Source organism: Streptomyces sp. H39-C1 (genome assembly GCF_027158125.1).
Classification (GTDB): Bacteria; Actinomycetota; Actinomycetes; order Streptomycetales; family Streptomycetaceae; genus Actinacidiphila; species Actinacidiphila fildesensis.
This window is the reverse complement of record NZ_JAPVLS010000028.1, coordinates 1-101,074: the sequence shown is the minus strand read 5'-3', so window position 1 is coordinate 101,074 and position 101,074 is coordinate 1. Positions and strand designations below refer to the sequence as shown.

The window sequence follows — 101,074 nt, the reverse complement described above, 5'->3', positions numbered from 1 at the left end:
TCCAACACCGCCCGCTCATCCGCACACAGCAGTAACGGCTCCAGTTTCGGGCCCCGACGAGGCACCGATGCACCAGCAGTAGAAGTCACACAGCATCTAACGATCAACTACTGGCGCAGGACACTAGAGGTGACCAGGCAGATCGGCTCCAAGAGCTCGAACATCCGGCGGGCGGCGTGCGTCATGGCCAACATCGTGCCTGCGGTCACGCCGCGCGCGGAGTGGAACGGGACACCTGATCGCCTCTTCTGACTCGACCGGATCGGGAACGGACGGCGGGGCGGCGTAACAGCGCCTGCCCCGCCCACGACGTCATGGCACCAGGGCCACGCCGTTTCCTACCGCACAACCCCGGTGCCGCTCTCTGCTTCCTGGTGGCCCGGTCCGGCCGCGTAGGCCAGAGGAGGTGCGATCGCCTGGGCGTCCGCCTCCTCCCCCACCCACAACGCGATGAACAGGGCCGCGGTCGCCTCCAGGAGCCCCGCCCGGTCGAGACCCCCGCCGGCCACGGGTTCGCAGCCCACGTCCCGCACCAGCTCGCGTACCCGCGCCAGCGCCGTCTCGTCGTCTCCGTAGACCGGCCGCGGCCAGGGGTCGCCCGTCGAAGACGGGCGGCCGCATGCGCCACACGTCCTCGGGGCAGAGGTTGAAGGCCTTGACCACGTGCGCTCCCGGTGCCGCCGCGGCAAGGTGCTGTGCGGCCGACGGGCCTCCTTCCGTCAGCAGCCCGGAAGCCCGGCCCGATGGGTTGGAGCAGTCGAGCAGCACCTTGCCCCCCAAGGCCGCGTGCAGGTCCCGTGCCACGTCTGCTCCGGCGCCGAACGGCAACGCGGCCAAGATCACCTGACCGAGCTGGGCCGCCGCGCGCAGACCGGCGGCCTTCGCGCCGTCTTCTGAACCGCCGTGGTGCTCTGGACCCTGCGCGGTGGACCCAGCCGCCCGGTCGAACTGGGCGAGCGGATCGGGGGCATCAGTTCCAAGGTCCTCACCGAGACGCTGCGCGGGCTGCAGTTCAACGGACTGGTCGACCGGCAAACCGACCCCGGCCACCCCTCACCGGTCGAGTACCGACTCACCGCACTGGGTCGGACGTGCCTCGCGCCCATCGGTGCGGTCGGGGTATGGGCCTTCGAGTACGGCGACGAGGTGATGGCGGCCCAGGAAGGGGCATCCACGCCCGCTGCGCCTTCTCCGGTGCACTGAGCGATGTGTCTCGGATCTCGAACGCGCCGCTGGGCCCGCGTCCGTGGCGCACGCTCAGGAGAGGGCTGGGCCGTGGCTGCGGGTCCTGCCCCGTAGCCGGCGTCGGGCCGGTCACGGGGCAGGACCCGTTCGGTGAGCGGCTGCCCCTGGGTGTCGTTCGCCGTCGACGCGCTCGGCTCCTCCAGGCCCTTGCCGACACCTACCTCGTGCAGCTCTCCCGTGCCCGACCCGGTGGAGGAGGTGCCGTGATCGACCAAGGTGATGTTGGCCTGGACCGCGTTCTCAGTGGCGTCCGAGGGGTGGCCGGAGGTCATGACGCCCTCGCAGAAGGGGCCGGCCGCGCCGATGCTGATGTCACCGCCGATGCCGAGAGTGATGGCACCCTGCTTCTTCCTCGGGTGCAGCCCGCGACGTCGGGACCTGGTTTCGGCACCTCTGTGGTGACGGTCATGGCCGGCGGCCAGCACTGCCGCCGGTCATGACCTGGCAGTGGGTCCTCAGACGACTATGCGGTCGAGGTTGGGTGCCCCGGCGGAGGGGTTGGAGAACTTGATGGTGTTGTTTCCGGCCTTGAGCTGGACGGTGACGTCCTTGGTGACCACAGTGTTGTAGTCGGGTGTCGCCGCGAAACTGACGGTCTGGTTGACGCCGTTGACGGTCACGACCGCGGAGCGGGACTGGCCGACACTCATGAAGGAGACACTCATCGTGTAGCTACCCGCAGCCGCCTTGGCCACGTTGTTGAACGTCGCGGTGCCACCGCTGCCCAGGTAGCTGAGCTTCTTCCCACCCGAGCAGTGCGCGCAGCTGGTGATCGTCGTGCCACCGGCCAGAGTCGACGCCTCAGCCTCGTACGAGCTGTTCCCACCGGGCGGCGGGTCAGTCGGCGGGTCGGTCGGCGGCGTGCCGCCGTTCATGCTGGAGCCGAGGGTGTCCAGGGCCTTTTGGACCAGGGCCTGGGCGTTGGTGTTGAGGTTGGCGTTGGTGCCATTGACGACCCAGGACGGACCCGAGAACATCGCCAGGGTCACGCCGTTGTCGACGCCACCGGTGGTGCCGCTGCTGGGTATGCCGAGCAGCTGGGCTGCCTTGACGGACGCCTCGCCGAGTTCACGGGAGTCGTTGTCGGAGGTGTCCTGGCCGTTGGCGGTCTGGGTGTCGCCGAAGATCGATCCGATGACCTTGCCGTTGTAGAACATCAGCGCGAACTGACGCCCTGACATGCCGTGTTCCTTGAAGTAGAAGTGCGGACAGGGGGTCTTGCGGTCCCAGCAGTCGTCGCCGAGGACGTAGAAGGGGACCTTGTGGGCGCCCAGTGCCTGGCCGTTGCTGTCCTCCCAGGTCGTCTCGCCCTGGTGGTCGGGGTCGGGGTCGGGGTCACTGCCGTCGGTGTCGATGGCCATGCCGGAACTGTAGGTGTAGATTCCCGGCGCGACCTGGAAGACGTTCACGTCGGAGTGGGTCATGGTGTTGATGTGAGGCTTGGTGTTGACCTTGTTGGCGGCCGTCGAGTTCTGCTGGATGCCGGCCAGCACCTGGGCGGCGGTGTAGGAGGTCGCGGCCGGTGCGGCAGCCGGGGCCGCCTTGACCGTTGCGGATGTCGTGGCGGCGTCGGCATGGCCGACGACAAGGGGGATGGTGAGCGCGGTGGCTGCGGCGGCTGCCACAACGAGGCGCGTACGGATCGATGACATGGCGGTGTGGGACCTCCATTGTTTGGCAGCAAAGCCTCTTGACGAGTCAATGCATGTGCGACTCTCGTCGCGCATTTGCCTCGCCTCATCAATCGGCTATGCCAGATCGATACTTCCGAGGGACAACCGACTCGCGATCTTGAGCTGAGTCGGTCCTCGCATGGATCCTGCGCCGGCCGCGGTGGTGATCCTGGCGCCGGCTCCCGTAGAGCTGTCAGACGACGATGCGGTCGAGGTTGGGTGCCCCGGCGGAGGGGTTGGAGAACTTGATGGTGTTGTTTCCGGCCTTGAGCTGGACGGTGACGTCCTTGGTGACCACAGTGTTGTAGTCGGGTGTCGCCGCGAAACTGACGGTCTGGTTGACGCCGTTGACGGTCACGACCGCGGAGCGGGACTGGCCGACACTCATGAAGGAGACACTCATCGTGTAGCTACCCGCAGCCGACTCGGCGACGTTGTTGAACGTCGCGGTGCCACCGCTGCCCAGGTAGCTGAGCTTCTTCCCACCCGAGCAGTGCGCGCAGCTGGTGATCGTCGTGCCACCGGCCAGAGTCGACGCCTCAGCCTCGTACGAGCCGTTCCCACCGGCCGGCGGGTCAGTCGGCGGGTCGGTCGGCGGCGTGCCGCCACCGGTGATCTTGTTGAAGATCCGGGAGTAGGCGTAGCCGCTGGCCTTGTCGTAACTGTGGACTTCCCAGAAGGACAGTTCCTGGACGCCGTTGGTGGCAGCGAAGGCTTCCAGCGTGGCGGCGTCGGCCTGGGTGAAGTTCTCGTTGTCGTCGTTCTTGCCGGCGATGGGGGTGAGGCCCATGCGTCCGTATGCCTGTGCGGTGGTGATGCCGTAGAGGCTTGCGAGTTGTGCGGCGGTGCCCTTGGCTGCGGACAGGGAGTCGTTGAGGGCGTTCTCGCCGTCGCCGAAGTCCATGGTCATGATGTTGACGAGGTTGATCTTGACGCCCTTGCCCTTGGCGTCCTTGAGGAGGTTGAGGGTGTCGGATTCGAGGCCGGAGGGGTCCACGGCCAGGGTGTAGTCGACCTCGATGTTGGGGTTTTGGGCCTGGAGGGCGGCCAGGGCCTGGTTGCGGCGGGTGTTGACCGCGGTGTTGCCCAGGGTGCTGCCTTCGATGTCGAAGTCGAGGCGGGTGATGCCGTAAGTGCTGGCGACGTTGGCGTAGGCGGCGGTCAGTGAGGAGACCGAGGTGCAGGTCTGCGCCAGTTCCCCGCCCTCGGCGCCGCCGAAGGAGATGATGACGTTGCCGCCGGCGGCCTTGAGGTCGTTGACCTGGGAGGTGAAGGCGCCCAGTGCGCTGTTGCCGGCCTCCCACTGCGGAGTACAACCGGACTTGGGAATCAGGAAGGCCAGGGTGTAGCTCTTCAGCCCTGTAGCCCTCATGTCAGCTGCCATGTCGCCGGCTGTGTCGCCGGCGAGCTCCAGGTAGGGCGCGGCGTAGTGGGCCGGGAACGTGCTCATCGCCTGGGGGCCGGCGTTGGCGGTCGCGTTGATGCCCATGGCCACCGCTGCCACCGGCAGCGCGGTGGCGATAAGCCCCTTGGTGAGTCGTGACCATGTCACGGATGTCCTCCAGGTGAGGTCGAGACGGGGCATCCCCCAAGGGGGTCGGGCTCCCGGCCGGCGTCGCGGGACCGGAACGTGTGCCGTGCGGATGCTCCGAGAGAGCCGACGGAGCACGGTGTCCCGGCGAGGGGGAGCTGCGATATCTGGTGCCTCGACGGAACCGTTGGGCTTGCGGACGCAGCTCGGGAGAGCACCTTGAGCTGAGTCGAGCTGACGAGTGGGGAGGAAACGGCGCGGGGCCGGGTGTTGTGGAGTTGACCCCGCGGCGCGCAGTCAATCCCTCCCGGGCAGCGCTCGTCAAGAAGTTGGGAAGGAAAGTTTCCTAATAATTAACCGCCACTGCGTCCCGGGGGTGGACCGGGGCGGACGAGCAACTGCCTTCATGGGCGTTTCGACGCCTCACCGAGGCGCTCGGCCTCCCGCCTCGCATCAACATCGGCGGACGCCCGGCATTCCGCGTGGAACCGCCGACGGAATCCGCATCCACGGCCGAGGCGGTTGCTTCGGAGGGAAGGCGTTCATGTGGATGAAATATGTTCAACCTCTTGACTACCGCAGGGCCCGGGAAGACTCTGGGCGACATACCAGTTAGGAAAGTTTCCTTACCATCCATCAGGCGCTCGCGTTTGCGCGGTCGATCGGCACGTGGCACGGGCGGCTCCACCCCTGCTTCAGCCGCCGGGACACGGCGGGACCCACCTCGACACGCCGGTCCCGCAGCTGTCGAAACAGCCCGCCCGCGCGCCTGGCACCGCATCCAGCCGTGCGGTGCCCGACCCCTACTTCCGCCCCCTCGCGTTGGGACGCCCCCATGCCATCGAACAGAAAACGCCGACTAGCATTCGGCGGAACCCTGGCCCTGTTGGCCGCCGGCGTCGCGGCGGCCGGCTGGACCGGCGTCACTGCCGGCACCGCCGGTGCATCCGCCGTGCCCCCCGGCGTCACCCCCGTGCCCGTGCAGCGGGCACTCGACCTGTCGGCTGCCAACCGCCGCGCCCCGCTGCCGGGCATGCCCGACTGGAGTAAAGCCGGTTACCTCGGCGGCCAGCCACTGCCCGGCGCCTCCGAGATCAACCCGTCGACGTCCTGCCAGATCACACCGTCCCAACTGGCGTCCGGCTACGGTGTGGTGCCGAGTGACAGCAAGGATGATACGAACGGCATCCAGGCCGCGATCGACAAGCTGAAGAGCACGTGTTCGCCGACCGGCTCGTACACCAAGCTGTCGCTGATCTCGTTCCCGGCCGGCGTCCTCAACGTCTCCCACCAGATCGCAGTGGACGCCAACTACACCATCCTGCGGGGCGCCGGCAGCGATCCGACGACCGGTACGTCCTTCGAGTACCGGCCGGATGCCAACACTCTGTACGACACCCTCACCTCGGACGGCACTGACTCCGACGGCGACAACATGACCTCGGGCGACGGCAAGATGGGCTGGGCGTGGCCCGGCACCGGCCTGTTCCGGGTCAGTTCCCGTACGGTCGACCCCTCCTACCAGGCGGAGTACAACGCCGCGCCGGCGAACCGCAAGGAGATCTTCCTCGGCTCCATCAACCAGCAATGGAAGGCCGGCGCCAAACTGCGGGCCAAGCCGGGCGAGACCACGTTCGCCGCTCGGCAGGGCGACACGGTCGTCTACCTGGCGACCAGCGCCAAGATGACCAGTTTCAAGGTCGGCGGATTCGTGAATATGATGGCCGCCAACTCACAGAAGTTCTACCAGTCGATGGACGCGGTCAGCGCGACGTTCCCCGAAGAGAACCTGCAGATGCGGCAGCAGATCTTCACGATCAGCGCGGTCGACGCCACCAACCACACGGTCACGGTCGACAAGCAGCTCGAGTACGACATGCCGATCGACTCCACCTCCGACGGCTCAGCACCGATAGACGGCGCCGTCTACGCCAGCAAGGCATCGCCGCTGGTCGAGCCGGTCGTCGGAGTCGGCCTGGAGAACTTCTACATGACCCAGCCGATGTCGAACCTCAACCAGGCCGCCTCGGTCCAGAACTACGGCAACATGGACCCGCACGCCGAGATGAACGGCGTCGTTCTCAAGTGGGCGGTGAACGACTGGGTCCGGGGGGTCCGGACCTACATGACCGGCTCGCACCCGATCGTCACCGAAGAGGCCAAGAACGTTCAGATCCAGGACAACTTCCTGGACGGTTCGTGGAACAAGGGCGCCGGCGGCCGGGGCTACTTCCGCGGCTCACGGGTCTGGGACTCGCTCTACGCCAACAACGTCACCCGCAACCTGCGGCACTTTACGTTCCAGTGGTCGGCGTCGGACAACGTGGCGATCGGCAACGACATCGACTCCGACTTCAACCTGCACGGCGGGTACGAGCGCCGGAACCTGATCGAGCTCAACACGCAGGCCGTGCCGTACGACCACCGCGCCGGCAACTGCCAGTCCAACTGCGGTGACGACGGCGGCGCCAACACGACACCCGACACCTCGAACTGGTACCCGATCTACTGGACCGCAGGTCAGAAGGGCGTCAAGTGGTCGGGTGCAACCGGACCTCAGAACGTCTTCTTCGACAACACGATGACCAAGCAGCTGTCCACCGGCGGTCCGTACCAGCCGTACTACCCGCTGAAGAACACGATCTACCAGTTCGGCGTGGCCGGCCCGTCCGGCGGCGCCTACCACCCGCTCGACGTGGGCGGCACGCCGATCGCCGACTGGGCAAAGAACGAGCAGAAGGACTACACCGGCGGCCACGGCGTCGACGCGTCCCGGACCGACACCGGTCAGTCGCTCTTCCTCAAGACAGTGGGCCCGGTGATCCCACCCACAGGCACGCCCACCCCGACCCCGACGGACACGCCCACGCCCACGGATACACCGACCACGACGCCGACGACCACCCCTTCCCCCGGCAAGTCCTACGAGGCGGAGAAGGCGACCCTGGGCACCGGCACCACGGTCACCAACTGTGCACACTGCTCCGGCGGTAAGAAGATCAGCTTCCTGGGCAGCAGCACCTACTCGGTGACCGCACCCGCCGCCGGCACCTACCCGATGACCATCTACTTCATGAGCGTCGGCAGCGTCCACACCGCGACCGTGACCGTCAACGGCGCGACCCAGACAGTGAACTTCCCGGCAACGCCGGACTACAACACCGTCGTCACCCTGAGGGTCCAGGTACCCCTGAAGGCCGGCACCAACTCCATCGCCATCATCAACACGGCGGGCACCGGCCCCAACCTGGACCGCATCGTCATCTGATCCGCGAACGCCCCAGGCCCGCGCCCAGGGACCGTTTCCGAGGCGTGCGGCTGGTGCCGACGGCGGCTCCGACAGTGTGACGCCGAGGGCGGCGGTCGCAACGCATGTGCGGGCAGGACGACGAGATCGCGTTGGCCTGCCGGCCAGGCGTGCGGGCTTCGCGCAGGGGAGGCACCGCGATGAGGACTCCCCCAATGACCAGGTTCCTACCCCCGCCTACCGGCGCGGTCGGCCAGGTCGCCGGTGTTGGCGACCTGGCCGGTGGAGCCCATACCGGTACCGGTACTGCCCGACGGTGGCTCGTCAACGGTCGTTGCAACACCCCGGATCAGCTACCCCCGAGACGGAGCTACACCCACCATCAATCGCGGACCGAGCCGCAATGGGGGACGGGCCGGACGAGGTGATGCCCAGGTCCGGCCCGTCCGCTCGCCTCTACAGGTCGAGCTGGTACTGGAGTGTCGTGTGTGTGGGAACGTAGCCGAGGCTGTCGCTGATGTGTCTCATGTGCGTGTTGCTGTCGGCAGTGTCGGTCAGGAGGCCGCCGAGGTCTGGATAGCGCCCGTGGGCTTGTCGGATCGACTCGGCCTTCATCCATCGGCCGAGTCCGTGTCCGCGGTGCTCGGGCAGTACGCCGGTACCGTAGTGCTGGCCATCACCCGTGCCATTGCCGGGGACGACGAGTTCGGTGAATCCGGCGATCGAGCCGTCCGCAGTGTCGATGGCGACAACCGTGTGCAACTGGTCGCCGCGCTCTTCAACGGCCTTCGCCGCAGCCCGGACCCGGTCCACGTCCCAGGCCACGATGCCGTGGTCGGTGTCCTCCATGGGCATGTCGTCCATGGCCCGGTGTGAGGCGGCAAACGCCTGGGCGAGGTCGTCGGGGACGGTACCCTGCCACGACGCCAGCCGGTAGCCGGGATGCGGACGCTCGATGATCTCGGCGAGGGCGATGGCGTCCACGTCGGCCAGTGGCAAGCGGGCGAACCTCAAGGTGAGCACCCTACGGAAGCCGCGGGCCGGCAGGAAGTGATCGCCGGGCGATCCGGCCTGGGCCTGCGCGCTGACGCAGCGCCGGGCGTTGTCCCGGGCGGCGGCCACGGCCGTGTCCAGGAGCTGGGAGCCGACGCCCTTGCGGCGCTCCACGGGATGGACGTGGAGGGTCAGTTCGGCCAGGTGCTCTTGTCCGCCATCGAACAGACGCAGATAGGCCGTCCCGACGGGGATGGAATCGGCGTCGGACGCCAGCCATGCAAGGCGTCGGCTGTGCGCCCCGTGAGCGGGGTCGGTCAGTGGGGTGATGCGAAACGACAAGGTGTCTCCGTCGTGAGGAGGTGGCAATGGTCAGTACGCGGGCTCAACTGCTGGGCACTCCTGCGCATGTGCTCCACACCTCCTCGTCGACAGAGCCTGTCCGGATCAGCATGGACGGCTGGGAGAACTTAGCTGGCCTATCGGTTCCTCGGCAATGGGTTAACTGAAGGCTGGTGCGGCCGTGAGGCCACAGCCACTCATTGATGGCCGCGACCAGCACGGTTGCTTCGTAGCTGGCCGGCGCCGAAGCCGTCCTGAGACACCGCGCACTGCTCGCCAGCGGCGACTTCGACCGCTACTGGACCTACCCTCTGGGCCAAGAGAACCAGCGCAACCACCAGGCCCGCTACCAACTCACTGCTTGACCTACGAAGTCACTCCCAGCAATCCGCACCCGTTGCGACGAGGCGGTTGACCTGGGCGATCAGGTCGGTGACCTTGCGCAGGCGCCGGTTGTAGCCGGACTGTCCGGGCAGGTAGGGGAACAGGTACCGCAGGTGGGCCTGGGCGTGGCGGATCCAGCGGCGTTCGGAGGTGCAGCCCAGCATGGCCTGCATCACCGCGAGGGTGACCAGCTCGGCATCCGTGAGCCGGGGCGGGAGCCCGACGACAGGCGCCACGGCGCCAGGTACGGCGATTCCTTCAGCAGGTCGTCGGACTTCACGTAGAGCGCGGTCGCGAGGGAGTCCAGGTCTGGCGTCACAACCGACCTTTGGACTCCCTCGCTTCATGTCATGCGTGCCGGCGAGCCCTTCTGTGACTTGCCAAGATAGGTGTCACCAATTCTGCGGGCCGACCTGGGCTTCGGTGGCACAGCCATCGCGCCACTTGTCGGCAGATGGTCGACCTTGTGGGCACCTGCTCCGAGTTTTCGGCCCGGTTGTCACCGAGCGCATGGAGATTCGGCGGGTCGGAGGATTGGTGAACAGCAGTGAGGTCTTGCGATTCGGATCCCCGGGTCACGATTGTTGGAGGCGGTAACGGTGCGGGGCGTTGCCCCGGGCACCGGAGCGTTGGCAGGGACGGCCACCACGGATCTCTTCGAGATGCGTGGGCGCAGCGGCATCAGCATGGCGGGTGATGGCCGCCGTGCACATCACCAGGGCACGACTCCGGCGTCGTCGAAGAACTGTCCGGTGGGGCCGTCGTCGGGCAGGGTCGCGAGTTTGATGGCGATCGCCGCGCCCTGTTCGGGGGTGCGCACGCCGCGGAAGCCGTTGAGGTCGGTGGCGACGTAGCCGGGGCAGCCGGTGTTGATCAGAATGTTCGTACCGCCCAGCTCCCGGGCGTATTGGAGGGTGACGGCGTTCAGGAAGGTCTTCGACGGCGCGTACGCCGCGGACACCGGACCTACCGTCTGCTCGGCGGCGGGTCCTGACTGCCGGGTGAGGGAGCCGACGCTGCTGGACATGTTCACGATCCGTGGTGCGGCGGAGCGGCGCAGCAGCGGCAGCATCGCGTTGGTGACGCGGATGACGCCGATCACGTTGGTGTCCACGACCGTGTGGATGGTGGCGGGGTCGATCCGGGTGGGCTCCTGTGGCATGTCGCCTGCGATGGCGGCGTTGTTGACGAGCACGTCGAGGCGTCCGGCCTGTTCGTCGATCAGCCGTGCGGCGGCGGTCGCGCTCGCGTCGTCGGTCACGTCCAGCGGTACGGCGAACGCGTCGATGCCAGCGGCGCGCAGTTTCTCCACCGCGGCGCTTCGGCGCTGGTCGTCGCGAGCGCCGACGCCGACGCTCCAGCCGAGGGTGCCCAGGCCTGCGGCGATCTCGTAGCCGATTCCCTTGTTCGCGCCGGTGACCAGCGCGATCTTCCGTTCAGTCATAGGGACGATGCTGCCTTCGGGCCTCGGCGGAAGTCCAAGACCGATCGGGTGCGCAACGATACCGTCAGGGTATTGATCCGGGATAGCGTGGCCGGATGGAGACCCGGGAACTGCGGTATTTCGTCGCCGTCGCTGAAGAGCTGCACTTCGGGCAGGCCGCGCAGCGGCTCGGGATCGCGCAGCCACCGTTGTCACGGGCGATCCAGCGGCTCGAACGCCGGCTCGGGGCAGTGCTGTTGGATCGGACCAGTCGCACTGTCACGCTGACCGAGGCCGGATCGGTGCTGTTGGTCGAGGGCCGGGCGGCTCTCGACGCGGTCGAGGCCGCCGAGCGTCGGACCCGCCGCGCCGCCCTTTCCGTGACCGGCCGCCCCGGCCTGGTCCTGGTCACGAAGGCCAGCGCGTCCAGGGAACTGCTGGCGAGACTGCTCGACGCGTACGCCGCCGAACCCGGCGCGGTCCCCGTCGACGTCATCCTGTGCGGTCCGGCCGAGCAGGAACGACTCCTGCGCGACGGCCGGGCCGACGTGGCGCTGCTGCACCGGCCGTTCGACTCGACGGCTGGATTCCACACCGAAGAGCTCAGCACGGAGAGTCAGGTTGTGGTCCTGCCGGCCGGGCATCCGCTCACCGCCCGGGCCCATGTGCACATGGCCGACATCACCGGGCTGCCGGGCCTGCCCCTCCCCCGCTGGCCCGACCCCGACGGCACCTACCCGCCCGGCCCCGGCCCGCAGGTCCGCGACCATGCGCAGTTGTTGCAGCTCGTCGCGCTCGGCCGTGCCTGTGCCGTCTCACCGGATTCGTGCCGAGCCCAACTGCACGGTGACCTCGCCGCCGTGCCCGTGCTGGACGCGCCGACGGTCACCACCGTGATCGCCTGGCCACCGCACAGCCGGTCCAGAGCCGTCGCCGACCTCATCCGGACTGCGACACGTCTCCAGTAGCTCCCACTCGCCCCGGCCAGGCTCCACCCATCGTGGCCCGGCTCAGTCGGCAGATCGCGGTGGGTGCACGCGGCTGGTGCCGGTCTGCGCGACCAGGTGACATCCATCTCGACCCTTCACCCCTTCGCATCATTCATCTAGGGGTTCCATCCCCGCGCGGGTGGGGAGCAGCTCGACGGCGAGGCGACCGGGACGAGTGTTCCGGGTCCATCCGCACGCGGGCGGGGAGCACGGCATGTCGGGCGCAAACCGCCAGATTTGTCCGCGACGTGTTCGTTGGAGAGGAACCCCCGCCAGATCAGGTCACGGCAACCAAGTGGTCGGCTTTGGAAGCCCTCCGGGGGTGTACGCGTGGTCAGGTCGAGTGGGCGGGTGGCGAAGAGGTGCAGACCGTACGGTGGCTGCAGGCAGATGCCGAACGGAAGGTCGTTCGAGGTGGGAATGTGCCGATCGGCAGGTAGTCCCGGTCTGGTCTCCCCTGGACGAGCAAGGGAACACTCTGCATGATCAACTGGTGACCACCCCAGAGACCATCGTCGAACGCCAGCTCGCCGCCTACAACTGCCATGACCTCGAAGCCTTCGCGGCGACGTACGCCCCCGACGTCTGCATCAACCGCCGCAGCGGCGACCGCCTGCTCGGGCGCGACGCCGTGCGGGAGGCGTACGCCGACATGTTCGCCAAGGGCCGCTGCCGGGCCGAGATCGTCGGCCGACTCACCGAGGGCGACTGGGTGGTGGACCACGAGATCGCCCACGGCATCACGCAGGACCCCCTCCGCGTGCTGGTCGCCTACCGGGTCCGCGACGGCCTGATCGACCACGTCGACTTCCTCGGCTGACTGCCGGACACCTCCTGGACGTGTCTACCCTGCAGATCGCCAGGAGCGCTTTTGCAGGGGCGGGAAAAGCAAGGGCCCTCGGGCCCCCAGGCAGACCCACCGGACGACATCTACAGCGAGGTCTGCCACGCAGTCGAGGCCAAGGGTCGTCAGGGCGTCGAGCGATGCCCTACGCTCGGCGCTGACCGTCAGGCCAAACCGGCTGACCTCCGGTTCGCCCACGCCCCGCCGGTCCTTGACGCCGACACCGTCTCGGCCGCTGGGGACAGCGGCGCCGAACGCGAACGCCGGATCCCCCCGAGATCGGCCGCGGTCCGTCGTGGCAGGATGACGCCGTGGAGGACCTGCAAGAACTGCTCAACGAGTGCCAGCGCGCCGCCCGCGCCACCGCCGGTCAGGGCGAGGTCGCCGACTACATTCCGGCGCTCGCCGCCGCCGACCCCGAGGCGTTCGGCATGGCCATCGCCACGGTCCAGGGCGAGCTCTACCACGTCGGCGATTGGGAGCAACCCTTCTCGATCCAGTCGATCTCCAAGCTCTTCACCCTGCTCCTGGCCCTGTCCCACGGGGATGACACGCTCTGGCAAGGCGTCGGGCTGGAGCCATCCGGTACCCGCTTCAACTCCCTGTTCCAACTGGAGTCCGACCACGGCAAGCCCCGCAACCCGTTCATGAACGCCGGCGCGCTCGTCGTCACCGACCGGCTGCAGGCCCTGACCGGCGACGCCTCGGGCGCGGTCCTCGACCTCCTGCGCACCGAGTCCGGCAACCCCGCCATCGCCGTCGATCCGCTGGTCGCCGCCTCGGAGGCGCAGACCATAGACCGCAACGCGGCGCTGGGCCACCTCATCAAGAGCTACGGCAACCTGCGCAACGAGGTGCCCGTCGTCCTCGACCACTACATCGCGCACTGCTCGATCAGCGCCAGCTGCCGCGACCTCGCCCTGGTCGGGCGGATGCTGGCGCGACACGGACTGGCCGCGGACGGAACGCGACGACTCACCCGCTCACAGGCCAAACGGATCAACGCGGTAATGCTCACCTGCGGCACCTACGACGAGGCCGGAGAGTTCGCCTACCGGGTCGGGCTGCCCGCGAAAAGCGGCGTCGGCGGCGGGATGCTCGCCATCGTCCCAGGCCGAGCCGCGATCTGCGTCCGGGGCCCGCGCCTGGACCCGGCCGGCAACTCGGTAGCGGCCATGACCGCACTCGACCACTTCACCACCGCCACCGGCTGGTCCATCTTCTGACCAAAGCGGCCCGGGATCAGCGCCGAAGTCGCCCCTCCCGGGCCTGCGGTGCGCAGCTACCACCGGCCGCGTCCCGTCACGGGGCCCCAGGGCCGAGACACGCTCACCCCCGCGCAGGCGAGCGGCCACCGGTCGCCGACCTTCGACAGCCGTGGGAGTAGCCGGCGGAGGCGAACAAGCTCACCCCAACACGCATCCGGCGGGAGTCCAAACGCCTCCCAACCGCTCCCCCAGCACATAACTCACAACATCGGGAAAGACGGAGGTAGAGGGGAAGTCAGCTCACCACCGGCCCACGCTGGCCGACCCACCCCGGCACCACAGGCGACCTCCTCTCGGGCTGACCGAGCTGTACCCCGCGAACCGCCGAGTCGTCAGGCGGGCTGGACGGTGATGGTGCAGAGGCGCTTGGTGGCCCGGGTCAGGGCTACGTACAAGTCCCTTTCCCCACCGGGGCGGGCCGTGATGATTTCCTCGGGGTTCATGACGACGACCCCGTCGAATTCCAGGCCGCGTGCTTCGGACGCCGGCACGATGCGTGCGTGGTGAGCGATGCCCTGGGCCGTCAGCTCGCTCACCCTGGTGTCCGCGCAGATCACTCCCAGAAGCTCGCCCGGGTGCGCGGTGCTCTGGGCGCGGAGTTCCTGAACGACGGTGGCGACCACCTCGTCCGGAGGGGTGGTCGCGGTGCGAGGGCGCTCACCGCTTCGCAGTGACCGTGTGGGCTTCTGGTCCGGAGCGATCCGCGTGAGCAGGTCCCGGACGCTCTCCAGGATCTCCTGCGTGGTGCGGTAGCTGACGGTCAGGTTGTGCTGTTTGAACCGCGGTCCGACGTGGGGGCTCAGTGCTCCCTTCCAGTCGCGTGCTGTCGCGACCGGGCCTGCCTGGGCGAAGTCACCCACCAGCGTCATCGCCCTGGCCGGGCAGCGGCGGACGATCATCCGCCACTGCATGGCGGTCAGTTCCTGCGCCTCGTCGACGACGACGTGCCCGTACGTCCGCTCGGGAGGGCCGTCGACCAGGCTCGCCGCCTCGTCCAGCAACGGCACATCGGCATCGGTCCACGGGTCGTCCGGACCGCGCAGCAGAAGGGACCGCTCCTGCGCGGTCAGGCGGGGCAGGCGCTCGGCGAGAGCGCCGGCGTTCGCCAGGAGCGCCTTCACGAGGTCACCGGGTACCAGCCGCGGCCACAACACCTCGACCGCTCGGTCGACGCCGGCGTCGTCGAGGAGATCGGCTCGGATGGCGTCCAGGTCCAGCTCGTGGACCGGACCCGGGTCGGCCGCACCTTCGGCACGGCGCTGGGCAGCTCCCGTGAACCGGTCGAGGTCCAGGCCCGTCATCCTGACGGCATCGGCGTCGATCTGCTCCAGGAGGCCGCCCATGTCTCGTTGCATCGCGTCGGTGACGGCGTCGACCAAGAGCTCCCTGAACACCTGGCGCGCGGGGTTGTGCCCCGGTGCGGCTGCCACCGCGGCGTCACGTGCGGTGGCGACTTCCTCGCCGGACAGGTGAACCCGTTCCCGTCCGACCCGCACGGTGAAGTCACCGGCGAGGGCTTGGTGGACACGCAGCAGGCCGGCCAAGGCGTCGGCGAGGTCGGAGCCGCCCTTGAGACGCGCCGTATCGAACGAGTCCACCGTGTCCGTGGACACTCCGGCCAGTTCCCGGCAGGTCGCCAGAACGACGTCGTTCTCTCCGAGCGAGGGAAGGACCTGGGAGATGTAGTCGAGGAACCGGGCGTTCGGGCCCACCACGAGGACACCCTCCTCCGCGGCGCGCGGAAACGCGTACAGGACATAGGCCGCCCGGTGCAGGGCGACCACCGTCTTGCCGGTGCCGGGCCCGCCCTGCACCACGGTCACCCCGCGGTGGGCGGAGCGGACGATCTCGTCCTGCTCGGCCTGCAGCGTCGCGACGGCCGCGTGCATCCTGCCCGTACGCCGTGCCGACAGAGCCTCGGCCAACGGGCCGTCCCCCACGACGTCCTCGTCGGTCGGGGCGGTTCCGTCCAGCAGTTCGTCACTCACCGAGACGACCGTGCGCTCCTCGAGGCGCAGGTGCCGGCGCCGCCGCAGGTCCATCGGGTGGACCGGTGTCGCCTCGTAGAAGGGCCGCGCCGCGTTCGCGCGCCAGTCCACGAGAAGAGGCAGGTCATCCTCCTCCGTATGCAGTCCGATCCGCCCGATGCGCAGGACCGTGCCATCCGTCCAGTCGATGCGCCCGAAAACCAGCCCCTTTTCGGAACCCTCCAGCCGGCCGATTTCCTTGGCCAGACGCTCGGCGGCGATTTCCCTCTCGTATGCCTCACCGGCGCTTTCCGCCGGGGCCTTCAGCACACTCGCTCGGCGTACTCGCGCCTCGGAAAGCCGCTCGGTGAGCAACTCATACAACGAGGACACATAATCCCGCTCCAAGTCAACCGCACGCACAGCGGAATCGTTCAGTTTCGACAACAGGGGGCTCCTTCGATTCGAGCCACACCATACGGTCAAAGCTCTCTAAAGATAAGTCTTGACTTACTTGGCAACCCATGGCCCTACGACTGAATCCATGACGGCTGACCCTATGGCGAACCATGCATTCCACCGTTCCGCATATCGCTAATTGCGCTCCCGCTGCTCGCCTGCCTTATCGCGAGCCAGCCCTTGGGTGCCGGCGATGTTTTGCCGCACTCGAGAATCGGCCGGCGGACGACAAGAGTGCCCGCCGGACCTTCAGGGACCTGTGCGAGCGCTATCTCGGCGATGAGGTCGAGGTGCCTCCGTCCGAACGCATCACTGCCTATGTCGAGGCCCTTCTCGAGCGGTGGTGCGGCATCACCAATCTCTCCGCACCGACAGGACGCGGATTACGGGCACGAGCGCCGATATCTCCCGGGGTAAGGCAGGCTCTTCGTAACGTGGATGCCGGCACGCTGATGCCGCAGGTGAGGCCGGGAAGGGTACGACCGCCGTGGAGAGTACGCGTGATCGACACGGGTGACATCGACGTCTACCTCGGCCTGCACGTGGGCAAGGGCGAACACCATGCCACCGCCCTGACCCCGGTCGGCAAACGGGTCCTCGACAAGCGGCCGCCCAATACCGAGCCCAAACTGCGCGAGACCTTCGCCAAGCTGCAGGCCAAGCACGGCTCCCTGCTGGTGGTGGTCGGCCAGCCCGCCTCGATCGGCGCCCTGCCCCTGGCCGTGGCCCGCGACACAGGCTGCCGCGTCGCCTACCTGCCCGGCCTGACGATGCGAAGAATCGTCGACCTCTACCCTGCCGAGGCCAAGACCGATGCCCGCGACGCGGCGATCATCGCGGACGCCGCACGCACAATGCCGCACACGCTGCGCGACCTGGCACCGTCCGACGAGACCGTCGCCGAACTGGAGATGATCGTTGGACATCTTCGACCAGCTTGAGCAGTCCGACGCGCAGCAGGTCCGCGCCAGACTCCAGGCCCAGCGCACGGCACACACCGCAGCTGGCGGCGCGGACCGAGTCGCGCGCCGGTGACCTCGCCATCCCGCCTGCGCACCTTCCGGTCAGGCGATTCAAGGTCTTCACAACGTTTGTTCAACACCTCGTCGACAGAGTGCTGACACCGGCGCGCACGGGCCGGCAGGGGCAGGGGTTCACCAGCCGTCGCGCTGATGGCAAAGCAGCATCGCGGGTTCCCGCGCACAGCGGTCTGGTGGCGTGTTTCCTCAACTCGGGGGCTGCGATGGACATTTCCTGCAGGGCTCATCCGACGGCGTTCGCCCGGATGAGCGACGAGGCAGGTGAAGAATGGCTCCTCGTCGGTCGGGACGACGAGATCGGGGCGATCGAGGCCGAATACCGGCACCCAGGTGTCCGGGGCGTGATGCTGACGGGTGCCCGTGGGGCGGGAAAGAGCCGGGTCGCACGGGAGGCGGCAGCCAGGCTGGGGGCGGGTGGATGCCCGGTCCTGTGGGTCGGCGCCCGCCGAGACATGCGCTCGACGCCGTTCGGGGCGATCGCCCACCTGGTACCCGACATCGCCGACGGCCGCACCGTGTTGTCGCGGCTGATCTCGTCCCTGCGGGCAGCCGGACCGGACCGGATGCTCATGGTCGTCGACGACGTGCACGTACTCGACGACGAGTCGGCGGCAGTGCTCGCCGAGCTGATGGCCCGTCGCCTGATATTCCTGGTCGGCACCGTCGCCCCGGGCGGGCTTCTTCCGTCGGCGTTACACGCCCTGTGGAGCAGTGGCCGTATCACCTGCCTGCCGCTCGGCCCGCTGTCCGCAAAAGCGATGGACCGGCTGATCGACCGCTTGCTCGGTGCGCGCCTGGACGTGATCGGCCGCCGTCGTCTCGCGCGGCAGATCGGCGGGAACCCCCTTGCCCTGCGAGCGCTCATGGATATCGGCGCACTCTCCGTACAGGGTGGCCTCCAGCAGACGGTCACCGGCCTTCGGCAGGCGGATAGGGCTCCGGACAGTCTCGTCCATGGATTGGCCGGACAGTGGATGGACGAGGCGGGGCCGATCGTGCGAGGCGTCGTCGAGGTCGTCGCCTGCGCGGAGCCGATCCGGATGGGTCTGTTGGAGACGATGGTCGAGCCGGCGGCGATCGACGCCGCCGAGCGGGCGGGCATGGTGCGAGTCGCCGGTGACACGGCCGAGCCGACCGTTCGCCTCGCGCCACCTCTGTCCGTGCCGTTGGTGCGCCTCCTGCTGACGGGCAGCACAGCCCGACGCGTCTACGGCAAGTTGTTCGCAACCCTCCTGCGAGGCCCGTCGCTTCGCGAGGAGGACGTGCTGCGCGCGGGGGAATGGCAGCTTCACGCCGGGACCATCTCCAACCCCGAGTTCCTTTTGCCGGCGGCAGGCCGGGCGATGGCACGCTTCGACCTGGAACTCGCCGCGAAGCTCGCCGTGGCGTCCCGGATGAATCGCCCCGGCCCGGCTGCGGATCTGCTCCTCGCCCGGGTCCTGATGCTCCAAGGGCAAAGCCGCCGCGCCGCCAACGCCCTACCGTCCCGGCCCGACGACCCTGGGCAAGCCGCGGCATGGGCCTTGACCACCGCGGAGATCCAATACTTCGGGCTGGGCGAGCCCGCGCATGTGGCCGAACGCACGTTGGGAATTGTGATCCACGGCCGTCACGAGGCCGAGGCCAAGCGGTCCTGGATCCAGCTGGCCGACGGACACGGCGATCAGGCGTTGTTCACCGCGCAGTCGGTCCTGGCCCGCCCGGATTCCGGTCCGCAGGCGAAGATTTGGGCCGCAGCCGCCGGTGCGGCGGCAGCCGGGTTACTGGGCCGCGGTGCGCTGGGCGAAGCGATCTTCCAGGAGGGCACGGCCGTGCTGGACGACGCGGCAAGCGGACAGTTCCCTTGGGGCGCCGCGCAGGTCGGCTACGGAGGCTGTCTGGCCCGCCTCATGTGCGGAGACGTCCGTCAGGCACAGGATTTGGCCGATCGGGGCTATGCCGAGGCGGTCGTGGCCGGAGCCCGATCGATGGCCGGCATCTGGGCGGCGTTGCGTGGCATGGCCGCCCAGGCGCAAGGTCGCGTGCGCTTCGCCTCCAGAAGCCTGCGTGAGGCCCTGACGTTGTCGGACGGCGAGGGCTTGTTCTGCTTGAAGACCGCGTGGACGATGGAGTTGGCGGCTGTCACTGCGATGGCTGGCGACGCCGCGGAAGCCCGCCGTTGGCTGAATCAAGTGGACGAATACGACAGTTGCCACACTGACGCGTTCGAGCCGTGGATCGCTCTGGGCCGTGCCTGGGTGTACGTCGGCCTCGGCGAACTCTCCCGGGCGGTCGAGTCCTGCAGGTTCGCCGCCGAGCTGTCCGGGAAGCGTGGCCATCTCGCACAGGAAGCGATCGCTCTTTACGACGCCGCGCGACTGGGCGCTGCCGGCGATGTGCGCGCCCGACTCGCAGATCTCGCTCGCACGGTGGAGGGGGACACGGTAGCCGTCATGGCTGCGGCCGCGCAGGGACTGGCCCGGCGTGACGGTGACGCCCTCGGGCAGGCCACCAACGCCTTCGACCGCCTCGGTAGAACGCTGCTCGCCGCGGACACCGCCACTGCGGCTTCCCAGGCCCACCGCCTCGGCGGCCGACACGCGGCGGCAGCCCTTTTCCGGGAGCGAGCCGATTCGCTCGCGCGCCGCTGCGAAGGCGCGCGCACCCCGCTGCTGGACCGATGGCGACTGGGATCCCTGCTCACCCGGCGCGAGCAGGAGGTCGTGCTGCTGGCCTCGGCTCTGACGACCCCCCAGATCGCCACGCGGCTGGGCCTGTCGCCCCGGACCGTTTCCAACTACCTTCAGCACGCCTACGACAAGCTCGGCCTGACCGGACGGGCGGAACTGCGCCTCCACCTCGACAGGGCGACGCTCGATGGCGGTCAGGCCGGGGTGTCAGCATAGGAGGACTGATGTACGTCTCCGGCCGAGTGCAGGCTGTGCAGCTCGGCCGCCACACCGAGCCGGTGATACCGGCGCTCGTGGTACAGCAGCGGCCCGGCGGGGCTGTGGGGGCCGCGCAAAGCGTGCTCGACCCGGCCGATCACGATGGTGTGATCCCCGGCTTCGACCAGATCGGACCGGTTGCAGAGCAGCCAGCCCGCGGCCGCGCCGACCGCGGGGACACCGTCCAGGGAGACAATGTCCGCGGCGAAGCGGCCCGCCGGTTCGCCGGCGAACCGTTCGGCGGTCGCGCGTTGGCCGGCGTTGAGGATGCTGATGCAGAAGCGTCCGCTGTCGCACACCGGCCGATGCACGCTCGTGCCGCTCCCGAGGGCGAACATCACCAGCGGCGGATCCAAGGAGAGCGAGACGACCGAGCCGAGCGTGGCGCCGTGCCACCCGCCGGTCCCGTCGACCGTGCTGACCACCGCCACCGGCATCGCCAGGCAGGCCATGACGTCACGGAAGCTCTGAGCGCTCACTGTCATAGTGGTGACTCCTTCTTCTCGCTGCCGAAACGGCGGCCCGAAGGCCGGCTCAGGCCTTCGCCAGCAGGTCGTCGATTTCTTCTGTCCGCGTGCCGAGCCGCCGGCACTCGAGCAGGTCCGCCTCGGCTTGGTCCCGGTCGCCCGCGCCGATCAGGCACAGTGCGCGTCGGTAGAGCAACTCCGGACGATCGGCGTCCGGGAGCGTGAGTGCGAGGTCGAAGTCGGCGAGCGCCGCTGCGGTGTCCTCGCAGGCCGTGTAGGCGATCCCCCGGTTGAGAAGCAGGTCCGCGGCAGCATCGGACAGCTCCAAGGCCCGGGTCAGGTCCGAGACGGACCGGCCGGGTTCGGACAGCTCGAACAGTGCGACCGCTCGATTGACCAGGGCGGCCGGGTAGTCGGGATCCTGGGCCAGGGCTGCGTCGAAACAGGGCAGCGCCAGTGCGGCGTCCCCTGCCGCGAGGTGGATCATGCCGCGCAGGCAGTGCAGCCGGGGATCGCCGTCGACCAGCTTCAGCGCGCGCTCGACGTCCGCGGCCGCGCCGTCGAGTTCTCCCCCATCGACCAGTAGCTCGGCGCGGCTCAGGAGGGTGTCCGCGTCGTCGGGCTCCATGTCGAGGACAAAATCGAAGTCGGTGAGAGCCTGCTCGATCATGCCGAGTTCGGCGTAGGCCGAGCCCCGGTTGTGGTAGACCTCGACCAAGGGCGGTCCGAGTTCCGCGGCGCGATCGTAGTCCCGGATGGCCGCCTCCAAGTCGCCGCGCCGCCGGCAGATCTTGGCACGCTCGGTAAGATATTCGGTGTAGCGCGGGTCCATCTCGGACAACGTCGTGAGCACATCGTAGGCCTCGTCGTCACGGCGCATCGCGCCGAGCAGGCGGGCGCGGTTGAAGAGCAGCTGCGAGCGATGCAGCACCCACTCGTCCGGTCCAAGCCGGCCGTCCGCGCGCGTAATCGCGCCGTCCACCAGGCTCAGCGCGTGGGGCAGATTGCCGCGGTGCATCTCGATCAGCGCCAGAGCGTTGTCCTGGAAGCCGCTGTGGATCAAGCGCAGCCGCTCGTCGGCCAGGCCGTTCGCGATGACCACGGCGTTGTTCTGGAAGTCGAGCGCCTTCTCGTTGTCCCGGGGCACCATGAACCGCGTGTAGATCATCGCCATGAAGTAGCTGGTGGTCATGTGAGCCAGCGGCTGCGCGTACCGTCGGCGTACTTCGCTGCAGAGTGCCGCGGCTTCGTCCAGCCGCCCCAGCCCGAGCACTTGGGCGATGAGGATGTTGGTGAACTTCCGGTACGTGTCCGCGTCGTGGACGGGGTCGGTGAGCGCCCTGCCGCGTTCGCTCATCTCCAGCGCCGCCCGCTGGAAGCCCATGAGGGTGAGGTACTCGGCCGCGGTTCGCAGGGCCGTGACGCCCTTGCCGCGGGGATCGGTACCCCGCTCCCGGTGGTAGGCGAGCGCGGCGGTCCGCACGCCCCACGACGCTTCCGGTTCCAGCTCTTCGGCGCGCCGGTCGTGCAGGACCGCGCGCTCGTCCGGGTCAAGCTCCAGATAGGCCCGGTAGGCCGCGGGGTCGTCGCAGGTCCCGTCCGACAGGATGTACTCGGCCACGAGGTCTGTGGGGGACCACTGCTCGGAGTCCGGGCACGGGACGGCCTCCACCCGATCGGTGAACTCCGTCAGGGCGGCTTCCAACGCGGACCCCACGCCGCCGTCGGTGCCGATCACCGCGGGCCACAGGTCCGCGCCGACGCGGCGGACGAACAGCGCGACGAACTGCTGCGTCGTGCCTTCGGCACGGTGCACGGCGTCGAACACCAGGGTCGGCGGCACGGATCCCATCTCGCGCAGGCGCCGTGCGTACTCGCGCAACAAGGTGATGATCCCTTGGGAGAAGCAGCGGGTCATGGTGTCCCCGTACCAGCGGGTGCGCTCCATGAACGGCGCGTCCTTGGCGAGGGTGTACGGCGCCGGACCGATCAGCTCGCTCAGCTCCGGGATAGCCTCCAGGATCTCCAAGCGGTGGTAATCGACCAGGTCGGGCCACCTGCGTACGACGTCGGGCAGGACGGCGGCGAGGATGGTGTCCACTCCCGTGTAGGGTCCTCGCAGTCCCTTGTGGCAGGAGGCGAAGACGGCCCCGGCGGGCTGTTCCAGCATCGGGCGCCGGTCACGGGCGCGGGCCCCGACGACGTGCAGGTGGCGAGACATCTGACATCACTCCTTCAGGCGGTGAGTAGCTTCGGCTTGCGTCCGGCGTTGCGGCCCCGCTTGCGCCAGGCCAACGCGGCCGGCAGCACGATCTGGACGGTGAATATGAGCAGTGCGACCAGGGAATCCAGGAAGTGCCAAGTCCCCGTACCGGCCAGCAACCCCCGGCCGGTGCGCACGGCATAGGTCACCGCGACCGGTCCGGTGACGAAGACGGCCAGGACTACGGTCCCCGTGAATCCGAAGGCGATGAGCCATCCGTACCAGCCCCCGATCTTGCGATCGCGGTCGGTCCACTGGGTCTCGTCAATGAGGCCGGTGGTCCGGCCGGAGAGCCGGCGCAGGCGGTTGACCAGTATGGACCTGCTCGCCTCGTGGAGGTCGTGGCAGTTCAGAGCGGTACTCAGGACGTAGTACAGATCGGTGCGCAGATGTAGTAGAAGCTGCCAGCCGAGCCGGGCCAGCACCGAGAACGACAACGCCAGACACGTCCGTCCGACGAACGCCGTGGAACCGTGGCCGTTGCGCAGCAGAGCCGCTGTCAGGTCCAGGGCGCCGACCACCACGGTGTCGATCAGCATTCCGGCCAGGAACGGAAGATAGCGCTGCCTGCGCGGCACGCTGAACAGGCCGTTGGTCCGGGTTTCGAAAACCACGTAGTTGTACCGATTGCTGATGCCGAGCCGGCTGTGCAGCCCGAGACGCTGACCGGCCAGGACGTGGTAGGCCTCGTGCAGGAAAGCCAGTGGAATCTGTCCTAACAGCAGCGTCACCTCGACGACGACGAGCGATCCGGTGAAGTACACCTGGGAGTACGAGGGTCGCAGGCCCGGCTGCCGGACAAGCTCGATCAGGGCACAGACGGCGACAGCCCCGTACACCAACCAAGCCGGTGTGGAGAACAGCGCCCGCCCCAACCACTGGAACCGAGGCGCAGCGGCCGTCACGGCGGCCGCGCTGCCGGGCGCCCTGATGAAGCCCAATTCGCTCAGGGACTCGAGGAAGTCGTCCACGTCCACCGGCTCGCCGAAGCTCCGCTCGTACCACGCGGCGGCTTCGGCGACCGTCGAACCCCCCTCGAGCCGTCGCAGCAACTCGGCGCCGTCACCGGGCAGAACGGCGTACGTCCCCGTCTCGGTCCGACCGATGACCACGTCGGCCCCCTCGGGCACGAAACTCAGCGGATAGAACTCAACACCCATATCGGCCATCAGCACTCCCAGCGTCCGTGAGAGCGGCGGCCCGGCATACCATCCGGCAGCCGGGCCGCCGCTCTCAGAAGATCAGGCCTGCACCCAGTAGGTGGTCGAGCCGCCGCAGAACGCCGCCGTCGTCAGACGGACGTCGCCGGTGCGCCGGACACTGATCTTCTTGGCCGCGGGGCGCTTCATCTTGATGGTGGACTTCATGCTTCCGCTCCTTCTCAGGGCTGATTGAGCCTGACAGGAGAATCATTCAAGGGCGCCACGATGGCGGGTAGAGCAATCGCATTACTCTGATTCATCGAATGCAGGCCAGCCCACGAACCTGTGGGGGGGTTTACAGGATTCGGGTCCTGCAGGCGCACTTTCATGTGGCTCCCACCGGCCATCTGATACTCCTGGGCGACCGGATCGTCATGGACGAACGCGGCACAGCGTGGCCGCTGGTGGGAATGCCGCCCTGACCAGTGGTGGGCGGACCTGCTTCCAGGTCGCGGTGCAGCGTGACAAGGTCAGGAAACCGCTGGTCTCCCGCTTCGGCGGGATCCCGCTCAAACGGCAGCGCGCCACCGTCCTGACCGACCGCAACCCGCCCCTGGCCACCGCCCGGCGAAACGAGCAGATCCATCGGCTCCTCGCCGGACAGTGCGAGATGTGCGAGGGACAGGCCGGACTGCAAGTCCACCACGTCCGAAAGCTCGCCGATCTCAACAGGCCCGGACGACGTCTTTGACGGACTCGCACCCGGCCAGAGATCCCGTCTCCGTCGTCGGGAGCCGCCCACGGCCTGTTCTCCCCGCCCCCAGCCGGTTCGACGGCCAGGTCAGCGGTGTGCGGGCTGCGGCGTGTCGGCCGGGTCTCTGTCGTGGTGGCCCATGAGTCTGGCGCGCGGCAGCTTGGCGTCCGGGTGGCCGAGTTCTTCGAAGAGGGCCAGGGCACCGATCCAGGCGTCACGGGCGCCGGCGGGGTCGGCGGCGGCATGGTGGGCGTCGCCGAGGCACAGGAGGCCTGCGGCTTCGCTTCGGCGGTCGCCGGTTTGGCGGAAGAGGGCTACGGCGTGCAGGTAGCAGTCGACGGCGCGGCGGTGCCGGCCGAGATGGTGGTGGATGTAGCCGAGGCTGTCCCAGGTGTGGGCCTGGCCGTTGAGGTCACTGGACCCTTCGGCCAGGGCGAGGGCTTCTTGGCAGTGGGTCAGCGCCGGCTGGTGGTCGCCGAGTTGGGCTCGAATCCAACCGATGTGGTTGAGGGCCGCGGCCTGTCCGGCCCGATCGTCGGCGGCCCGGTAGTGCTGCAGGCTGTTGCGGGCGTGGTCCAGGGCTTGCTCGTGGCGTCCCTGGGCCTCGGACATCCGGGACAGGTGCTGGTGGGTGCGGGCCCGGCCGGGGTGGCTGCCGAGTGCACCGAACAGGTCCAGCGCGTGTGCGTAGTGCGTGCGGGCGTCGTCGGAGTGGCCCAGTCGGTCCTGGGCAAGTCCGAGACTGCGGTGGGCGTCGGCTTCTCCGGCCGTGTCGCCCCGGCGGCGTGCGGCCTCCAGCGCGGTGGTCTGGGCCGCGGCCAGCGGCTCCCAGTAACCGTGCCGGTCGAGGAAGGTGGTGAGGGTGGCGGCGAGCTGCCACGCGTGCGGGTCGAAGCCGGTGGCGGCAGCGAGTTCGACCGCGGCCAGGAGGACGGGGTGTTCGGCCGTGAACCAGGCCAGCGCCTCCTGGTGGTCGGCGGGCCGCGTGGGGGTGGCGCCCGGCCGGGCGGGGGGCAGGGGCGACGGATCGAGCCGTGGGGTGAGCAGTACGTCGGCGGCGAGGGCGGTGTGCAGGTAGTGGTCGAGCATCCGATGCGTCGCCGCGGACCGGGTCTCCTCGCCGTCGCGCTCGCCGACGAGTTCGGTGGCGTAGGCCCGCAGCAGGTCGTGGAGGGCGTAGCGGCGCGGGGCGTACTCGGACACAAGGTGGCCCTGGACCAGCTCGGCCAGCAGGGTGCGGGCGCGCGCCGGTGGCACCCCGGCCAGGGCGGCGATCACCGGCAGGCCGATGTCGGGACCGGGATGGAGGCCCAGCAGTCGGAAGAGCCGAGCGGCGTCGGTGCTCAGCGCGTCCTGGGACCAGGAGAACACTTCCCGCACCCGGCTGGCCGGATCGCCGCCGTCCAAGGCGTCCAGGCGGCTGCCGGTCTGCCGCAGTTCCTCGACGAGCGCGGCCAGCGGCAGCCGCGGCTGTGCGGCGGCGCGGGCGGCCACGATCGCCAGGGCCAGCGGCAGTCCCGCACACCGGCCGGCGATCTCGTCCACCGCGCCGGGTTCCGCGGTTGTCCGGCGGGCACCGAGCCGGCCGGTCAGCAGGTCCCGGGCCTCGCCCGGGGCGAGCGGATCGACGGACAGCAGGTGGGCGCCTCCTGTGGCGGCCAGGCTCATGAGCCGGTCACGGCTGGTGATCAGCGCCAGACTGCCGGGTGCACCGGGCAGCAGCGGGCGGACCTGGTCGGCATGGCGGGCGTTGTCCAGCACCACCAGTACCCGCCGGTCGGCCAGCAGGCTGCGGAACATGCCGACCCGTGCCTCCAGGCCGAGCGGGATGCGAGCCGACGGCACCCCAAGGGCGTCCAGGAAGACCCGAACCGCCTCGGCCGGGCTCACCGCCGGTCCGCCCGGGTCGAACCCGCGCAGATTCATGTACAACTGCCCATCGGGGAAGGCATGCCGCACCCGGTGGGCCCAGTGCACGGCCAATGCGGTCTTACCGACGCCGGGGGTGCCCGACACGACGACCGCGGTCGGGCGCATCCGGCCGGGGGAAGCGGTGGCCAGCAGGCAGTCAAGCCGCATGAGTTCGTCGCGCCGACCGGTGAACGGGGCGACAGGCGGCGGCAGTTGGGCAGGCGACGCGGTGATCTTCCGCAGGGTCCGGGCGATCGTCCGCCCCTCGGGCAGCCCCCGGCCGTCCTGCGCCTCGGGTCCGGGTTCCACGTCCTGGCGCAGGACGGCGGCCTGGATCTGCCGCAGCATCGGGCCGGGGCCGATGCCGAGTTCACGCGAGAGCCGGCGCCGTACGCCCTGGTAGTGGGCAAGCGCCTCGGCGGATCGGCCGCCGCGGTGCAGGGCGAGCATCAACTGGCTCGCGAGGCGTTCGTCGAAGGGAGCCGCGGCCGAGCGCGCCGTCAAGGAGGGCAGCAGCGCGGCGTGCTGTCCGCGCCGCAACCACTCGTCGTCCAGGGCTAGTTGGGCGGCATAGCGCTCCCGGTCGAGAGTGTCGCGCAGGGCGTTGAACCAGGGCGTGTCAAGACCGGCGAGGGCCTCGCCGTGCCACAGTGCCAGGGCACGTTCCAGTGGGGCGTACTCCTCGCCGTCGCGGGCCTCGGCGACCCGTCGGCGGAACTCGTGAAGGTCCACGGTCACGGTGTCGGCCAGCACGAGCACGTAGCCGCCGCTCCGCCGGGTGATGTCCGCCTCGTCGGTGCCCGGGAGCGCCTGGCGCAGCCGGGAGATGTAGCCGTACAGGGTGGCCCGGGCCTGGCGGGGCGGGTGGTCTCCCCACACGCGTTGCGCCAACTGGTCCGTGGTCAGGGGCAGGCCCGTGTCGACGAGTAGGCCCGCCAGGACGCTTCGCTGCCGGACGTGCCCAAGAGGCACGGGTCTGCCGTCGGCATATGCCTCGATGCTGCCGAGCAGCCGGAACTCCAACGACATCGGCGCACCCCCGTAGGCCGGACTCCGCACCCCCTTCCTATCGGACCCGGCTCGGGCCCCACAAGGTTCGTCCAAGCCGTTCGGCGTGACGTTGGTAGAGGGCATCCATGGCCATCGCACGCCCGATGTGTGCTGCTGACGGCCGCACAGCCGCGAGCCTACGGGAGCAGCTCCCGCTTCCCGGGTGCCGTGCTGCGCCAATACGCGTGCGGTCCGCGCACGTCGATCTGTCGGTCGCCACAGGCCCGGCCGGAAGGTGATGTGTTCGCACAACCCGGCCGGGGCGGCTCCGCGCCAGGGTCACCCTGACGGGACTGAGGTCACCCTGAGGAGACTGAGGGGACGATGTTCTGGTTCAGCCGGAACAGGTTGGCGGGGTCGTAGCGGTTCTTCAGCTCGACCAGTCGCCGGTAGGTGTCCGGCGGGTAGGAAGCCCGGACCAGGGACGGGTCCGACTCGCCGGTGAAGTTCACGTAGGCGCCGGCATCCGGTCCGAGCGCGGCGGTCAGCTGCCGTGCCCAGTCGACGACCTTGCCGAAACCGTCGGCGTCCGTTGTGCGGGCGATGACGTTGACGATGAACTCCTGGTCGCGCAGCGCGTAGGCCGTCTCCGACGCGGGCACCCTGCCCACGGCACCGCCGAGATGCTGCAGGTGGATTTCGGTGAGCGGATTGGGCAGCGCCACGAAGAAGTCCCGCAGGACGCGCAAGGCATCGTCGTCGACCGTACGAAGGAGCGCCGAGCGGAAGTAGTTGTGGATCCCCCGCGGGTAGAGCGGGTCGAGGGCCTGCTGCCATCCCGCGTACGGGTGGGGCGCGAACACGTCGGCGATGACGGTGCCCAAGGAGCGGAAGGGCGCGGTGGCCGCTTCGCCGGCGTCAAGGTCGCCGGACCAGCAGCCGCCGACACCGATGACCGGGGTGCCGTGGACGGAGGCGGGCAGGAAGGGCACGGGCGGGGCGGTTGTCAGATTGACCAGCGTGGTCAGTTCGTCAGGAGCCGACGCGCACGCCGCCCGGTACCCGGCCAGTACCTGCTGGGCTTCTTCGGCCGGGTAGAAGACCAGGCCGGACAGGACCGTCGTGCCGATCGCGTGGAGCTGGAACTCGAAGGAGGTCACCACCCCGAAGTTGCCGCCTCCGCCGCGCAGACCCCAGAACAGTTCGGCGTTCTCTCGCTCGCTCGCCCGCACGAACTGACCGTCAGCGGTGACGACGTCGGCTCCGACGAGGTTGTCGCTGGCCAGTCCGTACTTGCGCATGAGCCAGCCGATGCCACCTCCGGTGGTGAAACCGGCGATGCCCGTCGACGACACCAGACCACCGGTCACCGCGAGCCCGAACTGCTGGGTCTCCGCGTCCAGGTCCTTCCACGTGCATCCCGCTTGCGCGGTCACGGTGCGGCGGTCCGGATGGACCTGGACTCCCGTCATCGGGGAGAGGTCCAGCACGATGCCGCCGTCAAGAGTGGAGAACCCGGGGATGGAATGGGCCCCTCCGCGTACCGCGAGCGGCTGCCCCTCACTGCGGGCGAAGTCGATCGTGCGGATCACGTCGGCCACACCCGCGCACCGGGCGATGACCGCCGGACGCCGGTCATGCGCCCCGTTCCAGACACTGCGGGCCTGGTCGTACTCCGCCTCACCCGGCAGCACCGCGGTGCCGCGCAGGCCTGCGGTGAACTCGGCAAGCGTGGCGTCCCCGATAGGGCTTGCCGCGTGCTGGGTCGTGGTCATGATTCCTCCCATGGGCCGTCACATCGAGACCGACCCTAGGGACCCCGCCCCAACGAGAACTCAACACGATCTCAACGTGCGGCTGCCCGCGCGTCGCCGCCCGCACCACCGTCACGGAGGGTGGCCAAATGGCGACCGGCGATGACGCAGCGCATAGGATCGAAAACGCTTGCCGCCGCAGCGGTCTCGCGAGCGGCTCGACGGTGATCATCCAGCTCGGTGGAGAGCTCGGCCATGGCCAACCTCAGCCATCCGGCGAACCGTGGCCACGGAGCGAACCGTTCCGCAGCCCGTCGGTACAACTCACGCGCGGCCCGTGTCTCGCCGGACAGTAGTTCAATGGCCCCGAGCGCGGTCAGTGTCGCGCCGATGCCCACCACGTCACCTGCGGCCTCGAATCCGGACAGCGACCGACGGACGCTGCCAAGGCCGTCGCTGATGTCACCCGCCATGGCCTGCAGCAGGCCCAGGCTGATGTCGGTCAGTAACTCCCCTCGACGATCTCCGATCGCGCTGCGGACATCCCGCGCCATCGACAGCGCGAGCCCCGCTTCCCGGAATGCACCCATGTCACGGTGAAGACAGCCGATCTGGTGCAGCGCCTGCGCCCTGGCCAGGTCATCGCCCAGGTCGGCGAACTGGTCGACGGCCTCGGCGACCAGGGAGAGTGCTGCCTGCTGATTGCCGGTCAGCCGGTGCGCGTAGCCCAGGGCGGCCTCCGCGTACCCCGTTGCCTGAACGACGCCCACACGCCGGCCCAGCAGCATGGTCTCTTCCATGTAGGGGACCAGTCGCCCGGCGATCGGGACGAGGAGCAAGCAGGGCGTGATCACGGGCAGGAAAGGGCGCGTGCCGGTATCAGCGTGGGCCAGCTCGATGAGGCAGGAGTCGAGATGCCGGATGGCCAGGGGGCCGTCCTCACGGAACAGCGCGCAATGACCGAGCAGCCAGCTACCGGCGGCGGCATGCTCGGGCCGGCCGCGTGCGATGCCCTCGGCCCGTACCTCGATGGCCATCCGTTCGGCTTCGTCCAGGTCAAAGGTGCTCCACACCAGCGTGGCCTCCGCGATCCGGGCCATCACCACCTCGTCGGGCTCGCCAATCCGGCGGACGATCGCCACCGCCTCCGCCCCCAGCGCCCGATGCCGGTCGGAGCGCCCTTGGCGACTGTCGAGCCCGGTCAGCCCGATCAAGGCGGCCGCACGGGGCCGAGTCGGTTCGGGTGCCATGGCCAACGCCCGCTCGAGCCACCGCGCGCCCTCGACGGCGTGGCCGCGCAGGAACCAGAAGCGCCACAGATTGGCGGCCAGGCGCAAGGCGGTCTCGGCATCGTGCTTGCAGGCCCACCCCAGTGCTGCGCGCAGATTGTCATGCTCGCCGTCCAACAGCTTCGGCTCTTCTCTCACCACGCCTGCGGCCCGTTCGGGGTTGTGGGCCATGGCGAAGGCAAGGAAGTACGCACCGTGGACGGCCGCCGACCGCTCCGCCTCTCCGGCGAGAACGAGCTTCTCGTGCGCGAACTGACGAACCGTCTCCAACAGCCGGTAGCGGGTCGTGGCGGCCGTTCTCGCCGGTACCACCAAGGACTGGTCCACCAACCTGACCAGCACCTCGAACACGCCCGTTCTTCCCAACGGAGGATCACCACACACTGCCTCCGCCGCCTCGAGGGTGAAACTGCCCGCGAACACCGAAAGCCTGCGCAACAGAACCTGCTCAGGGCCGGCGAGTAAGTTGTGGCTCCATTCCAAGGTGCCACGCAGCGTCTGGTGCCGGGTGATGGGTACGCCTCCCCCGCAGAGCAGCGACAGCACGTCACTCAACCGGTGGACGATTTCCGCCGGCTCGAGAGCGGCGGCCTTGGCCGCCGCCAACTCCAACGCCAGGGGCATCCCGTCAAGCCGCCGGCACAGCTCGACCACCCCTGGCGCGTTGTCGGCGTCGAGCGCGAACCCGGGCCGCACCTGTGCCGCACGGTCGACGAAGAGCAGGACACTCGGCAAGTGTGCAAGCTGCTCCAAACCGGCCGCGCGGTCCCAGTCGGGTGACGGCAGGGTCAACGAGGGCACCCGCAGCGTGAACTCGCCCTGGGCATGCAGCGGCTCACGGCTGGTCGCCAGCACGTCGACACCCGAGCATCCGGCGAGGATCGCACCGACCAGCCCGGCACAGGCGGCGAGCAGGTGTTCACAGTTGTCGAGCACGATCAGCAGCCGTCGAGAGCGCAGCTGGTCCACCAGCGCCCGCCCCCGATCCGCCACATCGGAGTCCAGCCCGAGCGCCTTGGCCACCGCGTCGGCGACCATCACCGGTTCAGCGACGGCCGTCAGATCAACGAACCACGCCCCGTCGGGGTACCTCGAACGCACTCGCCGCGCGGCTTCCACGGCGAGTCGTGTCTTGCCGCTGCCACCAGCCCCGGTCAGCGTGAGCAGCCGGGCCTGCCGGGTCAGCCTCTCCACGTCGGCGATCTCACGCTCGCGCCCGACGAAACTGGTCAACGGGGCCGGCAGATGGCCGACAACCTCACTAGGGGTCGAAACATCGGCTGCCCGAGGACGCTCCGCCGCCGGCGCACCCGTCAACAGTTCGCGAAACAGCGCCACCGTCTGCGCATCCGGGTCGGTCCCGAACGCGTCCAGGAGGTCATCGACCAAGCGCTCGTACCGGGCCAGCGCCTCGGATCGTCGGCCCAGGCCTGCCAGCACCCCCATCGTCACACGGACAGCCCCCTCGTGCACCGGATCGGCATCCAGCGCCCGTGTCAGGAGGAGCAGCGCCTCCTCCGGTGCCGTCCGCGCCAGCACGGTCGCCAACCTCACCGAGATCTCACGGGACGCCGTCCGCAACTGCTCCCGCCGCGTCGTCAACCAGTCCGCGTCCGACAGATCAGGCAACAGATCCCCGGCATAGAGGTCGGCCGCGGCGCGCAACATCGCCACATCGTCCCCCGCCGACGCCTCCTGCACGGACACCTCGAACCGCAACACGTCGACCTCGACCGGTCCAGCGACGTCCAGCACGACCTGCTCCTCCCGGATCGACAGCCGTCCGGGTTCCGCGGGCCCGCCGCCGGCGACCGCGCGGCGCGCCACGTACAGGGTCTGGTGCAGATTTCGGGCCGCGGCCGCCGGCTCCAGATCGGGCCACAGCTCGTCCAGGACGTGCTCGCGATGACAGCGCTGGCCCGGCGCCAGCGCCAGCATCGCCACCAGCGCCTTCGCCTTCCGCAACCGCCACGCCCCGGCCTCGATCGCGACCCCCTCCACGGTCACGGCGAACGATCCGAGCAACTGGATGCGCCAGCTCGGGCGCGCCGGTATCACGACAGCAGCCCCGCCGAACCTCGCGCTGGACAACTTCCCCAAGCCGAGAACGCATTGACCTCGTTGAGCACGGCCACCACCTCCGGAGCGTCCCCGCGACTGACCACCCCATGCTCGCCCATCCATGCCACACACAGGGGCTCCTCGCCCGACCCGGGCCCCGGCCGACGGAATTGCGCCGGACGTCGCGACGAGCACCACCTGGACTCGGGGCCGGACGACACGGTGCTGGAGATCGGCACCGGCTCGGGCTACAGCACCGCTCTCCTCGCCCATCGAGTCCGCCCGGACGGTCTGGTCACCGTCGAGAGCGACCCCCACCTCGCCGACCGAGCTCGCACCGCCCTCGCCGGAAGGGGCCTGCGCCCTGCCGTGGTGACCGCTGACGGGGAACAGGGGTACCCGGCCCGCGCGCCCTGCACCCGGACGCGGCGACGACAACGAGGATCACCGCTCATGCGGCCCCCGACCAGGCATGTTGACCGGAATGTGGTGCCGGCTCAGCTCGGAGGCATGACCGGTACCGACGGCGGATCGCCGATCTGGCCGTTGGCGGTTCGGGAGCGGCAGAGCAGGAGCTGCTTCGGCGAGGTGCTCGTGAACGGGGATTGATCGTAGTCTCCGTAGCGCTGCGCGACGTCGAGACCGGCCAGCCGGCAGAGCGCCGAGAGTTCCTCGGGAAAGAAGCAGCGCATGCTGACCTTCTTGGTGCGTACGCACACGCCGTCGCGTAGGTAGTCCAGCGTGAAGCGCAGCACTTGGGCGGCGGCGTCGTAGCTGGTCGCCGCTCGCACGTCGAGCCTCGCCCCGTCCCGGTCCACGACCGACTTGTGGTGGTAGGGCGACTCGGGGAGCCGGCACAGCTTGGCCATGTCGGGGTTGAACACATCCAGGATCAGGGTCCCTCCTGGTCGCAGCACGTTTCGCGCCGAGGTGAGGAACGCGACCACGGAATCCAGGTCGTGCAGGTGCTGCATCGCATTGGTTGCCGAGAACACCAGGGCGAAGCGCCTGTCGGAGCGGATGTCTCGGCAGTCCTGTTCCAGCCACTCGACTGGCAGTCGCTCGTCCTCGGCCCGCTGACGGGCACGCGCGAGCATCGAGGGCATGATGTCAAGCCCTGTGACCTCGATACCCGCCCGCGCGATCGGCAGGGTGATGCGCCCGGTTCCGCAGGCCACCTCCAGGACCGGACCGCCCGCCCGGACCGCTTGGCCGAGGAAGAACGGGATGTCGTGGGTCCGCGCGGCGAACTCCTGATCGTAGAAGTCCGCATCGTCGTATACGGCCAGGTCCTGCAGTGGTCTCATCGTGCCACCGCCGGCGTCGGGCCGAAAGCGTCAGCAAGGCTGGTCAGGACGGAGCCGGACCACCTGCTCTCCCCGAACACACTGACCGGCATGGCAAGCACGCCGCACTCGCGCTGGAGCGTCTGCGCTGGGATTTCCACCGGGAAGAAGTAGTTGCCGGGACACGTCCGGCTCGCCGTGGGAATCGCCCCGAGCACTTCGTCCGGCAACCGTTCGAACAGCCGCTCAGCCCGTGCGGCCAGTTCGTCGACGACCTGCCGGGGCACGTCGCTGTGCTCGGTCAGCAGACGGCCGGCGAGCCTCAGCTGTGCCGACGTCGGCGGATCCGCCCGGAACGCCTCGGCCAATTCGACTTGCCCCGGACCCAGCAGGACCACGCCGAACGTGCGGGGCCACAGCCATCCCTTGGTGACCGAATGCAGCAGGACCGCACGACCGGTGTCCAGCAATCGCCGTGTGCCGGCGGCGAACGGGGCTCCCAGGTCGTAGACGCTGTCGATCAGCAGGCGGCGGCGTGGTGATACCAGCAACCACGAAATCACCGCGTCACACTCGCCATCGGACAGGTATCGGCCGAGCGGCTTACTGGGGTTGGCGAGCAGCAGGTATTCGGGCCGGTCGTCCGCCGGCGACCTCGGCAGGGCCGGCGCCGGTAGCGTCGGGTAGGACGCGGGCTCCAGGCCCGCAGCGCGGGCCAGCTCGAAGTAAACCGGGTACACGTCGCTGGGCAGCCACAACCGCGCTTGCACGGCACGCAGCCAATGGAACACCACGCCGAGCCCGTGCCGGACCCCTCGACAGACCATGGCGTGGCCGGACCACTCTTCCGGCAGCTCGAAGCGCCGCAGCCAGGCACGGGCGAGATCGCACCGGTACACCGTAGTCATGTCGGTCGGTGGTTCCGGTCGCATCGGAGCAAGCGCCCGGTACACGTTGGTATCGGCGGCGTCCAGAAGCGACGAGGAAGCACTGAGTTGCCGCTGCCGGAATTCCTGGAACTCGTCGAACCTCATGCCGTTGCACCTTCCGGCACGATCTCGCTGGCCCGGTCTTCCAGGGAGGCGTAGCAGCGTCCGTCGGCCATGACGTTCCAACTGCGTGCGATTCCGTTGGTGCGTTCCCAGAGCAGGCTGGGTTCGGTGTAAGCGGCGATCCGCATCGGCCGTCCGTCCCAGCTGCCGTGATAGACCGGCGCGCCCCAGGGCAGGCGGCTCTCCAGTTCGAGGCCGTGCCGCTCGGCGAACCGGGTAACGATGGACAGCGAAACCTGGTGCTCTCGGCTCCAGACGTTGGCGGCGCGGTCGAAGTAGAGCGACTCGGTGCTGGTGGATACGTAGAGCTCTTTGAAGCAGACCTCCTCGACACCGAGAGCCGCGGCCCACGAAAGGTAGTCGGCGACGTCGGCCGCGTCGGCGACGCCGCCGTGCTGGAGCACGCAGATCAGCCTCATCCGCAGCCCCGGCCAGCGGTCACGTTCCACGCGCCAGGTGTCGATCACAGAGGCCACCGGCGTGCGCAGCATCATCAGCCGCTCGCTGACGGCGTCGTCCTGATGGTGCCGGGAGACCGCCAGCACGCTCAGGCCTGCGGCGCTCAGGGCTGCGAGGCGGCCGGCCCGGTCAGCGTGCCGGCCCTTCGCCAGGGTGTGCGCGTTGGTGATCAGGACGACCTTCGGGAAGGCCGCCGAGCAGGCGGACACCAGTCGCAGCTGCTGTTCGAACGGTATGAGCGTGGGCTCCCCGCCGCCGGTGATCACTGCACGCTCGGCACCCGCCGCACGGGCGCGCTCCAGCCAGTGGGCGACCGCGTCCCACGGGACCCGTGCCGGCGCTTGGTCGCTGGAGATCGAAGCCGAGGAGAAGCAGAACGAGCACCGGGCTTGGCAGGCGGAGGCGACCGGCAGAAGCGAAACCGAGCGCGGTCGCGTGTCGGCGTAGCGACGCTGTGCCGATCCGTGCAGGTGCAGGGAGGCCGCCATCGCATCCTCGACGGTTGTCGGGCGCAGAGTGAACTCGTCGCCTACTTGGTCGAGCTCGTGGACTTCTGACAACCGGATGCGATCCTCGTGCAGTTCCATGCCGAGGCCGGTCGACACGTTGGACACCAGCTTGTCGGGGTCCACCGTGGTTTCCAGCACCAGCACCCGGTCGCCGGGAATGGCCAGACGGTCCAGCAAGCGTCGCGCCTTGGCGATGCCGATTCCCAACTCCGCACGGGTGAGCAGGTGGAACCTGTCGGGATAGGTACTCTCCGGAATCCCCGCCTTACCGTATGCGAACGCGTACTTGTCGAAACCCTTCGCGAAGTTCGACAGCACGATGACGTGGAAGCGCTGGTTACTGTGGTTCATCCCGTCATCATGCATGAACAGGCCCCAGTGGGAACTCGCTCCAGACTCCCGCCAATGTGGCGCCTTCACCCTCCACCCGCAGGGGGCCCGCTGGCAGAACACCTCTCAGCGAGGTCGAGGAACTGACTGTGGGCTATCAGTCGGGGACGGCAATGCGGGTTGGCCGCAACACCCGATACGACCCGGTGATCGCGACCTACGCGGATCCGTATCCTCGCCAAGTGCGAATGGACCAAGAAGAGCCTGCGGCTCTTCCTCATCCGCGACTCCGACTCCGACTCCGACTCCGGCACCGGCACCGGCACCGGCACCGGCAAGTCTCACCTGCTGATCGCCCTCGGCACCGAAGCCAGGGAGGGGCGGCGACCTCGGCGACCGTCAGCGTTCCCGCATTCCGGTCCACCACCAGCGCGTCGCCGCCCACTCGAAACACGAGAGTGCCTGGGCGACCGCGTTGGGCCACATCTGCCGGTCTTCGACCCGGAGGATCACTGCACGAGTCCGCGCGGAGACACCGGGGACCCTCAGCACCGGATACTGCCATCGTGGCCGCCACCGTTCTGCACGGACGGCCTCAGGACGCCTGCGCGGCATCGCCCTTTCGGATCAACATGAAGCCGGCCTGCCACGGCTGGGCACCTGCATGCACTGGCTGTATGCCGGCCGCAGCAGGGGTTCCTGCTATCCGGTTCTCGCGTTCCAGGGGAACATCGCGAAGTGGTACTGGAGAAGGAACATCTTGCGGTGCCGGTCGTGTCGGCACCGGCCTGCAGGGCGAGGCGGTCGTCGGCCTCTCAGCCGTGTCTGCTGTAGAGGGGAGCCGTGGCCGGGGGGCACGTACCGCGTGTCCGGTGGATTCCGTATTGCCGCGAGCGCCGCTCATCGGGTCGGTTGCCGTTCCGGTGTGGTCGGTTCCGCGAACAGGGCTTGCAGGACCGTTCGGGCCTGTTCGCGAAGCCAGGTGTGGGCCCGGTCGTTGTCATGGCGCCGGTGCCAGGCCAGGTACAGCCCGATCGGCGGCAGTTGCATGGGGACCGGCAGCGCCAGCAGGCCCAGTTGTCGTCGCGCCGCTCGGGTACTGGCCTCGGGGACGGATACCACCAGGTCAGTGCCGTGGACAAGTCGTAGGGCGGTTGATGCTGTTGGGGCCGCAGCGACGACCACACGCTCCATTCCGAGGCTGGCCAGGACATCGTCGACCGGGTCGCGCAGCCGTCCACGACGCGAGACGGTGACATGCTCGGCCGCAACGTAGCGTTCGACGGTCAGCGGTGCTCCGGCCAAGGGGTGACCTGGGCGTACCGCGACGACAAGGCGGTCCTGCCCGATCTGCCGGTGGCGGACGTCGGGCGCCGCGGGCGTGCCGGTGCCGGACTCCAGGTCCACATCGCCCCGGCGCAGGTCCGGGGTGTCGGCACTGGGCTCGGCGACGAAACGCAGCCGGATGCCCGGGGCCTGGCGGTGCACCGTTGCCAACAGGGCCGGGCCGCAGGCGTCGGCGAGGGCGTCGTGCCAGCGCACCGTGAACACGCGCTCGAGCGTGCTCAGATCCACCTCCCGGTCCGGCGACAGCACCTCGTGCGCCTGCTGCACGAGGTCGTGGACCTGTGCTCGGACGGCGAGAGCGTAGGTGGTGGGGACCATGGTGTGCCCGGAGCGGACCAGGATCTGGTCCCCGGTGACCTTGCGGAGACGGCCCAGCGAGCGGCTCATCGCCGGGGCGGTGACATGGGTGCGAGCCGCCGCGCCGCTCACGCTGCCCTCTTCCAGTAGTGCGTCCAAGGCCGTGAGCAGGTTCAAGTCCAAGTGCATGAGAGTAAATATATAGCTGACCAACATGCACTGGTTGTTAATCAGTGGTCGGTCTACGGTCGAGACCAGACACCAGGGCCGCGGCCATCGCCGCTTCGGTCACTTCCTCTTCAGGAGCACCCCATGTCCTTCGACACGTCTTTCGACCTCGACAACTCCCTGTTGGCCACGGTCACTTCCATCGTTCGAACCGCAGGCGACACACTGCTCGACCGCTTCACCACGCACGCTCGCGGAACGGCTCTCGACGAGATCGTGAAGGAGATCTACGCCAACGACGACGCGGTCCTGAAAGTCATGCGGGAGCCGCTGCTCCTGGCCAGGCCGGGCTCGCAGTGGGCCGAGGACGAACTGGCCGGCGGGGCGCTGCCAGACGGCGAGTGGTGGATCGTCGATCCCGCCGAAGGCAACATCAACCACGTCCACGGCATGCCCGACTGGGCGGTCACCGCCACCTTGGTGCGCGACAACCAGCCGGTCCTGACCGTGGTCCACCTTCCGCTGACCGGCGACACCTACACCGCGATCGCGGGAAGGGGCGCCCACCTCAACGGCGCCGTGCTGCGCGCGTCGGCCAAGACCGACCTGGGCGCGGCCCTGGTCGGCACCGGCCAGGCCAAGCCCGGCGAGGACGCCGACGCCTTCCGCAAGATCGGCGAATCCGTCACCGCGATGCTGATCAACGGCCTGGTCGTCCGGGTCTCGGTCCCCGCCACCTTGCAACTCATCCACCTCGCCGCCGGACGGATGGACGCCTTCTGGCAGTTCTCCGACGTCCGCTCCGGCCTGGTGGCCGGCGCCCTTCTGGCCATCGAGGCCGGCGGCACCGTCACCGACATCAGCGGCGCGCCCTGGAATCTGGCCAGCCCTGATTTCCTGGCCGCGGCCCCCGGCCTTCACGCCGCCGCCGTCACGGTCCTCGCCCCGCTCGCCTGATCAGCCCTCCCACCACAAGGAGTCCCCCATGAGCACCATCGGCATTCTCGGCACCGGGCGCGTCGGCAGCAACCTCGCCCGTGCCCTCGCCGCCGCCGGACACACCGTCATCCTCGGCCACCGCACCCCCGACGCGGCAGCAGCGGGCAAGGAGGCAGGCATGGACCCCTCGATCCGGTTCGCCGACCAGCGCGCCACCGCGCGCGCCGCCGACATCGTGATCAACGCGACCCCGGGCGACAGCGCGCTGGAACGACTGACGGAACTGCGCACCGAACTCGCCGACAAAATCCTCATCGACGTCTCCAACGCCACCCACGATGCCGCCGACGGACTGCCGGGAGACCTCGTCTACCCCGGCAGCAGCCTGGCCGAAAACCTCCAGCAGGCCCTACCCGACACCCGGGTCGTCAAGACCCTCAACACCATGCTCTTCATGGTCATGACGTCGCCACATACGCTGGCCACACCGCCAACGGTCTACCTGTCCGGCGAGGACGACCACGCCAAGAAGACCGTCGGAGCCCTGCTCGGCGACCTCGGCTGGCAGCCGGAATGGATCGAGAACCTCGGCGGCATCACTACCGCCCGCGCCACAGAAGCCCTCATCCTGCTGGTCCCCCACATCGTGCGACGCCATGGATTCCAGCCCTTCGCCGTCTCCCTGACACGCTGACAGCACGCACCACCCCCATCCACCAGCCTGAACGATCCGCTTCCCGCCCCTGCGCGTCCCCCACTACCTGCCAAAAACCGTGAGACCCACGCGGCAGGCAGGGGCAGGATGCCGCCATGGACCGTCAACGGATCGACGCGTCAGCACCCTCCAGGTATGGGACGACTACGAGTGGTCCTGGACCGGAAGCCTCTCCCAGTGGGCCCTGGACCACCCCGAGCACCCCGACAACGGAGAAGCCCTCAAGGCAGCGGCCGAACACCGCCACACCTGGCTCCACGGCTACCGGGGCACCCTCGGATTCGTCACCCTGCTCCTACGCCGGACGAACTGTTAGCCCTCTGAACATGCCGTACGACACGGGCGTCCCCCGCCACGGGAGGGCTGGCTTTCGGACGCCTTTCGACGGTACGGCCCTCAACCCAGGACCCGCCACGGCTCCCGGCCGTCCTTATCGGGACCAGGTCGTGCCACCGCCGCACGATCGAACTGCTCGTACGCCTCCTGCAGATACTCGGCCGACAGATGGGATCCAGCTGCCAGGGACTCGAAGCTCTGACCGTGCGCGAGCGCCTTCTCGACCGCTTCGTGCAGGCTGATCTGAGTACGCCGGTTGGCCTCGACCAAGTCCACGACCAGATCCACCCACCGGCCGTCGCGCAGACTGGTGGCCGCATTGCCGGCGATCATGTCAGCGGCCACGGCCAAGTCGGCATCCAGCACCTTCAGATCCTCGGAAAGGGGCTTCTTCTTGCCGGAAGTCTTCATGACGGCACAGTAGGCCCCGCCACCCTCCACCCGCAGGGGTCCGCCGCTGAAACTCCTCACGAGGTCCGCCGCCGCAGTTTCACCGTGCCGGCGGCCAAGGTGCAATCGTTGGTCCCCCTGCCTACCCACGAGCCCCACAGCCATGCGCTGACCTTCGGCCGTCCCCCCGCATCAACGCCCCCACCCGCCGCGGTATCCACCCCGTGCGAGCGACTTCCAAGGAACTGCCCGGAGGCAGAGTACGGACCACGGTGGCGACCTGTCGTCGATGGCTTTCCTCAGCCCGATCCGCAGGTCCGGACGGCCGTGGATCATCACCGCGGGCCGTACACGCCGGCCCTCAGCGCGAGCCACTTCGGCGTCGTACTGAACCGCGTCGAAGTGGAGCTCCGGCGGAGGGTGCGGCGGCTCGGCGGTGTGAGACTCCCACGGAACCTCCCGGTCCGACCACTGCACGATCTCCCCGAACCGCTGCACGTTCACGGTCAGGAAGCCGCAGCAGGTACCGGTGCAACCCGGTTCCCCCAGCGTCTCCGGGGACCCGGTCGCCGATCTCGACGTTGACGCTGACGGCCACGAGGGCGCGATTCGGTGCATGGACGGCGCTCCCGGAGAGTTCGTCCAATGGTTTGGCGGCGGCGAAGCGGAAGGCTATGCGGGCACGCTTGGTTCTGCGAGAGCTCGAAGTCGGCTTCCGGACAGATGATGGCCGGCTTTCTCTCCGGCCGCGCGCAACCCTGCGGGATACGGGGGCCGACCTTCGACCGGCCGGCCCGCCGTCTACGTGCGGGGCTACGGGCTTTCACGGATGCGCTGTCGGCGCCTGCTCCGGCACAGTGATCCTCGCGCGTCTGCGTTCCCGGCTTGCGGCGCGCGCCGCAATCCCTCGGTGCCGGCGGAGGGCCGGTGGGTGGTGAGGAGGGTGATCGCAGAAAGCTGCAGGGCTGTCCTCCCGCTGTCGACGCCCTTTCCCCGACGTCGTGCAGCCGACGTGCCTGGTGCCGTCCGATCCGCGACCCGGCATCGAGCACACGACGTCACACTCCCGGCCCGGGTGCTTCGGCCTGGGACGACATGCCACTGAACGACATGCCACTGGTTCCCAAAGATCCTTCCCACCCGCCACTCTGCCCACCTTCGTTCGACCCTCAGGAGGATCCGTTGCTCGACGCCATCGGTATGGCGCTTGCGAGTCAGGAGTTCTACGCCCCGCTGGCAACCATCAGCGACACCGGGCAGCGGCTCGCCCCTGCGCAGGTGGCCGATGGATGGCTGAGCACCGGCAAGGACATCTGGACGGCGTGGAGCCACCCCTCTCTCCGACGGGCCGCTCAAGGCTGGAAGATCCATGTGTCCGCGCGCCTGGACCGCACACAGGACGTCCTCGACGCTGTAGCACATACCTGCTTCGCTGAGCGGGTGCCGTTCAAGCACGTCAGCGCCCAGAAGTTCTTCCTGGCACTGCACCACAAGCACGCGGACCGTGCACAGGCCGGCAAGTTCTGCGCCCTCTACCCGCAGGACACCGAGACGGCCCACCGGCTCCTGGCCGTCCTTTCGGCCGCGCTGGAGGGCGAGGAGGGCCCGTACATCCTGTCCGACCGCCGCTACCGGGATTCTCGGACCGTCCACTACCGCTACGGCGCGTTCAGCCACCGCAGCCGGCTACGCCTGGACGGCAGCAGAGAACCGGTCATCCGTGACGGCTTCGGACGCGACGTGCCGGACCAACGCCGACCCGCGTTCATCCTTCCCGACGGCGTCACCGATCCCTTCGTCGCCAAGGAGCCCGCACCGCACTCCGGGCCGATCGTCATCCGCCACTACGAGATCGCCAAGGTACTGCAGCCCAGCAACGCCGGAGGGGCATATCAGGCGGTGGACCGCCGCACCGGACGCGCTGTCTTCATCAAGGAAGCACGCGCCCACAACGGCTATACCTGGGACGGCGTCAGCGCGCGGCAGAGACTGCGCCGCGAATACGACGTCCTCACCGCCCTCCACGCGGCGGCCCCCGGGGTATGCCCGCAGCCCCTGGACCACTTCACCGAGTGGGAACACGACTTCCTGGTCACAGAGTTCATCGACGGCATCTCGCTGCACCATTGGGTGGCCCGGAACTCACCCACCACCAAGGCCGAGTGGCCCAACCGCGACTCCGCGAGCTACTTCAAGGCCTGCCGCCAAATCCTGCGCAGCCTGGACGAGTCCCTTTCCCACCTTCACTCCCGGGGCTACCGCTTCGGGGACCTCAGTCCCGCCAACGTCATCGTCACCGCCGACCTGCGGGCCAGACTCATCGATTTCGAGGCCGCCACACCGCTGACTCAGCCGGCGGCCGCCATGGGCACCCCCGGGTTCACCCTCCCCCGCGGCCTCGCCGACGCCGACACGGACCCGCTCCTGCACGACCGGTACGCCATGGCCGCACTCACGCTGTCCCTCTTCGCTCCACCCCTCCAAGGAGCAGCGGAGCGTCAATCGTCCCAACTCGCGCTGTTGCGACGTGATCTGACTGCCACTGCGGCAGTGCCGGCGGACTTGTGGGCTCGCGCGACCGCCTTCCAGCGTACGGACGGCGGCAGTTCCGCGGCATTGCCCGACCCGTCCGACGTGGACGCCGATCCCGAAGGCTGCCTCGCCGATCTCGCCGCGAGGGTAGCCATCGGACTGCTCGATGCGGCCGACACCCGTCGATCCGACTGGGTCTTCCCACCCTCACCCCAGGCATTCCACACCAACACCGTCGGCGTTGCCTACGGAACCTCGGGGGTGGTACACGCCCTGCACCGGGCGGGCGTGCCCATCCCTGAGGAGATCGAGAAGCGATTACTGGTCGACTCCCTGGCACTGCGCGATGAACTGCCACCCGGCCTGAACGCGGGATCAGCAGGCATCGCCCGGGTCCTGGCGCAGCTCGGCCGCCTGGACGAGGCGACCGAACTCCTGCAGACCGCCGAGAACCATCCCCTGACCCGCACCTCCACCACACTGGCCGACGGCCGGGCCGGAATCGGCCTGAGCTGGCTGGCCCTGCACCGGCGCACACGCGACAACCGGCACCTGGAGCTGGCCGCGGCAGCCGGAGACGCGATCGTGCGCACCACCGACCTGGTGCCGACCCTCGGCGACCACGACGCCAGAGGGCTGTTCCACGGCCGCTCCGGCCTTGCCCTCTTCCTGCACCAACTGGCCGACGCAACAGGTCGGACCTCCTACCTCACAGCAGGCCGTCACCTGATCCACGAAGAACTCGACCGCGCGCTCCAGTTGCCCGACGGAGGCCTGTCCTTCGCCGACAATGCCGTGATCAGGCGTGCCATGCCCTACCTGTCCGTCGGCTCGGCGGGCGTGGCTACGGTCCTCACCCGCTATGTGGCGACCTCGCCGGACGACCGCTGCGTCGCGGCACTGCCGCTGCTCGTCGCCGATGCCAGGAAGACCTGCGCCATGGAACCGGGCTGGTCCACAGGACTTGCCGGGCTGACCTACTTTCTCGCCGAGCACGCCGAACTGACCGGCCGGCCGACCGACCGTGAAGCCGCCGTACGGGTCGCCACCGGACTGCTGAAACACGCCCAGCCCCATGGCCAGGGTGTCCGCTACCTCGGCGCGGGCGGCATGCGATGCACCGCCGACCTGACTTGGGGCGCCGCAGGAGTGCTTCTGGCACTGCAACGTGTCCTGCACGGCCCCGAGGACGAGTTGTTCACCTTGGACCACGGGCATCCCATCCACCCTGAGGTCCCCTCTCGAAAGTGAAGGAACGCCGGTATGAACCAGATTCTCGCTCTGCAGGAACTCACCGTCGAGGTCGACGCCGAACAGGAAGGGGCCTTCTGGCCCCCCTGCTTCAGCATCCACGAAAGCCTGTGGACCAACCCGACCACCACCACCATGTGATCGGTGGCGGACCGTCGGCATGCCCGACGGTCCGCTCCTTCCTCCATCAACAGCGCATCGGGCAGCATGCACCGGGCACACCGGCTTCCAGCGTCGGGCGTGCCCGTACGGCCGTGGTCCGCCAGGTCCGCCGTGATCCCGGCGGTATCTGTCATGACCTGTGGGCGGGCCAGTTCGGCCAGGTCCACGAGCAGGCGGGCACCGCCGTCCTCGGCGATGCGGCGGCGCCGTTCCCACATCGCTGTGGCCCTGGGCCTGCCAGCGGCGCGCGCTGAACCGACGGAGCGGCACGCATTGCCAGTACACCTCCCCCAGGCTCCGACCGTAGACGGCGTACTCCTGCGCGGCCGCCTCCAGGAGAATTCGTGCGCGGGATGTCGAGAACGTGCGGCCGGCTCCGTCCCAGGGGCACGAGAGGCCGCGAACCGGCCGCTCCACGACCTCGACGAAGGAGCGATCACCATGCAGCCGACCCAGATCACCGAGATCCTGAACCGCCCGATCAGCCAGGATCTGCTGGCCCGCGACCTGACCCGGCTGGCCTACGTCGCCACGGACGGCACCCCACGCAGTATCCCGATCGCGTTCACCTGGAACGGCTCGCAGATCGTCCTGTGCACCACGAAGAACGCCGCGAAACTGCCCGCACTGCGCAAGAACCCGATCGTTGCCCTGACCATCGACACCGAGGTCCACCCACCGAAGATCCTGCTCCTGCGCGGGCGGGCCGAGCTGGACGTCGTCGACGGCATCCCGGAGGAGTATCTCCAGATGAACGGCAGCTACGCGATGACACCCGAGCAGCGCACCGAGTGGGAGGCCGAGGTCCGCTCCCTCTACGACGGCATGGTCCGCATCGTCATCACCCCGACCTGGGCGAAACTCATCGACTTCGAAACCACCCTGCCCACCGCCGTCGAGGAGCTGATCCGACAGCGCGCCGAACGTCAGTGCACCTGAGATCACCGCCTTCGCAAAACGGCGTGGCAGTTCTGCGGTACGAGATCAGGAAATGGGCCGAGGCTCCGCTCCATCGAAGAATCCGAACGCCTGCGATGCTGCTCGTTTCGAGCAGCGACCGGCGTCCGCTCTTCCGCTACCGGCTGCCGGCCCTCACGTCGGGCTCCGCACATCGCGGCTCGCCGCACCACCGCGGCACAATCCCGGTTCCAACTCGACCGGACAGGCCCTAACGTGGCGGAAATGACGGACCAACTGACACCCATGCCCGACGACTGGCAGCGCGCACTGGCCATCGTCGCCCACCCCGATGACCTGGAGTACGGAGCCGCCGCGGCGATCGCCCAGTGGACCGCAGCGGGACGCGAGATCACCTATCTGCTGGTCACCCGCGGCGAGGCCGGGATCGACGGCCTCGAGCCAAAGGAGTCGGCCCGGATCCGCGAGGCCGAACAGCGGGCCAGCGCGGCCGTGGTCGGTGTCACGGCGGTGGAATTCCTCGATCACCCTGACGGCGTCATCCAGGACGGCCTCGAACTGCGCCGCGACCTGGCCGCGGCGGTGCGCAGGCACCGGCCCGAGCTGCTCATCACGCTCAACCACCACGACACTTGGGGCGGCACGGCCTGGAACTCCCCCGACCACCGAATCGTCGGCCGCGCCACGCTCGACGCGGCGGGCGACGCGGGCAACCGCTGGATCTTCCCCGACCTGCCGGACGCGCCGTGGGACGGCGTGCGGTGGGTGGCTGTGGCCGGGTCCCCCCAGGCCACGCACGCGGTGGAGGCCACGCCTTCGGGAGCGGAGCGGGCGGTGGCTTCACTGGCGGAGCACCGGGCGTACATCACGGCGCTCTCCGACCAGTCCCCGAAGGACTACGCCCAGTCCTTCCTCCAGGGCATGCTCGACATGGCCGCCCCACGCTTCGGGGGCGTCCCAGCGGTGACGTTCCAGGTCTACCCCCGCTAGTTGCCGGATCAAGGAGCGTTTGCCATGCCATCGAGGACGAGCAGCCCGTCATCTCCGCCTGGAACGTCCCATAGCCGCAGACCACCCGCTCCACGCCTGCCGCACGTGACTGTGCCCCGGCGCGCATCCGGCGCCGGGGCACAGTCGAGGTCGATCACCGGGGACTAGCGCACCGTCACGTTGAAGACGGGGGAGGCCGTGTTCCCGCTGACGATGCGCAGGCTGTTCTTGCCCTTGAGGCCGAGCTTGACGCCCAGCGAGTAGGCGCCGTTGCGCGCGACGGGGACGGAGGCGGGCAGCATGACCCACTTGCTGCCCTGCCTCTGCTGCAAGGTCACCTTGGTGCCCGCCTTGAGGCCGGTCGTCGTGCCGGTGACACGGAACAGCTGCCACGCCTTGACGGAGCCCACCGACGGCTTCGCACTGATGGTGGCCTTGGCGGCGAGTGACTTCTGCGCGACGGAGGTGCTGGCCGTCGCCGGAGTCGCGGCCATCGCGGCGGTGCCTGCCAGAGCGACGGAGGCTGCCGCGATGGCGCTGACTACGGCGATACGCAGGGAGTGCCGCTTGGTGACGATCATGGTGGTCCCCTCCAGTGAAGCTGTCGGTTGTCACACAAAGGCAAGACAAATGCCATTGGCGTGGTTCTCACCAGAAGAGATGTTCCGTCACGCGAATGCGTTGTCGGCGAGGTGTCACTGTCCTGTAACAGGCACGGCCGGCTCCGTTCACGTGTCGTGCGATGGCGCGAAGGCTGTCACCGCGCTCGATGCGTTCGTGGATTTGCTGGTGGCGTTCACGGGTGCGGGTGACCAGAGGCCGTGGCCGTCCACGGATGTCCAGTTCCGTGTGGTCTGGGTTCTCCTGAGGCCGGCTGTCTTCAGTCTGATCCGATGGTAGGTGAGAGGTTCTCGCAGGTCGGCACGGTGTCGGCCTACAACGCGTTCGACTGCTTCGGCCAGATTGTGCAGGAGGTGCCAGGCGTCGGCCACCTGCTGGGCCTGCGGGGCGCCCGCCTGGGCTCCGTCACGGAATGAATCGGCACGGTCGCGGCAGATGATCCGCACTTCGGGATGGTTCCGCAGCCATGATGCGAAGGTGTTCGCGGCGCGAGCGAGAACGTCGATCGGGCGGTGGGTGGACATGTCGATGAGGATCGTTGCGTAGGTCCGCCCGCGCCGCAGGGCGAACTCGTCGACACCGAGAAGCGGGACATGGGCCGAGGACGGGAGTGGCAGGGCGCGGATGAACCGGAGCAGGGTGTCCTTGCAGGTGCCGATGGACATGCGTTCGGACAGGCGTGCTCCTGCCTTGCCGCCCAGGAACAGGGCCAGGTCGGCGAGCTGGGCGGTGAGAGCGTCCGTGCGGCGTGCGTACCGACGCGTCAGGGCCGGTATCTGCTCGGTGAAAGTGCGGCGGTCACACTGATCGTTGTCACACAGGAGTCGGCGGGCCTGAAGTTCAAGTCGTACACGCTTGCCTGCCACCGGACGATCCGCCAGAGTCCGCGGGTAGTAGCAGTGCACCCTCGCGGATCGCCGTCCATAGTCGGGACATGCTGCCGACGCGGCCTGAGACCTTACGGCGAGCCGGACCTCCGTCTCCGTGAGTGTCACTCGATCGATCCGAACCTCGACACCTGGCAGCAGAACGTCCGCGATGCGGACCCCACCCATCACACAGAATTGATGCCCAACCACCCCCAAAATAGCGACAGAGCGCAGAAGCTGAGCCAGAACCCGTGAAGTAGCAGCGATTGGTCAAGGGTTTGGGCAGCAGCCGGCGATCTTGTGTGCTCCGGATGTCCACCAGAAATGACGTCATCCGACGACCGAGATCGCCTCAAGGCAACGGGATGCCGGTTCTGCGCCTCGGCCGATGATCCGGGCTGGTTCGCGAACCGTTGGCCGATCCGTTCGAGGAACTCCTGCAGGCTGGTCGCGGCGACACAGAAAGGGGCGACCATGGTCACTACCGGGTCGAGCACATGTCGGATCACGGCGGTCGGGCGGCATCTTCTAGGATCTGAGACATGGCAACAAGACTCGTACAGATTAATATGAAGGCCCAGGACGACTCCGTGCTCGGCCGGTTCTGGGCGGAGGCACTCGGTTGGGGTGTCGACAGCGAGGGACCCGGCGTGACCAACCTCGAACCCGTGGGCTTCGTCTACCCCGACCCCGTGGCCGTCTGCATCGACATCGTCGCCCGCCCGGAACCCAAAACGGTGAAGAACCGGGTGCACCTTGATCTGGCCACCACCTCGACCGCCCATCAGGCGGAGTTGGTCGCGCGCCTGAAGGATCTCGGCGCGACGCTCGCCGACGTGGGTCAGGGTGACGTCCCCTGGACGGTCATGGCCGACCCGGAAGGCAACGAGTTCTGCGTCCTGGAGCCCCGTCCGATCTACCAGGACACCGGGCCGATCGCCGCGGTGGTGGTCGACTGCACCGACCCACGAGGGATGGCCCGGTTCTGGGGCGAGACGATGGACTGGACGCTGCACGAGGTCACCGACGACCATGCGACCATGCGTTCCGCCAAGGGCGTCGGGCCCTACCTGGAGTTCCTCCGCACCCCCGATACCAAGAGCGTGTGGAACCGCGTCCACCTCGACGTGTGCCCCTACCCCGGTGACGACCTGGGAGCAGAGGAAGCCCGACTGCGCGCTCTGGGCGCCACCGACCCTGGTATCGACCGGTCCGCGATCTCCTGGACGGTTCTGGCCGATCCGGAAGGCAACGAGTTCTGCCTCCTCTCCCCTCGCTGACCTTGAGCAACGGCTCCGGCCGTTTCGGGTCGGCGGCGAGGACCGCGTTGCGTCAGCGCATGCCGCCGGTGAGGGGGACGGTGTCCCCGGGTGATTCAGCGCGCGTCAGTGGACGCCAGGAAGGCCAGGAGCGGGCCGCCGCTCCCTCTACGTCTCCTACCTGGCGGCCCTGGCACAGACCCGGCACACCTGTCGCGTTGCTGTGCGCGAGCCAGACCCAGATCCGCAGCGGCGCGGGCGTGCCGTGTGGGAATCCTTCGAAGCATGCACAGCCCTGCGCTACGAAGTATCGATCTGCGCGCCTCGCTACATCGTCGGGCCGGCGGATGACACATTCCGCCGGCTCCGCGACCTGCGCGACGTGGTCGCCGACGGATGCGGCCGGGCCAGCGACGAGTACATCACGGGCCGGCTGCGCTACGACGAGGCATACCAGTCTCTTCGGGATGCCATGCGGAGAGACCTCAACGCGGATGCCCAGTGCGTGCGAGCGTGTAGGAGTGGAGTTGGTCGATCTCGATGAATCCTGCTGAATCGTAGAGGCGGTTCGTTGCGGTGCGGTCTCGGTCGTCTCCGGCAGGAGCATCGTCGTCGACGTACAGGATCACCTCGGTGGCGCCCAGCCCGGTCAACACGTCCAGGGCAGAGCCCAACAGGGCGCGCCCCAGCCCTTGGCCGCGTGCGGATGGGGCCACTTCGATCCGCCACAGGACGCCGATGCCGTGGACGGGCGGGCCCACCACAGCCTCCGCGACCACGTCGGGGCCGTTGCGGATCTCCAGCCGTCGGGTGTTCTTGCCCGTGTCGTCGGCGCGGCCGATGTGAACGTGGGCGGCGTGAGGCAGGCCCGGGGTGGGCAGTGCGGCGCGCAGGTACCGCCACAGCCGCTCGCCGGTGAACCCCGCCCGCCGCAACGCCTCATCGGTGACCGCACGGTTCCGGACCGGCAACGCCTCCAGCCCCAGAGACAGCGCGGAGGCGATCTGGAACGCCTGGACCGGGCGCGGCGCCAGTGCGGCGACCGCGCGCCGGATCAGCAGGTCGGCGGTCCGGGCGGCCTCCCCGCAATGCAGCCACAGGATCACCCCCGTGTCGTCCTTGGGCCGGACGGCGTAGGACACCACGCCGAAGACGGCCCCGGTGTCCTCCACGACCACCTCGGTGGTGGGCTGGTCCAGTGCGGCCCACCACTGCGCATCTACCGGCGAGCGGCCCTCCAGCGCCTGATGGAGCATCGCGGGAGTGGTCGGCGGCTGGCCAGGGAGGCGGTCGGCGTTGATCAAGTGGAGAACAGCGGTCTGATCAGCCGGGGTGTACGGGCGCAGCGTGACGCCAAGAGGGGTGCTCACGGATACGACCCTGGCCGGGTGGATCCCTTTTGTCCAGGTGGGGGCGGTGCGTCGTGCGGTGCAACGCGCACACCGGTTGGGGTGGTGTCAGTGATCCGTGCTCCGTGCTCAATGGCTCCCTCGCACTGGGGCAGACATGGCGGCGGCCAGCCGGGGTTCCAGCGCCAGGCCGCCCACTGGTCGGCGTCGGCGAAGGGCCCGGCCCGGGGTGGGCCAGCGGGCCTGAGTCCCGGGCGGGCACGCGGTCACCAGCGCCTCGCCCGTGTCGGCGAGGACCCGTAGCGCCTGTTCACTCCACACCCGCCCGGAGCGGTGTACGTCACGCCGAACGACCGTTTGCCCCGTCTCGAAGGTCTCCACCAGTTCCTCCCTCGCGAGCCCGGCCGGGACATCCGGCAGGGCGGGCACCACTTCAGCGCGCGGGGACGAGGTGGGAAGCCGCCGTTCGGATCCTGTCCGGCCTCGCTGTCGTAGGGTCAGCCCAAGTCGAGTGTCTCCTGCGTGAAGTCGGCCGGGGCGGGGCAGGGGCGGCGGCGCGCTGGCTTGGCGTGCGGCTCTCCAGCGCTCGGTCAGCCGGGTGCTGGCCACGAAACGCCCCAGGCGGCGAGCTGTGCTCCGCCGGTTGCCGTTCGGTTGGGCGCCGATGGACGGTGAGGTGGACGGCAGCGGGGCATCAAGGTCAGGCAGCGAGACGGATGGGTGCCTGCTGGCCCTGTGGCAGGGGGCGGGCCAGGCGGCGGGCCCTGACTCCTCGAAACCGGCAGCTTCGCGCCCGCTCAGCATCCCGCCGGCCTTGCGCAGGGGGACGCTTCCTATTCGGGGCGGCCGTCGGCGAGCCACTGGGCGAGGCCGCTCAGCCCGACCGCCCACCGCCCGAGGTCGGTGACCTCGGCGTGCCCGGTGACGACGGTGAGCAACTCGGCCACCGCCTCGTCCGGCCGCTGGGCATCGTTGAGGGTCAGGGCGCGGAAGACGCGTACGGAGTCGGAGTCGGGGAACTCCCTGCGGGCGCGGTCGAGCACCACGAGCGACGTGTCCAGCTCGCCCAGCCACCTCAGGGTGCTGGCGTACTGGCACAGGCACCGGCGCAGGGCGTCACCGTCGAGGCCGAGGGCGAGGGCCCGCTCGTAGTAGCCGCGGGCGGTCTCTTCCAGGCCCGCGGTGTCGTAGGCGCCACCCACCTCGTATACGAGGACTGGGTGGTCGGGGTGTTCGGCGAGCAGCGCCTGGAAGTACGCGATCGTCGGCGCCATGTTCGCCCGGTCGCGCTGGTCGTAGCCACGCTGGATCGCCTCGGCCAGTTCGGGTGTCACGTCGGTCGTCACTACTGCAGCTCCCCATGTGTACGAGTGATCAACTGACCCTATCGCAGCCTCGTCCGCAGACAGTTGGACGTGTTCTGCCGGCTTCTGTCAGGCAGTGCCCCGGCGAGTTGGCTTTGGGCAGGGTTGTGGGCACGCAGTCCGCGCCCGGCCAGGTCGGGAGTGCGTCCCGCGTCCTCCGGGGTGGCTTTTGCCACTTCGGTCAGCCCGATGACACCGCCTCGAGCTGAGTCAGCTCGTCCATGCGCAGTGCCTGCCGGAGCTGGCCGCGCCCGAGACCGCCAACGGCGTGGCTGGACGATCTTGTCCGGACGGTCAGTGGACGTGGCTGCGGGCAGGACGCATCAGCTGGTCAGCGCTCCTGGGCTTCCTTGGTCGCCATTTCGTCGAGTCGTCGTTCGGCCTCGGCCCAGCTGATCGGGAGATCCGCGACGGAGGCGTCCCAGAACACGAACGTGGAATCGCTCATCGTGGAGCGCATCGCCTTCATGATGGAGCGGTGCGGCTCCGTCTGAACGAACGTCATGAGCTGCTCACGGCTCTCCCATGCGGACAGTGTCTGGAACGTCCGCTTGACGGGCCGGGCGACGAGCGAGGCGCCGAAGCAGCCTGGAGCTTTGCGGACCTGGCGCCACGCCGCCAGCGAGTTGAGGAAGAACCGCGGCACGTCCTTAAGGCTCCGGACCTCGAATCGCGACGCCATGATCAGCGCGGATTCGTGGCCTTCGGGAGAGTTGGGGGTGGTCCAGCGCAAGGTGGGCATTGAAGTACTCCTCGGTAGTGGCGTCGTGCTTGCCGGGGCAATCTGATGATGTCAGGGAAGGAGCGTGCGAGCCGGTCGAGTTGGGGATGACGAAGGTGTCGCCGGAGCGGACCGCCGCGAGGTCTTGGTCCAGTCCGGCCCGGTCCCGGTTGCTGGCGGTGAGCGAGTCGCCGCCCACGGACCCGGAGTGGAATGTTCAGTCCCCCATCGCCGTGCGATTGCGGCCAGGTTCGAGGGCGAGAAGGGAAGCGGCGGGGATGCCCTGGCGGAACGGACTGCTCGGGGGCCAGTGACTCAAGCCTCGCCCGCCAGGCGGACGTCGCTCGTGTCATTCGCCTGATCACCAAGGCTGATCAGCAGAGTGCGCAGGGTAGCGGCGAGGTCGCCTTGCCGGTGCGGATCGAGCGCGGCGAGGATGCGCCGTGAATTGTCGAGGTGGGCGCCGATGACACGGTCGATGAGCTCGCGGCCGGCGGGGGTGAGGGCGACGATGACCGTACGCCGGTTGGCGGGGTCGAGGTCGCGTGTGACGTAGCCCTTGGCGACGAGCCGGTCGAGCCGGTTGGTGATGGCACCGGCCGTCTTCATCGAGTGGCGGGTCAGTTCCCCCGCGGTCATGCCGCCGGGTGGGCCGGCGCGGAGGAGGGTCCCGAGGACGTCGAACTCGCCCATCTGCAGCCCGAATTCGCTGAAGAGCGCTTGGAACTCGCGCTCGACGATACGGGTCACCCGTGACAGGCGGCCGAGAACGTTCACGGGGGACGCGTCGAGGTCGGGGCGGACGCGAGCCCACTGTTCCACGATGAGGTCGACGGCGTCACGCTCCACGAGGACTCCTCAACGTTGAAATGTTCGACGTGAGATTACCACCGTGACGCACGCTCCTCAACGTCAATTATTTGAACGTCGAAGTGCCTTTCATGGGCGCCGAGTCACCGCCCGCGATCACCGCGCCTGCCCTCATCGGTGACACCCTGCGGCCTGATGCCGAATCACGATCACCCCGCCGTCCCTGGGCCCCAGCCGGCGTGCAGGGTTCGGGGCAGTCTCTTCTGGGGCGGTGCTACCGCCGCCCGTGCGGGGTCGTGGGAGCGACCTCGGCGAGCCAGGCGTCGGCGATCAGCCGGTGCCCCAGAGGGGTCGGGTGGACGCCGTCCGGGGCCAGCTCCGCCGGCTCCCGATCCTGCGCCGCGCGGGGCAGGACAAGGTCTGCGCGGACCACTTGGGCTCCGTTGTTCACAGCTGCCCGCAGGACGGCGTCGGTACGCGGCGACAGGTCCTCGAACCAGCGTTCCTGGTCCGGCCCGACCGGGAGCAGGAACGGAGTGATGACGACCAGCTGTGCGGACAGCTTGCTCGCGGTGTCCGCGAGCAGGCGGTCGAGGCACGCCTCGAACTCGTCGACCGGACTGGGGAGGTTTCGGTCGTAGCGCCGCCAGGTGTCGTTGATGCCGATCTTGACCGTGACGACGGTGGGCCGGTGGTCGATGACGTCAGTGCTCCAGCGGGATGCGAGGTCATACACGCGGTGGCCGTTGATCCCCCTGTTGATGATGCGGGGGCCGGGTCCGTCGTGCGCCCGCTCGCGCAAAGTCCGCGCGATCTCGCGGACGTATCCCTGGCCGAGCGATGCGGGATCCGCACGGTCGCGGCCCGCGTCGGTGATGGAGTCCCCGATGAACAGGAGCGTGTCGTCATCCTTGATGTGCATGTCTGCCGTCCTGGCGTTGTGGGCGGAGGACGGGACGCCTGTCGTGGCCCGTCGGATCACAGTCAACTACGTCTGACCGGATGGGGATTGATCTGCGGCGCGCCTGAGGGTCTGGGCCTCGCGGGCCAGCACCGCGGGGTCGTCGCCGGGGACGAACTCCAGGAGCGCCTCGACACCCCGGCCCGCGAGCAGGCCGAGCGCTGGAGCCCACAGGTCCCAGCGGTCCGCCAGTGGAAGCCTGTTGTGGCCGGGCCACCACGAGAAGACGTGTACGGCGGTGACCCGGTCGCCGAGTTCGACGAGCCCTGCCAGCGCCTCCTCGTCGGGGGTGTCCTGCGGCGGCTGCCAGTACGTGCGGACGTTGTCCGCGCCCACCTCGTCCAGCAGCCGCAGGGTCGAGGCGACGGTGTCGGTGAGCGTTCCGCCGTGGAACTCCGGCGCGAGCTCCAAGCCGTGGTCCGCGGCGATCCGGGCCGCCTCCCGCAGGCAGAGCACGGTTTCGTACCGCTCGTCCGGCAGGACGGACCGCGATCCGGTTCCCCCCGCCCAGACCCGTACCCGCGGCGCCCCGAGCACCACGGCGGCCTGGGCCACAGCGGGAAACGCCGCCAGCTCCGCGCGGGTGGCACGGAAATACGAACCGTAGGAACAACAGGCCAGCCCGTAGCGGTCGGAGACCTCACGCACCGCTCGGATCGTGCCGGGCTCCCCCGCCGGCGCGTGCACGTCCGCTCCCCACTCGATCACCTCCAGGCCCGCGTCAGCCGCGCGTCGCGCGACCTCGGCAGCGGGCAGCCGGCGGAAGGTGACCGAGCACAGGCCCAGGCGGGTCAGCCCGGTGTCCAGCCCGCCCGGCCGACCCAGCGGCGGGCGCTCCACCGCGGTCCGTCTGCTCTCCTCGGTCATGACCCTGCCTTGCTCGCGATGTGGCCTGCGGATGGTCTGCGATTGCCCGGCCGGTCCATCCGACCCGGTCCACCGCCCGGGGGTCGGGCGGACCGGGTCGGATGGACGGACCGGCGTGCGGTGCCCCGTCACCGGGTCTCGCTCAGGCGGCGTTCGGGCCCACGTCCGCAGCGGTCAGCGGGTGCCGCAGTACGGGCGCCGTCGCGTACTCGTCGGCACCGATGTCCCGTACGCTCCCGCGCTGATCCCCGTCGATGTCGTCGGCCACGACGGTGCCGCCCAGCGTGGCCGCGCCGATCGCCGGACTGCCGGCCGTCAGCCGCAGAACACCGTCCGTGCCCCGACCGAGCCGCGGGTCGGCCCGGGTGAAGCCCCCGGAGGGGATGTTGCCGTTGGCGGCCGCCCCCCACAGCAAGTTGCTCTGCCAGGTGAAGCCGGAGGTGGCTCCCATGGCGACGAGGCTGCCCGAGTCGCCGACCAGCAGGTTGTCGGCGATGGTCACGTCCTGCGGCTCGTACGTCCGCGTCTCGCCCGACAGCGTGCCGGCGTTGTTGATCAGGGAGTTGTGCGCGATCACCGCGCGGTCGCAGGCGTCGTTGCCCCGCCGCTGCTCCTGCGTCTCCCCCGGGGTGTGGTCACGGGTGGTGCCGCTGCCGACCACCAGGGCCCGGCCGGACAGCCCGCTGAGGTAGTTGTTGACGATCACGTGGTCGTTGCCGTAGACGCGCACCCCGTCGATGCCGCCGATCAGGTGGTTGCCCTCCACCCTGGAGCGATTGCCGTGCCGCAGCACGATGCCGCCGCGGCTGTCGCGGATGGTGTTGTACCGCACGGTGTTGTCCGAGGACTTCACCGAGATGGCCTCGGGGTCGCCGTTGCAGCGCTCGAACAGGTTGTACTCCACGTAGGCGCCGGCCGCCGACAGGGCCCGGCCGCTGACGCCGAGGCGGATCGGCTCGCCGCCGTTGTCCCCGGTGAAGGTGTGGTCGGAGAAATGGTTGCGGAAGATGTGCAGGTTCTGGGCCATGGCGGTCGAGCCGGGACCGTCGACGACGAGGAAGATGCCCGCGGTGGTCTTGTTGTGGAAATGGTTCCGGTCGATCTTCGAGTCGTCCGCCCGCACGACGACCCAGTACGGATCGCCGGTGTCCGCGAACTGGAAGTCGTTGCGGGTCAGCCGGATCGCCGAGCAGTCCGCCGGGATCTCGAGCGTGGTGCTCTGCCGGAAGGCGAAGCCGCTGATGGTGATGTTGCTGGAATTGCTGAGCACGAAGCCGCGTGCGCCCCGCAGCACCGCGCCACCGCGGGTCTCGGACACGATGGTGATGGGCGCGGCGCCGGTGCCGTTCTTGCCGGAGATGGTGATCGCGCTGCCCGTTGGAACCGTGTAGGTGCCGTCGGCGACGATGATCCGGTCACCAGGGGCGGCGCCGTTGATCGCGTTCTGGAGTGCTGCCAGGGAAGCGACCGGGATGTCGGCCGCCGATGCGCTGCCCGACAGCGTGGCGGTCAGGGCTGCGGCGCCAAGTGCGGTCACGGCGGTGCCTTTGAGGAACGTGCGTCGTTGCATGGTGCCTCCTGCGTCGAAGTGGGCGGGTGCGCTCAGCCGGCCTGAGGGCCGACATCGGCCGGGGTCAGGGGTCCGCGCCTCGGCGCCCGGCGGGAGTATTCGTCCGCGCCCACATCCCGGGCCCTGCCGCGGGGCTGTCCGTCGATGTCGTGGGTGATGCGCGGCCACCGCAGCGTGCCCGCGTCGATCGCCGGGCTGCCGGCGGCCGGCCGGGCGATGCCGTGCGGGTCCGTCACCAGCCTGGGGTCGACCCGGATGCCGCCACCGGCGGGGATGTTGCCGTCGGCGGCGGCACCCCACAGGAGATTGCCCGACCAGGTGAAGCGCACGGTGTTCGCCATCGCGACCAGTTGGCCGGTGTCCGCGACGAACAGGTTGTCCGCGACGGTGACGTCCCGCGGCTCGTGCGGACGCTGACTCTCCCCGGAGAGCGTGCCGTTGTTGTTCAGCAGGGTGTTGTACGCGATGAGGATCCGGTCGGGGGCGTCGTTGCCGCGGCGCGCCTCGGGCGTCTCACCGGGGAGGTGATCGCGCTCCGAACCGCTGCCGATCACCAGGGCCCGCCCGGACAGGCCGGCGAGGTAGTTGTTGACGATCACATGGTCGTTGCCATAGATCCGCACGCCCTCCGTGCCGTCGACGAGGTGGTTGGCTTCCACCCGGTTGCGGTTGCCGTGCCGCAGGACGATCCCGCCGAGACTGTCGCGGATGGTGTTGTACCGGATGGTGTTGTCCGAGCTCTTCACCGAGATCGCCTCGGGATCGCCGTTGGCGCGCTCGAACAGGTTGTACTCCACGACCGCGTGGGCGCTGGACAGGGCTCGGGGGCTGACGCCGAGCCGGATCGGTTCGCCGCCGTTGGAGCCGGGGAAGGTGTGGTCGGAGAAGTAGTTGCGGTACACGTGGACGCGCTGGGCCATCTCCTCCGTGTTCGCGCCCTCGATGCCGAGGTAGATGCCGAGGGTGCTCTTGCCGTGGAAGTGGTTGTGGTCGACGCTGCTGTCGTCCGCGCGCACCATCACCCAGTGCACGCCCTCGATGTCGGCCAGTTGGAAGTCGTTGCGGGTGAGCCGGATGTGCGAGCAGTCCGGGGGGAGGTCCAGGGTGTTCTTCTGCCGGAAGGAGAAGCCGCTGAGGGTGATGTGGCTGGACGCTTCGAGGAGGAAGCTGTGCTCGCCTTCCAGGATGACGCCGCCGCGCGTCCGGGCGGCGATGGTGACGGGCGCGCGCCGGGTGCCCTGCTTGTTCCGAACGGTGAGCGGGCGGTCCGGTGGGACGGTGTAGGTCCCGTCGGCCACGATGATCCGGTCACCGGGTCGTGCCCGGTCGATCGCGGCCTGCAGCTCGTCCAGCGTGCGGACGGCCGCCGGGGCTGAGCTGGCGCTGGCGCTCAGCGGTCCGCCGACGGGGGCGACGGCCAGCGCCGCCCCTGCCGCGGTGCCCATGAGGAACGTGCGGCGTTGCATGGTGCCTCCGTGAGGGTGTGGTGGACGGACGGTGTGCCGGCTGGCGCTCAGCCGGCGGCCAGGGTGTCCCGGGTGGTGTCCCCGGCGTCCTGGGTTTCCTGGGTGTCCAGGAACAGTTCGATGACAGGTACGGGGGTATCGGGGCGCCGGACCGGGAGCTGGAGCGTGAGCGTTCCGGCCGGCTGTCCGCCCATCTCGGTGTTGACCGCGGGCCGGTCCGGGTCGATGTGCACCGGGATGATCTCGGACGCGTCGTTGAGCAGTTGGGCGTAGCGCACCCGGCCGGCCAGGCCCGGCAGGTGCAGGTGACGCAGCGGCCAGGCGAACAGGTGGACGTAGAGCCGGTCGCCGCGCTGGGTGTACCGGCATTCGGCGGGGGCGGTGTACGAGGAGGGTCCGCAGCCGCGGATCGCCCGTTCGTGCAGTTGCGTCCACCGGCCGATCTCCTCCAGGACCGCGGTGTCGCGCGGGTCGAGAGCGCCGCGGCCGGTGGGTCCCACGTTGAGCAGCAGGTTGCCGCCCTTGGACACGCCGTCGACGAGCATGCGGATCAGCAGGTCGGGGCTCTTGTGGTCCAGGTTGTCCCGGTCGTAGCCCCAGCTGCCGTTGAGCGTCTGGCAGGCTTCCCACAGCACGGGTCGCCCGTTGTCGGTCATGGGACCGGACGGCTGGTACTGCTCGGGGGTGACGAAGTCCCCGGGAAGGCCGGTCCGGTCGTTGACGAGGACGTGCGGCTGCAGTTCGCGAATGGTCCGCAGGAGCTGCGGGGAGTCCCAGTCGTCGGGTCCCTTGCCGCCCCACCAGGTGCGCCCGGCATACGAGAAGTCGAAGAACAGGTAGTCGACGCGTCCGAACGAGGTCAGCAACTCGCGGACCTGGCCGTGCAGATAGCGCTGGTAGTCGCGGATGTCCCGCTCGGCGTGGGATGCCTTGAACGCCTCGTCGTCGCGCTGCGGATGGGTGCCGTCCACGGGGAAGGACGGATGGTGCCAGTCGATCAGCGAGTAGTAGAGGCCGACCTTGAGCCCCTCGGCGCGGCACGCCTCGACGAACGGCCCCACGAGGTCACGGCCGTGCGGGGTGTTGGTGACCTTGTACTCGGTCAGGGCGCTGTCCCACAGGCAGAAGCCGTCGTGGTGCTTGGTGGTGAGCACGACGTACCGCATGCCCGCCGCCTTGGCCGCTCTGGCCCACTGGGCGGGGTCGTAGCGGTCCGGGTCGAAGTGGTCGAAGTACACCTGGTACTGCTCGTCGGTCAGTCGCTCACGGTTTTTGACCCACTCGTGCCGTGCGGCGAGGGAGTACAGACCCCAATGGACGAACATGCCGAACCGGGCGGTGGTGAACCAGTTCGTCTCCGGGCCTCCTACGGGATCCGGGGTCGCGGACGGGTGCGCCGGCGGGGTGTCGGTGCTCGGAGTCATGGGGAATCGCTCTTTCTCATCGGCGTCCGGCGGCTTTTCGGTGCGCGTCAGGGCTGGTCGTAGGGAACGGGGGCGGGAACCGGGCCGACGCGCAGGCACGTCAGGGTGGCAGGCCCCGGGGGCCGGTGCGGGCTGCGGGGCCGGCGCAGGCCGCGGGCCGGAACGGGCCGGAACGGGCCGCGCGGGCTGCGCGGGCTACGAAGTCACCGGGGCCGCGGGTCGGTCCGCGAGTCAGCGGTCAGTTCGTGGGTCGGTGGTCGGTTCGCGGGTCAGCCCTTGAGCGCCCCGGAGGACAGACCGCTGACGAAGGACCGCTGGAAGAACAGGAAGACGATCACCGAGGGCAGCAGGGCCAGCAACGAGGCGGCCATCACCACTCCGGGCGTCACGGCCGGGTCGATCCGCAGGGTCCGCAGCGCCAGCGGCAGCGTGTACGAGGAGGAGTCCGTGGAGACGAGCAGGGGCAGCAGGTACTGGTCCCAGATCATGGTGAAGCCGAAGACTCCGATGACGCCGAGGGCGGGCTTGCACATCGGCAGAATGATCTGGGCGAAGATCCGCAGGTCTCCGGCGCCGTCGATGCGGGCGGCCTCTTCCAGTTCGCGTGGCACGTCCTTCATGAACTCGGTCATCACCAGGATGGAGAATCCCCAGGCGCCCAGCGGGACGATCATGCCGGCGAGGGTGCCGATGAGGTTGAAGTGGACGACCGGCAGGTCGGAGAGAATGACAGACAGCGGGAGGGCCAGGATCTCCTCGGGCAGCATCAGCGTCGCCAGGATGGCGACGAGCGCCAGCGTCATTCCGGGAAACACCTTCCGGGCCAGCGCGTATCCGGCCAGCACGGAGACAACGACCTGGAGCAGCAGCCCGAAGCCGACGACGAAGAACGAGTTCAGCAGGTACTTGAGCACCCCCTGGTCGAAGGCGATCCGGAAGTTGTCCAACGTGAAGCCCTTGGGCACGACGCTCAGCTGCGTCGGGTCCTTGATGTGGCCGAAGGCGCCGACGAGCAGGGCCAGCAGCGGGCCCGCGAACACCGTCAGGACCAGCAGGTAGATGACGGCCTTCAGGATCCGTCCGCCGACGCTGCGGCTCTCGGTCAGGCCCAGCGCGGTCTCGGTCGGCGCACTCACTTGCTCTCCCTCCGCCGCAGCAGTTGGACGATGATGGTCAGGATCAGCGTCGCGACGAACAGCAGGACCGCTCCCGCCGCGCCGACGCCGAGCCGGTTCTGCTCGAGCCCGAGCTTGTAGATGAGGGTCATGACGACCTCGGTGGAGCCGTTGGGCCCCCCGTTGGTGAGCAGGAACACCTCGGTGAACACGCGCAGTCCGCGGATCGCGGCGAGGATGAACAGAATCGAGAACACCGACCGCAGTCCGGGCACCGTCACGTACCACACCCGCTGCCACCGGGAGGCCCCGTCGACCTTCGCCGCCTCGTACAGGCCGCGGTCCACGCTCGTCAGTCCGGCGAGGAAAATCATCATGTCGTAGGGGGCACCCCGCCAGATGCCGGTGAGCATGATGGAGGCCATCGACGTGTCGGGGTCGTTGATGAACCCCGACGGACCGGCTCCCACCAGGCCCAGAACGGAGTTGAGCATGCCGTCCCCGGTCGGGTGGTACATGATCCGCCACAGTTCGGCGACGACCGCGAGCGGCACCACCACCGGAAGGAACGCCGCGGAGCGCACGAATCCCAGTCGCCGGCTCTGCCCCTCCATCAGCAGGGCCAGGGCGAAGCCGAGTGACATCGCGCCGACGGTCTCGCCGACGGCGAGCACGACCGTGTGCCACGCGGCCTCACGGAATCCGTGCGACTGCAGCACCGTAGCGTAGTTCTCGGTGCCGACCCACCGGTTTCCCAGGTAGGGCTGCACATCCTGGAAGGACATGGTCAGCGCGCTGGCCATGGGAATGAACTTGAAGTACAGGAAGAGCAGCAGCGCCGGGGCGAGGAAGAGCCAGGGCGTCCACCACCGGCCCGATCTGCGGCTGCGCCCCCGACGACCGGCGGTCCCGCCGCCCCGGAGGGCCGGTTCGCGGGGGGCGGAGCCGGCTGCCGCACGGGCGGCCGGTTCCGCCTGGTCGAGGCTCATGACGCGGCGATCCCCTGCTCCTTGAGGATATCGGCGAGCTGCTTGTCGAGCTCACCCAACTTGGCGTTGATGTCGAGGCCGCAGTCCGCCATCAGCGCGTTCACCGCGTCCGCCGTCACCTGCCGCACCGGCGTCCAGTTCGGTATGGAGGGCGCGTACCGCCCGGAGTCCTGGTACGCCTGGGCGTAGGTCTTCCAGCGCGGGTCGGGACGGATCTGGGAGATGTCCACGGCGGTGTTGACGGGAAGTTGCACGGTGTAGCCGGTGGCGCCCTCCATCCCCTTCTTCTGGCCTTCGACGGACACCGCGAAGCCGGCGAAGGCGTCCTGGCCGGCCTGGTTGTCCGAGCCGGCCATCAGGTAGACGGAGCCGCCCTCGGCGAGGACGGTGGCGTCCTTGGGTCCCTTGGGCATCGGCACGACCTCGTACTTGTCCTTGCCCAGGGACTTGTCGAAGCGCGGCAGCAGGTACGGGCCGACGACGAACATGCCGGCTCGACCCGACTCGAACGTCTCGTTCGTCGGCGGGGTGTCCATGGTCACCGCGCCGGGCTGGATGGCCTTGGCCTTGCACCCCAGGTCGCGGAACCACTGCATGGCCTGCACCGACGCCGCGGTGGTCATCGCCGGCTTGTACGTGCCCTTGCCGGCCTCGGTGATGAAGTCGCCGCCCGCGGCCCACAGGAAGTTCGAGAAGTACCAGGAGGCGTAACCGCGCTTGGTGGACAGCGGGGCGGCGAGCCCGGCGGTGTTGTTCTTGCCGTCCCCGTCGGGGTCCTGAGTGGTGAAGGCCGTGGCCATCGCGGCGAAGTCGTCCCAGTTGCGCGGGACGTCGAGCTTCAGCTTCTCGCGCCAGTCCTTGCGGATCAGCAGCGCGGACGCCTGCGCGGAGAACGGCAGTCCGTACTGCTTGCCGTCCAGGCTCTGCCCGGACTTCAGGCCCTGTTCGATGATCTGCTTGCTGTCCTTGATCTTGCCCAGGTCGATCTCTCGGAGCAGACCTTGGCTGTGCATGGTTCCGAGCTGCGTCACGTCGTTCATGACGATGTCGGGGAGCTTCTTCTGGGCGGCCCGCTGCTGCAGTTTGGTCTCGAAGTCGTCGAAGATGGCCGTGACCTTGACCTGGTAGCCCGTGGCCTTCTCGAAGGCGGCGGCGAGCTGCAGTGCGCCCTTCTCCCCCGGTCCGCCCGGGGTCGTCCTGGTCCAGAGCTCGAGAGGTGCCTTGGGGTTCTGCTTGGCATCCACTCCCGCAGCCCCGGAGGTACAGCTGGTGAGGATCAGAACCGAGGCGAGGGCCCCCGCGCCGATCCATCGCGATCTCTGCATGACAACTCCCGGTTTCGCCCGCATCACCGCGGTCTAGAAAGCGCTTGCTGGGACGGTAACCGGGTCCGAATCAACGGTCAATAGTCCGATGAATACAAAGTGTTTCGACTGACCGAAGGAGCGCTCATCTGGCACACTTCCGCACCTCCTCCAGCCGGCGCGACGGATGGGAGGGACGACCCGACTCCTATAAATGGGTTCTTGGCCATATAAGTTGGGCATCGACGGGAACGGTTGTTCACCCCAAGGGGCGCCTCGTTCCCCACGGCCGCCACTCGACCAAGGAAGATCGACATCCAGGGTCACGGCGATGACATTTCAGTGATCCGATGTATGGTTCCTGCGAGCTACGGGCCGGACAACGAACAGCCCCCACCAATCCACGACATAAAGCCAGACGCTTTCCATCACATCCGAGCAGGGACCGCCGACCGTCCGGCTGCCGGTCCACCACCGGACAGGCCGAGGAGACAACCCGACATGAACGCACCGGCCACCGCACCGACAGCCCTGTTGGTCATGGAGGAAGAACGCCGGGCCGACGTCTACCCGCCCGCAGTACTGGCCGAGATCGGCCGGCTCGTGCACTGGCAGGGACCGCCCCTCACCCGGCAGGAGCTCGACGCGGACCCCGACGTGCTGCGGACCGTCGACATTCTGCTCACAGGCTGGGGTGCACCCCTTCTCGACGGCGCCCTCCTGTCACGGGCCCCTCGGCTGCGGGCCGTTCTCGTCGCGGCGGGGTCCGTCCGGCACCTGACCACACCCGCCTTCTGGGAGCGCGACATCCCGATCGTCGCGGCCGCCGCGGCCAATGCCGTTCCGGTGGCGGAGTTCACCCTCGCCCATGTCCTGCTCGGACTGAAACAGGCCCACCGCATCGAGCGGGAGATGGCGCAGAGCCGCCGCTTCCCCACCGATCCCGACGTCCCGGGCGCGTACCGGTCACGGGTCGGCCTGTTGGGACTCGGGCACATCGGCCGGCTCGTCGCCGCCCACCTCGCCCGCTTCGAAGTCGAGGTCCTCGCCACGGATCCCGTCGCCTCCCAGGACACCGCCCAGCGCGCGGGAGTCCGGCTGATCTCCATCGAGGAACTCTTCGCCACCAGTCACGTCGTCAGCCTCCACGCACCGCTGCTGCCCCAGACCCGCGGCTCGATCGGGGCACGGCTGCTCAACTCCATGGGGCCGGGCACGACACTGATCAACACCGCGCGGGGCACGCTGATCGACGAGACGGCCGCCGCGCAGGTCCTGCACGCCAGGCCCGACCTCACCGCCGTACTCGACGTAACGCACCCCGAGCCCCCGGCTCATGACTCACCACTGTTCACCCTTCCCAACGTCGTCCTGACACCGCACCTGGGCGGCGCCATGGGCGCCGAACGCCACCGCCTCGGACAGCTCGTGCTCGGCGAACTCCGCCGCTTCACACAGAACCGGCCGCTCCAGCACGCCATCGACCCCGCCCACGCCGCCTCGCTGGCCTGACACCGCCGGCCGCTGCCGACCACTGCCGACACGGTTCCCTTCCTCGGGAACCTTCGATCGGCGACGTCACGCAAGGTCATGCTGTACCGCGTGCCCGGGTCCGGGCAAGCCTGATCGGCACCCGATTCCACCCGCTCACAGCCACGGGCATCACGTAAGCGAAACGTGAGTGAGACGTTAGCGAGGGCTGCGAAACTGCGAGGTCGGCCAGCACCTCCCGGCCCCGAATCCGCTCCGCGGACGCGTCGGACCGGACCGCCGCCGTGAGCGAAGGAGTCGACCATGAGCCCGAGCGGAAGGAAGGGCGGCTTCGGTGCGCCCGCCCGCACTTCCCTGGTCATCTGCGCACCGGGTGGGCAGATGGATCCGAACTCACCGGGTTCTGTCCGCAGGTGTAGCGGTAGTGAGGTGTAACGGATGTGCGGGCCGCCGGAGCAGTTCTGGGCAGACGTGGGGTTGCATGAGCTCCGGATGCCAACCAACCAGCTCGAACTCGGCTAGCGCTGTGGCCGCGTGGTTCACGCAGCACCCCGCATCCGCATCCGCAGCGAGAAGGGCATCCGCTGGGGCGGACGCCCCCTCGCCGCCGCAGCCTGACCCAGTGAGGGATCCCGCCGTGCCCGGATATGGAGATCAGACAGCGGCCAGGCTCTTCGCCATGACCCGCTCCCTGCCAATGCCATCGGGCAGAAGATCGCCGGGCTCACCCGTGTCCGTGAAACCGTGCCGCTCATAGAGTGCGGTCGCCTTGCGGTTGTCCGGCATGACGGACAACCGCAGCGTCGTGACGCCGCGCTCCGCTCCCCACCGCTCGACCGCCTGGATCAGGTAGTCACCCACGCCCTTGCCCCGAGCCGTGGGGGCGACCCACATCGAGATCAACTCCACATTATCTGTTCCCTCGCCCGGTACTCCGCTGGCGATGCCCACCGGAAGGCCGTCGAGGAGCGCGACGAGATCGAGCGCTCCAGGAATCGACAGACGGGCACGCCAGCGTGCCTCTCGGTCGCCGGAGCCCTGCCACTGAGCCAGCGTCGATCCGAACGCGTAGGGCGCCTCAGTAAGCGCGGCCAGTCGCAACTCCCGCCAAAGGGGCCAGTCGTCTGATGTCAGACTACGTAGTTCAAGCATGATCCACACCCTGCCTGCAGGGCGGGATGGGCGGCAAGTCGATGACAACCATCCAAACGAGGTCGTCCACCCCGGTGACCAGCAGAAACCGGGGAGCAGCGGTGGCTCACGAACTCGCAGAACACGAGGCCTCGGTGAACCTATCCGGTCACGGCACTAGGTGCTCGCTTCCCGGCATCACTGAGATCACCCGCGGTGGCGTGCCCGGCCCGCGGCCCGCGGCCTGCGGCAGCCCGGCCCACCCCTGGCATCCATCCGGCACAGGCGCGGCTGCGCTCTGGCTTCCTGGCGAAGCTGCCCGTGTCGGCGTCGGTGAGGACGTCGAGTTCGACCAGGCGCTTCGGCTTGGCCCGGATGCCCACGACGTTCGTGGGCGGGAGTTCGTGGCCGAGGGCCTGGGCGACGTCCCTGGCCCGCAGCGTTCCGGTCTCCTCGTTGAACACGGCAAGGATGCGGGTGAAGTCCGGGTGCTCGGGCAGTTCTGGCGAGCAGGCGCGCACGGCAGGCAGCGCCGCCACCTCACTTCTTGGTGACTCCCGTCAGCACCTGTCGGGTGAAGTCCCTCGCCACGTCGCACGCCTTGCTAACGCGAAGCGCCGGATTGCTGCTGTCTTCGTTCCGGACATTGACCTCGAGTTCGTCGGCGTTGACCTGCATGGAGTCGTCACAGGAGTTGCCGATCGCAGTGGCCGCGACCCCTGGGAAGCCCAGGACGTCGATCTTCTTCTGGATTCCGTACTCGTCCACGGACAAGTCCACCGACATGTCGACGATGCCGTTGATCTGCACCTCCGTCCCGCCGCTGTGCCAGTCACAGCCGGAGTCCGAGCTTCTGCCGGATTCGCTGCCCTCCTTGGCGTCGGAGGGCTGAACGCCGATCGCGGTCAGCGACTCGGCCCTCAGCGCTTTGCAGACGTCCATCCCCTTGAGTGTCGTGCGCGGCCCCTTGGGGATCGACGGCTCTCCTCCGGCGGGCTTCTTGGCGCCTGTTGAACCGGTCGATTTCCCTGGGGAAGACGAAGATGACGAGTCGCTCCCACCGCACGCAGCGGCCCCCGTCCATACGATCACCATCAGCGTCGCCGCGGCGACATGTCGTTTCTGCATGGGGACGAGCGTGACATACGAAGGCCGGACCTCGTGCGGTGACTCATGAAGTCGCCTGGGGCAACGCGTTCGGTCGGAGTGGCACTATCGGGTGTGCTGAGTGAGGCCGAACAGAGCGCCGGTGGGATCGCGCAGGACCACGTCTCCGTTGGAGTCCTGGCGAACTGCGGTCGCACCGAGTTGCAGGGCCTGCTTGGCGTCGGTGTCGGGCCTGTCACTGGCGAAACTGACCGGCCAGAGTGATCGCTGTGCCGTTGGAGTCCCTGGCGGCGGGCTGGTCGCGGCGATGGAGTGGTCCGGCAGCCGGAACTCTGTGTGGCCGGGGTTGTAGTTCCAGTTCAGGGCTGGTCGGTAGAAGGCGGCGGCCTGCGCGGAGTGGTCGGTGAGAAGGCTGATGCCGGCGAAAGCGCCCGGTTCGCCGGTCAGTTGCATGCCGTCATGGGTGCCGGGCTGCCAAAGTGACAGTGGTGCGCCGACGGGGTCGAGAGCGACGGCGTAGTAGCCGAGTGTCCCGACTTCGGTGGGTGCCACGATGATCTGGGCGCCCAGGTTCGTGAAGCGAGTGGCGGTGGCCTGGATGTCCGACACGGTGACGTTGATCGTCCAGTAGGGTGCGCCGGCGTCCTCGGCCGGCCCAAGGGCGGCGACGAGATGTCCGCGCAGCGTGCAGAGCCTGTAGCCGTTGGAGTCCGGTGGGGCGACGGTCCAACCGAACAGCGCGGTGTAGAACGCCGTCGTCGTCTCCGTGTCGGGGTGCCGAGGTCGATCCAGCTCACGCTGTTCTCGGGGTGCCGCGTGACGTTCATCGAGATGACTTTCCGTTGAGGCCGCCTCGCCCCGCAGTGGGGCGAGCCGGCGTCCAGCGCCGAAGCGGTGGCGACCTGCGGTGTCAGTCGTAGTAGGGCGAGTTCAGGTCGATGCTGGCGTCCTTGACGATGTCACCGTCGAACAGTCGCGTCGTTGCCGGGGCTCCGGCCCGGCGGGCCTCTTCGGCGAAGGGGCCCTGAGCGAAGGTCAGGGCGTTCTCCGCGCTGTCGAACTCGTAGAAACCGGCTGCGCAGTCGCGGCGGTCACCATCGACGGCGGTGCGGCCATCGCTGACCGAAGCAGCCTGCGCACCGTCGCGGCCGAAGGGTTCACCGGCTGGACCGGCGAGCTCGCCGGAAAACTCACTCAGGCCGGAATGAGCCCATCCCCGGCCGCCGATCTGGCCACTCTCCTGATCGTCACTCTCGAAGGCGCCCACATCCTGTGTCGCGCAGCGGGCAGCACCACCCCTTTCGACAGAGCCGCCGCGGCCCTGCTCTCCGCCCTCCCCAACTCGGGTTGACCCGGCGTCAGAGCACAGCAACGTGGCGCGCTGCAACGATCGTTCCGGCCGCTGTCGCGGCAGACACCGCGGCGGTGTTGGACGAGGCGCCGAGTCACTTCTCGCCTTCGTCGCACCGGATGCCACCGACCGGAGCGTCACGTTCAGCTGAATATGACGGGACGTTCCCCCTGATGCCCTTGCCGCATGGCGACCCCCAACAGTGACGGCCGCCTGAGGTCCCTTCGATCGAAGCCGCCCGCCAGGGGTGGTCTTCATATCCGCGCTTGGGGCGCCCCAGGTACCACAGAACGAACGAGCATCGCTGGTGGCGACTACGAAGGCCTCACGGGCTGGAGAACCGATTCCGGAAGCCCGAACAAAACCCCTTGACCAATGGTCAAGAAGTGTTGACCATTGGGGCCATGCCTACAGACGATCTCCCCGAGACGTTCCACGTCACCACCGACGAGCAGCTACGCGCCGTTTCCAATCTCACGCGTCACCGGATCATGGCCGTGCTCCGCTTCGAGCCCGCGACGATTACGCAGATCGCCGAGCGAGTGGGCATTGCGAAGGGGAGTTCCAGCTACCACGTACGGCTGCTGGAGCGGGCCGGCCTGGTGACGGTGGTACGAACGCGGAAGGTCCGGGGGGTCACCGAGCGGTACTACGCCATGGCCGCGCGGTCGATCGTGCTGCCGGACCCGGGCGAAGGAGGGCCGGATGTGCTGATGCGGCATGCGGTGGCGGACCTGGAGGCAGCGCCGGCGGATGGCGAGCGGCACGTACGGATGGCGCATCTGCGGCTCACCGACGAGCAGTTCGCGCGGTTGGGGGCGCGGATGCAGGCACTGGCGGACGAGTACCGGGAGCTGTCCGATCCGTCGCTGCCGGACGCGTCACTCGTCTTCGCACTGTTCCACCCGACAACGCGTGAGCAGGCCGAAGGGGACGCCAAGTGACCTCAGATATCCGCAAGTTGCCGACCGGGTTCGGACGGCTGTGGACCGCGCAGACGGTCTCCTCGCTCGGTGACGGGGTGTCGCACGCCGCGCTGCCGCTGCTCGCGTTGACGTTGACGCGGGATCCGATGGCGCTCGCCGTCGTCACGGCCACCGGAACGCTGCCGTGGCTGCTCTTCGGGGTGCTCGGCGGCGCCCTGGTGGACCGCTGGGACCGTCGGCGCACGATGTGGGTCACGGACGCGGCGCGTGCGGTGCTGCTCGCGATACCGGCGGCAGCGGCCGCGCTCGACGCGCTGAGCATTCCACTGCTCGCGGCCGTCGCCTTCCTGCTCGGCCTCGGCGGGCTCTTCTTCGACACGCCGCCACGGCCTATCTGCCGGATCTGCTCGGCCGTGACCCCGCGCTCCTGGAGCGCGCCAACTCCCGCCTGCGCGGCGCCCAGACCGCCGCGTCCGGCTTCGCGGGACCGCCTGCGGGCAGTGCGCTGCTCGCGCTCGGGCGAGCGGTTCCGCTGCTCGCCGACGCGGTGTCGTTCGCGCTGTCCGCACTGCTCGTACGGTCGCTGCCTGCCGCACCCCGGCCCGTACCGCAGGCCCGCGAGTCACTGCTGCGGCAGGCGCGGGCCGGCGCCTCGTACGTATTCCGGGATCAGTTGCTGCTCGGACTCGCCCTGCGTCCGGCGGTCGGGAACATCGCCTTCCTCGCCGTGGAGACCGTACTCGCCCTGTTCGCCCACGACCGCCTCGGCATCGACACCTACGGCTTCGGCCTGCTCCTCACCGCGGAGGCCGCCGGCGGCCTGCTCGGCGCGGGCATCGCCTCCTTCCTCGGCCGACGACTCGGCACCGGCACCGCGCTGACCTGCACGGCCGCCGTCGAGGGACTTGCCATCCTGGGCCTGGCCGCCGCCCCGAACCCGTACGTGGCCGGGTTGGCACTCGCCGTCTGCGGGGCCGGCATGGGCGCCACGATGGTCCTCGCCCCCTCCCTCCGACAGGCGATCGTCCCCGCCCACCTGATGGGCCGGGTCGCCTCCACATCCCGCATGCTCGCCATGTGCGCCGCCCCCATCGGGGCCTTCCTCGGCGGCTGGCTGGCCAGCACCTACGACATACGCACCCCGCTCTACACCGCCGCCGGCCTCCTCCTCACCATGACCGCCGTCACGTCGACCATGACCAGCAACCGCCACGTCGAGGCGGCGCTGCGCGCCGCCGCCGCGGCCGACGATCCAGCTCACCCGGAAACGCGGGATCCCGTTCAGGAGAGTGCCCTTTAGGGCTCCGTGAGGTCGTTGCGCCAGCGCTCAGCCCAGCTCGGCGTTCCTCGCCTCGGCCCGGAGCGTCGGGTGCCTGGCCTCTACCGGATGCAACGAGTGGCCCAGCGGGCGAGTGCAGGACGCCGGTGTTGAGGACCAGACCGAGGGCGGCGAGCTGGTCCTCCCGGTGCGCCTGGTGGATCTGGCGCCGGCCGCCGTGGCAGATCGCGCCGGCGCGTGCGCTGCGGTACTCAGGATGGCCTGTTCAGTCGGCCTTGGCCAGGTGGGTCCCGAAGGTCGACACACAGCCCGACCAGCAACTTGTCGCCTACACGGCCCCACCGGACTCCCCCTCCCAGGAATCCCTGCGCTTCCTCCTCCAGTGGTCCGCCCAGCCGGACGACCACACCACGAACCGAAGCCGCCGCCACTGGCCCGCGCCGCGTGCCCGCAGCCGCGGCCGGTGGTCAGGCGCGCCGGCTCGCGCCGAATTCGGTGGGTTGACGCAGTCGACGGCGTCACCCGGTCAGGAGTCGCGGGCAAGACCCTCGCCGCTGACTCCGACAACTCCTCCTGAACCTGCAGCTCGAGCGGCATCGGGCCGCCAAACCACGTGCGTGGCATGACGAGTTCGCGCTCGCGGGATAGATGACGCCGAGGGCTGGCGGCTACTGCGGATGGTCCGCGGAGGCACTGGCGCGGTGGTGACCTGGCGGCGCGCGCATGCCGCGGCTGAAGCACAAGTCGGCGCGTCACTGCTCATCGAGGGGTGGCTGTCGGGCGAGGAACTCCTCGAACGCCGCCTTCTGCTTCGGATCCATGAAGCCTTGGCGGACATTGCGGGCCTGCTCTTCGAGCCAGTGCGCCTCGTCGGGGACCAGGAGCTCGGCGACCACCACTCCCCCACGAGCGACCGCCGTGCGCTCTCCTGCGCGACGTCGAAAGAGCGTGAACGCGCCGAATTCCGCTGGGTGAGCCAGCTCCGGCTCTTCCGCATCGGCCCGGTTCTCGTCCCTGGCGTCACTCGTCGGGTAGGCAGTGGGAGCCCAATGCTCCCAGAGCGCCAGCGTGGCCGCGGGCACCAGCACAGCGCGCTCCGCCTCGTCACGCCCCTCCCACATGAACGTGACAGTGACAGGCTCGCCAACCGCCTCAGCCAGCCCGAGCACCCTCTCCACCTCATCGTTGACCGGGTATCCCACCACTACATCTATCTGAATCCCCATGGTTCCTGAGGCTACTGGCACCCTCCGACATGTCAGGCACGCTCCTGCACCCCGTCACCCACGGCGCGAAACCGGTGATGCCATCGACAGACCGCCTGTCAAGCTCGTCCGACCCAGCACTGATTGAGGCCTGCCGCCTCCTGGGCCGCTCCGGAACCACGCGGACCACAGCTTCGAGGGAGTCGATTCACGGTCGCGGTCGCCCCGGCCGTCGGGGCGTCCCAGTCGCCACCGGCTTCGTCCGGACGCCCCAACCGAAGCGGCCGATTTGGTGCCGCGGCACTGGGCCGTCACTTCGTGTACTACCTAGGCTGAGGTGCATTCCGAGTCGCGTACACAGGGGAGACCTCGCCCATGACCAGCGAAACTGCGGCCATCGACAGAGCCGCCATCACACACCTGGCCGGTGAAGCAGCGGCCGAACTGGGAATCGTCGGAGCGCAGGTCGCCGTCGCCATCGGCGACGAGGTCGCCGAATGCTCCGTCGGCGTCGAGAACATTGCGACGGGCCGAGCCGTCACCCCGGACACGCTGTTCCAGATCGGTTCCACGACGAAGGTGTTCACCGCCGTCCTGCTGATGCAACTGGCCGATGCGGGCCTGGTGCCCGGGCGAAGAGCCCGGCCGACGAAGTCGCTTCCAGAGGTGCCCGGTTGGGGCCGCCGGAGACGCTGAGACGGGCACCGGGGGTGTGCACGGGGAGGCAGCGGATCAGTTCGTCCACCCGGCGCTGGGCCGCAGCGTCCGGTACCCGCACGTCGACGGAGATGGAGGCCCGCGGCGGCACGGTGTTGACGGCCGTTCCCGCCCGCAGGAGGGTCGGTGTGACGGTGGTGGCGTCCGGACCGTGGGAGACGGACAGTTCTTCGTTGACCAGGTCGCCGAGCCTGCTGATCGCCAGGACCTGGTGGGCGGCCTCGATGGCCGCGTTCACGCCCTTCTCCGGTTCGAGTCCGGAGTGCGCGGCCCGGCCCCGTACCTCGATCTCGTACTCGGACACCCCCTTGCGCGCGGTCTTCAGTGCCCCGCCGTCGGCGGAGGCTTCCAGGACGAACGCGGCGACGCACCCCTTGGCGGACTCCTCGACCAGTTCGCGGGAGGTGGGCGAGCCCAGTTCCTCGTCGCCGGTGATCAGGACACGGATGCCGTCAAGCGTGGGCAGCGACCTGAGCGCGTGGAACATCTGCACGAGTCCGGTCTTCATGTCGAAGACCCCGGGTCCGCGGGCGATTCCGTTCACGACCGACCAGGGGTGGGTGGCCAGCGAGCCCATGGGCCACACGGTGTCGTGGTGCCCTACGAGCAGCACCCGGGGCTCACCGAACGTCCAGCGCAGATGGGTGACTCCCCCGATGACGAGGATCTCGGGCGCGGCTCCGAGGTGGTGGGTGCCCTGGGCGGCGACGGTCGCGGCGCTGGCTGCGACGGCCTGATGATCCGCCGAGAACGACTCGCAGAGCACGAGCTCTTCGAGGTCGGCGAGCATGGCGTCGAGATTCATGGTGCCCGCCGACTCCGGACCGGTGACGGGCACCGGGACGGCGGCGGCCTGCGGGCCGGAGGCGGATACCGGGACGGCGGCGGGCGGCGGGCCGGAGGCGGATACCGGGACGGCGGCGGGCGTCATCGGGCGCGCCCCAGTTCCGCGCGGAAGAGCCGGTGGACATTCCCGCCGAGGATCTTGCCGATGTCGGCCTCGGGGTGGCCGCGCCGGAAGAGTTCCGCCGTCACGAGGGGCAGGCCCGCCGGGCCGTCGAGCCCCGGCAGGGTGACGAGCGGGTCCATGTCGTCGAGATTCAGATCCTCGCAACAGGGCGGGGTGACGTCGAGAAGGACCTCGCGTACGAAGTCGGGCCCGATGCCGACGTGGTCGATGCCCGCGACGGACGCCACATGCTCGATGTGGTCCACCAGCTTCTCCAGGGTGCGGTCCTCCTCGGCTTCGGCGAGAAAGCCGGGGAAGAAGTTGACGCAGACGACGCCGCCCGTGGCGGCGACTCCTCGGAGCTGCTCATCGGTCAGATTGCGGTGGTGGTCGCTGAGTGCGCGGGCCGAGGAGTGGGTGGCCAGGAGCGGGCGGGTGGCCAGTTCGAGGACGTGGGCCACCCCGGCGGCGCCGAGGTGGGAGACGTCGAAGAGCATGCCGAGTCGTTCCATCTCCGCCAGGGCCCGGACTCCGGCGGCCGTGAGCCGGGAGCCGGTGGCGTCCTCTCCGCTGCCGTCGGCGAGCGGGGTGCGGTTCCAGTGCGCGATGGAAGCGACACGCACGCCGAGGCGGTGAAGGGTGTGGAACAGCTCGACATCGGCGTCGACGCCCGGCGCGCTCTCCAGGGCGAGCACGAGTGCGATCTTCGACGCGGCGAGAGCGGCGTCGATCTGGTCGCCGTCCTCGCACAGGGCCACGGTATCCGGGTTCCCCTCGGCCAGCACATGCGCGGTCTCGATCATCCGCAGGGTGCGGCGCAGCGCGCCCTCCGGCCGGTAGGCGTCGTCGATGAAGACGGGCAGCACTTGGATGTCCACGCCTCCGGCCTGGAGCTGCGGCAGCCAGCGTTCACGGAAAAAGTCAGCCCAGCGGAACGGGGGCCGCGCCGACACCGCCATCAGCAGATCGTTGTGGGTATCGGCGACGATGGCGCGGTGGTGCAAATCAGCGGTCACGTCGGAGCCTTCCAGTGAGAGTTGTCCCTGACGTTATGGCGGCCGATGGGCTCACCTCTCATCCTCGACGACGAAGAACCACGGCTGCCTTCGTCGTCCGCGCCAATCGAGCCAGGCGGATTTCCCCGCCGACCCGGGCGAGGGCCACAGCGCTCCCGTCCGGCAGTGGAGGTGCCGCGCCTGCAACGGGCATCTCCTTCACCAGCAGCGGTTCGGAGAATGGAAGGTGCGCCGGGCCTCCTGGCCGGCGGTGGGTGGCCGCAGGCATGCGTTGTGCCGGCGGCCACCTTGTTCCGCCGCGGTGCCGAGGATTCGCCACAGTGAAGGCGGTCAGCGACCGGGACCTCCTATGGGGCACCGATACGAGCGCCTGCGGCGGAGAGTCCCGTACGGCCCCGATGGATCACTGAAGTTCGAGGAGTACGCCACCACCACGGAACCAGAGTGCTCCTGTCCCGTCCCGGCAACGGGCTCATGGATGTGCGGGTCTCGCAGTGCAGCCTGCCCCGATTCGGGGGCGGGCTGCCGGTGGGGGCCCAAGCAGGACGTGGACGCTCGCAGAGCACCACCGTTTTGGTCGCGGACCGGGCCGGCTGCGCTGCCATGCGGCGCGTGGGCCCCTGGGTCACGCGATCGACTCTGCCGGGAATCGGCGGGATCTGCGACAGCTTCAACCGGCCCAGTTGGAACGCGCGCTTCTCCACGACCGTGCGGACCTCGGACACCTGCCGGGTCGCCCACACATCGACGACCGGACCGTCCGCGACATCCGTTTCCTCATGGGCTGTATGGGCAGGCCGGAGCCGGTGCGAGGCCTCTCAGGCGTACCTGATCGCTGTTCCGTAGGCCATCAGAGCCATCGGGAGGACAAGGAGTCTGACCCCGATGACCTCCTGAGCGCCGAGTCCCGCAGCCCTGACGCTCAGCGAGGAGAGAGCCGCGTCGGCGCCCCTCACGGGGTCGCCCCATACAGTCCAGCTGTGGGCAACGGGGTCTTCTCGTCGGGGGATGTCGACGGTGACGACATTGACCGGATAAGGAAGATTTATAGCCATGGACAGGTGATGCTCTCAGCCTCGCGAGCTGTGCGCAACCGGCTCCCGCGGGGGTGCGAACGCGCGGTGTCCGCACCCCCGCGCGGCTCGTGCGCCGGGGCGCCGAGAGGGTCAGGGGCGGGTCGAGTCGAGGTAGGCCGCGTAGATCCAGACGTTGGTCCGTCCGCCCCACAGGTTGCCCCGGAACCATCCGTTGCGGTACTCGACGGTGTCGAAACCCTGGCCCCGGTGGACCTGTCCCAGCGGTGTACCGCCGGGAGAGGCGCGATAGATGACGTTGTTCTCCGTGACCCAGCACGTCTCGCGTTCGAAGCACACGTTCTGCGGTCGCGCCGGCTGAGCCGGGCCCTCGGCGAGCGCGGGTCCCGCGGCGAGTCCCGTGAGCAGAGCCGCTGTCGCGCCGACTGCGGCGAGACCACGGACGAGGTGATGAGGCTGCATGGCTGAACACTCCCGTTGTGTCGAAGAATTGGTGCGATCGGAATGCGGCCCCAGCAGGGGCCGCACGTGCTTCTGCTGGGGGCCGGGTGCCTCCCTCATGAGGTGCGGAGGATGCTCAGGCCGGGGGGTAGCAGCGGCCTACCGGCACGGTGTGCCAGGTGACGAAGTCGTCGAGCGCCCAGCCGGTCACCCCGGTGGTGTTGTCCGTGAGGTAGACCCAGCCGTAAGCCAGGCACCGGACGGTCACCGAGTGGTTCGTGTATCCGTAGCCCTTGGCGGTGCAGCCGGTCCCCGGCCCGGTGCGGATATTCACTCCGTTCCCGGTGAACCCACCGGGAGAGTTGTAGTTGGTCGACGGCGACTCAGGACACGCCGCGGGGGCCGCGGCCGCCGCGGGAGCCACGGCGACCACTCCGCCCAGGAGTGCCGAAGCCGCCAGGGCAGTGCCCAGCACGAGGTTCTTCACTTTGCGCATCGGTGGTGTACTTCCTTCCGGTTCTCGGAGGCTGTGCAGCAACTGCTGTCGCGGGCGCGGCCGATGGCCAACAGCTCCGGACCGCACGCCGCTGGCCTTCCAACATCACCGTGAAGAACCGCTCCGTCCATGGTTTCGAATGCGCTTTAAGCGTTTGACAAACTGCATAGCGCCCGGGATCGGGGGGAGCCTGCCGACTGACGGGTGCAGTTCCACGAGGGTTCGTCCTCTGCCCGACGCGTCGTCAGGTCCTTCTGATTGAGGTCGCCGCTGACATTCGGCCGGCGGCGCGCTGGTCATGCCTGCTACCTCCTGTGGAGGCCGCGCAGCAGGGCCGGCGTGTCGGGCCGATGAGTTTCCCGGTTGCCTGAAGTCTTCCTGGTGACATTCCCGCCCCGTCGGCGGCTCAGGAGATGCCGGATCCCGGTGTCATGGAGGAGAGAGGGAGGCCCGGATGAACCACCCCATTCGGCTGTACATGTCGATGTCGCTCGACGGCTATATCGCTGGCCCGGACGATCAGCCGGGGCAGGAGCTCGGCCGCGACGGTGGACGGCTCTTCAACTGGCTCGACGACCGGGAGTCCGACGGTCCCAGCGGACAGGTTTATCGCGAGGCGCTGGCGACCGGCGCGGTAATCTCAGGCCGTAGGACTTTCGAACTCGCCGGGCGTTGGCAGGGCGACCACCACAACGGTGTGCCGATCTTCGTCCTCACCCACCAGGTGGATGACGGGGACGTCCCACCCGGCCACGCGCGTTTCGTCACCGATGTCGAGGACTGCGCCCGCCAGGCTCGCGCAGCCGCCGGGGACAGGCCGGTCCTGGTCCATGGGGCGGGGGCGGCGCAAGCGCTCCTGCGGGCCGGGCACATCGACGAGATGGAGATCCACCTGATTCCGGTCCTCCTCGGGGACGGCCGACGGCTCTTCGATCATCTGGGTAGTGATCACATCGAACTCGACCTCGTCCGACGGCTCGAGGATCGAGACGTCACGCACCTCCGCTACACGGTGCGTCGGCCCGAGGAGACCGCGTGAAGACGCTCTTCGTCTCCTACCGCGTCACCGACCTGGACCGCTCGCTCGGTTTCTACACGGCCTTGGGCTACGTCGAACTGGGCAGGGTCGATGTCGGCGACGGGGCTCGCCTCGTGATCCTCAAGTTCCCCGAGGAACCGGCGGCCTCGCTCGAACTGGTCCACCGCCCCGGCGACGGACCGGTCGACGTGGGCAGCGGTTTCGACCACCTGGCGATCCAGGTGGAGACGCTCGCCACCACCCTGGAGACGCTGACCGAAGCCGGCCTGGGGCCTGAACCCCTCCAGTACCCGGGCGGCCCTCACGGCCCGAAGACGTCGTGGCTCACGGACCCGGACGGTTACCGGATCGAGTTGGTGGAGTGGCCGTCCGGACATCCCGACGGCATGACCGCAGCAGACTTCGCCTGAGGCGGCCACGGTCTGTGGAGTGACGAAGCCTCCCCTCGACGCGACTGCGGCGCAATGCCGTCGAGGGCGAGCACCAGGGGGGTGGGCGGGACCCTCGGGTGAGGGTCCCGGCCGCCCCGGTGCGGCGACCGCGCTGAACTCTCTGGCCCGATAGCACCTCTCACAGCCGCCGGGGCCCGACACCATCGCCGGCGAGCGTGTCGCCGGGGTTCAGCAGGGCGCATGCCTTCATCGAGAGACATCCGCAGCCGATACACCCGGTGAGCTCGGCCTCGAGCCGCTCGATGGTCTGCCGGCGCTCCTCCAGTCGACGCTTCCAGCCACGCGAGGCGCGCTGCCACTCCTGGTGACTGGGCGGACGGTCGAGCGGCACGTCGGCGAACGCCTCCAGGAGGTCCTGCAACGGGATGCCGATCCTTTTGGCGACTGAGATCAAGGCGACGCGGCGGAGCATGTGGCGTGCGTAGTGGCGCTGGTTGCGACCGTCGCGTTCGGACGCGATCAGGCCGAGTTCTTCGTAGAACCGCAGGGCGGAGACGGCCGCCCCGGTCCTGGCGCTCACTTCGCCGATGCTCAGCCAGTCGTCCGGGGTGGCCCGGGCTTCCCTGGAACGGTGATTCTCCATACACAGCCTCCTCTTGACCTCAAGATTACTTGAGGTCATACGGTCTGCTGCGTCAGAGCGGAAAGCAAGAACGACCAGAGGATGGCAGTTCAATGACGTTTGTGATCGCTTTGCCCTGTGTGGATGTCAAGGACAGAGCATGCATTGATGAGTGCCCTCTCGACTGCATCTACGAGGGAGAGCGCATGCTCTACATCCAGCCGGACGAGTGCATCGACTGCGGGGCCTGCGAGCCGGTGTGCCCCGTCGAGGCGATCTTCTGCGAGGACGACATCCCGCAGGAATGGCAGCACTTCACCACCGTGAACGCCGAGTTCTTCTCCGACCTCGGCACCCCCGGCAGCAGCGCGAAGCTCGGTCCGATCGGACGGGACCATCCGATCGTGGCGGCGCTGCCGTCTCAGGATGCCGTCGCCTGACCCCTTGCGAACCGCCCCGGACGTGACGGCCGCATACCGTGAGGTGTCTCACGTGCCGGCAACCTCTCCCCACGCGCTGCCGTCGGCAAGCGCACCACCGCGAAAAACCGGGTGCCCCTGCCGCGTCCACCGGGCACAATCATCGCCGATGCCTCAGCTGATAGCCGACCGGTTGCTCGCCGCCGTCGAACCACTGCCCCACTCGCTCCGGTTGCGCCAGGTGGCCCGCACCTGCGCCGCCCTCGCCTCCTCCGACCTGCTGGCCCTGCTCGCCGAGCTGGACGGCCGTGGCCTGTATGAACGTCGGCTCGCCGCGCTGGCCGCCCTCGCCGGACGGCAGGCGCGCCATCTGATCGACCGGATCAACGACCCCGACCCGGTGGTGCGTCGCTACGCGCACCGAGCGATCGGGGAGCTGCCCTTCCCGGCCGACGACATCGAGTTCACGATGCTCACCGCCCCGAAAGCGGTCCGCGACGAGTTGGCCCGCGCCATTCTGCGGGCCGGGCGCACTGATGTGGCCGAGCGGTTGGTGCCCGTCATCCGCAGGCGCTGGGGCGCCGCCGAGGCGGCCCGGCTGCTGCCGGTCTGCTCGGCCGAGGTCGTCAGCGCCGAACTGCCGATGCTGGCGCACGCGATCACCTTCTCCACCTCGCTCGGTGGCCGCCACCCGGGCGCCGTGCTGGACGAGGCCGAGCGCCAACTCGCCGACCTGCCGTACGGGTTGCGGCAGGCCTTCTGGGACCGGCACGCCCGCGGCCTGGCAGCTGCCGCCACCCGCAAACCGGCCCGGGTGCTGGAGCTGCTGGAACGCCACCCCGTGCGCACCCTCCCCGATCCGCTGCGCGACCGGCTCGCCGACCTCGCCGCCGTCTCCGCCGAACGGACCGTCCGTCTGCTGCTCACGACAGACCGGCACCGCTACGACCCGCCGCTGCGGGCCAACGTGGCCCGCCGACTGGTCGCGGCCCGGCCGGACGGCCTCGCCGTGCTCGCGCACCGCCACCACAAGGACCTCCTGGCGCTGTTGCGGCAGGTACCCCCGGCCCGGCGGGCCGCCTTCTACGACGAAGGAGCGCCGCCCGGCCCGTACCGCTACTGGTGCTCCGTCGACGTCCTCACCGTGCTGCCGGCGAAAGAGCGGCACGCGCGGGCGCGGGCCCAGCTGGCAGCGGACAGCCAGAACCTCATCCCACTCGCCCTGCTGCCGGTCGCCGAGGCACGGCCGAGGCTGTTGGCCGAAACCCACGCGGCCGATGCCTGGGACCGCGGTTGGGCCTGGGCACAGCTGGTCCACCAGGCCGAACTCTCCGGGGAGCCCGGCGCCCTCCCCGAGGCGCTCGAACTGCTCACGCGACTGCGCAACGAGCAGGACCCGGTCCGCCATGAGGCGCTGAACGCCGTCGCGGCGGTGCCGTCGAGGCTTTTCGACGACGCCACCGCCGGGCGGCTGGAACGGCTCACCGACGACGCCCTGACGGCCCGGGACTGTTCGACGGGCACTCGCGCCGCGCTCGTCCGCCTCGCCGGGGCCGTCCTCGGCGAGCATGCAGGGGGGCCGGCCCGCGAACTGCTCGCCTGGGCCGTTCGCACCATTGAACGGACCGACGGCGCCGGCCTCACCCTCCCTCCACGGCGCGAAAGGGCGGCGGTCGATGAGCTGCGGGCCGCCCTGGAACGCTCGGCACGGTCCCGGGACGCCGCACTGCTGCTCGCGCTGGCCGAGACGCTCGGCGCCCGGGCACGACGAGCCCCCGACCTCGCCGAGCTCCTGGAGCGCGTCCTGCACTCGGGCGGCGACAGTGCCGTCGAACGGGCCGTTGCACTGCTGCTGCGCGATTCCGACACCAGCCCTGAACGCGTGGCCCGGCTGCTCGCGCTGAGGCCGTCGGCCATCACGCTGGCCCCGGTGCGGGCCGTAGTGACCCGGGTCCGCACCGATCTGCTCGGCCCCCTGCTTGCCGCTCCCTTGACCGCGGCCGACCTCGCCAACGCCGGCCGCTGGCTCCCCGCACAACAGCACCTGGCCATCGAACAGCTCGCCCGTACGGTCGACGACCCCGCACGGGCCCTGGACGAGCGCGCCGCCGCCTTGCGGGCCGCCGCCCGGATCCCTGTCCACGGCGAGGCTCTGCTGCGCCGGTACGTGGACTCCGCCGAGATCGTCCTCGCCGAGGCCGCGCTCGCCGCGCTGCCCTGGACCGAGCGCCCCGCCGGGGCGCTGCCCGACTTGCTCTCCCACGCCGCCGACGACCGAGCCCGGGTCACCCTGTACGCGGCGGGCCGCGCCGCCCGGTTCACGCCGAGCGCCGAACTCGGCCCGGGGCTGCGCCGGATCGCGCTCGATCCGGGGGCGAGGGTGACCAGCCGCAAGCAGGCCATCCGGCTCGCCGCCGAACACCTGGTCCTCGCCGACGCGGCCGTCCTGCTGCGTGAGGCGTACACCGCGCCCGAGCAGCACCATGACGTCCGCGCCGCCGTGGTGGCGACGATCAGCGAACGGATCGCCGACCTGCCGCTGTGGGACGTGCTCACCGACGCGGCTGATGGACCGCCGGGGCTGCGGACGATGCTCGTCCAGCACCTCCGCGCGCACGAGGTACCCATGGAGCACCGCCCCGCGTTCGCCGGCCTGATGGCCCGACTGGCGATTGACGACGACCTCTTCATCGGCGCATCTGCGCGAGGGCAACTCGTCTCCTGGGGTCGGTATGCGCCGGAGGAGGTGCGGGCAATCGTCCCTCTGGTAACCGACCTCACCGAGCGGGACCGCTGGGAGGGAGCAGCCCGGGTTCTGACCGGGGTGGCGCTGTCGGACGCCGCTCATCCACTCGGCGGCTGCGCGCCCGGCAGCGTCCTGGCGGACGCCCTGACCACGCTGATCGAGACCGTGCACGCCGGGGAACCGGATCTCCCTGGCCGCGACCAGCCGGCCCGGCGGCGGATCGCCGCGCTCACCGGCTCGATGTGGAGCCCGGACGCCCCCGCAGAATCCTTCCAGGCCACCCAGCGCGCGGTTGCCTCACTCCTGCTGACCGAACCCGTGCTGCTGCCCGAGGCCACCCGTCGACTGGTCACGGCGCTCGACCCGGACGCACCCGACCTGGGCGAGCGCCTCGCCGAGCTGGCCGTCCTGGTCGCCGATCGCCCGGCGCTGACCGTGACCACGGCCGAGTCGCTGCGCCGGTACGGCAACGGACGACGGGAGGATCCCGAACACGTCCTGGCAGCCGCCCGCCGACTGGCCGCCGGTGACGGACTCGCTCCCGGCCTTTTCGCCGTCGCACTGACGACGGCCGGGGCGCAGCTCGGCTGGCCCACCGCCTGGCGGGAGGTGCTGCACACGCTGCGCCGTCATCCGCGGCCGGACGTCCGTGAGGCCGCACTGGCGGTATTCACCGATCCAGCGTGACCGGACCTCATGGGGTGGACGCGTTGTCCCGCGATGACGGCACCCGGACTTCCGGCGCGCCCCGGTCCGTGGGAGCCGGGGCTGCCGGAAACCGTCAACCGCGCGGCTCCTCCGACCCGCGTCGGGCCGGTGCACGGCAGAATCGGCCAGTTCCCCGTAGGGCCGCTGCGCTCAGTCGCCCGGCCAGGTTCCGGTGACGCGGCGCCACCCGGTGGCGCCGCCTCGCTGGATGGCCGCCCGCACGACCGAGAGGATGACACCCTCGATGGCTGCGGCGGCGAGCACTCCTTTCCAGCTGTGGTCCTGCTCCAGCGGCTGCGGGGCATCCTCGCCAGGGCCGATCCGGTCCCATACCTTCCGGAAGAGCAGGCCGGCCAGTGCGCCGCCCGCCATTCCGACGACGAGACCGACCGGTTTGTACACGACTTTCGCTGTCTTGGGCAAGAGGTCCTCCTTCAGCTCTCTCACGTCATGGGGTCCTTCCCCGTCCCGCATCTCGTTCTACCGATCGCGGGCCAACCGCTCGTTCCGTGGCACGACGGCGTCCCCGGGATCAGTTCGGCGGCACGCAGGAGGCGCCCGGCCATGCTCATCGGCGAGGTGGGTTTGAAGACCCGGAGCATGTTGCCGAACCGATCGGGGCGGCCGAGGTCGTGCACGAAGGCAGCGGCCGACAACGTCACCATGGCCAGGGACCAGAGCTTCATCGCCGTCGCCGTGGCCCGGCGACCGAGTGCCCCGGCAGCGAGGACCGATCCGGCACCCGCCAGCCCTCTGCGGAAGAAGCAGCCCGCGGGTGGGCTTCCACGGTACGCGGGTCGGGACGGCCCGGCGGATGGAAGCACGCGGAGACCGTTTTGCCATGCGACCGAGCGTGGGTCTCCCATTCGTCCGCGAGCGCCTCGACGATCGCCAGCCCGCGGCCCGAGGGCCTCTCCTCATCAGGGGCGCGCGGGGCCGGCAGATGGTCGGAGGAGTCGCTGACGCTGACCTGCAGGCAGCGGCTGTCCCAGGTCAGGACGAGCCGGGCGCTGCTATGAGCATGGATGTGGGCGTTGGTGACCAGTTCCGAGACTGTCAGCAGAATCGCGTCCACCGTCTCGGGCACCTCGCTGGTCCACTCCAGGGAATCGAGGTGCTCCCGGGTCCACCTCCGGCTGGCCCGCACACCCGCTGTCACGGGAAACGACCGGGCCCAGCCGGTGGCCTTGAGCGATGTCTCTCCCATTCGTAACTCCGTACGTCGTCGGCTCACCGTGCCCGGCCCCGCTCCGGCCGATCGGCACGTGGGGCCGCCCCGAAACCCGCTCACACGGGGCTCACCGTGCGTGATTCGACTGCCTCATACCGCGTCGCACCGCCCACAAGGCCACGGCCGCACCGGCGGCCGCGACGACCGTCGCGGTGGGATTGCGGCGGGCGGCCTGTGCTGCCTTTCCCGCGGTATCGCGCACCGACGCGGGTGTGTGCTCCGATACGCCGCCCGCCGCCGTGCTTGCGACCGCGATCAGCTGCTCACCGGCCTGCCAGGCCTTCTCCCGCGCGGGTTCAGGTGTCCGGTCCTGGGCGGCGTGCACAGCGCGCGAAGTCGCGTCCTGGACCCGGCCCACGGTATGGGTCACCTTCTCCCGCATGCCGTCCTTCGCGTCCGCTGCCCTTTCCCGTACCTCCGCCTGGACCTCGGCTGCCTTGCCTTGGGCGCGTGCCTTCACATTCGCCTTGGCGGCCAGAGCCTCGACCGTCTGACCGAGCTGCTCGCGGGTGTTCTCCACGCGCTCGCGCAGCTCCTCGGGGGTGGGAGTCGATTCGCCGGCCTTCTTGTCCGTCATCGGTGCGCCCTCTCCTTGATCTCGGCCATATCGGCCTTCACACTGTCGATCGTCTGCTGTGGTGTCGGCGGGATCGCCTTGCTCACCTGCTTCTTACCTGCCACCGCTGCCACGCCCGCCACCGCGAGCAGGACGCCGGTCATGATCAGGGCCGCGGCCCAGACCGGCACGACCAGTGACAGGGCCGCGATGGCGGTGGCCGCTGCGGCCTGCAGCGCGATGAACGCCATCAGGGCCGCTCCGCTGAACAAGCCGCCGCCGATCCCGAAGCGCTTGCCTTTTCGGGTCATCTCCGCCGTGGCCAACTGGATTTCCTCCCGCACCAGCTGAGAGATCTGCTCCGAAGCCCGGGAAATCAGCTCCCCCACCGGTGCTTCGGACGCACTTTCAGCGGGTGGCCGGACGTCCGGTCCCATCATCGGTCTTCCCGCGCCTTCCGTTGTCTGGTCAGTGGCCCCCATCCCGTGTCATGGGAACCCTTACGGGCGCGCCTACCCCCGTGATGTCGACAGGAACTGCCCCATTCGGTTCTGTTGCCGTCTTCCGACGTCTCCGCGCCCCCGCCGTGCGGCGGAGACTCACGTGCCCGGCTTAGCGCCTGCTCGCGCGGGTAGTCGGCGAATGTCCACTCCCTGGAACGAGGAGAAGTTCCATGCTCATGGCGCACCCCGTCGTCCTGCGTAATCTCCTGGAGCACTACGAAGCCCTTGACGCGCTGGCCCATGCCGATGTGGTGGGGCCGCAGATCCACCACCGGCTCGAGGACGCCGCATACACGCTGTGCGTGTCCACCGGCACCCGCGACATCGACGCGGCGCTCCAGGTCGCCCGGCAGCAGCTCTCCCGTTCAGCGGCACCCGCGGCGGCTGCGGCTCCCGCCGCGGCCTCGGCTCGCTCCGCCGCCGCGGGACAGCGACCATGACCGCGACCGTGTGAGCAGCACGGGCAAACCGTCCGAGATGCAGTCACCCGGCGACCGGGTGAGAGTGGAACAGTCCGCCGACGTCGAGGGAGTTCGATGATGCCGGAAACCACGTATCCCACAGCGGCGCCGCCGAGGGGGCGACCGAAGCACGAGGCGGCGGCCGAAGAGTTCACACCTCGCGCCGCACGGCGGGAGACGGCTCAGCGGTTCTCCCAGCTGGTCGGGTCGCTCGCCACGGGTGAACTGGAGTTTCCGCTGCCCGGCACGGGACGTACCGCCGAGCGTTTCGCCGCGCTGTGCGCCGTCGCCGAGCAGGACCTGTCACTGGCGCGCCTCGCCGAGGGACACGCCGACGCACTGGCCGTGCTCGCCGAACTCGCGGGGCCCGCCCCGGGGCCCGCCGACCGGTGGGGCGTCTGGGCTGCCGAACCACCCGGCGAGGGCCTGACCGCGACCCGCGTCGGGGAGGGCTGGGAGCTCAACGGACTCAAGCAGTACAGCTCAGGGGCGCACAGTTGCACGCACGCGTTGGTGACGGCGACGGCCGAGGACGGCCGTCGCCTCTTCGCCGTGCGGATCGGCCCGCCGGCCTGCGAGCCCGTCGACGGCAGCTGGCAGGCCATCGGTATGGCGGGCAGTGACACTCCCGATGTCCGGTTCACAGCCGTCCCCGCCACAGCGGTCGGGGACGTCGAGGCATACCTCACCCGGCCCGGATTCCAGCACGGCGGTATCGGGGTGGCCGCCTGCTGGTACGGCGGCGCCCGCGCCGTCGTGCGAACCCTGCGGGAGGCCGCAGCAGGGCGCCCGGACCCGCACACCGACGCCCATCTGGGCCACATCGACATGCGCCTGCACGCCGTCGAAGCGGTGCTGGCGCAGGCGGCGGCCGAGATCGACCAGGACCCGATCGACCTGGGAGGGGGCGCCAGGCTGCGCAGCCTGCGCGTGCGGACCCTGGTCGAGGACGCCTGCACCGAGGTGCTGACCCGGGTCGGGCGGGCCACCGGCGCCGGGCCGCTCTGCCATGACGTACGCCATGCCCGCAATGTCGCCGACCTCACCGTGTACATCCGCCAGCACCACGCCGAGCGCAATCTGGCCGAACTCGGAGCTCTGGTCGCACGTCCGAACGAGGCACGATGACGGCATCCGTGGGGCACTCACGGACATCGTCCGGGGGCCCGAAGGTCCTGAACGTGATCGACGCCCCGGGAACCGACGAGTCGGTGTGGAGATCCTGGCCCCGTCTGCGCTCCCTGCCGCAGCTCACCCTTCCGCGACAGGGCCGGGTGGTGGTCGTGGCGGCCCATCCTGACGACGAGGTGCTGGGATTCGGTGGCACGCTGTGTCTGTTGGCAGCGGCCGGAGTCGAGATCGTCGTCGTGTCCGTCACCGACGGAGAGCGGTCGCATCCGTCCAGCCGGGTCCGCACACCGACGGAACTGGCCGGGATCCGGGCCGCCGAGACGCTGGCTGCGCTGCGTGAACTGGGGGCAGGCGCCGCACAGGTGAGGCGGCTGGGCATCCCCGACACCGAAGTGCCCGACCATGAGGACCGGGTGACCTCGGATCTCGGTGACGTCCTTCGCGGGGCCGCGCTGTGCGTGGCTCCGTGGACCGGAGACGTGCACGCCGACCATGAGGCGACCGGTCGCGCCGCGGTGCGCGCGGCGCTCACGGCAGAGGTGCCGTGCCTGCTGTATCCGGTGTGGATGTGGCACTGGGCCCGCCCCGACGACGTCCGCGTGCCCTGGGAGCGCGCGGCCCGCATCGTCCTCCCACCGGAAGCAGCAGCCCGCAAGACAGCCGCTGTGGGGCGGTTCGTCAGTCAGATCCGTCCGCTGGGCCCGGGCTCTGACGAGGCGCCCATCCTGCCGCCTGAAGAGCTGGCCCACCATCTGCGGGACATGGAGGTGGTGTTCCGTTGAGTACCGCGGCGTCCTATTTCGATGACATGTACCGGGGATCGGACGACCCGTGGAAGCTGGCGAGCCGCTGGTACGAGCAGCGTAAGTATGACCTCACGCTGGCGGCGCTCCCCCGGGCCCGGTACCGGTCGGGCTTCGAACCCGCCTGCTCGGTCGGCGAGTTGACCACCCTGTTGGCCGATCGGTGCGATGCGCTGCTCGCCTGTGACCGGGTCGCCTCTGCGGTCGGAACGGCGCAGCGACGTACCGCCCATCTCCCTCAGGTGACGGTCCGGCAACTGGTCCTCCCCCGGCAGTGGCCGGCCGGCACCTTCGACCTCGTCGTGCTGTCGGAGCTGCTCTACTACTTCGACCCGTCCGACCTGAGTCAGCTGCTGGACCGGACGGTCGGGGCTTTGGAGCCGGCGGGCACGCTGGTGACCGTGCACTGGAACCATCCGGTGAGGGAACACCTGTGGACCGGGGTGGAACTGGCAGACGTCCTGGCCCGTGTCCCGGAACTGGCCCTCATGGCCGACCACCGCGAAGACGATTTCGTCCTCCAGGTCTTCGGCCGCCTGCAGAGCGATGGGGCCCGTCCGCCGTCGCCCGCCACGCGGGAAGGTCTGGTGTGAACGTTGAGGCGATGGCCGTCGTCGTCCCGGCCCACAACGAACAACTGCTGCTGCCTCGCGCCCTCAACGCGCTGGAAGTGGCCCGCCGTCACCCGGCACTCGCCGGAGTACGAGTGGTGACCGTGGTGGTGGCCGACTCATGCCGTGACGCCACCGCGGCCCTTGCCCGGCAGGCCGGGGCGGAGGTCGTGGCCATCACGGGCCGCAACCCCGGAGCGGCCCGGGCGGCGGGCGCGTCGCACGCCCTGGAAGCTCTCGGCACACCGGCCGCGGGAACGTGGATCGCGTCGACCGACGCCGACAGCGCGGTGCCGCCGGACTGGCTCGCCCGCCAGGCCGAATACGCGGCCCAGGGGTGGGAGGCGGTGGTCGGCACCGTGCGCGTGGAGCACTGGCCCCCCGACGCGGACGCGCTGGCCGCCCGGTTCGAGGAGCTGTACGAGGTCTCCCGCCCCCCGCACGGCCTGCCCTGGGATCATCCGCATGTCCACGGAGCCAATCTGGGCGTCGTCGCCCACAGCTATCTCCGCGTCGGGGGGTTCTCGCCGCTCGCCGTGGGCGAGGACCGGAGTCTCGTCGCCGCGCTCGAACGCGGCGGGCACCGGGTGCTGCGCACCGCGAACCTCTCCGTCGTGACCTCCGCGCGGCTGCGCGCCCGTGCCCGAGGTGGATTCGGGGACCACCTGCTCGGTCTGTCGCAGGATGCCGGCGCCACCGGCTGACGACGCCCTCGGCACCGCAGCCGAGGAGCCCTGCTCTGCCCAAGCCGTCGGGGTAGCTCGCCCGGATACGGGTAGACGCTGCTGGCACCGCTACGAAGGATGAGCGATCATGAGTGATGACGAACTGATGCGCCGCCTGCTCGGTCAGTACGGCCGGACCTTCGCGGACCGGCGACTGTTCCTGGACATCGCCCGCAATAGACAGCCAGACCGTCGTCGCCCCTCCTCGCCGTCCGGCCCCTGCCGGGCGCGCCCGTCGCCACGCCGCTCGGCTGGGACGAGATGGACGAGCTGGAGTTGACGGCCCGCCGCTGGACGAGTACCGACCTGGGCGACCGGCTCGACAGCGACCCCTGCATATGAGATCTACCGGCGCGAAGAAGGGGCAGCTGCCGTGCGTAGTGTGGGCGTCGAGGAAGAACTGCTGCTGGTGGACCCGGGCACTGGGGAGCCACGGGCCGTCGCGGAAGCGGTACTGGCCGCAGAGGTTGAGGCCGACGACGAGGCCAGGCTGGAATCAGAGCTGCAACGGGAACAGGTGGAGACCACCACGCGGCCGCAGACATCGATGAGTGATCTGGCCAGGGAACTGCGGCGCTGGCGAGCAGCGGCCTCGGAGAGGGCCCGCGAGACGGGGACGGAAGTGGCGGCCCTTGCCACATCTGTCCTGCCTGCGGATCCCTCGGTGAGTTCGGGGCGCCGCTACCATCGGTTGATCGAGAAGTTCGGTCTTACCGCGCAGGAACAGCTCACCTGTGCCTGCCATGTGCATGTGGGCGTGCAGTCGGACGAGGAAGGTGTGGCCGTCCTCGACCGGATCCGGCCCTGGCTTTCCGTCCTGCTGGCGCTGAGTGCGAATTCGCCGTTCTGGCAGGGCAATGACAGCGAGTACAGCAGCTTCCGGAATCAGGTGTGGGGGCGCTGGCCCTCGGCGGGTCCTACGGAGGAGTTCGGATCGCCGGAGCGATACCACTCTCAGGTGCGGTCTCTGCTGGGGACGGGGACGCTCCTCGACGAAGGGATGATCTACTTCGATGCTCGGCTCTCACGCACCTATCCGACCATCGAGATCAGGGTCGCCGACGTGTGCATGGACGCGGACGACGCGGTGTTGCTGGCAGCGCTCGTACGAGCTCTGGTGGAGACAGCCGCGCGCGCCTGGCGCGCAGGCGAACCGACGCGGGCGGCGCCGGTGGGTCTGTTGCGACTCGCGTCGTGGCGGGCCGCCAGATCGGGGGTCTCCGACCAACTCGTCCATCCCCTCATCTGGACTCCGGCCCCTGCCGAGACGGTGATCAACACACTGGTGGAGCACACCACCGAAGCGCTGCTGGACGCCGACGATCTGTCCCTGGTCAAGGAGTCGCTGAGTCAGCTGATGGGACGCGGCGGCGGGGCCGGGCTCCAGCGCGACACATACGCCCGCACCGGCGATCTACGGTCCGTCGTCACCGACGCCATTGCCCGCACCAAACGCTGACTGCGACCCCTCGCCGTAAGCGGATCCAGATGCAGGATCGGTGCCTACCTCCTTGAGACAGCTGTTGATGTGACCTCGTGCCAGCAGTGACGGTCCCAGCTGCCAAGTCCCCCATTGCGCGGGCGCGTCAGCTCGCCGACGGCTCGGCCGTATCGGCGGCCCCGCGTCGTCAGGCCGCGGTGGTCATCTGTCGCGTGGACGTACCGCAGTGGCAGCTCGCGACGCGCAGCGCGTCGGCGATGTTCCGGGTGCCGGTGGAGACGCACAGCGTGTAGGCGCTGTCTTCCAGCTGGCGGCGTTCTTCGGACGTCATAGCCCCCGCGCTTTCGAGCGCCCGCAGTTGGTCGTAGCGGTCGATCAGCAACTGAAGCGTGGCGGGGCGAGGCATCAGCATGACGGTGTCTCCTTCGGCGCCGAGTTCTTCGCTCGTCAGGTGCCCCGGCTCGGGCGTGGGCGGGGGAAGATCCAGAGCGGCATGGCCCTGTCGCCGCGTGAAAGCCGCCAGGCGGCGGTTTCGGTGATCACGCATGTTCCCCATCGCTTCTACCCAGCCCTCGGGGCGCCCCACAGCCCTGGGCGGGGGTCCCTGACACAGAACGGTAGCGGCGAGATTCGAGATTGTCTATTGTGGTCACAACAGTTTTTTGTCCGTCGCTGGAACAGTGTCCCGGCAGGACGCGAGTGACACCGGTGGGCTGCAGTTCTCTCGCCCTGCCGGGCGGGAGGTACGTGGGGCTCGGTGCCGAGCCGACCGACAGGGTGAGGAGCAGTCATGACGATCACCGCGGCAGCACAGACCACCATCACCGCTCCGGCCCCGCCCCCTGTGTCGCTGCCGTGGATCGAGAACCCGGGCGAGGTCGCCCCGGCCGACGCACGGGAGCTGTCGAAGCTGTTCTTCGACCGCCTGCGGACACTCGAGGAAGGCATGCGGGAGTACCAGTACGCCCGTAACACCCTCATCGAGCTGAACATGGCCGTGGTCACGTTCGTCGCACGGCGCTTCCGCAACCGCCCGGAACCGCGTGAGGACATCATCCAGGTCGGCACGATCGGCCTGATCAAGGCCATCGACCGGTTCGAGCTGAGCCGCGAGGTCGAGTTCACGACCTTCGCCATCCCCTACATCTCCGGCGAGATCAAGCGGTTCTTCCGCGACACCAGCTGGGCCGTCCACGTCCCGCGCCGTCTCCAGGAACTTCGGCTCGAGCTCGCGAAGGCCGCCGAGACCCTGTCCGACCGGCTGGAGCGGGACCCGACCGTCCCGGAACTCGCGGCATTCCTGGAGATCACGCCGGAGGAGGCCACCGAGGGCCTGGTCGCGTCGAACGGCTACACCGCCGGGACCCTCGACCTGCCCGTCGGCGGCGATGACAGCAGCGACAACACCAGCATCCTGGCCGACCGGTTCGGTGACGTCGACCCGGCTCTGGAGGGGGTGGAGAACCTCCTCGCCCTCAAGCCGCTGATCGCCGCTCTGCCCGAACGCGACCGCGCGATCCTGAACATGCGCTTCGGCCAGGAAATGACCCAAGCCCAGATCGGCGCCGAACTCGGCGTGAGTCAGATGCACGTCTCCCGCCTGCTGAACCGCACCCTCACCCACCTGCGCAACCACCTGGCCGCCTGACCGCCTCTGCCTGAGCAGCCAGCCGTGGCTGAGCGGGTACGCCTCACCCCGGCGTCGGAGGTGTTGGCACAGACGGCGTGATCAGCCCGCTGACGCTTGGCCCCAAGACGCCCGCCCTGTCTCCCCAGACCTGGGGTCTGGGGAGACAGGGCGTCTTGGGGCGATGCGACCGGCTCTCAGGCCCGGTGGGTACCGTAGTAGCCCTCAACCTGCTGGTGATAGCCCAGGTCGCCAGCGTGCTTGTCCTTGTCGAACTCCGGAGAGTTCTTGATCTCGTCCTTGTCGCGGGCGACGTAGATCTTCCGCTCGGCGATGTCGATGGACTGGATCGTCCCCGCCGGGAGCAGGACGTGCTTGCCGAAGATCCACACTCCGGTGTCGACAACGATGTACGCGGAGCCGACTTCATCGGAGTGCTTGTCGACCTTGCCGATGCTGCCGTTGGTCGCCTCGACCTTGAACCCGGTCAGATCCGTACCGGCCTGGTAACCCGAAGCTGCCGGGTATCCCCACATGTTGTCAGTCACAAGAAACCCTTCCGTCGTCGTGCAGTGGTGCGAGAGATCCCTTCCGGCTATTCGGTGGGAAACCCTCAAAAGTCGCCTTCCCTGCAACCTCCGACCAACACGCGTTTCCTCCATCGCCGGACAATATGGCGTGGATCGCGTGCATCAGACGGCGGTCCGCGAAGATACGGCGGGAGGAAGACGTTGAAGCCCTTCCGGCCGCGCGAAGGCCGCAGTCGTGGATGGCTGCAGGGGATCACGTCGCATCAAGTCAGTGCTTGAAGGCGTCCTTGATGTGCTCGCCGGCCTGCTTCACATCGCCCTTGGCCTGGTCGGCCTTGCCTTCGGCTTCGAGGCGCTCGTTGCCCACAGTCTTACCGGCGGCTTCCTTGACCTTGCCTTTTGCCTTGTCCGCGGTGTTCTCGGCCTTGTCTTCGGCACCCATGGTTCCTCCAAGATCTGTGCGGATGATGCACCTGGCCGCCTACCCAGGTCGGCCACGTCAATACCCGGCAATTTCGGACACATGAGGAATCACCCGGCGCTCCGCCCCGGCGACGAAGGGTGCCCTCCGATTGGCGGAAAATTGTGTGACTGCGGAATCCATCCCGGGGTATCCGCTGGTCAGGAGGTTGATAACCATGGGTCCACTGCTTCTGGTTCTACTGCTCGCCCTGATTCTGTTCGGCGCCGGGTTCGCGCTGAAGATCCTGTGGTGGGTCGCCGTCGTCGTACTGGTGGTCTGGCTGCTGGGCTTCGTCATGCGCGGCACGGGTGCCTCCGGCAGCCGCGGTCGCTGGTACCGCTGGTAGGCGGCCGCATCGCACGTCATCGTCAGGCCCCGGCCCCGCCGGGGCCTGACGCATATCAACACCGCGCGAGCACGCGAATCAGCGGCACGCTGCCCGACCGGACACGAATCCGGCGGTCCGGCTTCGGGTAGACGTGAGCTAGCGGGGGCGGGCGGGGCGTCGATTCTCGCGGGCAGCCGGTCCACTCCGGCCACCGCCCTGGACGTCCGGGTCGTACTCCGGCGCGTTCTTGATCTGCCCTTGGTCAGGCCGATGTAGATCATCTCGTCATCGTGGTCTACCCGCCGTGCGGTGCCGCGGGTAGCACGACGTACTTGCCGATCAGCCAGGGCTTGGTGTTCACCACTGGATACGCGCCACCGACCTCGTGAGAGGCACTGTCAATCTTCCCGATGTGACCATCGGTCGCTTCGACCTGGTAGCCGATCAGGTCGGTACCGGCCTCATAGCGCGCATCGGCGGAGTACTCCCAGATCTCTGACATGACGCGCTTCCTCCGGGGGAGATCTCCGGTTGAAGGCGGTGCGTACGGGATCGGCGCTCAGGTGTGGAGGAGGCTGTTGTCTCCGTCGTACCCGTCGGCAGCTTCATCGTTGAACCAGTGGTCGCCTTCGGCGAGATACCGGAAACGCACTCGCCTCGCGGTGGGCATCTTCACCGTGACCGCCCGCGTGCCGTCGAGACGCTCCTCCAGCGGATGGACGCCCGGCTGCCAGCCATTGAAATCACCCACCACGCTCACCGCACCTCTCGGCTCCTCAGCAGGCAGCACGAACGTGACTTCAAGAGCGTTCTTACGCTGGGTGCGCTCCAACACGGCATGGCTCCTTCTCAGAGGGGGAACATCCACAGACATCCTCATCGCCGAACAGCCCAGCCACCGGCCCAGCACGGCCTGCGGCGCCCCAAACCCACCCCATCGGCGCACAGCCACCAACCATCCCCACAAGCGTCGGGGGACATCGCCATGGGAGCAGGACCAGCCCATCAGCCCCGCGGCGCGGCGAGCCAGAGGGGAGCCGATGCTCTGCGGGGCCGGGCAGGCGCTGCCGGATGCCATCGAACGGGGCTTGCGGAGCAGCCGAGTTGGCACCGACGGCCGCTCCGCTCACCGGTTGCCAACACGTCGCCGAGGCGACTCCCACCAGCACTGTTACGCCATTCCGGTGGATCGAATGGACCAGCCGGTGGAATCCCTCACCTCGCCGCATGAGTGGGAGCGCACTCACCTGCCGGAAGTGTGCGGAACGACGGTGAACAGCCCCCCGTCGGGGTCACGCAACGTTGCCTGTCCCTGACCGGGCGTGGGAGAGTGCGGAACGGCGGTTCCGCCGAGTTCGAGGGCTGCCCGCACGCACGCTTTCACATCAGCCACGGGGAAGTGCACCTGCCATCGGGGACGCCTCGCAGGGTCCGGCGCCACCTCGACAGCGCCGGAATTCAACCGGGCCATCACATGCCCCGCGCTGCGCAGCACCACTTCCTGGTCCTCGTAGGCGACCTCGCAGCACCCGGGGCGTTCGCACGCCCAGTCCAGGACCTCGCCGTAGAAGATGGCTGCGTCGAATGCATTGCGGGTCCACAGTCGCAACCACGCCGGTGCTTGTCGCCGCCATGCATCCCACTGGGACAACAACTGCCCTTCCCAGATGCCGAAGACGGCGCCGTCCCGGTCCGCGGCCAGTGCCCCGCGGCCGTCCCCGAGGCTCAGCGGCCCAACCGCGACCGTACCGCTGCGCTCCCGGATCCGCGCCGCGGTCACGTCCGCGTCCGCTACCGCGAAGTAGGGGGTCCATGCCACGGCCACCTGCAACGCAGGCGCCAGAGCACCGATGCCCGCAACGGACGACCCGTTCACGAGCGCCACACTGAACGCGTCACCCAGTCCGCCGGGCCGAAACTCCCAGCCCAGCACCGCTCCGTAGAACCGCTGCGCGCTCTCCAGATCGCGGGCCATCAGACTGATCCAGCACGGTGCGCCGAAGACGTCGCTGCCGGTGGTTCCTGCGGTGGGCCCCGCAGCTTCTTTGTTCTCCATCGCTGACATCTCGTCCGTCCCGGGTTTCCGGCCGCATCGTGAACGTGAGGGCGCCGGGAACGCTCCGCCTCAGCACATGCGCGCTGCTCCCATTGTCCTCTTGCCGCTTCAACGCGCAGGTCGCCGATCGGATGCGGGCGGCCGTACGACCGCCGGTGCCGGGCTTTCCACGCACCTGCTCAGGAGCAGGTCCACCGCCGGCACTCGCGATCTCGCGTGTTTCACACCACTGTCCCGTGCCCGCTCAACGCCGGGAATCGTGCTGTCCGGCAATCCACGGGCGTCGGGTGTCATCAGTGGTGAGCGAGGAAGTCCCGCAACTCGCGATGACGACGCCGGCATCGCGCCCCAGACCCGCCTCGGAGCACCACCCCAGGAACAGGCCCAGCCGCCACGGCAACCACTGCCCTGAAACTCCGTCGGCCGCCCCGTGGGCTCGGCGCCTTCCTCGGGGCAGCGGCTCTCCCATACGTCAGGGCCGTTGCCACGCCACTCCACGATCGTGGGATCGCGTAAGCACGTGGTCGCCCTGGGGTTCGATCTGCAGGTGGTCAGCCATGGCAAACCCCTACCCGCTACGCCGCGGCGAACACGGAGACCAGTGCTTCGCCGAAGGCGGGCAGGTCATCGGGTTTACGGCTGGTCACCAGCACATTGGGTCCGGCAGTGCAGATCTGGACCTGTCGGTCGACCCACTGCGCGCCGGCGTTGACCAGGTCGGTGCGAAGGCTCGGCCATGAGGTCAGGCTCCGCCCGCCGACCGCATCGGCCTCGATCAAGATCCAAGGGGCGTGGCAGATCGCAGCTACAGGCTTCCCGGCGCCGAAGAAGGCCCTGACGAAATCCACCGCAGCGGAATGCATCCGTAGCGCGTCGGGATTGGCCACGCCGCCTGGCAGTACCAGAGCGTCGTATTCGTCGGCCGAGACACCGTCGACCACATCGTCGACTTCGAAGGTGTCACCGTGGTCCAGATGGTTGAATGCCTGGACCCAACCGCTCTGGGTGGACACCAAGCGCGGCATGCCTCCCGCCTCGAGAACGGCCTGCCAGGGCTGGGTCAGTTCCACCTGCTCGACGCCCTCGGGTGCAACCAGGAACGCAATGGTCTTTCCCTGCAAGGTGACCATGAGGCGACCTCTCTTCGTACGCGGAGTCGGAAAGCGCCTTGGAATCAGCGGAACGCCTCCCCGGCCGCACAGTCCCCAACAGCATCAAGGCTTTCACACTCTCAACGCCCCCGCGCTCCACGAATCCGGACGCCGCCCACCGCGGCGTGCCAACGCAGCAGCGACGTGAGCGGCCCGCTGGTCGTTGCAAGGGCAGTGTCGTGAACCCGCACAGCTGGAAGCACCGCCGTCTGCGACAGCGTGGTGCATACCGCCCGCCCGGCTCCGCGTTTCGGCCCGGTCAGCTATCGAACTGAGCTCACCAGCCGCAATTGCACGTCCTTCTCCTGGTCCCCGGCGGCGGTGCTGCGTTCCTGAACGTTGAAGGCGGCGGATAGTGCCTCCAACATCTCGTCAACCGCCCAGTAGCCGCCCTGGAGGCCAGCCTCGACGGCGGCTGACAGCCGCGCCGGCGCGAGGGGCGCATGCTCGGGGGTCACCTCGAAGGTGGAGGCCCACACGGTGTGCGGGTGCGATGCGGCGTTCGGCGCCTCGTCGTCTGTGCGGTCGCAGTCGAAAGATCGGCGCAGTGCCTCGAAGACGGCATTGGCATCTTCTTGCGAGCAGCTGGTGAGCGTCACCACCACTGGCGTCGTGGGCTGTGTGCTCTTCACGGCAATCCCTTCCTTTCTCGATTGTCCCGTGAAATGGGGATCCGCGCGATCCTGGGCCGCCGAGTGCCGCAGCACGCTGCTTGTGAATCCTGAACTGAGGGCGCGAGAAATCTACGGTGACGCACTTGCCGGAGCCTGGTCGAGTCGAACCACTGACGACCATGATTCCTCGTGTCCTAAGCCGGTGCCACCAGTGCCCGTAGAACAAACCGCCGCGTTCAAGCGCAAGGGCCTTGCCCCGCCCCCAGGGCCATGGCACAGCCTGGCCCCCTATTTGCCTCTGCTCGCTAACAATCTGCGTGACGGGGGAAGGTCACGTCCGTTGGCGTGGTGTATCGACGGCCAATCGGTGATTCGTTTTCAGGCTACTGAACTTGATTGGGTGATGTCGGGGTCGTTTGCCTGACAGTCGCTGGCCCGTTCCGGTAGCCGTGAGGTGTGCGGTACGCGCAGGGCGGCGGGCTGACCGACGCTGAGAGAGTCAAGCGGGAGCGGTTGCGGCTGCAGGCCGTCGAGCGCTTCGAGAGCGGGCAGAAGAACGGGGAGATCGCTGCAGCGCTGCGGGTGAGCGAGCGGGGTCGGTGGAGCGGTGGCGACGGGCCTGGCGTGAACAAGGCGAGGCCGGGGTGCTGTCGAAGGGTTCTCCGGGAAGGTCTCGGCTCAGTGAGGCGCAGGTCGTGAGGCTGGAGCGGGAGTTGGAGCGCGGCCCGCTCGCCCACGGATGGGCGGACCAGCGGTGGACGCTCGCCCGGATCACGACGCTGATCGGCCGGCTGTTCCACGTCTCATACACGGTAGAGGGCACATGGCAGCTGCTGAAGCGTCACGGCTGGTCGTGGCAGCAGCCCGCACGACGGGCCATCGAGCGCGACGACGAGGCGGTCGCAGTATGGAGGAAGGAGACCTGGCCGTGGGTAGGAGCGTCGCGGCGGAGCGCGGCGCCTGGGTGGTCTTTGAGGACGAGGCCGGGCAGTCGATGACTCCGCCGCGGGCCAGGACCTGGGGCCGGATCGGCCAGACATCCGTCGTCCGCGTGCGCGGACGCGGCTCCGGGCGGGTGTCGATGGCGGGCATGACCTGCTACAGGCCGGGCGAGCGGTCCCGACTCATCTACGCGGTCCGCGAGTACAGGGGGCGCAAGGACGAACCGAAGGGCTTTGGTTCGCGGGATTTCCGCGACCTGGTTGTCCGCGCTCACGCCCAGCTCGGCGGCCCGATCGTGCTGGTCTGCGACAACCTCCGCCTCCACCTGACCGCCGGAATACGGGAGTTCATCGACGCGAACGAGGAGTGGCTCACTGTGTTCCAGCTGCCCGCCTACGCCCCCGATCTCAACCCGCAGGAGGGCATTTGGTCCCTGGTCAAGCGCGACATCGGCAACCTCGCCGCCGACCTCGGGCAGATCACCCGAGTCGTCAAGCGCCGGCTCAAGAAGATCCAGTATCGCCCGAACCTGGTCGACAGCTGCCTCACCGGCACCGGACTCACCTTCGACTGACCAGTCGAGTCCCTCGACCCAGCTTGGGTGGGGCGGCAATCATCCCCCCATGACACCCACCTCTGACGTGGGCGGGTACAGGTCGAGGACGACAGTGAGACCCAGCCCGCCGACCTCGGCGAGCAGGCGGGCCGGCAGGACGCACGCTCCCTGACCGCTCTCACTGCCGAACCCGAGAAACAGATCCAGATCGCACTCGGCGGACAGACGCATCAGCTCCTCACGACTGCCGCTGACCACTCGGACCAGCGCCGCGACGTGCTCCTCAAGCTCGCTGTCGCTTCCGAGACCGCTCCGCCGGATCCAGACACTGGACTCCCTCCGGGCACTCCTCGGGTTCCGGGGACTCATCAAGCTCCCCTGTTCGAACAGCTCGTCCGGAACAATCCCCAGACGAGCCGAGATCTCGTCGGCGCGAACGGTCCGACTCATGATCCGAATCGACCCGGCCGCCCACATCGTGTCCGGCAACAGCGATCGCATCGTCAGGTCTTCTGGCACGCCCACACAATCGCAGGCCGATCAGCGTTCGGCCACCGCATTCCCGTCAGGACGCACGCACAGCCCGCCCACCCGACATCACCCAATCAAGTTCAGTAGTACTCCAGCCGTAGATCGTGATCTCGAGGGTGAGGGGCGTCGAGGCGGCAGGTGTCCAGCGTGGATCATCTCGCCCGAGATCGCCCATGCCGTCGCGGGCGTCGGCTCCTTCTCCGTCTACCCGAGTTCACCGCGACGGAGGGCGTCCCTTATCTCGCTGAGCTTCGCGGTCGTTGCCGGGGTCCGCTCCTGTGCTTGTTCAGCGAGTCGGAGGGCATCGTCGATCTCGCTGAGCTTCCTGGAGGACAGGACGGCCGCCCGCTCTATCAGGTCGTCCCGGGACACGGTGGTCAGCCACGTGCACGGGGTGAAGCCCGGACGCGGGAACGCGAGCCGCAGCACGCCTTCGAGCGGCAGCCCTTCACCGGCGCCGACCGTCACTTCGATGCCCAGACCGCTGATGTCGAGGCCCGCCGGAGCGACGACCTGCATCACCTGGAACCCGGACGCGTCGTCTCCTGACAGCAGTACGACCAACCTCCGCTCGTCGAACTGGACCCACCAGACTTCGCCACGTTGCACAAGCCCTCCGATACACAGGACGGCAGGCAGACGCTGCGCGACCTGACGCGGTGTGGAAACGGGTGCGGCCACCGTTGATCATCGGTGTGTGAAGACAAACGATCATGCGGTGGCCGCAGGTCACAGCGTAGACCCTGCCGGCTGGCAGGAGGCGTTCGAGGGCCTGATGAGCCGGATAGCGGGACGCTTCACACGGGTCGAATCCCGACGCCGGGCCAGGAAGTTGGTACTCGGCCAGTTGTCGGACCTGCCGCGCAAGAACTGCTGGACCATCGCCGAGTGGGCCGGGGACAGGACCCCGGACGGCATGCAGCACCTGCTCGGGAGGGCGAAGTGGGATGCCGACCAAGTCCACGACGAGGTGGGTGACTTGTCGTCGAGGGTGGTGATCACAGACTCCATCTGGTGGCGGACGGCGTCGGCGTCGGGCTGTTCGAAGACCGTCCGCAACAAGGTGGCCACCCACGGCTGAGCGGACTTCGGAACCTTGCTCAGCAAGTTGCGCGCGTAGTGGAGTCGTAAAGATTCAACGTGGCGATATCGGTGCGTCCCGGTTGCCTTCGTGTTCTGCGATGGCGCTGAGGAGGTCAGCGGCGGTGGAGTAGCTTCCCTTGGAACGTGTTGCGGTGTATCCGTCCTGGTCCAGCAGGGGGCGGACCCACAGGACTGCGTTGCCGATGGTGCGTCGGCTCACTTGGAACAGGTCGGCTACCACGTCGCGGCTGCAGACCTTGCGCAGGCTGAGGATGGTGGCAAGGACGCGTTCGGCGTCGGTGATTTTCTCGGAGAAGATCCCTCCGCGGGCTCCGAACTGCCTGTCGGCTCCGCGCTGCCGATGCTTGCGCCGTTCAGCTTCGGCGGCCTGGTGCAAGGACAGCCGCCCGATCAGCTTCGCCAGCTCTTGCCGACTCATCCCGGTCAGCGCCGGATCGCCGAGGGTCGCCAGGCGGTTCGGCCGCGTCGGCACGATGTCGGTGGCCAGGAAGCCCCGCAGCGCAGTCGCGCTGGTGAAGCGCAGAACGGTGGGCTCGATGCCGTGTTTGCGTTTGGCCAGCAACTTGCCGGTCTCGACGACCGCGGCCGCAATCGGGCCCGTGCTGACTTCCAGCAACTCGGACAAGACAACCTGGGAGCAGACCTGCCGCAGGTAGACAACTGCGATCAGGACCCTGTCGGCGTCGGTGAGCAAAGGTCGGCCGTGACTTCCCTTGACTTGGCGACGTCTGCCGCCACGCTGTTCGAAGTAGCGCTGTTCGGCCCGCGCTGCTTGTGCGGGAGCGAGGCTGGCGGCCAACTCCTTCAGATTGCCTCGGCTCATGCCGGTCAGCCGCGGGTCGGCCAGGGTATGCAGGGCCGCCGACCGGTTGCGGTCCCGCTCGCCGATGCCGACGGCGGCCTTCGTGCCGGTCGCGGCGGGCCCGATGGTGTAGTTCCACTTCCCGCGCTCGGCATGGGGTGTGATCGGGAGAGCACTCATTCGCTCCCTGCTCACCGACACGCCTACGGGGTAGTCGCCGGTGTCAAGCACGGCGTCCACCCGCAGCCCGGTGCGGGTGCGAGTGGCGGCGATCGTGTTGACGACGACCTCGTGGCTGGTCAACGGTCTGCCACGCCAGTTCATCGTGATGGCGGAGAACAATCGGTGTTCTATTTTGTTCCACTTGCTCGTGCCTGGACAATGCCGTTGCTTGAACTCGTTAAGCAGTTCGCAGTGACGCTGCAGGGGCGGGGTCGTTGGACCAAGCATGCATCCTTGGGTGGGGTTGTCAGATCATGTGCGGCTGGGGGTGGTGACGCGGTGGG

General features: G+C 69.0%; 89 protein-coding genes and 10 pseudogenes. 37 read left to right on the top strand and 62 right to left on the bottom strand.

What is annotated here, in order from left to right; all coding sequences use genetic code 11:
* Nucleotides 1-252: hypothetical protein (locus tag O3W51_RS20290; protein WP_269287114.1), on the top strand; the 252-nt coding region annotated here is incomplete at its 5' end.
* Nucleotides 253-338: 86 nt separating this feature from the next.
* Here the strand turns inward: O3W51_RS20290 and O3W51_RS20285 are convergent.
* A pseudogene (locus tag O3W51_RS20285) lies at nt 339-870 on the bottom strand (NADPH-dependent F420 reductase).
* 30 nt (nt 871-900) lie between these two features.
* On the opposite strand from O3W51_RS20285, the pseudogene O3W51_RS20280 reads away from it, so the two are divergent.
* A pseudogene (locus O3W51_RS20280) lies at nt 901-1,203 on the top strand (winged helix-turn-helix transcriptional regulator); the annotation flags it as partial.
* 311 nt (nt 1,204-1,514) lie between these two features.
* Here the strand turns inward: O3W51_RS20280 and O3W51_RS48485 are convergent.
* From O3W51_RS48485 to O3W51_RS20265, 3 genes and pseudogenes are all read right to left on the bottom strand, one after another.
* Nucleotides 1,515-1,670 (bottom strand): annotated as a pseudogene (locus O3W51_RS48485) (arabinofuranosidase catalytic domain-containing protein); the annotation flags it as partial.
* 30 nt (nt 1,671-1,700) lie between these two features.
* Entirely contained in the window at nt 1,701-2,897 is a 1,197-nt protein-coding gene (locus tag O3W51_RS20270) for a glycoside hydrolase family 75 protein (RefSeq protein WP_269287113.1), read from the bottom strand.
* A 214-nt stretch (nt 2,898-3,111) separates the two neighbouring features.
* Nucleotides 3,112-4,470 carry a CBM35 domain-containing protein gene (locus O3W51_RS20265; protein ID WP_187145204.1) on the bottom strand — a complete coding sequence of 453 codons (1,359 nt, stop codon included), beginning with the start codon at nt 4,468-4,470 and terminating at the stop codon, nt 3,112-3,114.
* Nucleotides 4,471-5,284: 814 nt separating this feature from the next.
* Here O3W51_RS20265 and O3W51_RS20260 point away from each other — a divergent pair.
* Nucleotides 5,285-7,717: a CBM35 domain-containing protein gene (locus O3W51_RS20260; RefSeq protein WP_138355355.1), complete on the top strand. Its 2,433-nt coding sequence runs from the start codon at nt 5,285-5,287 to the stop codon at nt 7,715-7,717.
* Between the two features lie 435 nt (nt 7,718-8,152).
* Here O3W51_RS20260 and O3W51_RS20255 read toward each other — a convergent pair whose 3' ends face one another.
* From O3W51_RS20255 to O3W51_RS20245, 3 genes and pseudogenes are all read right to left on the bottom strand, one after another.
* Complete coding sequence (locus tag O3W51_RS20255; protein WP_138355354.1) at nt 8,153-9,031, bottom strand: GNAT family N-acetyltransferase; 879 nt, start codon at nt 9,029-9,031, stop codon at nt 8,153-8,155.
* Between the two features lie 380 nt (nt 9,032-9,411).
* A pseudogene (locus O3W51_RS20250) lies at nt 9,412-9,734 on the bottom strand (IS982 family transposase); the annotation flags it as partial.
* Between the two features lie 393 nt (nt 9,735-10,127).
* A complete protein-coding gene (locus tag O3W51_RS20245; RefSeq protein ID WP_138355353.1) occupies nt 10,128-10,859 on the bottom strand; it encodes an SDR family oxidoreductase in 732 nt (243 codons plus the stop codon).
* A gap of 95 nt (nt 10,860-10,954) precedes the next feature.
* On the opposite strand from O3W51_RS20245, the gene O3W51_RS20240 reads away from it, so the two are divergent.
* From O3W51_RS20240 to O3W51_RS20230, 3 genes are all read left to right on the top strand, one after another.
* On the top strand, nt 10,955-11,806 hold the full coding sequence (locus O3W51_RS20240; protein WP_138355352.1) for a LysR family transcriptional regulator: 852 nt from the start codon (nt 10,955-10,957) through the stop codon (nt 11,804-11,806).
* Between the two features lie 514 nt (nt 11,807-12,320).
* The gene (locus O3W51_RS20235) at nt 12,321-12,647 is read left to right on the top strand and encodes a nuclear transport factor 2 family protein (RefSeq protein ID WP_138355351.1); all 327 of its coding nucleotides are present in this window, start codon (nt 12,321-12,323) and stop codon (nt 12,645-12,647) included.
* Between the two features lie 335 nt (nt 12,648-12,982).
* On the top strand, nt 12,983-13,897 hold the full coding sequence (locus O3W51_RS20230) for a glutaminase (protein ID WP_244809737.1): 915 nt from the start codon (nt 12,983-12,985) through the stop codon (nt 13,895-13,897).
* A gap of 374 nt (nt 13,898-14,271) precedes the next feature.
* On the opposite strand, the gene O3W51_RS20225 is transcribed toward O3W51_RS20230, so the two are convergent.
* Complete coding sequence (locus O3W51_RS20225) at nt 14,272-16,299, bottom strand: HelD family protein (protein WP_269287111.1); 2,028 nt, start codon at nt 16,297-16,299, stop codon at nt 14,272-14,274.
* A 566-nt stretch (nt 16,300-16,865) separates the two neighbouring features.
* Between O3W51_RS20225 and O3W51_RS20220 the strand changes: the two are divergent.
* Both O3W51_RS20220 and O3W51_RS20215 read left to right on the top strand, forming a co-directional pair.
* Nucleotides 16,866-17,288: pseudogene (locus tag O3W51_RS20220) on the top strand (IS110 family transposase); the annotation flags it as partial.
* Between the two features lie 362 nt (nt 17,289-17,650).
* On the top strand, nt 17,651-20,290 hold the full coding sequence (locus tag O3W51_RS20215; RefSeq protein WP_269287110.1) for a LuxR family transcriptional regulator: 2,640 nt from the start codon (nt 17,651-17,653) through the stop codon (nt 20,288-20,290).
* Here the strand turns inward: O3W51_RS20215 and O3W51_RS20210 are convergent.
* From O3W51_RS20210 to O3W51_RS20195, 4 genes are all read right to left on the bottom strand, one after another.
* A complete protein-coding gene (locus O3W51_RS20210) occupies nt 20,269-20,817 on the bottom strand; it encodes a flavin reductase family protein (protein ID WP_138355349.1) in 549 nt (182 codons plus the stop codon). The two genes, O3W51_RS20215 and O3W51_RS20210, sit on opposite strands and share 22 nt — an antisense overlap.
* Nucleotides 20,818-20,866: 49 nt before the next feature.
* Complete coding sequence (locus O3W51_RS20205; RefSeq protein ID WP_138355348.1) at nt 20,867-23,020, bottom strand: tetratricopeptide repeat protein; 2,154 nt, start codon at nt 23,018-23,020, stop codon at nt 20,867-20,869.
* A gap of 14 nt (nt 23,021-23,034) precedes the next feature.
* Nucleotides 23,035-24,231 carry a PqqD family protein gene (locus O3W51_RS20200; protein ID WP_138355347.1) on the bottom strand — a complete coding sequence of 399 codons (1,197 nt, stop codon included), beginning with the start codon at nt 24,229-24,231 and terminating at the stop codon, nt 23,035-23,037.
* Nucleotides 24,232-24,303: 72 nt separating this feature from the next.
* Nucleotides 24,304-24,429, bottom strand: coding sequence for a hypothetical protein (locus O3W51_RS20195; protein WP_269287108.1), 126 nt, complete (start codon nt 24,427-24,429; stop codon nt 24,304-24,306).
* 229 nt (nt 24,430-24,658) lie between these two features.
* Here O3W51_RS20195 and O3W51_RS20190 point away from each other — a divergent pair, with 229 nt between their 5' ends.
* On the top strand, nt 24,659-24,955 hold the full coding sequence (locus O3W51_RS20190; RefSeq protein ID WP_138355346.1) for a hypothetical protein: 297 nt from the start codon (nt 24,659-24,661) through the stop codon (nt 24,953-24,955).
* Between the two features lie 90 nt (nt 24,956-25,045).
* Here the strand turns inward: O3W51_RS20190 and O3W51_RS20185 are convergent, their stop codons facing one another.
* From O3W51_RS20185 to O3W51_RS20175, 3 genes are all read right to left on the bottom strand, one after another.
* The gene (locus O3W51_RS20185; RefSeq protein WP_269287106.1) at nt 25,046-27,898 is read right to left on the bottom strand and encodes an AfsR/SARP family transcriptional regulator; all 2,853 of its coding nucleotides are present in this window, start codon (nt 27,896-27,898) and stop codon (nt 25,046-25,048) included.
* A 320-nt stretch (nt 27,899-28,218) separates the two neighbouring features.
* On the bottom strand, nt 28,219-29,634 hold the full coding sequence (locus O3W51_RS20180) for an FAD-binding oxidoreductase (RefSeq protein ID WP_138355344.1): 1,416 nt from the start codon (nt 29,632-29,634) through the stop codon (nt 28,219-28,221).
* A 71-nt stretch (nt 29,635-29,705) separates the two neighbouring features.
* Nucleotides 29,706-33,002 (bottom strand): ATP-binding protein, encoded by a 3,297-nt coding sequence (locus O3W51_RS20175; RefSeq protein WP_269287105.1) that lies wholly within the window; start codon nt 33,000-33,002, stop codon nt 29,706-29,708.
* A gap of 12 nt (nt 33,003-33,014) precedes the next feature.
* On the opposite strand from O3W51_RS20175, the gene O3W51_RS20170 reads away from it, so the two are divergent.
* The gene (locus O3W51_RS20170) at nt 33,015-33,572 is read left to right on the top strand and encodes a protein-L-isoaspartate O-methyltransferase family protein (protein WP_269287104.1); all 558 of its coding nucleotides are present in this window, start codon (nt 33,015-33,017) and stop codon (nt 33,570-33,572) included.
* Here O3W51_RS20170 and O3W51_RS20165 read toward each other — a convergent pair.
* The 4 genes from O3W51_RS20165 to O3W51_RS20150 all read right to left on the bottom strand — a co-directional run bounded on the left by O3W51_RS20165 (nt 33,461) and on the right by O3W51_RS20150 (nt 38,432).
* Complete coding sequence (locus O3W51_RS20165) at nt 33,461-34,270, bottom strand: class I SAM-dependent methyltransferase (RefSeq protein WP_138355342.1); 810 nt, start codon at nt 34,268-34,270, stop codon at nt 33,461-33,463. The genes O3W51_RS20170 and O3W51_RS20165 overlap by 112 nt on opposite strands.
* The gene (locus O3W51_RS20160) at nt 34,267-35,283 is read right to left on the bottom strand and encodes an aminotransferase class I/II-fold pyridoxal phosphate-dependent enzyme (RefSeq protein WP_138355341.1); all 1,017 of its coding nucleotides are present in this window, start codon (nt 35,281-35,283) and stop codon (nt 34,267-34,269) included. The genes O3W51_RS20165 and O3W51_RS20160 overlap by 4 nt, the downstream gene beginning before the upstream one ends.
* Nucleotides 35,280-36,722: a radical SAM protein gene (locus O3W51_RS20155; RefSeq protein WP_269287102.1), complete on the bottom strand. Its 1,443-nt coding sequence runs from the start codon at nt 36,720-36,722 to the stop codon at nt 35,280-35,282. The genes O3W51_RS20160 and O3W51_RS20155 overlap by 4 nt, the downstream gene beginning before the upstream one ends.
* A gap of 777 nt (nt 36,723-37,499) precedes the next feature.
* Complete coding sequence (locus tag O3W51_RS20150; protein ID WP_138355339.1) at nt 37,500-38,432, bottom strand: LysR family transcriptional regulator; 933 nt, start codon at nt 38,430-38,432, stop codon at nt 37,500-37,502.
* Between the two features lie 123 nt (nt 38,433-38,555).
* Between O3W51_RS20150 and O3W51_RS20145 the strand changes: the two genes are divergently transcribed.
* The 3 genes from O3W51_RS20145 (at nt 38,556) to O3W51_RS20135 (ending at nt 40,381) form a co-directional block, all read left to right on the top strand.
* Nucleotides 38,556-39,368, top strand: coding sequence for an inositol monophosphatase family protein (locus O3W51_RS20145; protein ID WP_269287101.1), 813 nt, complete (start codon nt 38,556-38,558; stop codon nt 39,366-39,368).
* Between the two features lie 28 nt (nt 39,369-39,396).
* Entirely contained in the window at nt 39,397-40,044 is a 648-nt protein-coding gene (locus tag O3W51_RS20140; RefSeq protein ID WP_138355337.1) for an NADPH-dependent F420 reductase, read from the top strand.
* A 79-nt stretch (nt 40,045-40,123) separates the two neighbouring features.
* The gene (locus tag O3W51_RS20135) at nt 40,124-40,381 is read left to right on the top strand and encodes a hypothetical protein (RefSeq protein WP_306665041.1); all 258 of its coding nucleotides are present in this window, start codon (nt 40,124-40,126) and stop codon (nt 40,379-40,381) included.
* 80 nt (nt 40,382-40,461) lie between these two features.
* Here O3W51_RS20135 and O3W51_RS20130 read toward each other — a convergent pair whose 3' ends face one another.
* Nucleotides 40,462-40,812, bottom strand: coding sequence for a hypothetical protein (locus O3W51_RS20130; protein WP_138355336.1), 351 nt, complete (start codon nt 40,810-40,812; stop codon nt 40,462-40,464).
* A gap of 1,161 nt (nt 40,813-41,973) precedes the next feature.
* Here O3W51_RS20130 and lanKC point away from each other — a divergent pair.
* From lanKC to O3W51_RS20110, 4 genes are all read left to right on the top strand, one after another.
* Nucleotides 41,974-44,574 (top strand): class III lanthionine synthetase LanKC, encoded by a 2,601-nt coding sequence (lanKC, locus tag O3W51_RS20125; protein ID WP_269287100.1) that lies wholly within the window; start codon nt 41,974-41,976, stop codon nt 44,572-44,574.
* Nucleotides 44,575-44,586: 12 nt separating this feature from the next.
* Nucleotides 44,587-44,715 (top strand): hypothetical protein, encoded by a 129-nt coding sequence (locus O3W51_RS20120; protein ID WP_269287099.1) that lies wholly within the window; start codon nt 44,587-44,589, stop codon nt 44,713-44,715.
* 462 nt (nt 44,716-45,177) lie between these two features.
* On the top strand, nt 45,178-45,675 hold the full coding sequence (locus O3W51_RS20115) for a pyridoxamine 5'-phosphate oxidase family protein (RefSeq protein ID WP_138355334.1): 498 nt from the start codon (nt 45,178-45,180) through the stop codon (nt 45,673-45,675).
* 243 nt (nt 45,676-45,918) lie between these two features.
* Nucleotides 45,919-46,644 carry a PIG-L deacetylase family protein gene (locus O3W51_RS20110; protein ID WP_138355333.1) on the top strand — a complete coding sequence of 242 codons (726 nt, stop codon included), beginning with the start codon at nt 45,919-45,921 and terminating at the stop codon, nt 46,642-46,644.
* 164 nt (nt 46,645-46,808) lie between these two features.
* Here the strand turns inward: O3W51_RS20110 and O3W51_RS20105 are convergent, their stop codons facing one another.
* Both O3W51_RS20105 and O3W51_RS20100 read right to left on the bottom strand, forming a co-directional pair.
* On the bottom strand, nt 46,809-47,225 hold the full coding sequence (locus tag O3W51_RS20105) for a hypothetical protein (RefSeq protein WP_138355332.1): 417 nt from the start codon (nt 47,223-47,225) through the stop codon (nt 46,809-46,811).
* Between the two features lie 147 nt (nt 47,226-47,372).
* Complete coding sequence (locus tag O3W51_RS20100; protein ID WP_269287118.1) at nt 47,373-48,320, bottom strand: ISL3 family transposase; 948 nt, start codon at nt 48,318-48,320, stop codon at nt 47,373-47,375.
* 356 nt (nt 48,321-48,676) lie between these two features.
* On the opposite strand from O3W51_RS20100, the gene O3W51_RS20095 reads away from it, so the two are divergent.
* Nucleotides 48,677-49,414, top strand: coding sequence for a VOC family protein (locus O3W51_RS20095; protein WP_138355330.1), 738 nt, complete (start codon nt 48,677-48,679; stop codon nt 49,412-49,414).
* Between the two features lie 464 nt (nt 49,415-49,878).
* Here the strand turns inward: O3W51_RS20095 and O3W51_RS20090 are convergent, their stop codons facing one another.
* The 12 genes from O3W51_RS20090 to O3W51_RS20035 all read right to left on the bottom strand — a co-directional run bounded on the left by O3W51_RS20090 (nt 49,879) and on the right by O3W51_RS20035 (nt 63,354).
* Nucleotides 49,879-50,763, bottom strand: a complete 885-nt coding sequence (locus O3W51_RS20090) for a GNAT family N-acetyltransferase (RefSeq protein ID WP_138355329.1) — start codon at nt 50,761-50,763, stop codon at nt 49,879-49,881.
* Between the two features lie 812 nt (nt 50,764-51,575).
* Entirely contained in the window at nt 51,576-52,088 is a 513-nt protein-coding gene (locus tag O3W51_RS20085) for a tetratricopeptide repeat protein (RefSeq protein WP_198358676.1), read from the bottom strand.
* Between the two features lie 349 nt (nt 52,089-52,437).
* On the bottom strand, nt 52,438-52,848 hold the full coding sequence (locus O3W51_RS20080; RefSeq protein WP_138355328.1) for a DUF3291 domain-containing protein: 411 nt from the start codon (nt 52,846-52,848) through the stop codon (nt 52,438-52,440).
* A gap of 294 nt (nt 52,849-53,142) precedes the next feature.
* Entirely contained in the window at nt 53,143-53,676 is a 534-nt protein-coding gene (locus O3W51_RS20075; RefSeq protein ID WP_138355327.1) for a MarR family winged helix-turn-helix transcriptional regulator, read from the bottom strand.
* A 235-nt stretch (nt 53,677-53,911) separates the two neighbouring features.
* Nucleotides 53,912-54,559 carry an SGNH/GDSL hydrolase family protein gene (locus O3W51_RS20070; protein ID WP_138355326.1) on the bottom strand — a complete coding sequence of 216 codons (648 nt, stop codon included), beginning with the start codon at nt 54,557-54,559 and terminating at the stop codon, nt 53,912-53,914.
* Nucleotides 54,560-54,625: 66 nt separating this feature from the next.
* Nucleotides 54,626-55,465 (bottom strand): sugar phosphate isomerase/epimerase family protein, encoded by an 840-nt coding sequence (locus tag O3W51_RS20065; protein ID WP_198358674.1) that lies wholly within the window; start codon nt 55,463-55,465, stop codon nt 54,626-54,628.
* 142 nt (nt 55,466-55,607) lie between these two features.
* Nucleotides 55,608-57,035 carry a polysaccharide lyase 6 family protein gene (locus O3W51_RS20060; RefSeq protein WP_138355324.1) on the bottom strand — a complete coding sequence of 476 codons (1,428 nt, stop codon included), beginning with the start codon at nt 57,033-57,035 and terminating at the stop codon, nt 55,608-55,610.
* Between the two features lie 32 nt (nt 57,036-57,067).
* Nucleotides 57,068-58,501: a polysaccharide lyase 6 family protein gene (locus tag O3W51_RS20055; RefSeq protein WP_138355323.1), complete on the bottom strand. Its 1,434-nt coding sequence runs from the start codon at nt 58,499-58,501 to the stop codon at nt 57,068-57,070.
* Between the two features lie 47 nt (nt 58,502-58,548).
* Nucleotides 58,549-59,925 (bottom strand): alpha-L-fucosidase, encoded by a 1,377-nt coding sequence (locus O3W51_RS20050; RefSeq protein WP_138355322.1) that lies wholly within the window; start codon nt 59,923-59,925, stop codon nt 58,549-58,551.
* Nucleotides 59,926-60,194: 269 nt separating this feature from the next.
* Nucleotides 60,195-61,061, bottom strand: coding sequence for a carbohydrate ABC transporter permease (locus tag O3W51_RS20045; protein WP_138355321.1), 867 nt, complete (start codon nt 61,059-61,061; stop codon nt 60,195-60,197).
* Nucleotides 61,058-62,029, bottom strand: coding sequence for a carbohydrate ABC transporter permease (locus O3W51_RS20040; protein ID WP_138355320.1), 972 nt, complete (start codon nt 62,027-62,029; stop codon nt 61,058-61,060). The genes O3W51_RS20045 and O3W51_RS20040 overlap by 4 nt, the downstream gene beginning before the upstream one ends.
* The gene (locus tag O3W51_RS20035; protein ID WP_138355319.1) at nt 62,026-63,354 is read right to left on the bottom strand and encodes a sugar ABC transporter substrate-binding protein; all 1,329 of its coding nucleotides are present in this window, start codon (nt 63,352-63,354) and stop codon (nt 62,026-62,028) included. Before O3W51_RS20035 ends, O3W51_RS20040 begins: the two co-directional genes overlap by 4 nt.
* A gap of 480 nt (nt 63,355-63,834) precedes the next feature.
* On the opposite strand from O3W51_RS20035, the gene O3W51_RS20030 reads away from it, so the two are divergent.
* Complete coding sequence (locus O3W51_RS20030; RefSeq protein WP_269287097.1) at nt 63,835-64,845, top strand: hydroxyacid dehydrogenase; 1,011 nt, start codon at nt 63,835-63,837, stop codon at nt 64,843-64,845.
* A gap of 633 nt (nt 64,846-65,478) precedes the next feature.
* Here O3W51_RS20030 and O3W51_RS20025 read toward each other — a convergent pair.
* The 4 genes from O3W51_RS20025 to O3W51_RS20010 form a co-directional block, all read right to left on the bottom strand.
* A complete protein-coding gene (locus O3W51_RS20025) occupies nt 65,479-65,976 on the bottom strand; it encodes a GNAT family N-acetyltransferase (protein ID WP_138355317.1) in 498 nt (165 codons plus the stop codon).
* A 140-nt stretch (nt 65,977-66,116) separates the two neighbouring features.
* The gene (locus O3W51_RS20020) at nt 66,117-66,494 is read right to left on the bottom strand and encodes a hypothetical protein (protein WP_187145200.1); all 378 of its coding nucleotides are present in this window, start codon (nt 66,492-66,494) and stop codon (nt 66,117-66,119) included.
* Between the two features lies 1 nt (nt 66,495).
* Entirely contained in the window at nt 66,496-67,083 is a 588-nt protein-coding gene (locus O3W51_RS20015) for a DUF3558 family protein (RefSeq protein ID WP_138355316.1), read from the bottom strand.
* A gap of 84 nt (nt 67,084-67,167) precedes the next feature.
* Nucleotides 67,168-67,854 (bottom strand): VOC family protein, encoded by a 687-nt coding sequence (locus tag O3W51_RS20010; protein ID WP_269287117.1) that lies wholly within the window; start codon nt 67,852-67,854, stop codon nt 67,168-67,170.
* A gap of 115 nt (nt 67,855-67,969) precedes the next feature.
* On the opposite strand from O3W51_RS20010, the gene O3W51_RS48900 reads away from it, so the two are divergent.
* From O3W51_RS48900 to O3W51_RS19995, 3 genes and pseudogenes are all read left to right on the top strand, one after another.
* On the top strand, nt 67,970-68,413 hold the full coding sequence (locus O3W51_RS48900; RefSeq protein ID WP_381588823.1) for an LmrA/YxaF family transcription factor: 444 nt from the start codon (nt 67,970-67,972) through the stop codon (nt 68,411-68,413).
* Nucleotides 68,414-68,817: 404 nt separating this feature from the next.
* A complete protein-coding gene (locus tag O3W51_RS20000; protein WP_138355315.1) occupies nt 68,818-69,357 on the top strand; it encodes an ArsR/SmtB family transcription factor in 540 nt (179 codons plus the stop codon).
* Nucleotides 69,354-70,639, top strand: a pseudogene (locus O3W51_RS19995) (MFS transporter). The gene O3W51_RS20000 and the pseudogene O3W51_RS19995 overlap by 4 nt, the downstream one beginning before the upstream one ends.
* A 731-nt stretch (nt 70,640-71,370) precedes the next feature.
* On the opposite strand, the gene O3W51_RS19990 reads toward O3W51_RS19995, so the two are convergent.
* Nucleotides 71,371-71,844 (bottom strand): hypothetical protein, encoded by a 474-nt coding sequence (locus tag O3W51_RS19990; protein WP_138355314.1) that lies wholly within the window; start codon nt 71,842-71,844, stop codon nt 71,371-71,373.
* Between the two features lie 354 nt (nt 71,845-72,198).
* Here O3W51_RS19990 and O3W51_RS19985 point away from each other — a divergent pair, with 354 nt between their 5' ends.
* Entirely contained in the window at nt 72,199-72,519 is a 321-nt protein-coding gene (locus O3W51_RS19985) for a serine hydrolase (RefSeq protein ID WP_138355313.1), read from the top strand.
* On the opposite strand, the gene O3W51_RS19980 is transcribed toward O3W51_RS19985, so the two are convergent.
* The 5 genes from O3W51_RS19980 to O3W51_RS19960 form a co-directional block, all read right to left on the bottom strand.
* Entirely contained in the window at nt 72,407-73,330 is a 924-nt protein-coding gene (locus O3W51_RS19980; protein ID WP_138355358.1) for a M20/M25/M40 family metallo-hydrolase, read from the bottom strand. The two genes, O3W51_RS19985 and O3W51_RS19980, sit on opposite strands and share 113 nt — an antisense overlap.
* 137 nt (nt 73,331-73,467) lie before the next feature.
* Nucleotides 73,468-74,505 carry a dipeptidase gene (locus tag O3W51_RS19975; protein ID WP_138355312.1) on the bottom strand — a complete coding sequence of 346 codons (1,038 nt, stop codon included), beginning with the start codon at nt 74,503-74,505 and terminating at the stop codon, nt 73,468-73,470.
* A gap of 818 nt (nt 74,506-75,323) precedes the next feature.
* Nucleotides 75,324-75,560: a hypothetical protein gene (locus tag O3W51_RS19970; protein WP_269287096.1), complete on the bottom strand. Its 237-nt coding sequence runs from the start codon at nt 75,558-75,560 to the stop codon at nt 75,324-75,326.
* Between the two features lie 111 nt (nt 75,561-75,671).
* Complete coding sequence (locus tag O3W51_RS19965) at nt 75,672-76,001, bottom strand: SH3 domain-containing protein (protein ID WP_138355310.1); 330 nt, start codon at nt 75,999-76,001, stop codon at nt 75,672-75,674.
* A 115-nt stretch (nt 76,002-76,116) separates the two neighbouring features.
* On the bottom strand, nt 76,117-76,476 hold the full coding sequence (locus O3W51_RS19960) for an SH3 domain-containing protein (protein ID WP_138355309.1): 360 nt from the start codon (nt 76,474-76,476) through the stop codon (nt 76,117-76,119).
* 454 nt (nt 76,477-76,930) lie between these two features.
* Here O3W51_RS19960 and O3W51_RS19955 point away from each other — a divergent pair, with 454 nt between their 5' ends.
* Together O3W51_RS19955 and O3W51_RS19950 are read left to right on the top strand one after the other, a co-directional pair.
* A complete protein-coding gene (locus tag O3W51_RS19955) occupies nt 76,931-77,515 on the top strand; it encodes a dihydrofolate reductase family protein (protein WP_138355308.1) in 585 nt (194 codons plus the stop codon).
* On the top strand, nt 77,512-77,925 hold the full coding sequence (locus O3W51_RS19950; protein WP_138355307.1) for a VOC family protein: 414 nt from the start codon (nt 77,512-77,514) through the stop codon (nt 77,923-77,925). Before O3W51_RS19955 ends, O3W51_RS19950 begins: the two co-directional genes overlap by 4 nt.
* A gap of 160 nt (nt 77,926-78,085) precedes the next feature.
* Here the strand turns inward: O3W51_RS19950 and soxR are convergent, their stop codons facing one another.
* A complete protein-coding gene (soxR, locus tag O3W51_RS19945; RefSeq protein ID WP_138355306.1) occupies nt 78,086-78,550 on the bottom strand; it encodes a redox-sensitive transcriptional activator SoxR in 465 nt (154 codons plus the stop codon).
* A 92-nt stretch (nt 78,551-78,642) separates the two neighbouring features.
* Here soxR and fdxA point away from each other — a divergent pair, with 92 nt between their 5' ends.
* Nucleotides 78,643-78,969 (top strand): ferredoxin, encoded by a 327-nt coding sequence (gene fdxA, locus O3W51_RS19940; RefSeq protein ID WP_198358670.1) that lies wholly within the window; start codon nt 78,643-78,645, stop codon nt 78,967-78,969.
* A 148-nt stretch (nt 78,970-79,117) separates the two neighbouring features.
* Nucleotides 79,118-82,381, top strand: a complete 3,264-nt coding sequence (locus O3W51_RS19935; protein WP_269287094.1) for a hypothetical protein — start codon at nt 79,118-79,120, stop codon at nt 82,379-82,381.
* Between the two features lie 171 nt (nt 82,382-82,552).
* On the opposite strand, the gene O3W51_RS19930 is transcribed toward O3W51_RS19935, so the two are convergent.
* From O3W51_RS19930 to O3W51_RS19910, 5 genes are all read right to left on the bottom strand, one after another.
* A complete protein-coding gene (locus O3W51_RS19930) occupies nt 82,553-82,825 on the bottom strand; it encodes a DUF4235 domain-containing protein (protein ID WP_269287092.1) in 273 nt (90 codons plus the stop codon).
* Nucleotides 82,826-82,845: 20 nt separating this feature from the next.
* Nucleotides 82,846-83,088, bottom strand: a complete 243-nt coding sequence (locus O3W51_RS48895; RefSeq protein ID WP_381588841.1) for a hypothetical protein — start codon at nt 83,086-83,088, stop codon at nt 82,846-82,848.
* A complete protein-coding gene (locus O3W51_RS19920; protein WP_232485873.1) occupies nt 83,085-83,609 on the bottom strand; it encodes an ATP-binding protein in 525 nt (174 codons plus the stop codon). Before O3W51_RS19920 ends, O3W51_RS48895 begins: the two co-directional genes overlap by 4 nt.
* Nucleotides 83,610-83,700: 91 nt before the next feature.
* Nucleotides 83,701-84,210 (bottom strand): DUF3618 domain-containing protein, encoded by a 510-nt coding sequence (locus tag O3W51_RS19915; protein ID WP_198358662.1) that lies wholly within the window; start codon nt 84,208-84,210, stop codon nt 83,701-83,703.
* Nucleotides 84,207-84,626, bottom strand: coding sequence for a phage holin family protein (locus O3W51_RS19910; RefSeq protein WP_198358689.1), 420 nt, complete (start codon nt 84,624-84,626; stop codon nt 84,207-84,209). Before O3W51_RS19910 ends, O3W51_RS19915 begins: the two co-directional genes overlap by 4 nt.
* Before the next feature lie 236 nt (nt 84,627-84,862).
* Here O3W51_RS19910 and O3W51_RS19905 point away from each other — a divergent pair, with 236 nt between their 5' ends.
* The 6 genes from O3W51_RS19905 (at nt 84,863) to O3W51_RS19880 (ending at nt 89,882) form a co-directional block, all read left to right on the top strand.
* Nucleotides 84,863-85,132, top strand: a complete 270-nt coding sequence (locus tag O3W51_RS19905) for a DUF5133 domain-containing protein (protein WP_198358660.1) — start codon at nt 84,863-84,865, stop codon at nt 85,130-85,132.
* Nucleotides 85,133-85,231: 99 nt separating this feature from the next.
* Entirely contained in the window at nt 85,232-86,281 is a 1,050-nt protein-coding gene (locus O3W51_RS19900; RefSeq protein ID WP_198358659.1) for an acyl-CoA dehydrogenase, read from the top strand.
* Entirely contained in the window at nt 86,278-87,066 is a 789-nt protein-coding gene (locus O3W51_RS19895; RefSeq protein WP_198358657.1) for a PIG-L deacetylase family protein, read from the top strand. Before O3W51_RS19900 ends, O3W51_RS19895 begins: the two co-directional genes overlap by 4 nt.
* Nucleotides 87,063-87,680 carry an SAM-dependent methyltransferase gene (locus tag O3W51_RS19890; RefSeq protein ID WP_138355296.1) on the top strand — a complete coding sequence of 206 codons (618 nt, stop codon included), beginning with the start codon at nt 87,063-87,065 and terminating at the stop codon, nt 87,678-87,680. Before O3W51_RS19895 ends, O3W51_RS19890 begins: the two co-directional genes overlap by 4 nt.
* Nucleotides 87,677-88,402, top strand: a complete 726-nt coding sequence (locus O3W51_RS19885) for a glycosyltransferase (protein ID WP_244809730.1) — start codon at nt 87,677-87,679, stop codon at nt 88,400-88,402. The genes O3W51_RS19890 and O3W51_RS19885 overlap by 4 nt, the downstream gene beginning before the upstream one ends.
* Nucleotides 88,403-88,796: 394 nt before the next feature.
* On the top strand, nt 88,797-89,882 hold the full coding sequence (locus O3W51_RS19880) for a glutamate--cysteine ligase (RefSeq protein ID WP_269287090.1): 1,086 nt from the start codon (nt 88,797-88,799) through the stop codon (nt 89,880-89,882).
* Nucleotides 89,883-90,051: 169 nt separating this feature from the next.
* Here O3W51_RS19880 and O3W51_RS19875 read toward each other — a convergent pair whose 3' ends face one another.
* Entirely contained in the window at nt 90,052-90,276 is a 225-nt protein-coding gene (locus O3W51_RS19875; RefSeq protein ID WP_138355294.1) for a DUF5133 domain-containing protein, read from the bottom strand.
* A 378-nt stretch (nt 90,277-90,654) separates the two neighbouring features.
* Between O3W51_RS19875 and O3W51_RS19870 the strand changes: the two genes are divergently transcribed.
* A complete protein-coding gene (locus O3W51_RS19870; RefSeq protein ID WP_138355293.1) occupies nt 90,655-91,512 on the top strand; it encodes an RNA polymerase sigma factor SigF in 858 nt (285 codons plus the stop codon).
* 176 nt (nt 91,513-91,688) lie between these two features.
* Here O3W51_RS19870 and O3W51_RS19865 read toward each other — a convergent pair whose 3' ends face one another.
* Together O3W51_RS19865 and O3W51_RS19860 are read right to left on the bottom strand one after the other, a co-directional pair.
* Complete coding sequence (locus O3W51_RS19865) at nt 91,689-92,039, bottom strand: PRC-barrel domain-containing protein (RefSeq protein WP_138355292.1); 351 nt, start codon at nt 92,037-92,039, stop codon at nt 91,689-91,691.
* 250 nt (nt 92,040-92,289) lie between these two features.
* The gene (locus O3W51_RS19860; protein WP_138355291.1) at nt 92,290-92,463 is read right to left on the bottom strand and encodes a CsbD family protein; all 174 of its coding nucleotides are present in this window, start codon (nt 92,461-92,463) and stop codon (nt 92,290-92,292) included.
* A gap of 196 nt (nt 92,464-92,659) precedes the next feature.
* Between O3W51_RS19860 and O3W51_RS19855 the strand changes: the two genes are divergently transcribed.
* Nucleotides 92,660-92,830, top strand: a complete 171-nt coding sequence (locus O3W51_RS19855; RefSeq protein WP_138355290.1) for a hydrophobic protein — start codon at nt 92,660-92,662, stop codon at nt 92,828-92,830.
* A gap of 277 nt (nt 92,831-93,107) precedes the next feature.
* Here the strand turns inward: O3W51_RS19855 and O3W51_RS19850 are convergent, their stop codons facing one another.
* The 5 genes from O3W51_RS19850 to O3W51_RS19830 all read right to left on the bottom strand — a co-directional run bounded on the left by O3W51_RS19850 (nt 93,108) and on the right by O3W51_RS19830 (nt 96,651).
* Nucleotides 93,108-93,314: a hypothetical protein gene (locus tag O3W51_RS19850; RefSeq protein WP_187145198.1), complete on the bottom strand. Its 207-nt coding sequence runs from the start codon at nt 93,312-93,314 to the stop codon at nt 93,108-93,110.
* A gap of 57 nt (nt 93,315-93,371) precedes the next feature.
* Nucleotides 93,372-93,647: an isoamylase early set domain-containing protein gene (locus O3W51_RS19845; protein ID WP_138355289.1), complete on the bottom strand. Its 276-nt coding sequence runs from the start codon at nt 93,645-93,647 to the stop codon at nt 93,372-93,374.
* A 408-nt stretch (nt 93,648-94,055) separates the two neighbouring features.
* The gene (locus O3W51_RS19840; protein ID WP_269287088.1) at nt 94,056-94,868 is read right to left on the bottom strand and encodes a VOC family protein; all 813 of its coding nucleotides are present in this window, start codon (nt 94,866-94,868) and stop codon (nt 94,056-94,058) included.
* Between the two features lie 575 nt (nt 94,869-95,443).
* Nucleotides 95,444-95,998, bottom strand: a complete 555-nt coding sequence (locus tag O3W51_RS19835) for a type 1 glutamine amidotransferase domain-containing protein (RefSeq protein ID WP_138355287.1) — start codon at nt 95,996-95,998, stop codon at nt 95,444-95,446.
* A gap of 284 nt (nt 95,999-96,282) precedes the next feature.
* Nucleotides 96,283-96,651, bottom strand: coding sequence for a hypothetical protein (locus tag O3W51_RS19830; RefSeq protein ID WP_164297738.1), 369 nt, complete (start codon nt 96,649-96,651; stop codon nt 96,283-96,285).
* Between the two features lie 438 nt (nt 96,652-97,089).
* Between O3W51_RS19830 and O3W51_RS48890 the strand changes: the two are divergent.
* A pseudogene (locus O3W51_RS48890) lies at nt 97,090-98,149 on the top strand (IS630 family transposase).
* Nucleotides 98,150-98,188: 39 nt separating this feature from the next.
* Here O3W51_RS48890 and O3W51_RS19815 read toward each other — a convergent pair.
* Both O3W51_RS19815 and O3W51_RS19810 read right to left on the bottom strand, forming a co-directional pair.
* A complete protein-coding gene (locus O3W51_RS19815) occupies nt 98,189-98,650 on the bottom strand; it encodes a DUF4279 domain-containing protein (protein ID WP_138351879.1) in 462 nt (153 codons plus the stop codon).
* A 216-nt stretch (nt 98,651-98,866) separates the two neighbouring features.
* Nucleotides 98,867-99,271, bottom strand: a complete 405-nt coding sequence (locus O3W51_RS19810; RefSeq protein WP_031080431.1) for a type II toxin-antitoxin system PemK/MazF family toxin — start codon at nt 99,269-99,271, stop codon at nt 98,867-98,869.
* Nucleotides 99,272-99,437: 166 nt separating this feature from the next.
* On the opposite strand from O3W51_RS19810, the pseudogene O3W51_RS19805 reads away from it, so the two are divergent.
* A pseudogene (locus O3W51_RS19805) lies at nt 99,438-99,641 on the top strand (transposase); the annotation flags it as partial.
* Here the strand turns inward: O3W51_RS19805 and O3W51_RS48885 are convergent.
* Both O3W51_RS48885 and O3W51_RS19800 read right to left on the bottom strand, forming a co-directional pair.
* Nucleotides 99,626-99,790 (bottom strand): annotated as a pseudogene (locus O3W51_RS48885) (transposase); the annotation flags it as partial. The pseudogenes O3W51_RS19805 and O3W51_RS48885 sit on opposite strands and share 16 nt — an antisense overlap.
* A 7-nt stretch (nt 99,791-99,797) precedes the next feature.
* Nucleotides 99,798-100,946: pseudogene (locus O3W51_RS19800) on the bottom strand (ISAzo13-like element transposase-related protein); the annotation flags it as partial.
* Nucleotides 100,947-101,074: the final 128 nt, after the last annotated feature.

Coding starts and splice junctions, on each gene's coding strand:
- O3W51_RS20270 (WP_269287113.1), bottom strand. CDS start 2,897: ATGTCATCGATCCGTACGCGCCTCGTTGTGGCAGCCGCCGCAGCCACC.
- O3W51_RS20260 (WP_138355355.1), top strand. CDS start 5,285: ATGCCATCGAACAGAAAACGCCGACTAGCATTCGGCGGAACCCTGGCC.
- O3W51_RS20245 (WP_138355353.1), bottom strand. CDS start 10,859: ATGACTGAACGGAAGATCGCGCTGGTCACCGGCGCGAACAAGGGAATC.
- O3W51_RS20240 (WP_138355352.1), top strand. CDS start 10,955: ATGGAGACCCGGGAACTGCGGTATTTCGTCGCCGTCGCTGAAGAGCTG.
- O3W51_RS20215 (WP_269287110.1), top strand. CDS start 17,651: ATGAGCGACGAGGCAGGTGAAGAATGGCTCCTCGTCGGTCGGGACGAC.
- O3W51_RS20210 (WP_138355349.1), bottom strand. CDS start 20,817: ATGACAGTGAGCGCTCAGAGCTTCCGTGACGTCATGGCCTGCCTGGCG.
- O3W51_RS20205 (WP_138355348.1), bottom strand. CDS start 23,020: ATGTCTCGCCACCTGCACGTCGTCGGGGCCCGCGCCCGTGACCGGCGC.
- O3W51_RS20200 (WP_138355347.1), bottom strand. CDS start 24,231: ATGGCCGATATGGGTGTTGAGTTCTATCCGCTGAGTTTCGTGCCCGAG.
- O3W51_RS20195 (WP_269287108.1), bottom strand. CDS start 24,429: ATGAAGTCCACCATCAAGATGAAGCGCCCCGCGGCCAAGAAGATCAGT.
- O3W51_RS20185 (WP_269287106.1), bottom strand. CDS start 27,898: ATGTCGTTGGAGTTCCGGCTGCTCGGCAGCATCGAGGCATATGCCGAC.
- O3W51_RS20180 (WP_138355344.1), bottom strand. CDS start 29,634: ATGACCACGACCCAGCACGCGGCAAGCCCTATCGGGGACGCCACGCTT.
- O3W51_RS20165 (WP_138355342.1), bottom strand. CDS start 34,270: ATGAGACCACTGCAGGACCTGGCCGTATACGACGATGCGGACTTCTAC.
- O3W51_RS20160 (WP_138355341.1), bottom strand. CDS start 35,283: ATGAGGTTCGACGAGTTCCAGGAATTCCGGCAGCGGCAACTCAGTGCT.
- O3W51_RS20150 (WP_138355339.1), bottom strand. CDS start 38,432: ATGCACTTGGACTTGAACCTGCTCACGGCCTTGGACGCACTACTGGAA.
- O3W51_RS20145 (WP_269287101.1), top strand. CDS start 38,556: ATGTCCTTCGACACGTCTTTCGACCTCGACAACTCCCTGTTGGCCACG.
- O3W51_RS20140 (WP_138355337.1), top strand. CDS start 39,397: ATGAGCACCATCGGCATTCTCGGCACCGGGCGCGTCGGCAGCAACCTC.
- O3W51_RS20130 (WP_138355336.1), bottom strand. CDS start 40,812: ATGAAGACTTCCGGCAAGAAGAAGCCCCTTTCCGAGGATCTGAAGGTG.
- O3W51_RS20120 (WP_269287099.1), top strand. CDS start 44,587: ATGAACCAGATTCTCGCTCTGCAGGAACTCACCGTCGAGGTCGACGCC.
- O3W51_RS20115 (WP_138355334.1), top strand. CDS start 45,178: ATGCAGCCGACCCAGATCACCGAGATCCTGAACCGCCCGATCAGCCAG.
- O3W51_RS20110 (WP_138355333.1), top strand. CDS start 45,919: ATGACGGACCAACTGACACCCATGCCCGACGACTGGCAGCGCGCACTG.
- O3W51_RS20105 (WP_138355332.1), bottom strand. CDS start 47,225: ATGATCGTCACCAAGCGGCACTCCCTGCGTATCGCCGTAGTCAGCGCC.
- O3W51_RS20100 (WP_269287118.1), bottom strand. CDS start 48,320: ATGGGTGGGGTCCGCATCGCGGACGTTCTGCTGCCAGGTGTCGAGGTT.
- O3W51_RS20095 (WP_138355330.1), top strand. CDS start 48,677: ATGGCAACAAGACTCGTACAGATTAATATGAAGGCCCAGGACGACTCC.
- O3W51_RS20080 (WP_138355328.1), bottom strand. CDS start 52,848: ATGCCCACCTTGCGCTGGACCACCCCCAACTCTCCCGAAGGCCACGAA.
- O3W51_RS20070 (WP_138355326.1), bottom strand. CDS start 54,559: ATGCACATCAAGGATGACGACACGCTCCTGTTCATCGGGGACTCCATC.
- O3W51_RS20065 (WP_198358674.1), bottom strand. CDS start 55,465: ATGACCGAGGAGAGCAGACGGACCGCGGTGGAGCGCCCGCCGCTGGGT.
- O3W51_RS20060 (WP_138355324.1), bottom strand. CDS start 57,035: ATGCAACGACGCACGTTCCTCAAAGGCACCGCCGTGACCGCACTTGGC.
- O3W51_RS20055 (WP_138355323.1), bottom strand. CDS start 58,501: ATGCAACGCCGCACGTTCCTCATGGGCACCGCGGCAGGGGCGGCGCTG.
- O3W51_RS20050 (WP_138355322.1), bottom strand. CDS start 59,925: ATGACTCCGAGCACCGACACCCCGCCGGCGCACCCGTCCGCGACCCCG.
- O3W51_RS20040 (WP_138355320.1), bottom strand. CDS start 62,029: ATGAGCCTCGACCAGGCGGAACCGGCCGCCCGTGCGGCAGCCGGCTCC.
- O3W51_RS20035 (WP_138355319.1), bottom strand. CDS start 63,354: ATGCAGAGATCGCGATGGATCGGCGCGGGGGCCCTCGCCTCGGTTCTG.
- O3W51_RS20030 (WP_269287097.1), top strand. CDS start 63,835: ATGAACGCACCGGCCACCGCACCGACAGCCCTGTTGGTCATGGAGGAA.
- O3W51_RS20025 (WP_138355317.1), bottom strand. CDS start 65,976: ATGCTTGAACTACGTAGTCTGACATCAGACGACTGGCCCCTTTGGCGG.
- O3W51_RS20015 (WP_138355316.1), bottom strand. CDS start 67,083: ATGCAGAAACGACATGTCGCCGCGGCGACGCTGATGGTGATCGTATGG.
- O3W51_RS20000 (WP_138355315.1), top strand. CDS start 68,818: ATGCCTACAGACGATCTCCCCGAGACGTTCCACGTCACCACCGACGAG.
- O3W51_RS19990 (WP_138355314.1), bottom strand. CDS start 71,844: ATGGGGATTCAGATAGATGTAGTGGTGGGATACCCGGTCAACGATGAG.
- O3W51_RS19985 (WP_138355313.1), top strand. CDS start 72,199: ATGACCAGCGAAACTGCGGCCATCGACAGAGCCGCCATCACACACCTG.
- O3W51_RS19980 (WP_138355358.1), bottom strand. CDS start 73,330: ATGCTCGCCGACCTCGAAGAGCTCGTGCTCTGCGAGTCGTTCTCGGCG.
- O3W51_RS19970 (WP_269287096.1), bottom strand. CDS start 75,560: ATGGCTATAAATCTTCCTTATCCGGTCAATGTCGTCACCGTCGACATC.
- O3W51_RS19965 (WP_138355310.1), bottom strand. CDS start 76,001: ATGCAGCCTCATCACCTCGTCCGTGGTCTCGCCGCAGTCGGCGCGACA.
- O3W51_RS19960 (WP_138355309.1), bottom strand. CDS start 76,476: ATGCGCAAAGTGAAGAACCTCGTGCTGGGCACTGCCCTGGCGGCTTCG.
- O3W51_RS19955 (WP_138355308.1), top strand. CDS start 76,931: ATGAACCACCCCATTCGGCTGTACATGTCGATGTCGCTCGACGGCTAT.
- soxR (WP_138355306.1), bottom strand. CDS start 78,550: ATGGAGAATCACCGTTCCAGGGAAGCCCGGGCCACCCCGGACGACTGG.
- fdxA (WP_198358670.1), top strand. CDS start 78,643: ATGACGTTTGTGATCGCTTTGCCCTGTGTGGATGTCAAGGACAGAGCA.
- O3W51_RS19935 (WP_269287094.1), top strand. CDS start 79,118: ATGCCTCAGCTGATAGCCGACCGGTTGCTCGCCGCCGTCGAACCACTG.
- O3W51_RS48895 (WP_381588841.1), bottom strand. CDS start 83,088: ATGAAGCTCTGGTCCCTGGCCATGGTGACGTTGTCGGCCGCTGCCTTC.
- O3W51_RS19920 (WP_232485873.1), bottom strand. CDS start 83,609: ATGGGAGAGACATCGCTCAAGGCCACCGGCTGGGCCCGGTCGTTTCCC.
- O3W51_RS19915 (WP_198358662.1), bottom strand. CDS start 84,210: ATGACGGACAAGAAGGCCGGCGAATCGACTCCCACCCCCGAGGAGCTG.
- O3W51_RS19910 (WP_198358689.1), bottom strand. CDS start 84,626: ATGGGACCGGACGTCCGGCCACCCGCTGAAAGTGCGTCCGAAGCACCG.
- O3W51_RS19905 (WP_198358660.1), top strand. CDS start 84,863: ATGCTCATGGCGCACCCCGTCGTCCTGCGTAATCTCCTGGAGCACTAC.
- O3W51_RS19900 (WP_198358659.1), top strand. CDS start 85,232: ATGCCGGAAACCACGTATCCCACAGCGGCGCCGCCGAGGGGGCGACCG.
- O3W51_RS19895 (WP_198358657.1), top strand. CDS start 86,278: ATGACGGCATCCGTGGGGCACTCACGGACATCGTCCGGGGGCCCGAAG.
- O3W51_RS19875 (WP_138355294.1), bottom strand. CDS start 90,276: ATGCTGATGCCTCGCCCCGCCACGCTTCAGTTGCTGATCGACCGCTAC.
- O3W51_RS19870 (WP_138355293.1), top strand. CDS start 90,655: ATGACGATCACCGCGGCAGCACAGACCACCATCACCGCTCCGGCCCCG.
- O3W51_RS19860 (WP_138355291.1), bottom strand. CDS start 92,463: ATGGGTGCCGAAGACAAGGCCGAGAACACCGCGGACAAGGCAAAAGGC.
- O3W51_RS19855 (WP_138355290.1), top strand. CDS start 92,660: ATGGGTCCACTGCTTCTGGTTCTACTGCTCGCCCTGATTCTGTTCGGC.
- O3W51_RS19850 (WP_187145198.1), bottom strand. CDS start 93,314: ATGTCAGAGATCTGGGAGTACTCCGCCGATGCGCGCTATGAGGCCGGT.
- O3W51_RS19840 (WP_269287088.1), bottom strand. CDS start 94,868: ATGGAGAACAAAGAAGCTGCGGGGCCCACCGCAGGAACCACCGGCAGC.
- O3W51_RS19835 (WP_138355287.1), bottom strand. CDS start 95,998: ATGGTCACCTTGCAGGGAAAGACCATTGCGTTCCTGGTTGCACCCGAG.